We start from the raw sequence: 112,879 nt of genomic DNA on the forward strand, positions 1-112,879 counted from the left end.
CCGGCTACATACAAAGATCGCATAAGATTTATTATGGAACTAACATTATTTGCGACCATTCAGGGGTAACAGGTCCGAGCTAATGCTATCGAGGCGGTGACAAGCCAAGGCCTTCTGGACACGCTGCTCGCTGATCAAGCCAAAGCCCAATTGGTCTTGACGGACACTAACCACAGACCTCTTTTTTCCGAGAAAATGCAACTGATAGCCGCTTCCTCCCGCTGCATTTCGGAGTATCAAAAGCGATCTGCGCCAAGTCGGGTAAAGTCCTCCAAATCACGAGCGCGGCATTGACTTGGCGAGCCTCGCTTGCCTTGGCGCATACAGGCGTTCGCAGGACGCACAGCAATACTGCTGTTTCCAAGCTGGCTTGTTTACACCAACACCATTGAGGTCTCGCCTCCCCGCTGCACGTCGAAGGCTTACTGCTGGGTCCGAACTGTGCCCTCACGCTCAATGCTTTTGACGCCTCGGATTTTGGCTGCCGCCGCAGCTATTTCCACGTCACCGGCCACCACGAGGGTTCGGATGGCATCGAGCCTGCTGTCGATCGTCAAACCCATCGTCAAGAGTTCAGCCGATACCGTCTCGATGTGGACTGCGGGATCAATGACCATGCGGGATGCGACTGCTGCCTGTCGTGCATCAGGTTGGCTCGTCACCTTGCCATCCCAACGTTGTCGAGCATCACACAGCCATGGAGATCGAATTTCACAGAATCGCGCCCTGGAAAACTAGTCCCGAAGACTGCTGCCGCTGTTCCAGTGGACGGAAACTGATCGCGGAAACTGCGATGTGCTGGAGGAGATTGGAAGAAAAATGCGGGCAAAAGCTCTAGCAACAGGCTTCGGGTCTTTGCGCAGGCCACCGGTGGCGGCGGGAAAAGACCGGCTGAGCACCGGAACGCCTCAGGTTGCGCCATAGCTGCTCTCCGAGCTGAAGACATTGTAGTCGCCAGGCGTCCTGACGATGGTGCCGACCTTCATATCCTTTGAAGCCACGTCAAGCGACGAAATGGATCTCAGATTGGAAAGCAGCTCAGTCGTCATCGCTGCGGTCCGGATTGACTGCGAATGCTGGGAGATCATCGAGATCGTGATCATGTCGCAGAAGCGCGTCGACGGCTGGAAGGATCGTCTGAGGTATGAGCATTAACTCCAGCCCCAAAGCGCGAGCGATGTTGATGAGTGTGGTTGTGCGCGCGGCACTGATTCCAGCCTCTATCTCACGATAACGAGGACGCGATATGCCCGCCATGTCGGCAACCTGCTCTTGGGTCAATTGCCGATCCTTGCGCGTAGCCTTTAGCAACCGGCCGAGATCCCAAAGCGCGTCTGACACTGCCTGTGCCATGATGTGCGTAGCCTCTTTATCCCAGGAATGTCAGGGCGAACCATCTCAAGGTCTGACGCCTTCGGTCAAAAAAAGAAGCGTATACATATCATTTCTTACATAAAGATACGTTATATTATCATTCATATATCCAGCCAAATGGTGCCCATATCTGGCAGATCGTCCTCACCATAGCTGCTTTGTTAGAGCCCCCGCAATTTCCGCTCGCCCTTGGCACTGGCACCAGAGAGAAACGGAATGAGCATGGCCTGACACGATCCTTCGTCGAGCAATTTTGACCGCAAACTATCTAATTCTGCGAGGCGGCGGTCGCCCGCCCCAACCACATCAAAAAGAGTTCTGGAACAGGTTCGCCCTTATGTGATCGGTCTGGTCATCTCCGAAAAATCGCCACCTCTCGCTGAATAGCCGCATCGACCGGGCGCGAAAGACTCTCAAAGTCTGAAAGTGGCATCCGGGCGATCCCGGTCTCGTGTACTGCGCAAATGGCGTGAGAGCCCGCACCCGGTGGCACTTGCCTCGGCACTCGGTTGCGATCGCTGTCAACAAGCCGAACCGTCGATACGCAGAACCGAGATGGCAAGCCGGATCCACAGAAACACCAGACCGCCAATAAACACTAAACCAATAGTTGACTTTGCCGCAATCTTCGCGAACATTGGCTTTGGTTGCATCGCCGGGATAAATCCCCTTGCGCTTGCACGGTTACGCAACTTCGCAATCTGCGCCGGGCCGAGATATCTCGGAACGGCTTGACAGGAGTATTGGCGATGAGAACCGAAATGGCTTTGCTTACACTCTGCCTTGCCGGCGCAGTCGCCTCTACCATTGGCCTGCTCATGGCCACCTATTACTACTAAGGCGATCCCGCTCTGCGGCGGCGGACATAGTCAAAAAAACGCGATCAGGTGGCGCGCATCAGCTTTCGGACCGTACGAGACTTTCTCCCGCCGCGATGGCGGCCTGCGAGTTTCGCGCAGGAAATATCTTCCAAGAAACGGCCGCTCAGGAATGCTGTAGGGCCTTGTCTTGCAGAACGGGGCTTGCGGATAATCACGATGCGGGCCCCTTCAGCAGTGGCCCGCCGGCGCCCGCGCCAGACGGGAAAGCTCGTCCAGGGACAGGTCGCCGAAACTGATCTGCCGCAGCTCGAGCACAAGCTTCATTCGCGCCGTTTGAAGATCGGATACGCCGTCCTGGACACCAATATCGCTTGCCACCCCGATCGCATAACCAATCATGTTGATGATCGCCAGCAGTTCATCGGCACGGTCTTCGACCGGCATCTCGACATTCTTCACAAGCATGCATGACCCCATATTGCCCACAACGCCAGTGTGGCACGTGCGGCACAGCGAAGCGCGTTGCAAAAGCGTTGCACACGCGTGGCGCGATACGCTATGTGTCTGCAACAGCTTCATTTTACAGACTTGTCATACAATTCCCGCCAGAGTGGTGTTGAATTGAAATTCCAGGTGGGAACTTGCATTCTGTCGGTTGCAGCTGCCGTGTCGAGAACAGCGACAAGTGCGAGCGCATCGAGTTGCTTCTGGTCTGTAAAACTCCGGTCGATCACATCATGGAGACGGAGCCAGGAAATCCCCGTCACCTCGCTTAAGGCTTTCCAGGTTCGATCCTTGAAATGGATTTGCCGCGCAGCCTGATGAAGATGGCTGATCTCCCTTTCGTCGAGGTCCCCGGTCCGGCAAGCCGTCTCAAGGGTCGCATCGACATTGACGATCGGTACGGTAAGCGGTGCATAGCCAAGCTCGGCGGGCCCATGGAGCAGCGCCACATCGGCATCGTCGACGCGCCGGCCATTCACATAATCCTCGAAGATCCGACCGATCCCGCGCATCCCGAAGGCCTGGCACTCTGCGGCCCTCAGCGCTCCCATGCTCGATGCCCCGAAAACGGCGACACCGGCCTTCAAGGCGTAGAGCAGCTCCTTGTGCCAGACCGGGGCCACATATTCGAATTGACCGTCGATCAGGCCGATCACGGTCGCACCGTCACCCACGGCCCGCATGACGTCACCCTGGACCGCCGGCGGCCGAAACTCCACATTCGAGGGCCGAAGATGTTGCCTCTGGGCAAGGCTCGGGCCGGCGAAGACGACCTTCATTGCAGGCTGCGCGACAGCGCGCGCGGCCCAAAGCGCAGCCGTCTTGCTCCATCCGGGTTTTCGAGCTGTGGAGCAAAGACCTTGACGACATTCACGGGCAGCCAGTCATGACCAAGCTCGACGCAGAAAAGTTCGCTGACTCCGCGGGTCGCGAGCTGTCTGATGGTCAGATCAAGAGCCGAATGCGTGGTCACGGCATGGAATGTCGGCATGTCATCGGCAGCAATGCATGCCGGCGCCGAAAAGGCCGCAAGATGCGCCAGCTCAGCCGCTCGTTCGAATACGGAGGGGAGAAGATCGTCGCGCGCGCCTGCAATAAAGGTCATCCGGGACTGGACAGCCTCCAGCAATGCGCGCGTGATGGCACCTTCAGGCGTCAGTGCAGCACCCGCCCCAAGCGTCAGGTCGACATAGCGAATGCCATGGCCGAGGTTTTCTGGTGCCAGGAGGGCGGCAACGCAAGGAATGCCAAGATCCGTGGTGATATCAAGCAGGCAAAGCTGCAGCCCTGCTTTCTTCACTTTCGAAAGAAGGTCGAGAACGGGTGCAAATGTGATCCGATCTGTATCAATGCGCCGCGCGAACCTGCGACGGCCAGAGGTCACGGTCCACAGCGCAAGAGCATCGCGCTCCACCCGTTCAAGCAGGCCATGCAGGATCGCTTCCTTGGCTGTATTGCCCGATGCCAATCCGTCGGAGGATTGCCAATAACGCGGAACGAGACGGGTGCGGTCAAAATTGACGGCATCGAAGGGCAGCCAGATCCGTCCGTCGGACACAAGATCATCGGCCTCCACCCAGGCAACACGCTCAACTGCACTGAGTGGCATCTGATGGCGGGCAATCAGACCGTCGAGACAGTGATAACGGCGACCGGCCCCCGCATGATCTGAAGCCGTCGCAAGCTCCAGCCTGCAACCTGGCTCTGTCGCCACGATCCGCTCGACCGCCTCCATGACGGCCGACACGCGAGCCGAACCGTGGTCCAGACCCTTGCCCTGCGCAATCACGATGGCCTTCGCATTGGGGGCGAAAGCACACCAGACCGGAATTCCCAGCCGGTCGAGCCCGGTCTGGCTTGCGACACGTGTAATGCCGAGCCGGCCCAGATGCGGCGCGACCTTGGCCAAGGTCGCTAAAGGCCTACAGGCGCGGAACTCCCCTGCTCCGGCTGCTGGACTATCCGTTTTCATGTAGACCGGAGGCAACCTCATGCAGACCCTGGGCGATCTCGTGCAACCCTTCGGCCGCCTGGGCCGCCGACGTCACATGAACCGCGAAATTGACACCCTTGATGAATGAAGCACCGACGCCGCGATAGGCCGCAGCCGTGGCCATGTCACCAACGGGCACCGCATCGAGGGGAAGAACTGCTCCAGCCTCGAGATCGACCACCCATAGACCGTCCTCGCCGGTCAGCCCGAGTATAACAACGCCTGCCATATCGTCAGTCCCCCTTGAACCCGGCCCTCAGCAGGCCTTCCCGATAAAGCTCAGTTTGCCACTTTTCCTTATGCGGCACCATTGCCAACCATTGCTCGAGCTCGAAGGTCGGATTGTCCGCAAGGAAACGGTTTCGGTGACTGCGTGCCCGGGCCTGGTCGCCGAGCATTCCATGGCAGGCAGCTGCAAGCCGACTGGCAGGCTGCCTGTCCTGCATGCGGTCGATAAAGGAAAGCGCCTGCTGGAAGTCCTGAAGGAAATAGCTCGCACCGGCCGCTGCCCAGTAATAGATGTCAGGCGGCATCGGATTGAGGGAGATGGCCAGATTGACCTTTTCGAGCGCCGCACCAGGCTGACTGGCATGGGTCAGACTGTCGGCATGACCATAGATGGCGTCGGCATAATGCGGGCTGAGCCGCTCTGCCTCGCCAAGTGCTGCCAGGCTGTCGTCGATCGCCCCCTTGTAGAGCTGGCTGACACCGAGTTCCTTGAACCCGCTCGCCGATGTAATGTCGATCTCTATGGCGCGCTTGGCCAGACGTTCGGCCTCCGCCAGAAGCTCTGCATCGCCCTGGGCGGTCAGCACCCATTCGAGCGTCAGTGTCCGCGACAAGCCGGCCAGCGCCAAGGCAAGCCCCTTGTCATATCGCAGGGCTTCGCGAAAGTGCTTACGCGCCCTTCTCAGCGATGGCAGTGACAACTGGGAGAGCGACTGAAGGCCGGAGAGATAGGAAAAATAGGCATCGGGATTTGCCCTGAAGCCCTCGATCGGCACTGCGGACTTGTGCATGCGCTCAACGATAGACGTCTGGATGGCGGCTGCAATTTCGAGCCTTTGCTGGACCGTGTCGGAGGCTTCGAGTCTGAAACGGGTCGCCCAAACCACTTCGTCGGCGGGGAGGAAGATGAGCTGTGCAAAAAGCCAGTCGCCAGATCGGCGTGTGTCCAGCGCATAAAGAACGTGGTGCTGCCTCAGGAGTGCCACCTTGTCGCTGGACGCCCTGATCTTTTCGGCTGTGTAGGGAGCAACGACGGTGACGTTCCGGCTGGTGCAAAGTCCGATCGTCAGATCCTCGATCAAGGCATTGGCCACGAAACCGCTACCTTGCGCTTGCGTGCCGACATCGGGGGGCAAGAGGGCCACGCGTGGAAGTTCCGTGCTGGTGACCGGGGAGCTGCCTGTCTGGGGCTCCGGAAAAGCAAAAGCCGAAACCCCGGCCGGCCGACTGTGCGGGTGGTCGATGAGAGAAGCAAGCACCGCTCTCACGGCCTCGTCGCGAGGATCCTCTTCAAGCAACAGCGAGGCAGCGCGCTTCAAGGCGATCCTTGAAAGGCTCGCCTCGTTGGCGGCATGGCATGCCAGAAGTGTGGATCTGAGGTCCTCGACCAGACCGACATGGGTCTCGACAATCCACCGCCCGATCCGGCCGGGTCGACCCGCATCTGTTGGGAGAAAGCGTCGTGAGACGGCGTCACTCAGCCGCTCCAGTCGAATGCCAAGCTCAGCCTCCTCGGTGCCCGGAAGATCACATTCCAGCATTCCCGGTCGAAGTTCGATTTCACCTGGACCGATCAGAAGCGGACAGTTGCCCTGATCAGCAAAAGCGAGCTGGAAGCGCCGCAGCATCGATCTGAGATTTGTCGCTGCCGCCTCCCCGGCTCCCGGCCAGAAGAGATCGGCAAGCTCGCGCCTCGACACAGGAGCCTGTCTCTGCTGGATATAGGCAAGCATGATGAGGGCGGCAGCCGGGACATTGACCGAATGACCCGACTTATCCTCCAGACGACAACTCCCAAGCGTGACGAGACGAAATCGCATCACGGGGACATCAGGCCGTCTTGTGTGCGGGATCCTCGAGACCGGCTGATGCCTCGCTCTTGTCGCCGCTCAGGGCACGAACCAGTGACAGGACCTTCTGCTGGACTTTCTTGTCCTCGATCGCGATGAAGGCACGGGCCAGTGCGACACATTCCTTGGAAGTCATCAACTGTGTCGGCGTGTCCGCGACCCAGCCATTGGCCTCGAGTACCGGGCTCGGGCCCTCTTCGAAGAAAAAGGCGATGGGGGCCTCGAGGATGGAAGCGATATTCTGCAGGCGGCTCGCTCCGACCCGGTTGGTTCCCTTTTCGTATTTCTGGACTTGCTGAAAGGTGATGCCGAGGCCTTCGGCCAGTTTTTCCTGGCTCATACCCAGCATGTTCCGGCGTAGGCGTATGCGTGCTCCCACATGCCTGTCGATCACGTCTGGACTTTTTCGCATCGGTCATCCTCCCCTCATTGGTGCCAGTCAATCATTGCGCGAATCCACAGGTGGCGCAATCGTGATCAGAGGTTCCCCGACTGTTTACGTCGCAAAACCCGAACATCATCGACGCTACAACATCCTCCACGCTCGACAAAACATCACCTGCAGCGTCTGCTGCTGCCCCGACGATCTCCCGATGTCGTTCTTCGCCCCTTCTGTACACGATGAGATCCAACGGGTGGGATCTGAACATCCAGATCAAGCAGAAAACCTCTGAACCAGAAGCAGACCGACCTTCGGACCGCCAATTCGCCACAGGCGACTTCCTCCTGTTCCCCGGATCAATCTGTACATGTGGAAGGTCCGGGGCAAACAATGAAGAATATCGGAGGCATCAGCATTGCGACGGCTCAAAAGCCGGGATGCCGGGCATTCTCGACGCGCCGGTAACGGGTTAAAAGGGTAGCCGCAGGATCCTGGGCGAAGCAACCCACAAGGGTCAGGCTGGATCGACTGCCCCCGAACACGGCGTTCCAGACGATACGGTGATGCCCCTTGTCGGCGGCCGGCGCAAGACGACCGCAACTCGAAACCATCACCGACCCGAAACTTGCTAGACCGACAGTTTCTTACCCTCCACATTCACCTCGCTGTCCCGAAGAGATTGAAGGGCGGCGCGCAGATCATCCATTTTGAGATCTTTCTGGCCTCGCGACATCAACAATTGCGGGATTGCTTCTGGCGAGACGGCCTTGAAGAAATGATATCCCTGGCCGAGCCGGCAGCCTTGTGTGAGCAGAAATTCCGCCTGCTCCTTCGTCTCGATGCCCTCCGCGACGACCTTAACCCCGAGACCCTGGGCAATATGAAGCAAGCCCTCGACGACGAGGCGCCCCACGTCGCCCGGCCCCAGTCGATCCACGAAGGACTTGTCGATCTTGATGACATCGACAGGAACGGTCAGCAGATGCGTCAGCGATGCAAAACCGGTTCCGAAATCGTCGAGGGCAATCTTCAGACCAGCGTCGCGCAGTGATGCTATTTTCTTTTGAACCTTCTGATCCCGACCGCCGAGATAGACCGATTCAGTCACCTCGAGGATCGCATGGGAAGGTGACACACCTTCGCTCTCGAACGCTTCCAGCAGGTTGCCCGGCAGATCGCTGCAGGCGAGGTCGGCAGCAGACAGATTGATCCCGACATGCTGAAAGGGGATACCCTGCCTGAGCCATTGACCGACATCGGCAGCGACCTGTCGTATCATCTGGCGGGTGAGAGCCGACGCCACCCGAAAGTCGGTGGTGGCTTCATGAAACTGAGCTGCCGGGATAATGGTGCCATCGGGAGACCTGAGGCGCGCCAGCGCTTCAACGCCCACGATTTCCTCCGTATCGAGCCGCACGATCGGCTGATACCAGGCCTCGATACGATTATCCTTCAAGGCGGCGGCAACAAGCTCGATCGCTTTCGACCGCCGTGACATCGCCGAACCAATCGTGGCATCAAAGATGACATGGCCGCCTCGTCTTGTATCCTTTGCATGGTAGAGCGCTATGTCGGCATTCCGGCGGACCTGGCTGGTCGACACGCCCCGCGCGCACTGCGCCATGCCGATGGTGACGGTTAGAAACACGAGATGTCCATCGCAGGTGGCGGGCTGGTTTACCTGAGACAGGATGTCATTGGCGACAAGCTCGAGTGTCAGCGGATCGGTGGTATCAACCAGGACTGCATACTCGTCACCCCCCAATCGAAACGCCTGGTGAGACGCCGTCGCGGCCGCCAATCTCGAGGCTGTCGTGAATATGGCTTCGTCACCGGCCGTATGGCCAAACGTGTCATTGACGGTTTTCAGGTCATCCAGATCCATGAGCACCAGCGACCACACCCCATCCTCATGGAGAGTGCTCAAGACCTCGTTGAATTTTGCACGGTTGGGCAGACCGGTGAGAACGTCGGTAAAGGCGAGCCTTTGGTGTTCGAGAACACGATCGTTTCGCTCCAGGGCAATCATCGCCAGTGGAATGCAGCCTTCGACAATGCTCTGCTCGAGCGGCGTGGGCCCACGACATTCGGGGAAATAAAGGGCGAAAGTACCCAGCACCCTGCCCTTGCTGCCAGAGATCGGCGTCGAGAAACAAGCTCTCAGACCCATTGGCAGATCAGAGGATGGAAACGAGACCCAGCGAGGATCGTGCTCGATATCCAGGACCGCGACGGCCTTTTGCAGAAAGGCCGCCGATCCACAAGCACCGACGGCCGGACCGATCTTTAGTCCGTCGAATGCGCCAGCAAAAGTCGCCGGCAAACTGGGGGCCGCTGCAGGGTGGAGGCAGTCGCTCTCGTCAACAGTCAGAATGGAGGCATATGCTGATGGCAACAAGCGCTCGACTTCCAGACACAGTCTGATGAGCGTCTCATCCAGACTGTCGCCTTGAGCAATCATTTTGAGAATGAGGTTTTGAAGTCCAATCAGCATGTGGCGACCCTCCGAATGCTTCGGTGTAGGCATCATAGTCTGCAATCAATACGATATTCAGAAAAAGGAATCATTTCGATTAACACATGGTTCCTTTCAGTAATTTTCGGAATGTTCCTTTGCACTCCCTCATTGCGGATGCCGATTTTCTCGACTGTATGGCAAGCTACCATTTCCCCAGGTGAAGGGGGGCACAGTCAGTCGACCAGGTGAAGCGGCTTGCCGCTCTGCATTGTAGTGGTTAAAGATCCGCAGCGTAGACGATCAAGGAGCATTATCATGGCAACTGGAACTGTTAAATTCTTCGCTCAGGACAAGGGTTTTGGCTTCATCACCCCTGACAATGGCGGCCCCGACGTTTTCGTCCATATCTCCGCTCTCGGTTTCGGCGGCTCCTTGAAGGATGGCGACAAGGTCAGCTTCGACGTCGGCCAGGACCGGAAGACGGGTAAGTCCAAAGCAGAAAACGTAACCGTGCTCTGAACCTGTTCCGACCAAGATCTGAGCGACGCGAAGGGTGGCCGTTCCGCCTCATGCGCCGCCTACCGCCTCGACTGCACGGCCTTGCAGCCCGCATGAAGAAGGCTGCGCTCTGGGCACCTAGATGCCTTGGACCGCATGGCAGACGGCCATGAACGAACATCCTTGTGCGAAAAGCACGAGCAAGTAAGCCTCAACCGTTCAGGTCTGCGCGACTTTACCAATCTGCAGGAACTCACAACAAGAGCTTGCACCCATGCCGTAAATCCGCGGTTTGCTGATTGCGTCAGCCAAAACATCATGGAAACTTCCGCCCCGTCATCATCGCAATCAACTGATGTCGGTTGCGTATGCCGCTTTGGAATAAATTGATCAACAGCTTCGCACTTTCCTCCGCTTGCGCAGAATTGGGCTGAAAGCGCCTGAAGGCACATATCGAATGATGCGCCCGTTCCAGCATAGCAAGATCATCGGGACTGAGTGGCGCTTCTAGCTTCTTGGCAGCGTCAGGAATCATGGCCGTAGATTAGAGCGCTATTCTGCGCGAACAATCACGTTTCTGACGCGACGCATATGGATAACAACGATGTGATGAAGCCTCTTGGCGGAGCTGACTGAGACAATCACAACAACCAGCTCATCCGGCTTTGAATACCCCCAAGATTTGCACAGACCGTGTCCACCCGCTTCAGATTCCTCTCCATCCGCGGTCAAACACGGATGGTAAGATCAATCCAAAGGGGTCAAAGCTGGGCTCCGACTACCCGCCCACAGGTCGAAATTGGAAGCAGAAACACACTCAGAGCCAAGCATTTATAGGCTTTTTGACGATCCCATTAACTGTTTCCTCAAAGCCGAGCATGTAGACTTGTGTACTTATGCAAGGCCAGCACCTGATTTCATATCCTTAGTGTTGAATGGAGAGATTATCTCATGGCAGATGACGCTTGCCAGGCGCAAGCCAACGTAAGTGCCGGTCAGTCCCGAAGCTTGCGCATCTTGCACAGGTTCTACACGCTGGTCATCGCCTGGAAACACTCACTTTTCTCGAAAATCATTATCGCCTTTCTTGGTGTCGGCCTCTTTTCCTACAGCCTGGGTGCACTTGTCGGTTGGTCCATGTTCGTCGAAGCAGCCAAGGAGCAATGGAACAGCCAGGCGAGAACAAACCTCCAGATTGCCAGTTCGACCCTTCGCGGTGTCTACACCTATGTCGTCATCCGAACAGACGAGGACGGCCATATTGAACGGATCGTGACCGCGCAACCGATCGGCGACGACGATTCGATCCTTTTTACCGGCTTCACGCCGACCGACGTGCTCGCGCTTGTTGCCGCACAGACCAATCACGACGCGTGGCTTTTCCGTCATGATGCGCAGACTGGCCAGTTTTTTCCCGTCGCGGCATCATCGGGAGTTGCCCCCAGCCAAGCTCCGTGGATTTCGAGTGAGGAGGACCTTTTCACTGGCAGAGCCCTGGCGGGGAGAGTTTCAACCGGCTTTGCGACCATAGATGGTGAAAGCTACTTTGTCGGCGTCTTGCCGATCGTTAGTCCAGACGACGTTGTCCTGGGTGCGGTGGCCGTCTCGATTGGCAAGGCGACGGTCCTCAAGCGCTCTCAGCAGAAATTGCTCAGCAATTCGCTGGTCGTCATGCTGACGATCCTGCTTCTCACCGGCCTGATCGCCACATTTTTTGCCAGAAGTCTGTTCCGCCCGGTTCCAGCATTGGTCCAGGCAACGCGGCAAATCTCCAGGGAAGTGACGGACAAGATCACCCCGTTCCAAAACCGCAGTGACGAGATTGGTGAAATGGCTCGGGCGATCGAAGCGCTCCGCGAGGCTGTGGTCGAGCGCGCCAAGCTGCGCGAAATCCGAGACATGGCCATCGAACTCGAGCATATGGCTCATCATGATACCCTTACCGGGCTGGCAAACCGGGCGCTCTTGATGAAGACGCTGGAAACGGCGCTCGACGACATCGGGGACACAGCCGGGTTCAACATCCTTCTGCTCGACCTTGATCGCTTCAAGGTCGTCAATGATACCCTTGGTCATGGCAGCGGGGATCGGCTGCTGATTGCTGTGGCTGAGCGCATCACAGCGTTGCTCGACGAGCACGACCTCGCAGCACGGCTCGGCGGCGACGAATTCGCGGTCATTCAGCGCGTGCGGACGGACAGTGCCAGTGAGGCGCGGGCTCTGGGTGCGCGGCTGCTCCAGACAATAGCTGCCGGTTACCTGCTCGATGGGCACGAGATCATCGTGGGCACGAGTATCGGGGTTGCATGCGCGCCAAGCCATGGCGCGAGCGCCGGTCAGCTGCTTCAGAATGCCGATCTCGCCCTATACAGGGCAAAAGCGGCCGGCCGTGGTAACCTCGTCGTCTATGAGCACGGCATGGACATGGTCGTGCAGGATCAGCATGCCCTCGAAATCGACCTCAGGCTCGCACTTCAGCGTGGCGAGTTCGAGCTGCACTACCAGCCGTTCATCAAGATCTCAACCGGCGAGATATCCGGCTTTGAAGCGCTGGTTCGTTGGCGTCATCCCCAGCACGGGCTGATTGCGCCAGACCGGTTCATTCCCCTTGCCGAGGAGACCGGGGGAATCGTTCCGCTCGGGGCCTGGGTGCTCGAGCGTGCTTGCACCGACGCCAGCAAGTGGCCAGCCACTATGCGCCTTGCCGTGAACCTTTCGCCCGTTCAGTTACGCAATGGCAGGATCGTGGAGACAGTCCAGGCGGCGCTTGCCGCGTCTGGCCTTGATGCCACACGACTGGAGCTGGAAGTCACCGAAACGGTGATGTTGGCCGGCTCCGAGAGCCGAGAAGCTCTCAAGGCGATCGCCACCTTGGGCGCATCCGTCGTACTGGATGATTTCGGCACCGGCTATGCATCCCTGAGCTACCTCGCAGACATGCCATTCAGCAAAATCAAGATCGACCGCGGATTTGTCGCCGACCTGCCAACCCATCCAACGTCCAGGGCAATTGTTGGAGCCATCACCAATCTGGCACGCGAACTGGACATGGAAATCACGGCCGAAGGCGTCGAGACAGAGGAGCAGTTGCTGATCCTCAAGGCGGCTGGCTGCACCAATGCGCAGGGCTTCTACTTTGCCCGGCCACGACCACTTTGCGATATCGAATTACCCACACGACAGCAAAGCTTCAACGCGCTTCGACGTAAATGAACCAGCGATAATCTCGCAACAACTGGCGCCTCCAACGGGAGAACATCATGCAGTATCTGACCAAGATCGTCTGTGCTCTGGCCTGCATTGCACCTGCCGCGCCGGTCATGGCAGAGGAGACGAACGGTACACTGAAGAAAATCGCGGAAACTGGCGTCATTGCGCTCGGTTTCCGAGAAGCCGAGCCCCCCTTCTCTTACAGAACCCCAGAGGGCGACGTCATCGGTTTCTCCATGGACCTTTGTTATCATGTGGTCGAGGCCGTTCGCCAACATCTCAAGCTGGACAAGCTGGCGACTGACTACGTCGCGGCAACGTCGGCTACACGCTTCGTTCTCGTCAAGAGCGGCAAGATCGATGTTGAATGCGCGGCAACGACGAACAATGCCGAGCGACGCAAAATGGTCGGTTTTTCCTATCCGCATTTCACCACCGCCACTCAGTATATGACACGGCGCCAAGACGGGATCCTCAGTCTCGAGGGGCTGGCGGGTCGCTCCGTTGCTGCCGCCTCCGGCACTGTTAACATCGACCAGCTGAACGCGATCAACCGCGCCAACCAGCTCAATATCGGAGTAATCCCTACAAAGACCAATTCGGAGGCTTTCGATCTGGTGTCTGACGGGCGCGCCTCTGCCTTTGTGTGGGATGGTATTCTGCTTGCCGCCATGATCGCGCAAGCGCCTGATCCCTCGATGTTTGCACTGTCGCAGGAGGCATTGAGCCCGATCGAACCTTACGGCCTTCTGGTGCGCCACGGAGACGAGGAATTTAGAACGCTTGTCAATTCGGCATTGAAAGAGGTTTTCACGAACGGCGAGATCGAGACGATCTACAATAAATGGTTCATGTCGCCGATTCCGCCTAACGGCATGAATCTCAATTTGCCCATGTCTCCCGCGCTTAAGGCGGCATTCGCCAATCCGACGGATTATGTGGAATAGGGAGAAGTTCGATGAAAGGTCAGTATTCTCAGAACTTGGAATTACCGAAGGTGCTCCTCGCGGCCGCAGCCACACTTTTGTTTCTGCTGTCCGCCGGACCCAGCCGTTCTGAAGCGCCAACCTCGACGCTCCAGAAGATTGCCGAAACGGGACTGCTGCGGATCGGCTACAGCGCTGAAGACTTTCCCTTTTCCTACCGTGAACAGGATGGAACCGTCACTGGCTATTCGACAGAGCTTTGCCTCCAGGTGATCGACACGATCCGCCAAAGTCTGAAGCTTGCTTCGGTGAAGGTCGAGTATGTGGAGCGGACCCCACGCGATCGGGTGAGCAAACTGCGAAACGGAGATTTCGACATAGAATGCGTTGCGAGCACGAACAATGCGGAGCGGCGCAGAAGTGTCGGCTTTTCCTATCCGCACTTCATCACGGGCACCCAATTCGTCGCACTTCGGAAAAACAACCTCAAGACGATTGCCGATCTTGCCGGGCACACTGTCGCCGCGACATCGGGAACGACCAATATCGGACAATTGAACGGGCTAAACCGCGACAGGGCGTTGCATATTGCAGTCATGACCGTCGAGACCCACAAGGACGCTTTGCAGTTGGTGCGAGAAGGACGGGCGGCGGCCTTCGTAATGGACGGCATACTGCTCGCAGCCATGATTGCGAAGGCGCCCGATCCGGAGATATTCGCGCTTTCGACGGAAGCACTCGGCTGGCCGGAACCTTATGGCCTCATGGTGCGGCTGGAAGATACGGAGTTCAAGTCTGCGGTGAATGCCGCACTGAAAAACATCTATGCGAGCGGCAAAATCGACGAGCTATATGAGAAGTGGTTCAATACACCAGTTCCGCCCTCGGGCATAAACATGCGGCAAGCGATGACGAAAGAGGTACGCGAGGCATTTGACAATCCAGTGGATCCTCAAGGTCCGTAATCTGCCGCGCCTTGAGATCAACCTGAGTGCTGCCGGTGACCGGCCGGTCTACGAGAGGATCGCAACCCGCATGGGACGAAACCGCGCGGCAGCTTCGGTACGCGCGAGCGCACATAGCCATGCGGCAAAGCCGCCTCGCCTACACTCCTTTCATCTTGAAGGAAAAAGTATCAGCGAGATGAATCGATCACACCGTATCGATGCACATGCGCCGCTTTTGCATGTTCGCAATCCAGCCTAGTCTGTTTTGTGGCGCATCCGTCATCCGCAACTGTGGCCGGATCGAATCATCCGGCCACGCGATGATGGAAACCTTCAAAAGCCGGGACGATGCGACCACGGCGCTGTCTCGCCTCAAGCGCACGAAAAGAAGCCGAAGCCATCGCGACGTCCTCTGCGCCGAGACACGTTTGGAATACTCGAAACCATATGTTTCCTGTGGTTTACCTTGGCCTGACAACACTTCCAGCATTGCAGACCCTATCGCTGCCATATCGTCATCGTCATAACTGAAGGGGACACGAGAAGAGGGAGATCGTCCGTTATGACCACCACAAACGAAATCGCCGACAAGATTGCAGCTGATCAGAACCTGACCAAGGCGCAGGCCAAGGCCATCGTCGAAAGCGTCTTCAGCCAGATTGCCGAGGCAGCAAAGGCTGGAGCGGAAACATCGATCCCGTCCTTCGGCAAGTTCAAAATCAAGGAAACCCCGGAGCGTGAGGGCCGCAATCCCGCAACCGGCGCGACCATCAAGATTGCCGCTGCGAAGAAGCTGACGTTTACACCCGGAAAAGCGGTGAAGGACGCCCTCAATAGCTGACGCATTTATGCTGCCAGGGCGGACAGACGGGAGCCTCCCAGTAGGGAGGCTCCTCAATGAGCGGCAGTCGATGAGTCGTAGATTTCCGCACCAAATGGTGCTAAATATGCTACTCATCTTCAGGAGCCTTGACATGCGATCTACCATAAATCTCGATGACAATCTCATGGAACGGGCTAAGTCCCTTACAGGCACGAAGGAAACGGCGGCTCTTGTTCGACAAGCGTTGGAGACCCTTGTGCGTGTTGAATCCGGCAAACGGCTGATCGCGCTCGGTGGCTCAATGCCAGAGGCTGAGGCGTCGCCGCGCCGACGGAGCGACGTTGCCAAGTGATCCTGGTAGACACCTCAATCTGGATCGACCATTTTCGATATGGTGACGCAGAACTTCGAAAAATCATCACTGATGACCGGCTGCTCTGCCACCCTTACGTTGTCGGCAAACTGGCGCTCGGTAGCCTACGAGAACGGGACGCAGTCATAGCTTTCCTAGCCGCTCAGCGCGAAGCAACGATCGCGACCCATACAGAGGTCATGACGGTAATTGATCGGCATTCGATATTCAGCATGGGGATCGGTTACACAGACGCGCACTTGTTGACTTCAACACTGCTCGACCGGCGAGCAAGCATATGGACAAGAGATAAGCGCCTGGCGGCCGCAGCACAAAAAGTTGGTGCGACGCTTTATCAGCAGGGGCAAGCCTCTCCTTAAAACCGTTGCGCAGAAAGGTCGGCGAGCGGTAAGGCCTTGAGCGGTATCGAACCGTCGACCCGACGTTACTTCGGATGCGAGACGGCAGATAAATGCGGCAGATCAAGCCTCTGGTCTATTTGGAATGTCCTGAAGGGGGCCGGAAGCGGACTGTCCGGTGTTAGGTAGTGAAATGATGGTAGCGGACATCAACACTGCGGGATCGATCGACTGGTTTTGGCTGATACGGGAGATCAATCGCGCGAAAGGAGAGAAGACAGAAATTGGGGTCTTGCAGCGCGAGCAGCAGCGCTGCCAGTGTCGACAGCGTCACTTAGATGTTTTCCCGGGTATAAATGTTGAAAGGCAGAATACGCGTCTGGGAACCACCGTTGCCACGCCGGTCCACCGAGTGAAGCATGTTGGTGACGGCCACCTGTGCAAGGTTCTCCAGTGGGTGCGCTATCGCAACTGTCATCGACCCTTCTAGCAAGGCCGCTCTCGTAACGTCCATGAGCTCGTAGCCTACGACCACCAACTCCCCGTGCCTCTTGCTCGAACGTAGGGCCTGAAGAGCACCGCTGATCCCGCCTCCAGCTACATAAAGCCCAACCAAATCCTCATGATCAGTCAGAAGCTTCTCCGTCATTTCTTCGGCAATCGCAGATGATTCAAACGTGGAGAGTGGCTCCAGCAGCGTCAGCTCGGAGGGATGTTCGCGAAAGTAGCTTCTGAACCCCGTCTCGTTCATTTCCTGATTTCGGTAGCGGGGGTTACCCATGAGAATTCCGAGCTTTCCCGGGGCCTTGCAAATGTTGGCAAACACCCACGCCGCCTGTCTTCCCACCTTCCAATTGTCAAGACCGATGTAGGGAAACTCACCGGTCGCTGAAAGTTGACTGATGAGAGCAAACACCTTCACACCTGCCCGCTCGATCTCCGATAACGCCTCGCTGACGATCGGGTGAACTGCAGATGTCACGCAAATCGCTTCACACTCCTTTGCAAGTGCGCGAGCGCGGTCAGCGGTATTCTGGGGGGATAGATCCTCGAGGAACTCGATCCTCAGGTCTATGTCGACGTTATCAAGCGCCTTGGCTGCATTGCGGAAAGCAGCAGCCGTCATCTGATAAAATGGCCTATGAGGCTGCAGGAGTAGCAATCCGAAGCAATGCCGTGGCCTGCTCGCCAAGTTTCTGTTCTGGATGGCTCCCAGCCCATAGAAGCCGATCTCTGCAGCGGCAGCTTCCACCTTCTCACGCGTCTGTGCACTTACGGCTGTGTGTCCCGCAAGCACTCGATTGACTGTTGCAACTGACACTCCGGCTCTCGCCGCGAGATCCCTGATCGTCGGCCTCATATCGGCTCCATGATACTTTTTGTATCAGAAATAGCTCAATTCTGACACTTATGAGACAACATTCATGCGACAATAAGTCAAGCATTGATTTGATCCATCTCAATTTGGCATCTTCCACCTCATCAAGTTGCCCTGAAAAATGGCAATTGGCGCCAAGAACTACACAGCGAATGCTGGCCGTAAGAGGAGAGCTCAAGTGGACGATCTGAAGTTCGGCAAGAGGAATAAGCGCGGTGACTGGTCCCCGAATGCGCCTTTGGAAGTGGCGCCGTTCTGGACTTGGCCGCCGAAGTTTCTCTCGCTGCTGAAATGGATCCCGGAATACCTGTTCCCATGGAACGCATTCCACCTAGCAACCACAATGCTCTACTGGTATTTCGTGATTCCGGATCGCGAAGTGATGGTGAACCTTAACTGGGGCTGGGCGCTCTGGCTTTATGCCGTAAATGCCGCTGCCATCTTCGCATTCTACGGCTCCATCGAGCTGATATTCTACGTCAAGCGGAAGCAGGGCAACCGCTTCAAGTACAATGCAAAATTCCCGAGCGAGCAGCCCTCTGATGTGTTCTGGTTCAAGAGCCAGAACATCGACAACTTCTTGCGCTCGTTCTTCATTTCGATCCCGCTGTGGACGCTTGTAGAGGTTCTGTTCCTTTGGGTCTTTGCGAATGGCTGGGTTCCGTGGCTAAGCTGGGCAGATCACCCGGTCTATCTCTGCATCCTCATTCTGCTCTGCCCCGCAATCCATGAGGTTCACTTCTTTTGCATTCATTGGCTCATCCATCAGGAGCCGCTCTACAAGTGGATTCACTCGGTTCACCACAACTCCGTGAATCCCTCTCCATGGTCGTCGCTGTCCATGCATCCGATCGAGGGGTTCCTCTACCACGCCGTCGCATTCTGGCACCTCGTCATACCGTCAAACCCCATCGTCGCGCTGTTCCAATTGCACGCGGCCGGATTTGGTGCAGTCAACGGCCATATCGGGTTCGACAAGCTTGAGATCACCGAGAATACCCCTTTGGACAGCCACGCCTACACCCACTACCTGCACCACAAGTACTTTGAGGTGAACTATGGCGGTGACGGCCTCATCCCACTCGATAAGTGGTTGGGCACCTGGCACGACGGCACCAAGGAAGGCGATATCCGTATGGAAGCACGGTTCGAAAGGAAGAAGGCCCGCGTGAATGCGAAGGCGTCCGGCACGAACTGAACGAGATAGGCGAGCTGGTTCTAGGAGGAGACAGCTCGCAAAATCCGGCCCGGAGGGCAAAACATCAACCAGGTGACTTCTGCCGAGGGGGCAGAATTTTGGAGGAGAAAGTCATGAAGTTTTCGAAGTGTCTGATGCGGCTCGTAACCGCCACCGCTATTGCCGCTGTCACGGTGACCGCAGCGTCAGCGGCAAACATTGCAGTCGTCGGCGGCAAGAACGACGACGCCTTCTGGAACAAGATCAAGAAGGGCATTGATGACTCTCAGCTCGTTGTCCAGGCCAATGGAGGGACGGTGAACTACCTCCGCCTCCAGACTTACGACAACTTCGCTCCCGACGTTGTTCAACTCATTCAGACCGCGATCTCGATGAAGGTCGATGGTCTCGTGATCCCGAACTGGGTGCCGGAGTCGGAAGACCCGGTCATCAAGCAGGCCGTTGAAGCCGGCATCAAGGTCATCCTGATGAATGCGGGTTCTGCCGAAAAGGCGAAAGAACTGGGTGCGATCAACTATGTGGGCTCGGATGAATACATCGCGGGCGTGGCTGGCGGCGAATACTTTGGCAAGAAGGGGCAGAAGAACGTTCTGTGCGTCAATACGCTACCAGGCACCGCGAACATCGAAGCGCGCTGCAAAGGCATCGCCGACGGAGTCGCCAAGAGCGGAGGCAAGTCCACTCAGCTTCCGCTTCCCTCGTCCAGCTTCGGTGATCCGAATGCCGTTGCCGAGGCGATCAAAGCTACCCTCCTCAAGGATCCTTCCATCGATGGCATGGCCACGATCAGTGCCGGGGACGCTGACAGCGCCGCAATTGGCATCCAGCAGGCAGGCCTCACAGGGAAAGTACAGCTCGGTTCGTTCGACTTCAGCGAGTCCACACTGATCCGCATCAAGAACAACGAACAATCCTTCGCCATCGACCAGCAGCCTTATCTGCAGTCGTTGCTCTCGGTTACCCTTCTGGCATCGCATATCGATTTCGGCACGGATCTCCCGACGCGTCCTCTTCTCACGGGGCCCGGCATCGTCGACGCCACCAACATCGATGCCACTCTCGCAGGTGTCGAAAAGGGCGCGCGCTAGTCAAGTCGATCCAGCCGACGTTCCTTGTCGGCTGGATCTCCAAGCCATGGGCAGTGGGACATGCTGCAGTGACAGCTCACCGTTGGGAGGAAAAATCCGTGCGACCAATCAACCCGTCCGGCCTGTTGCGTCGGCCCGAAGCGGGAGCCTTTCTCGGGCTGCTCTTCGTCCTTGTCTTCTTCACGATCTTCGGATCGTCTCAGTTCCTGGCTCCAGCAGGCGCGTCTAGCTGGTTGAATGTTGCCGCCAATCTCGGTGTGGTCGCAATCCCGATTGGTCTATTGATGATCGCGGGAGAACTTGATGTGTCGATCGGATCGATGATCCCTGCGGGATCTATGACCGTTGCAATCATCTCGGGTCATTATGAGTTGCCGATCTGGCTTGGTATCGCCGGATGCCTCGGTCTCGGGCTAATCGTGGGCCTGATCAACGGTGTGCTCGTGGTTAGAACGGCAGTACCGTCACTCATCGTCACACTCGGCACGCTATTTGCGGTCGCAGGGCTTACCCTTGGGTTATCCGTCATGATTACGGGGTCGACCAGCGTCGCCCTGCAGTCAAGCGGGGTAGCCAAGCTCATCTTCGGTTCGTTCATCAACAACACGTTCCAGGTGATGATCCTCTGGTGGCTCGCGTTTACGGCCGTCTACATCTTCGTCATCCACTTCTCGCCATGGGGAAACTGGATCTTCGCCATGGGCGGTGACCGGATCAGCGCTCGCAACGCTGGCATTCCGACCGACAAGCTTACGATTGCACTTTTCGTGGTCTCGTCCGTCAGCGCAGCGTTCGTCGGCATGTGCCAGGCGATGTTGTTCAACTCTGCTCAGGTCTCGTCCGGCAGTGCATTCATCTTCAACTCGATCATATCGGTGGTCGTTGGCGGGGTTCTGCTGACGGGCGGTTTTGGCTCGATCATCGGGATTTTCTTCGGCACCATCACCTTCGCAGTCGTGAACCAGGGCATCTACTTCACGACGTTCGACCGGAACCTTTCGAGCCTGATCATTGGTGTGATGCTACTCGCTGCGGTCCTGATGAATAACACCTTCCGCCGCATGGCGCTCTCTTACACCTCGAAGAAGAAGTGAGGGGCCGAGATGTCGACACTCATCATGAAGCTCATCGACGTTTGCAAGTCGTTCGGCCCGATAGACGTTCTGCACAACATCAACCTTGAAATTCGTGCTGGGGAGGTTCTCTGCCTTCTCGGCGACAACGGGGCGGGCAAGTCCACCCTGATCAAAACCTTGTCCGGGGTGTATGTGCCGAATTCAGGCACGATCGAGATGGACGGCCTTCCAGTCGTCTTCAGAACCCCGAGAGATGCAAGTGATCGGGGCATCGCTACAGTCCACCAGTTCGGTGGAACGTTTCCTCTCATGTCTATCGGCCGATCATTCTTCGTTGGCGTCGAGCCCACAAAGGGATGGGGTCCCTTCAAGATTTTTGACCGCAAGAAAGCCAATGAGATAGCGGTTAAAGCTGTTCGGGACTTCGGCATTACGAGGATCGACGATGGAGATCGTCTGGTCGGCGGCCTCTCGGGCGGAGAACGCCAATCCTTGGCTATCGCCAGGGCGGTCCACTTCGGCGCACGCGTGCTCATTCTAGATGAGCCGACGGCGGCCTTAGGGGTGAAGCAAGCGACCCACGTTCTTCGGATCGTGAATGAAGCGAAACGCCGTGGTCTCGCGGTTGTGTTCATCACGCACCAGGTCACGCACGCGATGGCTGTCGGAGATCATTTCGCTGTACTCATCCGTGGTGCGATCGCCGCTGATTTCAAACGTGGCGAAAAGACACGTGAGGAGATCACCGACCTCATGGCTGGCGGTGAGACTATGGCCGACCTCGAGGCGGCGATTGAGGCTGACAGTGCCGCAGCGGGCAATGCTCAAGCTGCTGAATGAAAACCAGATTTAATGCGGGCGGCGAACACTTTTCTGTCCGGCCGCCATATCGAATGCAGAGGAATCAAGATGGGAAACTGGACCCGCGTATGCGCGAAAGATGACATTGAGCAAGAGAATCTCATCCGTTTTGATCATGAGGGACGGACTTTCATCGTGATCCGAAGCCCCGACGACACTTTCCATTGCACGGACGGAATATGCACCCATGAACACGTGCACTTGGGCGACGGCCTCGTGATGGATCATGTGATCGAGTGCCCGAAGCATAACGCCACTTTTGACTATCGCACCGGGGAAGCCAAGCGCGCACCGGCATGCATCAACCTGAAGACCTGGCCTGTAAAGGTCGAGGGCAACGATATCCTGATCGAGATCTGAGAATATGTCGCAATTTGAACTAGCCGCCTGTGCGGAAATGATCTGGCGTGACCGACCGATTGAATGGCGAGCTACGCGCCTGACAGAGCTCGGTTTCGGTGTAGGGCTCTGGAACTGGCCAGAGCATGATCTGTCGAAGCTGGAGAAGACCGGAGCAACGTTCACGATCATGAACGGTTATCTGACCGGGCGGCTCACCGACGATGAGGGCGCGGACGAGCTGCTGCGTTCCGCCAAGGAAACAGCTGCAATTGGCAAGCGACTGGGTGTGCAGCGCTTGAATCTCCATGGCACGGGTCTGGGCGAAGGCGGGCTCCCCGTGCAGCCGATTGAGACCGTGACCGGGGCAATGTGGCTGAAGGCTCGCGACACCCTCTGCCGCATCGCAGATCTGGCCGAGCAAGAAGACGTCGTCTTCACCCTTGAGAACCTCAATTTGCCTGTAGATCACCCGGGCGTTCCGTTCGGAAGAGCGGAGGACACGCTAGCCCTTGTTTCGAGTATCAATCACCCACGTTTGCGCCTGAACCTTGACCTCTATCACGCGCAGATCGGAGAGGGGAACCTTATCGAATTGTGCCGCAGGGCATTGCCTTGGATCGCCGAGATCCAAGTTGCGGATGTGCCGGGCCGGTGTGAGCCTGGTACCGGCGAGGTCAACTGGAGCGGGATCGCGCGCGCACTCCATCAGATGGGTTATCAGGGCCCGGTCGGCATGGAGGCATATGCTTCCGGCGACCCGATGGATGCACTCGAAGCCTTCCGGTGGGCTTTTTCTCTCTCACGGGATGACCTCTGATGGTGCATAGGAACACTCGACCGACAGTCTCGGACATCCGTGCGATGAAAAGCCGAGGCGAAAAAATTTCGATGTTGTACGTCACAACCATCGATGAGGCCGCAGCAGCGAACGCTGCTGGCGTTCACATGCTCTCAATCGAAGGCCGCGTTTTCAGCCCACAGATGCGAGAAGCCGCAGGCAATTGTTTCGTGCAGGTCGGATTGCCTTACGGCGGCTGGGGCACTTTTCAGGGGCAGCATCTGGCGACGGCCGAGGACTACTTGCGAGCAGCGTACCACTTTACTGCCATGGGAGGTGACTGCTTCTATTGTGCAGCGTCCTTCGACGTTCAGAAGGCTCTATGCGACAATCATGTTCCAATTGTCGCACATGTAGGCCTCATCCCCTCATACATCACGTGGACAGGCTTCCGCGCAGTTGGGAAGACAGCCGCAGAAGCGACAACCGTCTGGAGCGAAGTCAAGCGGCTCGAAGCCATCGGCTGCTTTGGTGCAGAGCTGGAGTGTGTGCCGGACCGTATCGGAGCATACATATCCAAGAATACGTCCATGATCATGCTTGGCATGGGCGCTGGTCCTGACGCTGACGCTCAGTATTTGTTCGCGGAAGATGTGCTCGGGCACACCGACGGCCACAAGCCGAGACACGCCAAGACCTATCGGAATTTTGCAGCCGAATTCCAACGTCTACAGGCAGAACGCATATCTGCATTCCAAGAGTTCGTCGCTGACGTGAACTCCGGAGCTTATCCGGAACGCCAGCACAACGTATCGATCCCCGACAGCGAATACGAAGCCTTCGTGGCCGGGATCAACGATCAAACACCGTCCCACTAAGGATCCACTGATGTTGAATGTAGCACTTCTAGGTGCAGGCCGTATCGCAGGCGTACACGCCACGGCGATTTCCTCCCATCCGCAGAGCCGTCTGTCTGCAGTCGCAGATATCAATGTTGCTGCCGCTGAACGGCTTGCAGCGCAGTATGGAGCCGCAGTTCGCTCGATCGACGAAATTCTGGCTGATGCTTCCGTTGATGCGGTCTTGATCGCAACATCTACCGACACGCACTCCGATCTGATCGAACGTGCGACGGCGGCAGGCAAAGCGGTCCTGTGTGAAAAACCAGTGGATCTGAGCCTTGAGCGTGCGCTGGCATGTCAAAAGGCCGTCAGCGCGTCAGGTAAGCCTGTCATGATCGGCTTCAATCGGCGCTTCGATCCAAATTTCGCAGCTTTGAAAGCCGCTTCGGAAAGAGGCGAAATTGGAAAGAGCGAGCTCCTCTCGATTACTTCCTTCGATCCGGCCCCACCCCCGGTTTCATACATCAAGGTTTCCGGAGGCATCTTCCGTGACATGATGATCCATGACTTCGACATGTCCAACTTCATCATGGGCAGTGTTCCTAAGACTGTCTCTGCGGTTGGCAGCTCAATCGTCGACCCAGAGATCGGAGCTGCGGGAGATATCGATACAGCCGTGGTCACGCTGCAATACGATGACGGACGGGTTGCCGTGATCAAGAACAGCAGGCGCGCAGTTTATGGCTATGATCAGCGTCTTGAGCTGCTTGGTTCGGAGGGACTTCTTCAGGCTCAGAACATGTTGGAAAGTACCGTCGTCAAGTCGACGACATCCGGTGTCGTCTCAGCCAAGCCGACATACTTCTTTCTTGAGCGGTACATGCCAGCTTACGCCGCAGAATGGGCAGCATTCGTGGAAGCCGTGGCGGGCGGAGACAGCGTCCCAGTCACGCTGGAAGATGGCGTTGCGGCACTGGCTATGGCTGAGGCTGCGGCCCGGTCGCTCTCTTCACGGCGGCCCGTCGATCTTGCCGACATCCTGGGTTGAAGGAACCAGTCGGTTAAGTTCGAAAAGTCGAGGGAGGAGGTCACATGAGATACGTCATTGTAGGCGCTGGCGAAGCGGGTCTTCGCGCCGCACTGGCCTTACATCAAGCGGGCGAACAAGACGTAACCCTCCTCAATGGAGAGGTGCTGGGAAGCTATGAGCGGCCAGCGCTCTCCAAGCCGTCGCCCGACGGCCTGTTTCACAAGCCTATTGCCGCTGACCTGACTGGCATCAAGCTGCAGAGCGGGAAAAAGGCCGTCGGGATTGATCGCGGCGCAAAACGGGTGTTTTGCGATGATGGATCCGGGGTTCCTTATGACAAGCTCCTGCTTGCGACAGGTGCCAATCCGAGGCGCTTGTATACAGCAGAACGTGATAGCACGCTCGAGCTGCGCACCGTGGACGATGCGAAGCGCATTTATGAGGCCGCCCAGCCAGGAGGGCGTGCAGTAGTTATCGGAGCTGGTCTCATCGGCATGGAACTGGCAGCAGAGCTCGTCCGGCGTGAACTTTCAGTGACGGTTCTCGAAGCAGGTCCACGTGCGCTTGGACGCGCGGTGCCGTCAATTCTCGCAGACATGATCGTGAAACGGCACGTGGCGGCAGGCGTGTCGTTCCATTTTGACTGTAAGATCACTCGGATTTCGGCAGGCAGGTTGGAGCTTGCTGACAAGACGACAATTGAAGCGGATCTGATCATCGCTTCGATTGGCGTGGATCCTGAGGTGTCCCTTGCGGCAACAGCCGGGTTGGAATGCGCCAACGGGATCGTAACGAATGCCAATCTTCAAACCTCAGATGAGAGCATCTATGCGGCAGGAGATTGCGCTTGTGTCGACCATCCGATCTACGGCTTGAGACGCTTTGAAACATGGCGCAACGCTGTAGACCAGGGAACATTTGCAGCAAAGGCAATGATGGGAGCGGAAGCATCGTTTGACGCTATCCCGTGGTTCTGGTCAGACCAGCACGACTTGAGTCTGCAGGTTTGCGGCCTCGCAGAGGACCGCCTCGATGCGGTGTGCAGGGAGGGAACGGACGGTTCCATCATGCTTTTCTATCTGGATGCTGAAGGCCGGCTAGTTGGAGCCGCAGGACTGGCACCAGGCAACACTATCGGACGTGATGTCCGTCTCGCAGAGATTATGATCGCTGCGCGGAGCGCTCCAGACAAATCGCTATTGGCAGATACCAGCGTGAAGCTCAAGTCCCTCTTGCGATCCTAACCAACAGAAGCCGACAGCCAGTTATCTGGCCTTCGAGCATCTGGCGCGCCTGATTTCATCTCATCAGACGCGCGGAGGCGATACAATTCGGGGGAATTCGTATCGCCTCCTTCTCTAACTTACTCCCAATTCTGATTTACAAACGATGTGGAGCATTTTGATCGATGAAGAACTATGTGCTGACCGTAACCTGCGCGTCCACTCGCGGCATCGTGGCTGCGATTTCAGGTTATCTTGCCGAGCAGGGCTGCAACATCGTCGATAGCTCACAGTTCGACGACCTCCACACCGGCCAGTTCTTCATGCGGGTTTCCTTCATCTCGGAGGAAGGCGCCAATGAAGCCAAGCTTGAGAAGGGTTTCCTACCCGTCGCAGAGAAATTCGGCATGAACTGGAACCTGCATGACGCCGCCAAGCGCATGAAGGTCCTGCTGATGGTCTCACGCTTCGGCCACTGCCTCAACGACCTGCTCTACCGCTGGAAGATCGGTGCGCTGCCGATCGAGATCGTCGGCGTAGTCTCCAACCACTTCGACTACCAGAAGGTCGTCATGAACCACGACATCCCCTTCCACCACATCAAGGTCACCAAGGAAAACAAGCCGGAAGCGGAAGCACGGATCATGGATCTCGTCGAGCAGACCGGCACCGAACTCATCGTGCTCGCCCGTTACATGCAGGTCCTCTCGGATGACATGTGCAAGAAGATGTCCGGCAAGATCATCAACATCCATCACTCCTTCCTGCCCTCCTTCAAGGGTGCAAACCCCTACAAGCAGGCCTTCGAGCGCGGGGTGAAGCTGATCGGGGCAACCGCCCACTACGTCACGGCTGATCTTGATGAAGGTCCGATCATCGAGCAGGACGTTGCCCGCATCACCCATGCCCAGTCGGCGGAAGATTACGTCTCGATCGGTCGAGACGTCGAAAGCCAGGTGCTGGCACGCGCGATCCACGCACACATCCACCACCGCACCTTCATCAACGGCAACCGCACGGTGGTATTCCCGGCAAGCCCGGGTTCCTACGCCTCCGAGCGCATGGGGTGATCATGACAGTTGTCATCGACGGAAAAGCAGCCGCCGCTTCGGTGATCGAAGCGGTAACCTCAGCAGCAACGACGCTGGAAAGCTCCGGCCATCGCAAGCCGGGTCTCGCGGTCGTCATTGTCGGCAATGATCCGGCAAGCCACGCTTATGTCGGCGCAAAAAGCCGCATGGCCAAGCAGTGCGGCTTCAACTCCATCCAGCACACGCTGCCGGAAACGACGTCGCAGGACGAATTGATGGCGCTTGTAGCCTCGCTGAATGCCGATCCCGCAGTCGACGGGATCCTGGTCCAGCTCCCGCTTCCGAAGCATCTCGACAGCGAGCCGATCATCCAGTCGATCCTGCCGGAAAAGGATGTCGACGGTCTCCACATCCTCAATGCCGGTAAACTCGCAACCGGTGACCTGAAGACCGGGCTCATCTCCTGCACGCCCGCCGGCGCCATGATCTTGGTTCGCCAGATTCATGGCAAGGATCTGTCCGGCCTCAACGCCCTGGTCATCGGCCGCTCGAACCTCTTCGGCAAGCCGATGGCGCAGCTTCTGCTGAATGCCAACGCCACCGTCACCATCGGCCATTCGCGCAGCCGTAATCTGCCGGAACTCGCCCGTCAGGCCGACATTCTAGTCGCTGCCGTCGGTCGAGCCGAAATGGTCAAGGCCGACTGGCTGAAGCCGGGCGCGACCGTGATCGATGTCGGCATCAATCGCGTCGCGGCTCCGGAAAAGGGCGAGGGAAAGTCCAAGCTGGTGGGCGACGTCGCCTTTGCCGAATGCAAGCCGATTGCGAAGGCCATCTCTCCGGTGCCGGGCGGTGTCGGACCGATGACGATCGCCATGCTGATGGCCAATACCGTGATCGCCGCCCATCGCCGGGCGGGTGTCGCTGCGCCAAGGTTCTGAGTGGAGCTACCGGGCTCTCGGTACGCAACCCACCCGGGTTACGGGCCCCCTTGTTCGATCCTCTTCGTCCGCTTTTGGGCGTTTAAGTTATTGTCCCTATGTCCGAGTAGAAGGCGCGAAGCAGAACAAATTCGTCGGAACAAACTGAGGGGAAACGAGCGGCCCCACGACGTGCAGACCCGTCCCCTGTCAGATCTCAGTCCGCTCGGCCAGCTTTAGTGCGTCCTCAATGTCGATGCGGAGATACCTGACTGTGTTCTCGATCTTGATATTGCCAAGCAGGATCTGGATGGCTCGAAGGTTGCCGGTGGCCTGGTAAATCATGGTAGCCAATCTACGAGCGAGCAGTTCCGGCGCCTCACGAGCGACCACGGCATCACCTTCTCCGTGAGCCATCTCTGGAAATGTCTTGGACAACGCCGCAATGGAAGGCTTCTTCTCATCCCTGAAAACGGAGAGAACAGCACGGAGGGTCTATCGCACAAGGAACGACGCCAGAGCAGATGTGTTCGATTACATCGAGCGCTTCTACAATTCTAAGCGTCGCCACTCGCCACTGGGCTATCTCAGCCCAATGACTTTGAAACCAAGGTGGGATTAGCTTAACTCGCGTCCAAAAACCAGTAGCAGGCCACTTCGACAGTACGATTTTGAGTGGAATCCTTACGGAGGCCAGGCGCGCAAATGTCCGGGACGACATCACGGGTGCCCTTATCTGCCGGGCAGACATCTACCTGGCGAGCGCGATGATCGCCACCTGGAGGTTAAGGTGCATGTTGCAGAGCACGCATCGGAGCGGGCGTTCGGAGAATGGGCCATGTTGCACGGCCCGGCGGCAACATGGATCTGGACGCAAGACGAGATTGCAGGTGGCGCCCTTATGCGAACGACACCTGAAGAGATAACGAGATTTTTCCTAAGACTTCGCCGTAGCGGGGCTGCTGGCGATAAGTGACGAGTGTGCGCATCAAGCTGCCTTGGCAAAAGATCGGTATAACGCTAACGCAGTCGACCGAGGAGCGGGCGTGATGGCCATACTACCAGCGGTCTCCTGGCCGCCCGCCGTTTGCTGGGATCTAACTCAGTTGAAGGTATTAGAAGCCTTGTCCCAACCCAACTAGCCTTCATGGTTCGCGAGCCACGCGCCTCGTAAATCCACGAACAGTGGCGTGGTGAACCTACTTCAGAACAGCAGGTGAAGGAGTCACGAGTCGCTCTGGGTGGCCATCCCGCTTATCAATCCTGCTCGGCGGAGATAAGCAAAGCAAGTCAGAGAGACCGTATCGTTCTCGACACCTCCTGGAGCTTTAGGAAAGCCTGATAGCGCCTGGCGTGAATATCGGCCACTTCCTGGCCTCCTGGCGCATAATCGGCGGCACGCCTGGACAGTGAACGCATCGCAGCATGAACGTCGGGAAATACTGATGCAGCGACGCTGCCAAGGATCGCTGAACCGAGCAGGACTGGCTCTTCGGCAGCCGGCGCCACGACCGGTTTAGCGCATGCATCTGCCAGGATCTGGCGCACCAGCGGGCTTGCACCCGCACCGCCGCTGATCACCACCCGCTTGACGGAAGCCCCCGCATTTGCCTGCGTCTCGATGATTTGGCGCAAGCCGTAGCCGATGCCACAAAGGCCAGCGATGTAGAGCGCAACGAGACTCTCAAAATCATGCTCCATGCCGAGACCGGCAATCACCGCACGAGCATGTGGATCGGCAAAGGGTGCTCGATTGCCGAGAAATTCCGGCACAACATGCAGGCCTGCAGCCAACTCGACGGCGTCAGAAGAATTCCCGACCTTCAGCGCTGCTTGTTCAGACATATAAGCCGGCAGCGACTTGCCTTCGGCACGCGCCTTGGCTGTGGCTTCGATGGATGCCGGATGGAAGGACAAGAGCTGGTCGATCGCGACACCGGCTGCACTCTGACCACCTTCGTTCAGCCACATGCCAGGGACCATGGCCGAGTAATACGGTCCCCAGACGCCGGGCACGAAAACGGGTTCCGTCGTAGAGGTCATGGTACAGGATGATGTGCCGAAGACATAAGCCAGGTTCTCCACCGGCTTGCCGCCGATGCCGACCGTACCGATCCCGCCCGCATGAGCGTCGATCATACCGGCTGCAACTGCGGTCCCCTGTTTAAGGCCCATCGCTTCTGCGGCTTCGTTCGTAAGTCCCTGCCCTAATCGGGTGCCTGGTTCGACGATTTTAGTGCCGATGCGGGCAAAGCCCTCGGCCACCAGCTCCTGGAGGCCGATCGTCTCGAAATAGCTTTGATCCCAGCGCGCCTCATGGGCAAGATAGGTCCACTTGCAAGTCACCGTGCAGGTGGAGCGCGCGAGGTCGCTGGTCGATTTCCAGGTGAGGAAGTCGGCGAGATCGAAGAACTGCCAGGCGCCACTGAAAGTCGCCGGGCGGTTTTCCTTCAGCCACAGGATCTTCGGCGTTTGCATCTCCGGCGAGATACGACCGCCGACATAGCGCAGGACGTCATGGCCCATGGCATTGATCCGCTCGGCCTGGGCAACGGCACGATGATCCATCCAGACAATGATGTCGCGCTCTGTTTCCTCTGACGGGCCGACCGCGAGCGGTCTGCCGCCCTCGCCCAGCACCACCAGCGAGCAAGTCGCATCAAAGCCAAGGCCGACGACCTGATCAGGCTTGACGCCCGCTGCCTGCACGGCTTCACGAATGATCGTACAGACCGCGTTCCAGATTTCGCTACTCGACTGCTCGACAATCGAAACCGCCTCGCGGAAGAGCGTGATATCGCGCTTGGCGACCGACAGCATGCGACCTTCAAGGTCGAAAAGACCCGCACGCGCGCTGCCCGTGCCGACATCGACGCCGATGACGTAACTCTTGGCCATTCCGGTCAATCCTGCTTATGGTCGCCCAATGTCATTGGCTGGCCGCGAATTCGCCCATCCGTCTAATCAGAAAAAGTCCGACGGTTGCGCCGGCATCCTGAAGTCCCAGGGTCTTTTCTTGGAAGGCTGCGGCCTTTCCATGCTGGGCTACCATCGATTTTGTCGCCTCCAGCGCATCTTCTGCAGCCTTGACAGCCGAGGAAAGCGCATCCGTGAGATCCGCACCTCTTTCAGCCTCGACCTCGAGCGCCCTGGTGAGCGGATCAAGCACGTCGAGCAGCGTCTTGTCGCCGACCTTTGCCTTGCCTCTTTCAGCGATGCCATCGGTATAGGCTCGCCAGAACTGCGCAAGTGCTGCCGTGTCCAAGGCATCCAGTCCCTCGACAGCCTTGCTCGCCCTCAAGAAGCCGGTCGCCGTCAGGGTTCCCATGGTCGACGGCGCAGTCCGGGCCATGGTCGCACCGGCGGTCCGCAGAAGTTTGGACAACCCAGCATCCGCGCCTTCGGCAGCGACAGCTTCGGCGGCGGCGGCAAAAGACTTGGACATCGTGATCCCGAGATCACTGTCACCGACCTTGCCATCGAGCGCGATAAGGAATTCACGCTGCTCGGCAAAAAGTTGCTGCCAGCTTTGGAACAGGGCGATCAGGTGGCCCGCGTCCAGTTTTACGAGGCTCATGGCGTTATCCCGCAATATGCTTGAAGAACGGTGTGTTGGAGGGCGCCGCCATCAGGCGGTCGAGTTCGGCATCCAGATGCAAGATCGAGATGGACGCACCCGCCATTTCCATCGAGGTTGCGAACTCCCCGATCCAGACATGCTTGGCCTTTACACCGCGAGCATCGAGAAGCTGCCTCACCCGGCGGAACAAGATGTAGAGCTCTTCCAGCGGGGTGCCGCCGAGACCATTGATCAGAACCGCTACATCTTCCCCTGACGTGTAGTCCGTCTCCTTGAAGATCCGATCCATCATCTCGTCGACAACGGCATCTGCGGGAGCGAGCTTCTTGCGGCTGATGCCAGGCTCGCCATGGATGCCCATGCCGATTTCCATCTCGTCCTCACCGATCGAGAAAGTAGCATGGCCGATTTCCGGAACGACGCAGCTCGACAGCGCGACCCCCATGGTCCGGGTCCTTGAACGTGCCTTGTCGGCGATCCGAGCCACCTCATCCAGCGAAAGACCCTCTGCAGCAGCAGCACCTGCCGCCTTGTAGATGAAGAAGATGCCAGCTACTCCGCGGCGCTTGTGTTCTTCGCCGACGATTGAAGAGGCGACGTCGTCGTTTCCGACGACCTGCTTGACGGCAATCCCATCGAGGTCCGCAAGTTCGGCAGCCATGTCGAAATTGATAATGTCGCCAGAATAGTTACCGTAGATGTAGAGGACCCCTGCCCCCTGATCGACGGCTTTGGTCACCTGATACATCTGCTCGGCGCTCGGCGACTGGAAGACGCCACCGACGGCGGCCCCGTCAAGCATGCCGTCGCCGACAAATCCCAGGAAGGTGGGAAGATGGCCCGAGCCACCGCCGGTGGTCAGCCCAACCTTGCCGGCCTTTGGTTTTGCGGTCACGAGGCAACGCAGGTCGCCATTTGCGTAAGTCACCATCGGATGGGCGGCGTAGATGCCTTCCAGCATCTCGTCGACGAAGTCGACCGGATCGTTGAGAAACTTCTTCACTTTATCCTCCACTGTTACTTTTTGCGCTGACGCGTGACGAAGAAGGCAGCGGCAAGCAGGATGAAACTGCCAACGACTAGCCGCTGCCAGGTGCTCGGGATCCCGACGAGGACAAGCACGCTGTTGATGATGACGATCAAAAGAACGCCGAGGATGGTGCCAAGAACCGATCCGGTGCCACCAGTGATGCGGGCGCCCCCCAGAACGACAGCGGCAATCACATTGATTTCGGTTCCCACGAGATCGAAGGGATTGGCCTGCCGGTTGGCGCAGACATGGATGATGCCGGCGAGGCCCGCCAAGGCCCCGGCATAACCGAACAGGAAGAGGTGCACGGTGCGCAGGCTGTAGCCCAAGCGCTCAGCGATACTCGCATTGCCGCCGACGGCGAAGATCGCACGCCCCATCAGTGTTCGATTGAGGATCCACCAGGTAAGGATCGCTGCTGCCGGTAGGACGAGGAAGTAGAAGGGCAAAGTGACGGTCGCACCATTTGCCGTTTCGAACTGCAAAAGCGGCATGCGGCCGAAGGCGCCCATTTGCGGCGGCAGCGACATGATCCAAACGGTGCCGATGAAGGACAGAAGGAACCCGCGAAACAGATACTGGGTGCCGATCGTCACAATCAGGGACGGCACCCGCAGGTGATGGACGAGGAGACCGTTGATCACGCCAAGCACCACACCGCCCAGCATCGACATCAAGATGATCAGGATCATCGGCGTGCCGGGCAGATAGGTTTGCACCAAGAGGGTCACCGAATACATGGTGAAGGCGGCAATGGCGGTAAACGAGACGTCGATGCCGCCGGCTGCAAGGATGACAAAGACGCCCAGCGCAAAGAGACCCATGACCACACTGGCACGGCCGATATCGATGAGGGTCGAGGGCTGCAGGAAGGCGGGATTGGCGACTGAGACAGCCACACAAATGATGACCAGAAGTGCAAAGGTAATGGTTTCAGGGCGCCGCCTGATCAGGGATCCGATACCACCGGCACGACCGGAAGATAGCGATGCATCCGCTCTTGTCGTATTCATTGTTCAGCCACCTTCGTGCTGCCGAGCATGGCCCGGTACAAGTCGTCTTCGGATGCCGTGACCGCGTCGAATTCTGAAACGATCCGGCCACTGTTCATGACCAAGATGCGATCGGCGTTCTGCAACAGTTCCGGCAGATCGTCGCTGACTATGATGAGGCCCATGCCCGATGCCGAAAGCGACTGGATGACCCTGTAGATCGTGTCCTTCGAACCGACATCGACGCCGACGGTCGGTCCATGCAGGATGAGCAGTCGGGGACCAATGCTGAGCCAGCGTCCGATGAGGACGCGCTGCTGGTTTCCACCTGAAAGCGAACTGACCGGTAAATCGATATTCTTGGTGTTGAGGCGCATCTGTGCCGACAGTTCATCGGCAAGTTTCCTGCCTTTGTCGTTGTCGATCACGCCGATTGCATTGGTGAGATCCCTGACGATGAGGGCAATCTCGTTGTCCAGGATGGACTTGTCGAGGAACAGGCCTTCGGCCAGACGGTCTTCGGGAACATAACCGATCCCATATCGGATGGCGTCTGAGGGGGAAGACAGGCGGACACTGTTGCCGTCCATCGTCACCGTCCCGCCGGTAACCGGCATGACACCGGCAAGCGCCATAGCCAGCTCGTTGCGACCGGAATCGGCAAGGCCTGTGATCCCGAGGATTTCTCCGGCATGGAGGGTTAGCGAAACTCCCTCGACATTTTCTGTGCGCAGGTCCTTGATGTCGAAGAACACGTCTCCCTCGGGACGTGTCTCGCGGTACCGGGTGGCGGTGATCGCACGTCCCGTCATCAGCTCGGACAGATCGTCCTTGGTATAGTCAACAATCGGGCCCTGCGCGACGCACTGACCGTCGCGAAAAACGATCGCATTGCCTCCGATCCGGTAGCATTCCTCGATCTTATGGGTCACGAAAAGCACGGTCACGCCTTCACCACGCAGCCGCTCGACCACATCAATCAGATTGTCGACCTCACGACGCGTGAGCGACGTCGTGGGCTCATCCATGATCACGAGCTTTGCGCGTGTTGCAATGGCGCGGGCAATCGCCACGAGCTGTCGCGCGGCCAGGGGCAGATCGGCAACGACCTCCTGCAAATAGGCTCGGTCAGATGGCAGTCCGACGGCGACCAGGGCACGGGCGGCCGTTTCATTGAGCTGGCTCATGCTGAACAGGCGAGCGAGCCGTCCGCCGGCCGAGACAAGCTGCTCGGTGAGCGCGACGTTTTCGGCAACTGTCATATTCGGCAGCAAAGACAAGTCCTGGTAGACCGTCTCGATGCCAGCGGACAACGATTGGATCGGCGTGAGTGCCTGGAACCGCTTGCCTTCGAGAATGATCTCGCCAGCCGAGGGGGGATGAGCGCCAGACATGATCTTGATGACCGTACTCTTGCCACAGCCGTTTTCACCGAGCAGGTGATAGACCTGTCCGCGCTCAAGGGTAAGGTTGATGCCCCGCAAGGCATGCACGCCCCCAAACCATTTCTCGATATTCTCTAGTTTGAGCAGCTCTTTCGGCTGCCAGATATTATATTGCATTGCGACTGCGACCACGGAGCACGACCCTCATGTTGTCCGCAGCTTCGTCCCTGCTGCGGTCGTGTGACCGGGAGATTGCCTCCCGGTCACGTTGTTGACGGGAGGATCAGAACAGGAAGTCCTTGTAGGTAGCCTTGTCTGCGAGAACCATGCCATTGCCGACGACAAGCAGGCCCTTGCCGGCGCCCTGCTTCACGGTGACCTTCTCATAGCCGGGCACACCGAGATCCATGCCATCCGTAAGCTCCTTCTTATCGAGCAGGAGCTTCGCGATCGTGTTCATCGCCATGCCGGCCTTTTGCGGATCCCAGAAACCAATTGCGGTAATCGCACCGGATTCAAGAAGATCGGCAGACGGATTGGGAAGACCTGTACCAACCAGGCAAATCTTGCCGCTCAGGCCGGCTTCGTCGATGGCTCGACCGACACCCAGCACGTCATTACCGGCAGAGGTCTGGAAACCCTTGATGTCGGGGTGCTTGCGCAGGATTTCCTTGGCCTTTTCATAGGTGGCATTTGCGTCGTCGAAGGATTCATTGTTGGCGTCGACGAGCTGCATGCCAGCGTATTTCTTGGCATTTTCCTCACCGGCACCGACCCACTGCATATGGGTGCGGCTGCCAAGCGAGCCGACAAACGTCGTCCACTTGCCTTCCTTGCCCATGCATTCGGCAAGACGCTCGTTGAGGGCTGCGCCGTAGTCGGCATTATCGAATGCTTCAACATTGGCATTGGTATTGATCTGGTTGTCTGCTTCATGGGTAACCACGACGATGCCGCGTTCCATCGCACGCTGTAGCGTACCTTCAAGCACTGCCGGATCCATCGGCACAACGGCGAGTGCGTTGACGCCCTTGGCAACGAGATCGTTGACGATCTGCAGCTGTTGAGCGGAATCGGCCGTAGCTGGGCCACTCTGGGTGGCAACCACGTCGGCATTTGCCTCCTGGTAGGCAACTACACCGGTGTTCATGCGGTCGAACCACGGAATACCGCTGATCTTGACCACTGTTGCGATGACAGGTTTTTCCTGCGCCACGAGTGCACCGATCGAGCCTCCCAGCGCGACCGCTGCTATTGCGGTGCCGACCATCATTCTCCTGGTAAACGAATTCATGCTTTCCTCCACAATTTTTCCCTCGATTTATTACTTCGGCGATTGAGGGACCGACGCCGAAGGATCTTCAGTGCGACGCATCGGAGCGAAGAAGCCGATCACGTCGTAACGGCCGACCGCGAGGAAGGTGAGAAGCAGCGCTCCCCAGGCGAAATCGCGGACAAAGTTGGAAAGACCCCCGAAATTCAAGAGGCTGGACATCAGCTGGAGTGCGATGGCGCTCAAGACGACACAGATGACCCGGCCATAGCCACCTTCGGGGCGAACGCCCGCCATCACCGCAATCAGAATTGCGATCAACAAATAGGAACTTCCATAGTCGAACTTCACGTTGACGTTGCGCGCGGCAACGATGATGCCGGCCAGGCCAGACAGGGTCCCGGACAAGGCATAAGTCGCAACAATGACCGCGCTTTTGGGGAAACCCGCAAAGGTCGCAGCTTTTGGATTGGTGCCCATCAGCATTAGCCAGAGACCATAGGGGGTGTATTTCAGCACGGCCCCAACCGCGGTCGCGACGACAATGAAGATGACAAAGCTGATCGGCACGCCAAAAAGCATGTCATTGCCGAGGCTCGACAAGAGTGCTGGGCTACCGACTGTCACGGCGCGTCCCTGCGAGACGACGACGGCAAGCCCCATAAAGGCCATCTGCGTGCCAAGTGTGCACAGGATCGGGGTGATGTTGAAGCGGGCGATCAGCATCCCGTTAAACAGGCCGCCGGCAAAACCCACCAGAAGGCAGCCGAGCATGAATCCGATACTGAAGGTGGTGGGATCGGCAGCCGGCCCCAGGATCGAAACCATCACAACGGCAGAGACCACACCCGACAGGTTGGCAAGCGCAATTCCCGACAGGTCAATTCCGCCATTTCCGGCACACATGGCGAGCATAACGCCAATGGCAAGAAGTCCGATTTCCGGCACCTGACCGGCCATCGACTGCAGATTGAACACAGAAAGAAAGGAGCCGCCGGAGATCACAACTCCAGCCACAAGCAGCATGGCGTTCATGACGACAAGCATCATGAATTGGCCGCCGGTTCCCCGCATGGTCTCCTCCCATGTTTAGTGAACGTTTCACGACTTCACTAAACGCTAACAAAGCCTAAACTCCGTTGCAAGCCCTATTTCGTGCGCAATTTCCATTGCGATCGGAATAGAGTTGCCTTAAACATCCGACTTAACAGTCACTTTGTTTAGTAAATCATTTCGCAGATGCAGCATTCGGAACAGTGATGAAGAACGGCAAGAACCTTACTATCAGGGACATAGCGGAGGCCGCAGGCGTCTCTGCAGCGACCGTATCTCTGGTGCTGAACGGAAAGGGCGACATCTCCGGCATCACACGCGCCAAGGTGCTCGAAGCCGTGGCGAGGCTGAACTATATTCCCAGGACCAACAAAACGACGGCAGAACCCGGGGAGACGCTGCGTTTCCTGAAGATCGCCAAGCACGGCCACACGGTGAACCGTGACCATAGCGTCTTCATTTCCGACTATATTGACGGGATGTCTGCCGAAGCCACGAGGCGCAACTACACTCTTGAGGTCGTCAGCTTCGAAGGGCAGCCGATCAGTTCGGTCGCAGAATCGCTCGCCGGCGCGCCGATATCGGGTGTCATTGCGCTCGGAACCGAATTGACCGAGGCCGATATCCGGCTCATCCAGGGTTTGGGATATCCAACCATCTTCATCGATACCTTCTTCGATGTCCTCGATGCCAATTTCGTCGACATGAACAACGAAGATGCTGTCTATAAAGTGCTTTCTCGCTTTCATCAGCAAGGATTCAGACGCATCGGATTTGTGGCGTCGCATGTGGAAACGACAAACTTCCGGCTGCGCCGCGATGCGTTTTTCAAGAACATGGCACGCCTTGGACTGGCGGTTGATGAGGCAGACGTTTTGTCGGTCGAATCGACTTACGATGGCGCATACAGCGATACGCGCCAGCTTCTCGCAGACGGGCTCGAATTGGCAGAATGCTATTTCTGCACCAACGACATCATCGCCTATGGCTTCATTCGGGCGTTACGCGAACACGGGCTGACTATTCCCGATGACGTTTCGATCATCGGCTTCGACAACCTGCCCCAGAGCGCGACAATGGATCCCGGTCTGACGACCATCGAGGTTTCCAAGCGCAAGATCGGTTATCTCGCCGTCACCATTCTGGATGATCTAATTCAGTCTGCAGAGCCTCAGCCAGCCGTCAAGATTCAGGTCGGCGCAGAACTCGTTCTGCGCGGCAGCCATGAAAAGCTCTCTCAGCGCACAGGCAAAAGAGGCGCACAAAAGCTAAAACAGCCAGCCGAATGATGACGGATCGACAAATGAGACCGTTCCGCAAGCTGACGTTCATTCACACGGTCGCAGCGCTGGAACCGGTCTTCGCCTCCCTTGCTTCCGAACGCTTGCCGGACTGGGAACTGAAGGCGGTGACAGACGAGAGCCTGCTGTCGCGAACAATAGCACGGGGTCATGTCGACCAGGACGTCTTCAACTGCCTTGCGAGGCACATCGAACAGGCAAACGCCAACGGCAGCAGTGCTATCATCGTCACCTGCTCAACACTCGGAGAGGCGGTCGACGCCTTGGCGCACAGGACCGTCACGCCGCTCTATCGGATCGACAGGGGAATGGCAGAAAATGCTGTTCGCCGGGCATCAACGATCGGTGTCCTCGCAACCTTGGGCACCACACTTGAGCCAACAATTCGACTGCTTGAGGCCACAGCTCATCAGGCAGGACGACGATGTACGTTTGTATCCAGGCTTTGCGGAGATGCCTTCAGCGTTCTCAAGAGTGGCGATCGGGTGCGGCACGACATGCTCGTACGTCAGGCCTTCGAAGACTTGTCACGCGATGTGGAACTCGTTGTGCTGGCGCAAGCATCCATGGCGAGAGCCCTGGATCAGGGCGGGCGAAACAAAACCTACCTTACAAGCCCTGAGCTTGGAATGGACTACATCGCAGAACGAATCCGCCTTTCGCGGCTGTAAGACAACTGATTTGGAGGAGGACAAGATGGAATACAGGACGCTTGGTCGATCGGGGCTGAAGGTCTCGGCGATATCCATGGGGACGTTCTCTTTCGGTGGCGTCGGCGGCTTTGCCAAGGTCGCCAATCAGGATGTCGACGAGGCCAGCCGCCTGATCGACTGCTGCATCGATCTCGGGGTCAATCTTTTCGACACCGCGAACATGTATTCGCTTGGACGGTCAGAAGAGATCCTCGGCGACGCGCTGGGAACGAAGCGAAATGACGTCCTGATCTCCTCCAAGGCGCGGATGCGCATCGGAGACGGGCCCAACGATGAAGGCGCATCTCGCTATCACATCATTCGCGAATGCGAACGTTCTCTGAAGCGACTGAAGCGGGATCACATCGACATTTACTTCCTACATGAATGGGACGGCCTCACCCCTCTTGAGGAAACGCTTGAGGCGCTGCACGCACTCCGTGAGCAGGGCAAGATACGCTACATCGGCTGCTCCAACTATTCGGGCTGGCACATCATGAAGGCTCTCCAGACCTCTGAGAGCAAAGGTTTGCCACGCTTCGTCACCCAGCAAATCCACTACACGCTCGAAGCGCGCGAGGCGGAATACGAGCTGCTTCCGATATCGGTCGATCAAGGTCTTGGCGTGATGGTCTGGAGCCCCCTCGCAGCTGGCCTGCTGTCAGGTGCGTTCGGGCGCAACAAGGCGCCAGACGAATCTCGCCAGGCGCAGGGCTGGAGCGAACCGCCGATCCGCGACAAGGAACGTCTATGGACAATCATCGATGTTCTTGAAGATATTTCCAGGGCACGGGATGTATCCGTCGCGCAGGTCAGCCTCGCCTGGACACTCTCGCGTCCCGCGGTTGCAACACTTGTGGTTGGCGGCCTCAGCGAAAGCCAGTTTCGGGACAATATAGCATCGACGACCCTCACGCTCACGGAGGCTGAGCTGTCCAGGCTGAATGTCGTCAGCCGTCCAGCCTACATCTACCCCTACTGGCATCAGCACAATTTCGCGGCCGATCGACTATCGTCCGCGGACCAGGCGCTGCACGCATCCTTCGACGACCTCGGGATGGTGTGAGCGGTCCAGATTTGCAATTCATGCAAGAGCGGGACATAGAGACATCCTGAGAAAGGCCAAACGAGGCCTACCCGCGCAGCAGACGATCGGGCTTATGTCTGGCGCAAAGCATCGACCTGCTCAGGGGTTAACGGCCTCAGGCGCTCGCCTCGCAGCATAAGGAAGAGCTTGGCGGTCTCTTCCAGCTCCTCCATCGCATACTGGGCCTCTTTCAGCGTCTTGCCCGCAACGACGGGGCCGTGGTTGGCCAGAAGTACAGCGTGGCTATGCTCAGCCCTTTCGCGCACGGCTTCGGCGAGCGCTGCGTCCCCTGGCGGAAAGTAGGGTGCCATCGGCAAGCGCCCCACCCGCATGACGTAGTAGGCGGTCAGCGGCGGCAGAACGTCGTCGGGATCAAGCCCCTCAAGGATACTAACCGCGACCGCATGGGTCGAATGCAGATGGACGACAGCACCTGAATTCCCGCGTGCACAATACATGCACTGGTGCAGGAAAGCTTCCTTGGTCGGCTTGTCGCCGCCGACATGGACGCCCTCCGCCGTAAACTTCGAAAGCCTGGCCGGATCAAGCGATCCCATGGAGGCATTGGTCGGCGTCATCAGCAGCTCGCCGTTCGAGAGCCGCGCGCTGATGTTGCCGGTCGAGCCGAAGGTGAAGCAGCGATCGAAGAGGGATTTGCCGACCTCGGCGATCTCATCGCGCAGACGGGTTTCCTCGGAAAGAATTGACGTCATGGCAGGATGTCCCAAGCCTTGAGGAAGAAATCGGGAGCGCCGAAATTGCCGGACTTCAGCGCCAGCGCCATCGGCTCCGTCTGTCCGAGCGTCAGCGTCCACGGCACGCCGGGATCGATCTCCGGACCGATGAAGAGGGCATCGGGTGCCAGCGCACCGACCACGGCGCCCGAGGTCTCGCCACCCGCGACGATTAAGCGACGGACACCCGCAGCCCTCAGGCCAAGCGCGATTTCAGCCAGGAAATGCTCGATCAGCGATCCGGCCCTCTCGCGACCGAGAGCAGATTGGGCAGCTTTTACCTCGTCGGGCTCTGCACTCGAATAGATAAGTGGTGCCCGTGCCGACTGGTTGAGCGCCCACGAAAGGGCGTCTTCGACCGGGAAGCGACCTTCTGCAATCGCCATAGGATCGAGCTTGAGCGTCGGGACCCCCGCGTCAATTGCGGTGCGGATCTGGCCGCGGGTCGCTTCCGAACAAGACCCGGCAAGGATCATCGACCGGCCCGCCGGCGCGGAAAAGGCGAGCGCGTCTCCTGCAGGTCGCAACAGGCCGGCGCGGCGGAAATTCGCCGGCAGGCCGAGCGCGATGCCGGAGCCGCCGGTGATCAGCGTCAATCCACCAGCGGCCTCGCCGATCACCCGGAGATCCGCATCGGTCAGCGCATCGACGACCAGCGCCTCTTCGCCCTTGCTACGCGCCGCCTCGAAGGCTTCGGCGACCGCAGAGGCTCCCTGCCCGACCGTCTCGCGGGTCACCAGCCCCACCTTCAGCTGCGACTGACCAGCCATCAGGCGAACGAGCGAGCTGTCCGTCATCGGGGTCAGCGGATGGTTGCGCATCGGGCTGTCGCAGAGCAGCTGATCGCCGACGAAGAGATGGCCCTTGTAGATGGTGCGGCCATTGGCCGGAAAGGCCGGGCAGACAATCGTCAGGTCCGTATTGAGTGCCTGCATCAGCGCCTCGGTGACGGGACCGATATTACCAGCAGGACTGGAATCGAAGGTCGAGCAATATTTGAACAGGAACTGCTTCGCACCCGCCGTCTGCAGGAAGGAAAGTGCCTCGAGCGACATGGCGACCGCTTCAGCTGCGGGATTGGTGCGCGACTTCAGCGCCACCACCACCGCGTCGACGTCCAAGAGATCAAGGCCGGCCTTGGGAACACCGATCGTCTGGATGGTCCGCATGCCCTCCCGTGACAGCATCAGCGCAAGGTCGGTGGCTCCGGTCAGGTCGTCGGCAATGGCGCCCAAAAGCATGGCAGTCTCCGGTGAATTGGCGCGCGGTCAGGCCGTTGCGCCGTCGATGATGGCAAATCCGGTGTCGATGATCTGCGCCTCGCCCGGCCGCTCGGCCTGGGCGAGAAGCGCTTTGACGGCCGTCTTGCCGATATTGAAGCGGTTCGAGCGAACGGTCGATAGGGGCTTTGGCAGCGCCTGGCCGATCTCCAGCCCGTTGAAACCGAAGAGAGCGAGCCGCTCCGGGACCGGTATCCCGGCGCCCAGACAATGCATGAAACCGCCGACCGCCATGTCGTCGTTGGAGAAGACGACAGCATCGGCCACAGCGCCATCGGCCAGCAGGCCGGCCAGCGTGTCGCGGCCGGCAATTGTCGAGCTCGGCCCGTCATGGCGCTTCTCGACGGAGAGTGACAGGCCGGCTTCAGACAGCGCTTCACACAGGCCGTCATAGCGGGCGCGGGCGCGGCGGTCGGCCGTCCAGTCGTGACCGACATAACCGATGCGGCTATAGCCGCGCTGCACCAAATGCTCGGCTGTCGCGCGACCGGCCCGGCGGTGGGACAAGCCAACCGCGAGATCGATCGGTCGATCGTCGATATCCATCAGCTCGGCGATCCGGATCCGGCTGTTTTCCAGCATCCGGCGGGCGGCATCGGTATGCTCGAAGCCAGTGGTAATCAGGGCTGTCGGCTGCCAGGCGAGCAGCGAGGAGACGAGTTGCTGCTCCTTGCCGAGATCATAATCGGTGACGCCGATCATCGGCTGATAGGGCGTGTCGGCGAGACCGGCATGAATTCCGCGCAGCACCTCGGGGAAAACGATGTTGGAGAGCGAAGGCAGGATCACGCCAATGATCAGCGAGGCCGAGGAGGCGAGCGAGCCGGCCGCCCGATTGGGCACATAGCCGAGCGTATCGATAGCGTCGAGAACGCGCTTGCGGGTTTCCTGTGCAATCGAGCCCTTGTTGCGGATGACCCGTGACACGGTGTTCTCGCTGACATTCGCCAGGCGAGCCACATGAGTGAGCGTCGGCGTCTCCGGCTGCATTCGTTTCGTCTCCTCCCCTGCCGCATTGCCCGATTGGCCAAGACAGCGACACGCGATCTGCTGTACAGGACCGTGCCACAAACTTTATCTCAGCGCTAACATATTCCGCTTGATCCTGCCTAGAGGATGTGCTTAAAAAATTATGTTAGCGCTGAGATTGGCGCTTTCTGGGAGATTACACTTCGGGAGGAGTTCACCGTGAGAACCTTTAACAAGGCCGCGCTTGCTGCGTCGGCCGCGATGCTCTGCGCCTTCAGTTTCACTTCGGTCGTCCGCGCCGAAGACAGCCATCGTCCGGAGTGCTTCTCTGCAGCACCCGACAACGCCAAGGTCATCAAGTACGAGAAGCGTGAAGGCCCCTACAAGGTTGCCTTCGTCAACGGCTTCGCCGGCAATGACTGGCGCGTGACCGCCATCCAGGGCGCCAAGGCCTGGGCAGCTCGCGAAGAAAACAAGGCGAAGCTGTCTGAATTCACTGTTGTCTCGGTTGGCAATGACAGTGCCGCCCAGATCGCTGCGATCGACAACTTCATCGCTGCCGGCTACGACGCGATCACCTTCATCGCCGTCAACCCGACTGCCTTCTCCTCCGTCATCAAGCGCGCCGAACAGGCCGGCACAGTACTCGTGCCCTTCGACAACGTGCTCGACACCGATGCCATCGTGCAGGTGAATGAAAACCAGTTCGAGCTCGGCGCGATGAAGGCGGAAGCCGTCGTGCGTGAAATCGAGAAGGCCAAGGGCAAGGTCGAGGGCAGCGTGCTCGAAGTCTCCGGCCTGCCGGGCAATGCGACCGACCGCGACAACCATCTCGGCATGCGCTCCGTCCTCGACAAGCATCCAGGCCTCAAGGTCGTCCAGGTGGTTGGCAACTGGGATGCCGGCACCGTGCAGAAGGTTACCGCCGACGCCATCGCCACCAACGGCAACTTCGACGGCGTGATGGTCCAGGAAGGCACGATCGGTGCGCTGAACGCCATGAAAAATGCCGGTCACCCGGTCGTTCCGATCGGTGGCGATGCTGGTAACGGCGCCCGCAAGCTGATCGCCGAAGGCAAGTATCCGGGTCTGACCGCAGCCCAGGCACCGGTCATGTCGGCCGTGGCACTCGAAGCCGCCGTCTCGCTGCTCGAGGGCAACAGCCTGCCGCAGAAGGTCTTCCTGCCGATCCCGAACAAGGACAACGCGGAACTGAAGGAAGGCACGGACTACTTCCCGAACCTGCCGGATACCTTCTACACGGCGACAGGCTATCCGAACTGCTTCCCGGTCTTCACGCCGGAAGAGCTGCTCGGCCAGACCCCTGATAACACCTGATCCTCCCGGCCGGGCGGCGGTGCCTGACCTCTGAAGGTGCCGCCGTCCGACCCATACCAGGACATGCCAGAATGACGACAGCTCCGCTGATCGAGCTTTCGGGGATTTCGAAGTCTTATGGGCCGATCCAGGCCCTGAAGACGATCGACTTTTCCGCCCGACCGGGCTCCGTGCACGCCATCCTCGGCGAAAACGGCGCCGGCAAGTCGACCCTGATGAAACTGCTTTCCGGGGCCATCCAGCCGACGACCGGCGAAATTCGCCTCGAAGGCAGTCCAATCCGGTTTTCCGGAACGCGCCAGGCCTCGGCCGCCGGTATCGTTTGCATGTTCCAGGAGCTCTCGCTCCTGCCGACCCTCTCCGTTGGCGACAACATCACGCTTGCCCGCCCTCAGACGCGCTTCGGCTTCATGCTTGCCAAAGCCTATGAAGAAGCACGTGCTGCCCTCGACCTGATCGGAGCCGAGAGCATATCCCTCGACACGCCCGTCGAAGAGCTGTCGCTGGCCGACCGGCAGCGGGTGGAAATCGCCAAGGCGCTCTATCAGAAACCGCGTCTTCTCATCCTCGATGAGGCCACCTCCGCACTCGGCGCCTCCGCCGTCGAGAAAGTGTTCACAGTGATCCGCAAACTGCGCGACGAAGGATGCTGCATCCTCTTCATTTCGCATCGTTTCCATGAGGTCGAAGCGCTTGCCGACACGATCTCGGTCTTTCGCGCCGGACAGCATGTCCGCACCTTCCCGGCAGGCACGATCGACAACCAGAGCATCGTGTCGCTGATGATCGGCGAAGCCATGGGCCGGCTGTTTCCGCCACCACGTCCTCCCGTCCCATCGGCGACCGCGTCGCTCCTGACCGTGAAGGATCTCACGCTGTCGGGCGAACTCTTCGATGTCAGCTTCACGGTCCGTCCCGGCGAGATCTATGGTCTCGGCGGTCTGGAAGGCCAGGGCCAGCAGCGCGTTCTTGAAGCCATCTTCGGCACACTCTCAGGCGTCAGCGGTTCAATCGAGCTTTCTGGCAAAGCCTACGAGCGCCGCTCGCCGCATCGGTCGAAGTCACCGGCGATCGGGATCGCGCTTGTCCCCGAGGACCGCAAGACCGAGGGCATGATCCAGCCGCTGTCGATATCAGACAACATGCGGCTGGCAGGCATTGGGGTTCACACCGACAAACAGGGGCTCGATGCGCGCTGCCTTGGCCTTCTCGAAGGCCTCGAACTGACCTATGGCCATCTCTCCGATCCGGTCATGTCATTGTCGGGTGGCAACCAGCAGAAGGTGCTGCTTGCCAAATGGCTGGCGCTCGGCCCACGCTGCCTGCTGTTGCTCGATCCCACCCGGGGAATCGACGTGAAGACCAAGGCACAGATCTACCGCCTTCTCACCGACCTCGCTGGACAGGGGATCGCCATCGTGATGCAATCGACGGATTATGAAGAACTCGTGCATCTCTGCGACCGGGTCGCGGTCTTCTATCGTGGCCGCATCGCGCGAGAACTCAGCGGAGACACACTGACGCCTGAAAACCTGATCTCAGCCGCCATGGGCCTCAGCACTGCCCCATCAGCGCCGGAGACCGTGCAATGACCGCGCTCTCCATCCGACGCACCCTACGCGTCATCATCCCGACCATCGCTTTCGTCGCCCTCTTCGTGCTCTACATCGCCACCCATCCGCGAGGGCTCTCCACCTATGTGCTGACGATCTGGTCCAACCAATCGGCGCTCCTGGTCTTTGCTGCCTTCGCCCAGTTCTTCGTCGTCCTGGTGCGCGGGATCGATCTCTCGGTCGGTGCGGTCGTGGCGCTGACCAATGTCACCGCTTCTTTCGCACTCGCCGGCGATGGCGGATCGCTTGTCTTCGGCATGGCTGCCGTTCTGCTGGTCGGTATGGCCTGCGGGTTGTTCACGGGTCTCTTCGTCTGCTTCGGCAATGTCCCGCCCATCGTCGCAACATTGGCCACCGGCGCGATCTATTCCGGCATCGCGCTATATCTCCGGCCGACGCCAGGCGGCGGTGTAAACTCCGAGCTTTCCGATGCCTTCACCTACGCGATTGGTCCAATCCCGACCTCCCTGTTGCTGATCATTGTCACCGTGCTCGTGATCACGATCGTGCTGCGCAAGACGAGTTTCGGCATGGCGCTGAAAGCACTTGGAGCAAACGAGCATTCCGCCCAACTGACCGGCATCAATACGACGTCGATGCGCATCTCCGCTCATGTGCTGGGCGGTTTGATGGCCGGCATGGCCGGGCTCTATGTCTCCATGGTCACGATGACCGGCGATGCCGGTATCGGTCCGACCTACACGCTAAACTCGATTGCCGCGATCGTGCTCGGCGGCGTCTCGCTTGCCGGTGGTATCGGCACGGCAGTCGGCGTCGCCGTTGGTGCCATGCTGTTGAAGACAGTCGCCTCGCTGATGTTCTTCTCCGGGCTTCCTCCCCTCGCCCAGCCCTTCTTCGAGGGGCTGATCCTGGCGCTCGCGATTGCCTTCGGCTCCGTCGGCGTGCTGCGTGTCCGCAACAAACTGAAGTTGTTCGCTCAATGACAGACCGTGCGATACCGGGCCCATCGCGGCCGAGCCTTCCTGTCGATCCCGCCGTTCTTGTCGTTGCCATAGGCTGCGGTCTGTTGCTGGCCGCCGGCGGCACCATTCTGCCGACATTTCTGACGGCGGGTTACCTGCTACAGCAATTGCAGATAGCTTCTTTCCTCGGGATTATTGCCGCCGGCGCCACGCTGGTCATTCTGCTCGGCCATATCGATCTTTCGGTACCGGCCGCGATTACAGCAATCGCCATCGTCACTACGACGGTTGCGGGCTCGCAGGATCCGATGCTCGCGGCACTCGCCATTCCGATCGGGCTCCTCACCGGCGCCCTGATCGGACTGATCAACGGCATCGGCGTCGCCTTCCTGCGCCTGCCGTCGATGGTCTGGACGCTGGCAATGAACTCGATGCTGATCGGCTCCGTTGTCTTCTTCACCGGCGGCTTCAAGCCGCGCGGCATGGCCCCGCCGCTCTCCATCACCCTGTCGCTCGAGCGCAGTTTCGGGATCCCGAACACCTTCCTGTTCTGGCTGGTGGTGATGGTCGCGATGTTTTACCTGCTGCATCGGACCGTCTACGGCAAATATCTGATCGCCATGGGCAATTCGGAAAAGGCCGTCTATCTTTCCGGCATTCGCGTGCGGCTCGTTACCACCCTCACCTTCGTGGTCGCTGGTGTCTTTACGGCGATTGGCGCCATCCTGCTCGCCGGCTATGCCAACCAGGCCTATCAGGGCATGGGCGACCCCTATATGCTGCCTGTTATCACCGCCGTGGTCATTGGGGGGACGTCGATCATGGGGGGCCAGGGCGGTTATGGCGGCACGATCGTCGGCGCCATCTTCATCACCCTTCTGTCCTCTATCCTCTCTGTGCTGCAGATGCCGGAAGCCTTCAGGCAAATTGTATTCGGTGTCATCATTCTGGCCATGCTCTTGATCCGTGGCTACAAAAGGAGCTTTCGCTGATGTCTCACCTTCCGTCCGTCGCCGTCGTCGGCCTCGGCTCCATGGGCCTCGGCATGGCGCGCTCGCTGGTCCGGGCCGGACATGCCGTGCGTGGCTTTGACATCAGTGCCGATGCACTGAACGCGCTAGAGGCCGCCGGCGGCACCCCGGGCACCAATCCGGGGGATGCTGCAACTGGCGCCGATGTCGCCGTCATCGTGGTTGTGAACGCTGCCCAGACCGAGACGGTGCTCTTTGGCGAGAACGGTGTGGTCGCTGCCATGAAGTCGGGCGGCGCCATCATTGCCTGCGCCACCATCTCGCCAGCTGAGGCCAAGCGCTTCGCAGCCCGTGTCGAAGAAGCAGGTCTCCTTTATGTCGACGGTCCGATCAGCGGCGGCTCGAAGAAGGCCGAAGCCGGCCAATTGACCTTCATGGCCTCTGGCTCGTCCGCCGCTTTCGCCGCCGCCCGTTCGGCGCTCGATGCCATGGCGGACACGGTCTACGAACTCGGCGACAAGCCCGGCATTGGCTCTTCCTTCAAGATCGTCAACCAGCTGCTGGCAGGCGTGCACATCGCCGCCGCCTGCGAGGCGATCACCTTTGCCAAGAGCATGGACCTCGACATTTCTCGCGTTTTCGACGTCATCACCAAATCCGCCGGCAACAGCTGGATGTTCGAAAACCGTATTCCGCACGTGCTGGAAGGCGACTACACGCCGCATAGTTCTGTCTCCATCTTCACAAAGGATCTCGGTATCGTCTCGGATATAGGCCGCCAGACGAAGTTTCCGCTGCCGATCGCGAGTGCTGCACTACAGCTCTTCATCATGACCGAGGCCGCTGGCATGGGACGCGACGACGACAGCTCGGTCGCACGCCTGCTGGCGAAGATCGCCGGCCTGAAGCTGCCGGGAATGGAAGACGAGGACTGACATGCCGAAGTTTGCCGCCAATCTGTCGATGATGTTCAATGAGGTGCCCTTCCTCGACCGTTTCGCGGCCGCAGCGGACTGCGGCTTCACGGCCGTCGAATATCTCTTCCCCTACGACCATCCGGCCGAGGTCGTCGCAGAAAGGCTGCAAGCGGCCGGCCTTGCCCAGGCGCTCTTCAACATGCCACCCGGCGACTGGGTGGCCGGCGAGCGCGGCATGGCAGCACTTCCGGGACGCGAGGCAGATTTCGCGGCAGCTCTGGACACAGCGATCGCCTATGCAAAGGTGATCGGCACGCCGCTCCTGCACATGATGGCAGGCCTTGCGCAAGCAACGGATCTGCAAGCCAGTGCGACCTATCGCGAGAACCTGAAGCGCGCCGCCGACCGCACCGGCGAGGCCGGCATCGGTCTCGTTATCGAGCCGATCAACGGGCGCGACATGCCGGGCTATTTTCTCAACGACTTCAATCGTGCGGTCGACTTCATCAGCGAAATGGATGCGAGCCATCTGAAGCTGCAGTTCGACGTCTATCACCGGCAAATTCTACATGGCGACGTGATCATGGCGCTCAGGCAGATGGCGCCGCTTATTGGTCATATCCAGATCGCCTCGGTGCCCGAACGCCACGAGCCGCTCACCGGGGAACTCGACGACCGCAAGATCTTCGCCGAGATCGATGCGATCGGCTACGAGGCTTATGTGGGCTGCGAATACCGTCCGGCCGCCGGCACCCGAGAGGGGCTGAGCTGGATGTCCAGAGTTTGATTGCATCAGGGGAGGCTTGGGCTGCATGCGCTACACGGATTGGTTCGAGATTGTTGATCCGGCGTTCAAATCGCTGATCCTGCCGAATGTGCATGTCGACCTTCTCTATACCGGTGGACGCTGGCTTGAAGGGCCGGTCTACGTCCCGGCGGCCCGCCATCTGCTCTTCTCCGACATCCCGAACAACAGGGTAATGCGCTACGACGACGTCACCGGAACCGTTGCGACGTTCGAAGCTCCGTCCAACTTTTCCAATGGCCACACGCTCGACCGTGAAGGACGGGTACTTTCCTGCGAGCATCTGACACGCAGCGTCACCCGCCGCGAGCACGATGGCAGCCTGACGGTTCTTGCCGATCGTTTCGAAGGAAATCGGCTGAACTCACCCAATGACGTGATTGCAGACAGCCAGGGCAATATCTGGTTCACCGACCCCACCTATGGTATCTCCACCCCTTACGAGGGATCACTTGCAGATAGCGAAGTGGGAAGCCGCAATGTCTACCGGCTCACTCGCGACGGACGGCTGGATGCCGTCATCAAGGATCTGCAGCAGCCGAACGGGCTTGTCCTGTCGCATGACGAACGGACCTTGTTCGTTGTCGACAGCGGCGTGCAGCCGGCTTACCTGATGGCCTATGCTTTAGATGCAAATGGCGTTCTTCAGGCGGGACGGCTCTTCAGCGAATGCAGCGATGGAATGTATGATGGTCTTCGCGTGGATATAGCTGGACACATCTGGACGAGTGCTGGCGATGGCGTGCATTGCCTCGATCACAATGGCCGGCTGATCGGCAAGATACTGATCCCGGAAACCGTCAGCAATGTCTGCTTTGGCGGACCGGAGAAGAACCGTCTTTTCATCACGGCTACGCGTAACCTATATGCGGTCTACCTAAATGTTACAGGCTGCTGAGCCTCGGGGGACCGCATCGGCGGTTGAGACAGGAAATGTGGAAACAGTTTCCGCTCTTCCTTCCTTTGAGGGCGATCAGGCAAAGACTAGTGACGATCAAACGGCAAATAAATCTCGAAACGAGCGCCCGTCTTCGAAGCCACACAACGGGCTCTCCCTCCATGCGCTTGCGCAACATCGGCAGCCCAGATGGCATAGTCACCTACGAAGGGGTACCACCATCGGCGGGGTGCCGGGGACGGCGGCCCCTATCTATCTGAACTTCATGGACGTGGTCGGTTCGACGACGGGCGCTCTACTGTCAACGGGCAACCTGAAAGACGAGATCAATGGCGTGACTGTCACCTGCATGGATGTCGCCATGCCCATCGTCATTGCGCGCGCTGATGCCTTCGGACTTTCCGGTTACGAGACCGTGGATGAATTGGACGCCAACAGTGCGTTTTATCAGCCGCTGGAACCGATCCGGCGAAAAGCTGGGTACTGATGGCATGGGTGACGTCTCAAGTTCAGTCGTTCCGAAGTTCGCGTTGCTATCGTCCCCGCGAGACGGCGGAACGATTACCGCGCGTTACTTCATGCCACTGAACTGCCATCCCACCATGGCAGTCACGGGTGCGCAGTGCCTTGCGTCCTGCGTTCTCACGCCTCGCACAGTGGCTGAAGGACTTGGCACGCTTCCAGACGGCATTCCTGCATTGGTAAAAATCGAACATCCGAGCGGTGTCATCGACGTCACAGTCGATTACGAAGCTCGCCCACAAGGCTTTGTTCTGAAGTCTGCAGGTATCCTGAGAACTGCAAGGCTGCTGGCAAGAGGCGAAGTGCTTGTTCCGATTTAAAATCAATAGTCTTAAGGGTGCAAGGGGCGACCACGAACGGTAAAGCCATTGCTATGCCTGCGTCCGGCTTCGATTGCACGCACAGCACATCGTGACGTTAGCGCTGGTTCAACGTTCGAACCGCTCCAGCATCTTCTTCAGTTGCGCGTTTTGAAGGCGAAGCTTTCTCACAAGCTGGCCTCTGAGGGCCCTGATTTCATCATCCAGGCTGGTCTCGTCATCGGACGCTGCAACAACAGGCGGGGCCTTTGACGCGGCAACGACCGGCTCGACAGTCCTGCTGCGCCGCTTGCGCTTGGCCGGCGCTGCTTTGGAAGCTCCATATGCCGGGATAACCACGGTAGCCGGAAATTCCGTGGGGGAGACATCATCGACCTTGGAGCCATCCGTCTCAACCGTGTCTTGATGATCATCTACAGCTTGTCCCGGCGCGCCATGTGGAGCGGCAATGCCATCGGCTGGATCGAGCGGTCGAGAGCTTTTGGCTCCCGGCGGATCGACAGGATCCAGGCTCCCTCCACCGAGCAGCTTGGCCGAACTCGCGATCCCAGGCTCGTCCGGGTTCACATCCTCGACTTGTTCATCTCCCGGCCCCTTCTGCCGCCGCGGCGACACAAGTCTCGAAAGGAATTTCCATGGAGATGCCATTCAATCGGCCTCGCTTTTCATTCCGGATGCAGGATTAGAGCTGAGAAGCGGCCGGCGACCGGCGACCGGCCATCACCAGAATGCTCGTCTCTAAAGCATCAAAATGGGCCGAACGAATGGCCACCAGCCTTTTGTCAAGCGAGGTTCAGCTTCTTGCGCAGATCAGCATTTTCCGTACGAAGCTTTTCGGCCAGGAGCTTGCGCAGCCGTTGGTTTTCTTCTTCCAACTGCAGAAGATCCGCCATCTCGTCAATCGCTGTAGACGCGGCAGGTGCCGCCTGCACCACCTTGGGAGCCGGCTTAACACGTGGCGCCCTGGCAGTGGTCGCATTGGCCGTCGATTTCGGCTTGCGTCCCCGTTTCTGCTTTTCTGGAGTTCCGGTTGCCTTGTCAGAGACTGCTTCGACAGCCGCTGCATCAGGAGCTGTTTTTTTGGCGCGAGGTTTGCGCTGCTTCTTTTCGGCGATCGGCGTTTCAACAACGGCAGCCGTATCTGGATTGGTCATCGTGTTGTTCTCGTCGGCCATGTCTGTCTCCTGTTTCACTATCTCAGTACTGTGCTGGCTGATCGGCGGTGTCAACATGGCCTTCGCCGTCTCATCTGCCAAGAGTGATCTACCATCGATGGATTTGCCATGCTGCTCATGCGGCGCTAATGGCGTTGCTTCTTCCTCGACAGCACGGGCAACGGATTTGAGATCAACATTTCCCCAGATCGAGTTGGAATTGGCATTTGATCTTCGCCGACCGGATTTGTATTCCACGGCAAAACTGCGTTGGACTTTTTTCAAGCTTGGGGCCTTGCATGTTGAAGGAAATTGTTGGGCGGCAGCTCAGCGTTGCCACCAGCCCAGAAATAGCGATTGCTGATCTCTCAGTCCAGCTTAATCACATTTCGACATGAGGGAGCCCCCCCGGCAGCAAGGCTCGGGCCCCGAAGATCCGTCAACGCTACCCACCCGGCCGCCAGCGTAGTACAGTTTGGTCAGACGAAATGTCCGCAAATAAGAGCAATCACCGTCGACGTTTCGAAGAAACCTTCCCATCTTAAAGGCGGATTTTGGCAAAGACGTATAGTGCCTCCCCAAGGCGGATCTCTGTCCTGCGGTCGGTGTTTCGACGAGGGTCCAGCACTCTACATGAGCTTGCTCAGGACGAGAGCAAGCTGCTCTTGCGAATATGGCTTTCCCAGTCGCGCAACATCAATTTCCGTTCCAGGCGGTAAATCTGCATAGCCCGAGGCCATGACAATTGGCATTGTTGGAAAGCGAGCTCTGACCGCTTTAACCAATTCGCCACCTGTCATACCGGGCATCGAGTAATCGGTAATCATGAGATCGAAAGCCTCACCACCGTCTAGCAGGGTCAGTGCTTCCTTACCGGAATAGACTTCCATGACCTCGTGGCCGAGGTCGGTAAGCATGTCAGCTGAACTCATTGCGATCAGCGCATCGTCGTCGACAAGAAGGATTCGCCTGGGTGCACTCGTGGTAGTGGTCTCGGCGGCAGCGGCTTGTTCAGGCTGAGGCACGTCAGTTGCCGAGACGGGAATCCAAAGCTGTGCCGTTGTTCCTTTCCCCGGTGCGCTGGCAAGCTTCAACTCACCTTCCAGCTGCAAGGCCAGGCCATGCACCATGGAAAGCCCGAGCCCTGTGCCCTTGCCGAGCTCCTTGGTGGAAAAGAAGGGCTCGATTGCCTTCTGCAAAGTCTCTGCATCCATGCCCACACCCTGGTCGATGACCGACAGGACGACATAGTGTCCGCAGGCAAGTCCGCCGGTCGACGAGGGCTGCTCGGCCTCGTGAAGATCGACGCGGATCGCACCGCCGTTTTGCATGGCGTCGCGCGCATTGACGACCAGATTGAGCAAGGCGAGCTCGATCTGGTTTGCATCGGCCAAAACAGGCGGCAGATGTCCGGGTATCTGCACATCAATGACGATAGCCGAGCCAACTGATTGCTGTAGGAGCCCTTGCATGTCTGCAACCAAGGTACCGAGATTGACCGGTCCCACCTGGAGGTCCTGGCGCCTTGCGAATGCCAGCAGTCGCTGGGTGAGCGAGGCGCCTCTTTGTGCCCCTTGATAGGCGCCGTCAATCAGGCGTGCCGCTCTCGCATCGCCCTGAACATGCTTGCGCAGAAGTTCAAGGTTACCCAGTACCGCCATCAGGAGATTGTTGAAGTCGTGCGCGACACCGCCTGTCAGTTGCCCGATCATCTCCATTTTCTGAGCCTGGCGAAGCTGTTCTTCCGCGCGCTCGCGCTGGCTGACCTCGGCGAGCATCTGCTGATGCGTTTCTTCCAGCTCTCGCGTACGCTCCACCACGCGTTCTTCCAGCATGACATGGAGATGGCGCTGCTGCGCTTCCGCCTGCATGCGGTCGGTGATATCGGCAGAGACCCCCACAAGCTTGACCGGACGCCCGTCCCGGTCCCGGTCGAGCTGTGCACGGGTCTCGACGGCACGTATCGATCCATCGGACCGTACGATGCGATAGGTGATGGCATATTCGGACCCGGTCTCAATGCTGTGGCCGACGGCTGCCTGCATGGCTTCGAGATCCTCAGAGTGGACCATGTGAAGCAGATCCTCGTAGGTGAAGTTATCCGTCGCCGCCCGGCCGAAGATCTCGCGGCAGGTCTGTGAGGTGGTTAGCATATTGTCGGCGAGGTTGAACTCCCAGGCTCCAAGCCGGCCAGCCTCGAGCGCGACCTGGAGCCGTCGCTGTCCTTCTCTGACCTCTTCGATACGGTTGCGCGCCTCATATTGCCGACGGCGCCCGCGCATGGACGACCTGGCAACACTGACGAAGGTCGTCGCATGGAAAGGCCGCTCGATGAAACTGACATTGCCCAAGAGCTCGGAAAGTCGGCCGGCAGCGGGATTGCGCTCGGGGCCGCCGCCCCTAGCGGTCAAGATGATGAAAGGAAGATCCGACCAGCTGGGCTGTGCCTTGATCCATTCGGACAAGAGGCGCAAATCCGCGGATCTCAGCGTCTCCTCGGTCATGAGCGCAAAGGCCACGTCCTCGCCGAGGCCTGATATCAGGTCGTCGAGCCGGGGGACGATTCTTGCTTCCACCCCGGCTTCTTGGAGCATCGCAAGGATTATCTGGCCGTCGCGGCCCAGCGGAGCATGGACCAGGGCATATACATCGGCGTCAGGAATTGGACCTCTCCTCTTCAAGCAGATCCAATTGCGGCTGCCCCTTGCCTATCAAGAGGGGAACGCCCTGCAAGATCCCCTGAAACCCGGTCAAAGGCTCGCCAAGCGTCAGGCCCTCATTGCGGATCCTGTATTCGCGAATGGTATCCTCGTGCCGGCCAGTGCGTTTCTTGATGACCGAGATTGCCCGGCGGACGCGCCCTTGAGCTTCAAAATAGCGGAGCAGAATGACGGTGTCGGCGAGGTAGGTGACATCCACAGGGGATCTCATGTCGCCGACCAGGCCGTGTTGCGCCACGGTAATGAAAGTATTGGCGCCTTGCCTGTTCAGATATTGCAGGAGCTCATGCATGTGCAGGATCAGCGCATTTTCTCCCGGCATGGCCGCCTGATACCCGTTGATGCTGTCAATGACGACTGTCTTGGCGTCGAACCCCGCAACCCGGTCTCTCACGCGCTGGGCAAATTCGCCTGGTGAGAGTTCGGCTGCATCGAGCTGCTCGATATGGATGAGGCCATCATCCTGCATGGCTTCGAGGTCGATTCCCATTTCCCTTGTTCGGGAAAACAGCAAGCCCAACTCCTCATCGAAGATGAAAATGGCCGCCCGCTCCCCGCGCTTGACGGCGGCCTCAACGAACTGAAGCGCGAACAGACTTTTTCCCGTTCCAGCAGGTCCAATGAGGAGCGTGCTGGAGCCACGTTGAATTCCACCTCCAAGCAGATCATCGAACTCGGCTATGCCGGTGGCGAGCACACTTCGTTCAAAGCCCGAACGGTGCTCGATCGCGCGCAATCGCGGGAAGACCGCGACGCCACCGGTCTTGATGACAAAATCATGATAGCCCCCGCGAAAAGCCTGGCCTCTGTATTTGAGGACCCTGAGCCTGCGCCGTTCAGAGCCGTAATCTGGCGCCAGCTGTTCCAGATGGACAACACCATGCACGACGCTGTGGACAGTTTTGTCACTGGCATCGGATGTCATATCGTCCAAAAGCAGCACAGTGGCGTCCGAACGCGCAAAAAAATGCTTCAATGCCAGTATCTGCCGCCGATATCGAAGCGACCCCTGAGCGAGCAGTCTGATTTCGGACAGACTGTCGATCACCACGCGGTGAGGCATCAGCCGCTCGAATTCCTCGAAAATAAGTTTCGTTGTTTCTCCAAGCTCCAGGTCGGAGGAGTAAAGCAAGCTCTGCTGCTGTTCGGCATCGAGCAGGCTTTCCGGCGGAACGAGTTCGAAGATCTTGACCTCGTCCCCGATTTCCATCCCGTGCGAGAGAGCACTGTCGCGCAGCTCCTTTTCGGTTTCGGAAAGGGTAATGTAGAGACAGCGCTCGCCCGCGTTTTGCCCTTCGAGCAGAAAATGCAATGCGATCGTGGTTTTGCCTGAACCGGGGGCCCCCTCGAGCAAGAAGACGTGGCGACGCGTCAGCCCCCCGGAGAGAATGTCGTCGAGCCCCTCGACCCCGGTTCTTGCTTTCCCCGTTACAGTCTCTGGCCCCGTCATAGTCTCTGGCATAGGTCCTCCGGCTTGCTCCATCATGCTGAGCACAAATCGATATTTGGCTTAATCGAAGACGCCGAAAGCCAGCCAGTTGTTCCATTCGACCGACATCCCGGGTGCAACAAAACCATCAATCAACGGCACCCGTAGGCAAACGAACAGGGTGCAACTTCCAAAGAACGTGGCAGAATGTTCAACGTCGTTATGCGTCATCATCTGGGGCGGCAGTTCTCCTTTACGCTGCATGGCGCAACCAACCGGATGGCACGCCGTCACAAACCATTCCTTGGACCCTCAGGGGCGACGTTTCCGTTATGCTAGTCTATATGGCCGAACCCCGCGCGAAGCGCAGGCTGCCCAGGTCGCTCCTGGCCGCCGAGGGCCTCTTCCTTCTGCGCATCGCCGGGGATCGACGAAGACGGAGAATGGAGTCCTTTTCTCGACGACTTGGAGAACGTCTTTGAGCGGCTCGTGGTGGCGGCTTTTGCCGGTTGATCTGCAGCCGAGCGGCGGCCCAGGACGTGGAGGCCTATCGCTGCACCGTAAGCGTTTCGGAAGCTCTTCCCGGTTCACGCCGCACCGCATCTTCTTGAAGCAGGACGTGACGAATTTCCCCGAGAATTTCCGTTCGGCGAACTGCCTTGTCTGCAAGGCAGCGAACGATCTCTTCCATTGTCGCGCCAGAAGGAACGTGGCACGACGTCTCGTTTTCGGCGATATCGCGAAGAATGTTCACGAGCACAAGGTTCTTCTCGTGCATCTGGATCACCATTTCTTTCACTTTCAAGCGCTGAGTCATGACCGTCATTCCTGCTAAAAACTGACTTCGGGTTAGTAACCGCTCAGAGGCGGAATGGTCCCCAACAACAGTTCAAATTCGTGATTTCGGTCAGCTACGCGCAAGCCTCGAAGCTGGCAGCTCTGTCCAAATGCGATCGACTTCAGGCGCACCCGACTGTCTGGCTATCGGGCGGGCTTCATCTCTTCGGCCGCCCATGGGCAAGCGATCGCCGCAACTGGCGGAACCTTGATGGGCTGAGGACCGAGCTTCAATACCCCCTAAATGGGCGTTTGTTGAGTTCCTCCGGCTCAAGCGGACTGATGTCGCATGTGATTGATGATCGATGAAAAGTCTTCGCCGCCATGACCGAGTTGGTCGAAGAGCTCGTAAAGCTGCGTCGCATGCGCGCCAAGGGCCGTCGTCGCCCCCGTTGACTTCGCAGCTTCCTGCGATAACCGCATGTCTTTCAGCATCAGGGCTGCGGCGAAACCCGGCTTGTAATCCCGGTTTGCGGGCGATGTCGGTACCGGTCCGGGAACCGGGCAGTTTGTACTGATTGCCCAGCACTGGCCCGAGGACGTCGATGCCACGTCAAACAGCGCCTGATGCGAGAGCCCGAGCTTCTCACCGAGCACGAAGGCCTCACAGACCCCGGCCATGGTGATCCCAAGGATCATGTTGTTGCAGATCTTGGCAGCTTGACCGGCACCAGCCGAACCGCAATGGACAACCCGACGCCCCATGGATTCCAGCACCGCTCGGCCACGGGTCAAAGCGTCCTCCTCTCCCCCGACCATGAAGGTCAAGGTGCCAGCACTCGCCCCCGCAGTGCCACCAGACACTGGCGCATCGAGCGACAGGCAGCTGGCTCTGTTCGCAAGCGCATGGCAATTTCGGGCGCTGTCGACATCAATCGTCGAACAGTCGATCATCAGTGTCCCCTTATCCACGTTCTTGATGATGTCGCTCCAGACCGACAGGACATGATGGCCGGCAGGCAACATGGTGATCACGATCGAGGCGCCGGTCAGAGTTTGTGCCGCGGAGTCACATAGGGTGATGCCGCTCGCAGTCGCTGCATCCCTCGCAGGCTCTGCCAGATCAAAACCCCGCACCGGGTATCCCGCCTTGACGAGATTGGCAGCCATCGGCCCACCCATATTGCCAAGACCAATGAAGGCTATCGTCTCAACCATATCGTTCATCCTTTCACTCAGATCGGCCGCTGACCGGGAGGTTTGCCCTGCCGGTCACGCTCCTTGCAGGTTTCGCGCGATCACCATGCGCTGCACGTCGCTGGTGCCCTCGTAGATCTGGCAGATACGGGCATCCCGGTAGATCCGCTCAACCGGATAATCCCGCATATAGCCATAGCCACCATGGATCTGGATCGCATCCGAGCATACGCGCTCAACCATTTCGGAAGCGAAGAGCTTGGCCATCGAGGCTTGTGAAATGCAGGGAATGCCCGCCTCGCGCAGCGAAGCTGCATGCCAGACGAGCTGTCGCGCGGCCTCGATTTGTGTCGCCATATCGGCCAGGCGAAATGCGACAGCCTGATGCTCGGCAATTGCTTTGCCGAAAGCCTTTCGCTCGCCGGCATAATCGCGCGCCGCCTCGAAGGCCGCCTGTGCCATGCCGACCGACTGTGCCGCAATCCCGATGCGTCCACCTTCCAGATTGGAAAGCGCGATACGGTAACCTTCCCCTTCCTCGCCGAGTCTGTTCTCAAGAGGAATTTTCATCCCGTTGAAGGCAATCTGGCAGGTGTCCGATGCATTGAGGCCAAGCTTCTCCTCGACGCGCACCACCTCGTAGCCCGGTGTGTCTGTCGGCACGATAAAGGCCGTGATGCCGTTCTTGCCCGCGTTCGGATCGGTGACGGCAAAGACAATGATGACATGGCCGTTCTTGCCCGAAGTGATGAACTGCTTGGTACCGTCGATGATGTAGTGATCGCCGTCGCGTCGGGCGCGGGTTTTCAGGTTCGAGGCATCTGATCCGGCCTGCGGCTCCGTCAGCGCAAAACCGCCGATCCACTCGCCTGAGGCCAGTTGCGGCAGGAAGCGTTGTCGCTGTTCTTCCGTCCCAAATTTCAGGATCGGCACGCAGCCCACCGAGCTGTGCACGCTCATGATCGTTGAGCAGGCGCCATCACCTGCGGCTATTTCCTCGACTGCAATCGCATAGGCGAGCACACCGGTGTCCGATCCGCCATAGGTCTCTGGAACCAGCATGCCAAGCAGCCCAAGCTCACCCATTTCCGTGAGTTCCTCGCGAGGAAAGCGGTGTTGGCGGTCGCGTTCGGCAGCGCCCGGGGCAAGCCGCTCACGGGCAAAGCTGTGCGCCATGTCAAGAATTTGCTGTTGGAGCTCCGAAGGGATCATGGGTTTTCCTCTGATCAGGACCGTTCAATGGCGATGGCTGTCGCCTCGCCGCCACCGATGCACAGTGCAGCCATGCCGCGTTTCAGATCGTATCGTTCAAGAGCCGCAATCAGCGTCACCAGGATCCGTGCACCGGATGCTCCGATCGGATGGCCGAGCGCGCATGCGCCACCATGAACATTGACCTTGTCATGCGGCAGATCGAGATCACGCATCGCGGCCATGGCGACGACGGCAAAGGCTTCGTTGATCTCGAACAGGTCGATCTCTGAAAGTGGCAGCCCGATGCGATCGGAGAGCTTCTGCATGGCACCGATCGGCGCTGTCGCGAAGAGGCTGGGCGCCTGCGAATGGGTGGCGTGCCCGAGGATGGTGGCAAGAGGAGCAAGTCCGCGCCGCGCCGCTTGCGAGCGGCGCATCAGGACGAGTGCTGCGGCACCATCGGAGATCGAGCTGGAATTGGCAGCTGTCACAGTACCGCCGTCGCGGAAGGCGGGTTTCAGGGTCGGGATCTTCTCCGGCTTTGCCTTGCCCGGCTGCTCATCGCGGCTGACCACCTGCTCCACCTTGCCGGCTTTGACGACAACCGGAACGACTTCGCGATCGAAGCTGCCATCGGCAATTGCCCGTGTCGCCCGCGTCAGGGAGGCGACGGCGTATTCGTCCTGTGCTTCACGGGTAAACTGATAGGCTTCAGCGCAATCTTCCGCAAAACTGCCCATCAGCCGGCCCTTGTCATAGGCATCCTCAAGGCCGTCGAGAAACATGTGATCGAGCACACGCCCGTGTCCGAGCCGATAACCGGCCCGGGCGCGGTCGAGCAGATAGGGCGCATTGGTCATGCTCTCCATGCCGCCGGCTACCGCAATTGATGCACTGCCGGCAGCAATAAGGTCATGGGCGAGCATGGCGGCCTTCAAGCCGGAACCGCACATCTTGTTGATGGTTGTCGCGCCCGCCGAGAGGGGCAGTCCCGCTCCGATTGCGGCCTGCCGTGCAGGCGCCTGGCCCTGGCCCGCCGGCAGGACACATCCAAAGAGGATCTCTTCGACGGCCTCGGATGGAAGCCCGCTGCGATCGATTGCGGCACGAATGGAAGCAGCACCGAGCTCGGCTGCAGCCATGTCTTTCAGTTCGCCCTGGAACCCGCCGATCGGGGTTCGGGCGGCACCGACGATGACGATTCGATCCTGTACTCCCATCTTTCCTCCTTCGGCAGCGATCAGCGCGCGCCCATGCGGATGGCTCCGTCGAGGCGGATGACCTCCCCGTTGAGCATCGTGTTTTCAATGATGTGTCGGACAAGGGCTGCGAACTCGGCTGGCCTGCCGAGGCGGGGCGGAAACGGCACGCTGGACGCCAGACCTTCGCGCACCTGCTCCGGCATCCCGGCCATCATCGGTGTCTCGAACACACCCGGAGCAATCGCCATGACGCGAATGCCAGAGCGTGCGAGTTCGCGGGCAATCGGCAGTGTCATGGCGGCAATCCCGCCTTTCGAAGCCGCATAGGCGGCCTGCCCGACCTGGCCGTCAAAGGCGGCGACGGATGCGGTGTTGACGATGACGCCGCGTTCTCCTTCGCCATCGGGTTCGTTCAGCTGCATGGCGCCAGCCGCGAGGCGGACCATGTTGAAGGTTCCGACGAGATTGATCGCGATTGTCCGCTCGAAGCTCTCCAGCCTGTGCGGCCCATCGCGTCCAAGGACCTTCTCCGCCGGGGCGACGCCTGCGCAATTGATCAGGCCGTGGAGACCGCCGAAGGCTGTCATTGCTGCATCGATGGCGATGGCGCCATCCTGCGCACGCGTGACATCCGTTTCAACGAACCGCACGTTTTCGCCGAATTCCAGCGCAATCGACTGGCCTCGATCGCGATCCAGATCGGCAATGACGGCATGACCGCCGGCCTCGGTGATCATGCGCACTGTCGCCGCCCCAAGACCGGAGCAGCCGCCAGTAACGATGAAACAAGCATCTTCAATGCGCATCGGACCCTCCTCCCCTTCAGTCGCCGTCTGAAGCTGCCGATGAAGCCAAGTCTATCGCGTTTCAGAGTTGCAACCGATGACGAAATCGATCCATTCTTCAGGCCACTTTTGCCACTATGACGTTCGAGTGGAGACGAGGATCATGGCCGAAACCGAACGACACATGATATCGACCGGCTTCGTTGAGGAGGCGCTTGATAGTCTCCGACGTGCCGGACGCCCCACCGAGCTGCTCTTGTCCCGGCTTGGCCTTCCGCCTGTCGTCGACCAGCCGGTTTCGTCGCAGACTTTCGGTCGTCTATGGCTTGCGATCGCCGAAGAGTTGAACGACGAGTGTTTTGGCCTCGGCGAACGAGCGATGCCACGCGGCAGCTTTACGCTTCTTTGCCATTGCGTACTGCATGCGCCAACGCTGGATCGAGCGCTGCGGCGGGCACTACGCTTTCTCAATGTGGTGCTGGGCGAGCCGACAGGCCGGCTCGTGACACGCGACGGCACGGCCGTGATCGAGCTCTGCGATACCGGGAAACCCCGATCTGCCTTTGCCTATCGCAGCTATTGGATCATCTTGCATGGATTGACCTGCTGGCTGGTGGGACGACGCATCCCGATCCGGCTCGTCGATTTTCGCTGCAGCGAACCGAAGTTGAGCGCCGATCACCGGCTTTTTTTCGGGGCCCCCATCCGCTTCTCGCAACCGGTGAGCCGTCTCGGCTTCGATGCTTCCCTGCTTGCTTTGCCGATAGCGCGCAATGAGCAGGCCTTGCGGCAATTCCTGCGGGGAGCACCGGCCAATATCTTGATCCGCTATCGGTACGACGCGGGCACCGCAGCAGCAGTCCGGCGTCGTCTCAGCCAGACCGGACCGGTCGATTGGGGCAGCTTTGCAGATCTCGCCCGCGACATGCGCATGTCATCTTCGACGCTTCGCCACCGTCTGCACGACGAGGGCCAGAGCTATGCTGGCATCAAGGATGACATTCGCCGTGACCTTGCCCGGGACCTGCTGATCAACACCCCACAAACCGTCAGCGATATTGCTGCCGGTCTCGGCTATTCAGAACCGAGCGCCTTTTATCGCGCCTTCAAGAAATGGATGGGTTTGAGCCCGGAAGCTTTCCGCAAGAGCGCCAGATCTGATCTGAGTGTGTGAGACGGGCCAATCACACCACTATGACGGCCTATGGCAAAACTGGCTGAAACATTGAAGGCAATTTTGTCATGGCTTGCCACTGACAAGACGCTTACCATTCGTCTCGATTGACCTGCTCCTGGGGAGAGGAGCTGTCTTCACGGGAGGAGAATGATGGTGGAATCCGCTCACCTGAGCCTGCACGTCCCCGAACCCGCCGTTCGACCGGGCGGTCAGCCTGATTTTTCCAACGTCAAGATCGCCAAGGCGGGTGCGGTCCCACGGCCCCCGGTCGATACGGCGGCCGAGGACATCCGGGACCTCGCCTATTCGATCATCCGGGTATTGAACCGCGACGGCGAGGCTGTGGGGCCATGGGCTGGCCTGCTCAGCGACGACGCGTTGCGCACTGGCCTGCGTCACATGATGACGCTCAGGGCCTTCGACGCCCGCATGCTGATGGCACAGCGGCAGGGCAAGACCTCCTTTTACATGCAGCATCTCGGCGAGGAAGCCGTCAGTTGTGCCTTTCGCAAGGCACTGCAAAAAGGCGACATGAACTTCCCGACCTACCGGCAGGCAGGTCTTCTGATCGCCGACGACTATCCGATGGTCGAGATGATGAACCAGATCTATTCGAACGAGGCAGACCCCTTACGCGGGCGGCAATTGCCGATCATGTATTCCTCGAAGGAACATGGCTTCTTCACGATTTCCGGCAATCTCGCCACCCAATATGTCCAGGCAGTCGGCTGGGCGATGGCATCCGCGATCAAGAATGACAGCCGCATTGCCGCCGCCTGGATCGGTGACGGTTCGACGGCCGAGTCTGATTTTCATTCGGCACTGGTTTTCGCCTCGACCTATCGGGCACCCGTGGTCCTCAATGTCGTCAACAACCAGTGGGCGATTTCGACCTTTCAGGGTATTGCCCGCGGTGGTTCGGGAACATTTGCCGCCCGTGGCCTCGGCTTCGGCATTCCGGCTCTCCGGGTCGATGGAAACGACTATCTGGCGGTCTATGCGGTGGCATGCTGGGCCGCAGAGCGGGCGAGGCGCAATCTGGGGCCGACACTCGTCGAATACGTGACCTACCGTGTCGGTGCGCATTCCACCTCGGACGATCCGGGCGCTTACCGCCCGAAAACGGAATCAGAAGTCTGGCCACTCGGCGATCCGGTGCTGCGATTGAAGAAGCATCTCATCGTCCGGGGTGTCTGGTCTGAGGAACGGCATGTGCAGGCGGAGGCGGAGATCCTGGACGAGGTGATTACCGCCCAGCGCAAGGCAGAGGAGCACGGCACACTGCATGCGGGCGGCAGACCTTCGGTGCGCGACATCTTTGAAGGCGTCTATGCCGAAATGCCGCCACATCTGCGTCGCCAACGACAGAAGGCAGGCTACTGACATGGCCAGAATGACGATGATCGAAGCGGTGCGCAGCGCCATGGACGTATCGATGGAGCGCGATGACGATGTCGTCGTGTTTGGCGAGGATGTCGGGTATTTCGGCGGCGTTTTCCGCTGCACGCAAGGGCTTCAGACGAAATACGGGAAGACACGCTGCTTCGACACGCCGATCAACGAATCCGGAATCGTGGGGGCGGCGATCGGAATGGCGGCCTATGGCCTCAAGCCCTGCGTCGAGATCCAGTTCGCCGATTACATGTATCCCGCCTATGACCAGTTGACCCAGGAGGCGGCCCGCATCCGCTATCGCTCGAACGGTGACTTCACCTGCCCGATCGTCGTGCGCATGCCAACTGGCGGCGGCATTTTCGGCGGGCAGACCCACAGCCAGAGCCCGGAAGCTCTCTTTACCCATGTCTGCGGCCTGAAAGTGGTTGTCCCGTCCAATCCCCATGACGCGAAAGGCCTGCTGACCGCTGCGATCGCCGATCCCGATCCGGTGATCTTTCTTGAGCCCAAGCGCCTCTATAACGGCCCCTTCGACGGCCATCACGACCGTCCGGTGACGCCGTGGTCCCGCCACGAACTGGGCGAGGTGCCGGAGGGCTATTACGCGATCCCGATCGGCAAGGCGGACATCCGCCGCGAGGGTTCTGCCGTCACCGTGATCGCCTACGGCACGATGGTCCATGTGGCGCTCGCGGCGGCAAACGATACCGGCATCGACGCGGAGGTGATCGACCTTCGAAGCCTGATGCCGCTCGATCTCGAGGCTATCGTCAAATCGGTCGCCAAGACCGGTCGATGCGTCGTCGTGCACGAGGCGACGCTGACATCCGGCTTCGGCGGCGAGATCGCAGCGCTGGTGCAGGAGCATTGCTTTTATCATCTCGAAGCGCCGGTCATGCGCGTCGCTGGCTGGGACACGCCCTATCCGCATGCGCAGGAATGGGACTATTTCCCAGGCCCCATCAGGGTCGGCCGCGCACTCATCGACGTCATGGAGACCTGAGCCATGGGCGAGTTCACGATCAAGATGCCCGATGTCGGCGAAGGTGTCGCCGAGGCTGAGCTTGTCGAATGGATGGTCAAGATCGGCGATCCCGTGCGTGAGGATATGATGGTCGCCGCGGTGATGACCGACAAGGCAACTGTGGAAATCCCCTCCCCCGTCAGCGGTACGGTCCTGTGGCTTGGCGGCGAAGTGGGTGACACGATCGCGGTCAAGGCGCCTCTCATCCGGATCGAAACGGACGGTGCGAGCGATGAGCCCGCAACGCCGAACACAGCCGACACGCCGGAGCCAGAAAGACCCGAACCGATTGCAACCGCTGCGCTGCCCCGCACGCCGGCCGTGTCCGCCCCGCCTCCTGCGCCCGCCGCCCCTTCCCCATCCCGATCGCCGGAGTTCGACAAGCCGCTTGCCGCTCCCTCGGTCCGATTGCTGGCACGCGAAAACGGCATCGACCTGCGCCAGGTGCGCGGAACCGGCCCGGCCGGACGCATCCTGCGCGAAGATGTCGAAGAGTTTCTCGCCCGTGGCATGGATCCTGAACCGGCGGTTTCCGGCCTCGCCAAGAGAACGTCGCGGGAGGAGATCAAGCTGACCGGCCTTCGGCGCCGGATTGCCGAGAAGATGGTCGTATCCACCTCGCGCATTCCCCACATCACCTATGTGGAGGAGGTCGACGTGACCGCACTTGAAGAGTTGCGCGCGACCATGAATACCGAACGCCGGTCCGACCAGCCGAAGCTCACGCTTCTGCCCTTCCTGATGCGCGCCATGGTCAAGGCGGTTGTCGAACAACCGGATGTCAACGCCACCTTTGACGATGATACTGGCCTACTCACCCGTTTCGGTGCGGTGCATATCGGTATCGCCACCCAGACGCCTGCAGGGCTTGCCGTGCCAGTCGTCAAGCATGCAGAGGCACGTGGGATCTGGGACTGCGCGAGCGAGATGAACCGGCTGGCCGAAGCCACCCGCGCCGGCACCGCGACCCGCGACGAACTCACCGGCTCGACCATCACGATTACCTCGCTCGGCGCGCTTGGCGGTATCGTCTCGACCCCGGTCATCAACCATCCGGAAGTCGCGATCGTCGGCGTCAACAAGATCGCGACCCGGCCCGTCTGGGACGGCACGCAGTTCGTGCCGCGCAAGATGATGAACCTGTCCTCCAGTTTCGACCACCGCATCGTCGATGGCTGGAACGCCGCGACCTTCATCCAGCGTCTGCGGACGCTGATGGAGACCCCGGCGCTCATCTTTATCGAAGGCTGAGCCATGAAAGAGATTTCCTGCAAGCTTCTCGTTATCGGCGCCGGCCCGGGTGGCTATGTCTGCGCCATCAAGGCCGGCCAGCTCGGTATCGACACCGTTATCGTCGAGGAGGGTCGTCCCGGCGGCACCTGCCTGACGATCGGCTGCATCCCTTCCAAGGCGCTGATCCACGCGGCGGAGACCTTTGACAAGGCCCGTGCGCTCTCCTTTGGCGACAACGCCCTTGGCATTCGCGTGGATGGCGCCACGATCGATCTTTCCAGGACCATGGCCTGGAAGGACGCCATTGTCGGACGGCTGACCGGCGGTGTCTCCGGCCTGTTGCAGAAGGCAAGGGTGAAGATCGTTCATGGCCGCGCCCGTTTCCGCGACGGCAAGACGGTGGAGGTGGATACGGAAACCGGCCGCCAGGTCATCCGCGCTGAGACCGTTGTCATCGCGACCGGCTCCAATCCCGTCGAGCTTGCGGCCCTTCCGTTCGGCGGGCGGGTAATTTCCTCAACCGAGGCCCTGTCGCTGACAGAGCTGCCGAAACGGCTTGTTGTCGTGGGTGGTGGCTATATAGGGCTCGAACTTGGAACAGCCTTCGCCAGGATGGGGTCCGAGGTGACCGTGGTCGAAGCGACATCGCAGGTTCTACCGCTTTACGACGCCGATCTGGTCAAGCCGGTCGGGCGCAGGCTTGCCGAACGCGGCATTGCGGTGCTGACCGGAGCAAGGGCGGTTGGGCTTTCCGACGCCGGCGAGGAACTGGTGGTCGAGACCGCCGAGGGTCGCCGCAACCTGCCGGCCGACCGCATTCTCGTGGCCGTCGGACGGCGACCGCGCACCATGGGCTCTGGCCTGGAAGAGCTCGATCTCGACCGCATCGGACCATTCCTGCAGGTCGATGACCGCTGTCACACATCCATGCGTGGGGTTTACGCGATCGGCGACGTGACCGGCGAGCCAATGCTGGCGCATCGTGCCATGGCGCAGGGCGAAATGGTCGCCGAGATCATCGCCGGGCGCAAGCGCGCCTGGGACAAGCGCTGCATCCCGGCGATCTGCTTCACAGATCCGGAGATCGTCAGCGCCGGCTTGTTGCCGGACGAAGCCCGCGGCCACGGTTTCGAGGTGAAGATAGGCCAGTTTCCCTTCTCCGCCAACGGCCGGGCGATGACGGTGGAGGACGAAGATGGTTTCGTGCGGGTCGTCGCGCAGGCCGACACCCATGTCGTGCTCGGGCTGCAAGCCGTCGGCGCTGGCGTCTCCGAGCTTGCATCGACTTTTGCCATGGCCATCGAAATGGGTGCGCGGCTGGAGGATATCGCCGCCACCATCCATGCCCATCCCACACGCGGCGAAGCCCTGCAGGAAGCAGCACTCAAGGCACTGGGACACGCGCTACACATCTGACCCACGATCCGGATTCGCAGCACAGGATATCTCAGAGGAAGCCACATGATCGAGATGGACTTCAGGCTTGGCGAAACGGCGGACATGATCCGCGACACGACGGGGCGTTTCGCGCGCGAACGCATCGCGCCGATCTCAGCGGAGATCGACGCGCAGGATCGCTTTCCGCATGAGCTCTGGCCGGCCATGGGCGCTCTTGGCATGCATGGCGTGACGGTTGGCGAAGAGGATGGCGGCCTCGGTCTCGGCTATCTCGAACATGTTGTTGCCTGCGAGGAAATCAGTCGCGCCTCGGCCTCGGTCGGCCTGTCCTATGGCGCGCACTCCAATCTGTGCATCAACCAGATCGCACGCTGGGGTTCGACAGAGCAGAAGGTGAAATACTTGCCCGGACTGATTTCGGGGGACCATGTTGGCAGCCTTGCCATGTCGGAGGCGGGCGCCGGATCCGATGTCGTCTCCATGCGCCTTCGCGCCGACAGCGTGGACGGCGGCTTCCGGCTGAACGGCACCAAGTTCTGGATCACCAATGCGCCCTATGCGCAGACGCTCGTCGTCTATGCCAAGACAGAGCCGGAAGCCGGATCGAAGGGCATCACGGCCTTTCTGATCGAGAAGGGTTTCCCCGGCTTCTCGATTGGCCAAAAGATCGACAAGCTCGGCATGCGCGGCTCGCCCACCGCCGAACTCGTGTTCCAGGACTGCTTCGTCCCGGATGAAAACGTCATGGGTCCGCTGAACGGCGGGGTGAAGGTTCTGATGTCCGGCCTCGATTACGAGCGGGTGGTGCTGTCAGGAATCCAGCTCGGCATCATGCAGGCCTGCCTTGACGTCGTCCTGCCCTATGTGCGGGAGCGCCAGCAGTTCGGCAGGCCGATCGGCAGCTTTCAGCTGATGCAAGCCAAGATCGCCGACATGGTCGTGGCACTCAATTCCGCCCGAGCCTATGTCTATGCCGTGGCGCGGGCCTGCGATGCCGGAAGGACGACGCGCCAGGACGCCGCAGGCGCGATCCTCTATGCCTCTGAAAACGCGGTGAAGGTGGCCGAGCAGGCGATCCAGGCCCTGGGCGGTGCAGGTTACACGAAGGATTGGCCGGTCGAGCGCTACTGGCGCGACGCCAAGCTCCTCGATATCGGCGCGGGCACCAACGAGGTGCGCCGCATGCTGATCGGCCGGGAGGTGATCGGTGCGGAAGGGATGGGCTGATGCCGTTTCTGTCCACTCTGCTCGACCGTGACGGCGAAGGTTTCAAGGCCAATGCAACGCGCAATGCCGCGCTTGCCGAAGAGCTGAGGTCGAAGGTGGCAATGGCAGCGCTCGGCGGCGCGGAAAACCACCGGCAGCGTCATGTGGCGCGCGGCAAGCTTCTGCCCCGCGACCGGACCTTGCGGCTTCTCGACGCCGGCGCCCCCTTCCTGGAAATCGGTCAACTGGCGGCGAATGGCATGTATGGCGACGAGGCGCCGGGCGCCGGCATGATCACGGGCATCGGCCGTGTCTGCGGTCGCGAATGCATGATCATCGCCCATGATCCGACGGTGAAGGGCGGCGCCTATTTCCCGATGACGGTGAAGAAGCATCTGAGAGCGCAGGAAATCGCCTGGGAAAACCGATTGCCCTGCATCTATCTGGTGGATTCGGGCGGCGCCAACCTGCCGCATCAGGCCGAGGTTTTCCCTGACCGCGACCATTTCGGCCGGATCTTCTACAATCAGGCGCAGATGTCGGCGGCCGGGATTCCACAGATCGCCTGCGTCATGGGAAGCTGTACGGCGGGCGGTGCCTATGTCCCTGCCATGTCCGACGAGACGGTGATCGTCCGCAATCAGGGCACCATCTTTCTCGCGGGCCCTCCCCTGGTAAAGGCCGCGACCGGCGAGGAAATCTCTGCCGAAGACCTGGGCGGCGCCGATATCCACAGCCGAAAGTCGGGCGTCGTCGACCATGTCGCCGAAAACGACGAACACGCGCTTCTGATCGTGCGCGACATCGTGGCGACACTGAACCGGCCAAAGACGGTGGACATTCAACTTGCGGAGCCGCAGCCCCCACTGCTCGACCCAAACGAGCTCTATGGCGTGATCCCTAAGGACCTGCGAACGCCGTATGACGTGCGCGAGGTGATTGCCCGTCTCGTCGATGGTTCCGAACTGCAGGAGTTCAAACCGCTTTATGGCGCGAGCCTCGTTTGCGGTTTCGCCCATCTCTGGGGCATTCCGGTTGCCATCCTCGCCAACAACGGCGTCTTGTTTTCGGAAAGCGCGCTGAAAGGCACGCATTTCATCGAACTTGCCTGCCAGCGCCGCATTCCCCTGCTTTTTCTGCAGAACATTTCCGGCTTCATGGTCGGCGGCCGTTACGAGGCGGAAGGCATCGCCAAACACGGCGCCAAGCTGGTGACTGCGGTCTCGAGCGCGCAGGTGCCGAAGATCACCGTGCTGATCGGCGGCAGTTTCGGTGCCGGCAATTACGGCATGTGTGGTCGTGCCTTCCAGCCGCGCTTCCTGTTCAGCTGGCCAAATGCGCGCATTTCCGTGATGGGTGGGGAGCAGGCGGCGTCTGTGCTGGCGACCGTCCATCGCGATGCCGAAGGCTGGACGCTGGAGGAGGCGGAAGCCTTCAAGGCGCCGATCCGCCAGAAATACGAGGATGAAGGCAACCCCTATTATGCCACGGCCCGCATGTGGGATGACGGCATCATCGACCCGGCCCAGACCCGCGATGTGCTCGGCCTCGCCTTTTCAGCAACGCTGAATGCACCCATCCCCGAGCGGGCGCAGTTCGGCATTTTCCGGATGTGAGGCGTCAGATGATCGAAAGTCTCCTGGTTGCAAATCGCGGTGAAATCGCCAGGCGGATCATTCGCACGGCAAGACGGCTCGGGATCCGCACGATTGCGGTTCATTCGAATGTTGATGCGGACATGGCCTTCGTGCGTGAAGCCGACGAAGCGATGGAGATCGGCGCGGCGCCGGCACGTGACAGCTATCTGCGACAGGACCGTATCCTTGATGCGGCAAGCAAGAGCGGTGCTGGAGCGATCCATCCGGGTTATGGCTTCCTGTCGGAAAATGCCGAGTTCGCCGAAGCCGTGCAGGCCGCCGGTCTCGTCTGGGTCGGTGCGCCGCCGGCTGCCATCAGGGCGATGGGCCTGAAAGACGCCGCCAAACAAAGGATGATCGCGGCCGGTGTCCCGGTCACACCTGGTTATCACGGTGACGATCAAAGCGCGGAAAGACTTCAAAGCGAAGCCGATGCCATCGGCTATCCGGTGCTGATCAAGGCGATTGCAGGCGGCGGCGGCAAGGGTATGCGCCGCGTCGAACGGGGGGAGGATTTTCCGGCAGCACTTGCCGGTTGCCGACGCGAGGCGATGTCGTCTTTCGGCGATGACCGTGTGTTGATCGAGAAATACATCCTCTCGCCACGCCATATCGAGGTGCAGGTTTTCGGGGATAGCCAAGGCGATGTCGTACATCTGTTCGAACGCGATTGCTCGCTTCAGCGCCGCCACCAGAAGGTGATCGAGGAGGCGCCTGCGCCCGGCATGGATGCCGCAACCCGGGACGCGGTTTGCCAGGCGGCAATCAAGGCGGCTCGCGCGGTCAATTATGTCGGCGCCGGCACGATCGAGTTCATCGCCGATGCCTCTGAGGGACTGCGCGCTGATCGCATCTGGTTCATGGAAATGAACACACGGCTACAGGTCGAGCATCCGGTAACCGAGGCGATCACCGGACAGGATCTGGTCGAGTGGCAATTGCGCATTGCGTCTGGCGAGCCGCTTCCACTCAAACAAGATCAGCTTTCCATCACCGGCTGGGCCATGGAGGCGCGACTTTATGCGGAAAACCCTGCAAACGGCTTCCTTCCGTCAACAGGCCGCCTCGAGCATCTGCGCCTGCCGGACACGCTTCGCATCGACAGTGGCGTCGAAGAGGGTGACGAGGTCACGCCGTATTACGACCCGATGCTGGCCAAACTCGTCAGCCACGGCACCACCCGGCGAGACGCCGTTCGAGCGCTTTGCAAAGCTGCGGGCGGGGTAGAGGTCTGGCCGGTCCGCAGCAATGCGGGTTTTCTGGTCCGCACACTCCGCCACCCCGACTTTCTGGCAGGGGGCGTCGATACCGGCTTTATCGAGCGACATCAGCATGACCTGATCGGGCCACGCGAACCGGGTGAAGAGGTCTTGCAGGCTGCCGCAGCCTCACTGCTGCCGAAGCGATCGCGCGATGTCTGGACGACCCTGACGGGGTTTCGGCTCAATGCGGAAAACGACCGACAGGTCGCCGTCGACGTGGGGAAGAAGCGCTATCTGGTTCAGACGAATGGTGTGCCACGGACTGTTCGAAGCAAAGAAGGCGTGATCTTCCTCGATGGCGAAGCCTGGGAGATCGAGGCCCCCCGGGCCGCCCCTGCTGGTCATGGCCCAGGTTCGGGCGCAGGCTCGGGCGATGGAGCGATTGTGGCGCCGATGCCTGGTCTCGTCATCGCCGTCTCCATTGCAAACGGGGACCTTGTCAGACGCGGCCAGCCGCTGCTCGTCATCGAGGCGATGAAAATGGAGCAGGTGCTGCACGCCCCCTTCGATGGCGTCGTGGTGGAACTGAAAGCCTGCGAGGGGAACCAGGTGGTCGAGGGCAGTCTCCTCGTCAGGATCAAGGGAGAAGAATGATGGCCGGGCGCTATTTCGACGACTGGAATCTGGGTGACAGGATTTCCCATGAGATCCACCGTACGGTGACAGAGACGGACAATCTGATGTTCACGCTGATGACCCACAATCCGCAACCGCTGCATCTCGATGTCGAAGCGGCAAAGGCGAGCGAATTCAGCCAGATCCTCGTCAACGGCACATTCACCTTTTCGCTGATGGTCGGCCTGTCGGTCGGCGATACGACGCTCGGCACGCTGATTGCCAATCTGGGCTACGACAAGCTCGTCATGCCAAAACCAGTGTTCATCGGCGACACGATGCGGGCAGAAACCGAGATCGTCGACCTCAGGGAGAGCCGATCGCGTCCGACCGCCGGCATCGTCACCTTCCAGCATGAACTCTTCAACCAGCGCAGCGAACTGGTTTGCCAATGCCTGCGCTCCGCTCTCGTCTCCCGGAGGCCGCAATGAGGCTGCGCTCGCTGCTCTTCGTGCCGGGCGACAGACCCTATCGCATGGAGAAGGCACTTGGCTACGGCGCTGATGCGCTGATCCTCGACCTTGAGGATTCGGTCACATTCGACGCCAAGCCTGCGGCTCGGCAGGCAACCGCCGACTTCCTGCGTCAGGCCAAAGGCAAGATCCAGCTCCTCGTCCGCCTCAACCCGCTCGACAGCGGGCTTGTGGACGACGACCTATCAGCGATCCGCGAAGTGAAGCCGGACGGACTGGTTCTCCCCAAGGCGGAGGGGGCTTCAAGTGTGAAAACCTTGAGCGCAAAGGCGCCCGGCGTCCCCATCCTGCCGATCGCCACCGAGACCCCGGCCGCAATCTTCCAGCTGGGCTCCTACGCATCCTTCAAGGCCCATCTTCTTGGCCTGACCTGGGGAGCGGAAGACCTGCCAGCTGCCATCGGTGCCCTTGGCGCACGTGACGAGACTGGCCGTTACACAGCACCTTACGAATTCGCCCGCTCGCTGACCCTGTTCGGCGCCCACGCGGCTGGCGTGGCCGCGATCGAGACCGTTTATCCCTCGCTTGCCGATCCAGACGGGCTTGCCGCCTATGCACGTCGCGCCCGCTTTGACGGCTTCAATGGCATGATGGCGATCCATCCCGCGCAGGTGCCCGTCATCAACGAGGCATTCACGCCAACCCCGGAGGAATTGGCCGAGGCGCAGGCAATCGTCGACGCGTTTGCGGCCAATCCTGGCAAGGGCGCGCTCCGTTTCGCCGGCCGCATGATTGACGCCCCACATCTCAAACAGGCAAGACACCTTCTGACACTTGCTGCCGACGTGCATGAGACTTGAGACGGTGGACAAGACTGCGAACAGAAACGCAAAGAATACCATCCGGTATTGGGAGTGCTTGGATTGGCCTCTCAAACGCCCGGACGACCTGCTAGCTCAGCAAAACTGACCAAAGGCTGTCCGCGAGTTCACAAGGCATCGCGTTGAGCACATCTACGAAGGACGTTACCATCTCCCCGCAAACCCACAAGTTGCCCGCTAAGGTCGCGATTGATCATAGCACGTTTTGTCATAACGAGCCCCAAAGCGGTCATCGCCGAGCGCATCTCAATGGGCAACTTAGCGCCCTCAAGTCGGTCGTTGCCCAGACTAGCAACTCTCGCTGGAAGCAGACAGTCTTGTCTATTGCCAAGTAGGGCATTTTGGCAGGTTGTTTTCTGGCTTTTCTATGGAGCGTTGCGCACTAGTGGCCTGCTATAGGGGCCGCTTTGAGCCTTCCCTAAGTGTTCGGCACAGTCGAACTGATTCACTCCACATCGATCATTCCACTTTCAAAAACGCGGCAATGGTCGCCTCGAGCGGAGTCGACCATTGCCATGAATTCGATGGTTAAGCGGAAATGTCAGCCAGCCACTTTTCGACGCTCCTTGGTACAAGGCCCAGGAGCCGCTGCGCGCTTGTCTGTTCAGCAATTACGTTTTCATCGAGCGTCGCAAGCGCTTGATAGAAGGCGGCGACGTTGGCAGCGGCGGGGCCGAACATGGGTTCCAGCAGTTTACGGAAGTCCTCCGGAGACTGTGCCTCGAATTGAACGGGCCTGTTGAAGCGTGTCGCAAATCCGTCAGCCAGTGCGGCACCTTGCATCCCCGGCAGGTGGCCCACGCCAACAATGCCGGTGACCCCATGGTCCGTCAGCAATTTCTCGGCAACGTCTGCGATGTCCAAGTGGGAACTCCAGGACACCTTGAGATCAGCACGGATCGGATACAAAAGAACGCCGTCCTGTTTTACACCGCCCACAACCATAGGCAGGAGCAGATTCTCCAGGTAGAGCCTCGGGGCCACGATGGCGTGAGATATGTGGCTTTCGGCTAAGCCGCGCACGAGCATTCCCATTGCACTGTCATCAGGTACCTGAACCGCCGATCCGGGCTGGTCGATCACCGCGCCGCTGGTCGAAACGACGACGCGCTTGGGTTTGGCTTGGATGGCCGCTTTAAGAAAATTACGCGCATACTGAACGCGTAGAGGCTCCGGGGCCTGCGGGAGATGGAAGAAGATCCCATCCGATCCGGTGTAGGCATCAACCAATGAGCCCAATGAGCTATTGTCGACCGTGACGCTGCGCTTTCCGCCGGCCTTGGCCGGATCCCGGACCGCAGCAACCACGGTTTTTCCTTTAGATTGCAGAAGATCAAATAGCGGACCGCCTTGTGCTCCCGTCGCGCCATGAATGATGAATGACATTGTTTTCTCCATTGCCGTTGCAGGTAGGAGGCCATTGGTGCATTATCTGCATCAGTTACGTCAAATGCACTATTGGAAGAAAATTCGATGACGGCGAAAAAACTGCCATGCTGCGGGGTCGAGCGATTTCTGCTGCTTCTCGATGGCCCCTGGGCAACATTAATCGTCCGTGAACTGTTAGGCGGGCCGCGGCGCTTTACCGAGTTGCGTGGCATGTTGCCCGGTATCAGCGCGCATACGTTGACTCATCGCCTGAGGCGCTTTGAAGAACACGGCTTGGTGACGCGTATGGCATATGCAGAAACGCCTCCCCGTGTCGTCTACGAACTGACCGAGCTGGGTCTTTCCCTGCACGACATCCTTTACGCCATGAAAGACTGGGGAGATGCACTTTCCGAAGAGGTCTTGATGAGTCCAACCACTTCGGTCGCCCGTCAGGAGCGCGGGCAGCCCGAGCATGGGGCTGAACGATAAAGCGATCTGGTCGCCGGTTGTGCCCTCCTACACAGGATGATGTGAATTGACGGCTTACGTCCCATCGGTCGGCGACCCGCCGTCGCTGAGAGGCTCCAGTTAATGGCTCCGCCTTCAAGAGTGGCGGCTAAGCTCGGAACCGCTGGCGGTATTCTCCAGGCGTCAGACCTACGATCCGAGAGAATATTTTCCGAAACGACCCGGAGTCAGAATAGCCGGCCTCCCAGGCGATGCTATCGATAGAAAGGTGTCCAAATTGCAGGAGCTCCTGTGCCTTGGAGACCCGCAGGCGTTGAGCGTAATCGGTTGCGGTCATGCCCGTCGCGTTCTGGAAACGACGCAGGAAGGTCCTTTCCTCCAAACCTGCCTGTTGGGCAAGCGTCGCGAGCCGAGCTTCTTTACCTCCATTTGACTGCAGGAAATGCTGCGCCTTGAGGATCGCCAGATCTCCGTGGGTCATTCGCGGGGCGAATCCGCTATAATAGCGTTGTTCGCGTCCGGGTGGATCTATCAGCAGCATGCGCGCAGTCTGCGCCATGACCACCGGGCCAAGGAAGCGCTCCACCAGCTTTAAGCCCAAGTCTGTCCAGGCCATCAATCCACCGACCGAGATGATGTCGCCGCCGTCAATCATCAGGCGATCGATGTCAAGTTCAACGTCGGGAAAGCGGTTGCGGAAGGCATCGGCAGAAGCCCAATGCGTGGTGACTGCTCGGCCGGAGACAAGCCCGGTTTCGGCGAGGAGAAAGGCTCCGGCGCAGACCGACGCCAGCACTGAGCCCTCATCGTGTCGTGCACGGAGCCAGCGCGCCAGTTGCGCTGCAGCTTCAGGTGTGATCGGCTGCTCCAGCGATGGTGGCAGGATCAGCACATCGCAGGAGCCAGCCGCTTCCCCTATCGCACCGGGTTTGCTGTCGAAAACGACAACGGGTTCCGCTTCCCCCTCAATCTCAAGATGTCTCACCCGCAGGCGCTGCGAAGTGTGTTCAAATCCCTGTGCCGTCTGCCCGACGACTTTGAACAGGTCAGTCAGGCCCAAGACCGCCGAAAGCTGCGCGCCTGGATAAAGAACAATGCTGATCTGGACGGCCTTCATGGCGATATTGCCCCCAATTCTGTCGATTACGCCAGTGGCTGAGACCATCGCGCACCGGCATAGTCAGTGCAAGCCATCCGAAAACACGAAAGGAAAATTTATGTCCAACCGCGCCATTCTGGTCGTCGACCTGCAGAACGAATACTGGCCTGCAGGCAATCTTGCGCTACATGGGATCGAGGCCGCCGCAGCCAATGCAGCCCACGTCATGGCTCACGCCCGCTCCAAAGGCGACTTGGTCGTCAACATCCGTCACGAAATGCCTGACGGTCCGCTCTTCGTTCCCGGCACGGCAGGGGCCGACATCAACGATATCGTGCAGCCGGCGCCTGGCGAAGCTATCATCACCAAGAATTTCCCGAACTCTTTCCGCGATACTGGGCTGAGTGCCCTTCTCAAGGAAAAGGGTATCGAGGATGTCGTCGTCATTGGTGCGATGAGCCATATGTGCGTCGACGCGACGGTCCGCGCCGCCAATGATCTGGGCTACAAAACCACGACGATCCACGATGCCTGCGCGACACGCGATCTGGACTTCGATGGTGACACCGTCCCGGCAGCAAGTGTGCACGCTGCACTGATGTCGGCGCTGTCCTTTGGCTATGGCGAGGTGATCTCGACTGACGCCTTCCTTGCTCGCTGATGTCTGATCAGGAGGGACGATCCATGACTACACGTAGAGAGCTCTTCGCTCTATCGGGTGCTGCCCTGGTTGCCGGTGCGCTCCCGGCCAGCGCACAAAATGCGGCTTTGCCGAAGGAAAGCGTTGAAATCACACAAATACGCAACGCAACGCTTCACGTTGTATATGGCGGGGTACGCTTTCTTGTCGATCCGATGCTTTCGGATCGACATAGCTGGCCGGGCTTTGAGGGGACAGTGAATAGCGAGGAGCGCAATCCACTCGTACATCTTCCTATGACGAAGGAAGAAATCATGGATGTAGACGCGGTCATCGTGACCCATTTGCACGAAGATCATTGGGATGAGGACGCTCGCAAAATTCTGCCCAAGGCCCTTCCGATTTACGCGCAGAATGATACGGATGCTGAGATCATACGGTCGCAGGGGTTCACCGATGTTCGCGTATTGTCGGCCACGTCGAACTTCAATGGTGTGCAACTCATCAAGACCGAGGGCCGCCATGGGACCGAGGCTCATTATGCAGCGATCGGCAAACTGCTAGGCGAGGCATGCGGGGTCGTGTTCAAGGTGACCGGTACAAAGACGGTCTATCTCGCAGGCGACACGATCTGGCAGGAGGATGTTGCCGCCGCTCTGGAAGCGCATCAGCCAGAAGTGGTGATCCTGAATACCGGCTACGCGATGGTCGTCGGGATCGAGGGTGGTATCATCATGGGAACGCAGGACGTGCTTTCAGTTCACAAAGCTGCCCCTGAGGCCCTGCTTATCGCCAGCCACATGGAAGCTGTGAACCACTGCACCGTCAGTCGGGCGGAGCTAAGAGCTTTTGCTCATGACAATGGCTTTGCCGATAAGCTACGCACCCCGGGTGATGGCGAGACACTTATCGTCTAGCTCAATTCCGGTCGGCGTGTGGGTCTGATACCTGCTCGCCGCTTTTGTCGGGTGGCGCGCACGTTTCAGCGATCCGCATGCGTGGCTTGGGAATGCTCCCTTCATTCATCACGGTATCCGCTTCTGTAGTTCAATCGACAGGAGCGGACTGTCTCGTTCCACGGCCCCATTCCAGCCTGTACCCTCGAAGTAGTCCATGTCTCCTATTGGCGCGAGAGAGACCACCGGCTGTCGCCGATGGTCAAGAAACTAAAGCTCAATTTGCTCCGCAATTCTGAGCGCATCGTTTATCTCGACGCCCAGGTATCGGACGGTGCTTTCGAGCTTCGTATGACCGAGCAAAATCTGGACCGCCCGAAGATTGCCGGTCTTCATGTAAATCTGGGCTGCCTTGGTTCTCCTCATGGAGTGGGTCCCGTAGGCATTGGTGTCGAGCCCGATTAATGTGACCCAACGGTTGACAATCCGAGCATACTGCCTCGTCGACAGATGGTTCGACGTGTTCCGATTGCTCGGGAACAGATAGCTGCTGCCATTTTTCCGAACAAACGGGAGCCAGGCCGCAAGCGCAATCTTGGTCTGTTCGGTGACCTCGAACTGCACGGGCCGCTTCGTCTTCTTTTGGATGATGGTGGCCCGATCTCGGATCGAACTACCGGACCATAAATCCTCAACCTTCAACTTGACGAGGTCACAAGCGCGAAGCTTGCTGTCAATGGCGAGGTTGAAGAGCGCCAGTTCCCGGACCGCGCCGCTCATCTCCAGTCGAACGCGGATCGACCATACGTTCTTCGGCTGCAGTGGGCGCTTCTGGCCTACCAGAATTCCTTTGTTCCACGGATATCGATTACGCAGTACGGCGGTGTCCATGCCAAAGCCTCCGCCACACCTCCCACCGCGTCGCCTACGTCAGGCAGTCGGATCATAGCACGCTTTGTCGCTGTGCGGCTCATTGCGGTCATCCCGCTCTCGACGAAATGGCAGCGAAAATCCTGACATTCGCGCTGTTAGTAACCAGAGCCGAAATCATTAGGTAGCGCGCAACCAATGTGATAGGTTAGCACGCGACCAGGTGGAGAATGCTATGCCGAGACCCAAGAGCGCCGATGACGGCCTGACCAAATTTCAACGATACCGGCAACAGCAGCAGCACCGGGGCATGAAGCAACTGCGCATTTGGGTGCCGGATCCTCACAGGCCCGATTTTGCTGCAGAAGCCAAGCGGCAAGGTCTGCTCTTGCGCGGCCGTCCCGAGGAAGCCGAAGCACTGGATTTCATCGCGGCTGCTATTGAATGGCCAGAGCCGTGAAAAGAGGTGATCTCGTCACGGTTTCCGCGCAGGGCGATTATGGAAAACCACGCCCGGCGATCATCATTCAATCTGATTTTCTCAATGCGGCAGACAGCGTGCTGGTCGTTTTGCTCACCAGCACGATCGCTGATGCCCCGCTTTACCGGCTCACTGTCGAGCCAACGGCGGGGAACGGTCTCAAGGTGATTTCACAGGTCATGGTGGATAAGGTTATGGCCTATCCACGCGCCAAATGCGGCCCGGTGATCGGTCATCTTTCCGGGGCCAATATGCTGGCCCTCAACAACATGCTTTCGGTGATGATAGGCTTGGCTGACTGACGGCAATATTTCTCGCACAAAACACCTCGCCCCTGAAGTCCCAACAATGCCTTGGATGTGCCGAAGCAAAACACCGACGCCTCTTTCGGCGGACTATGTTTTTGAATTGGCGACCGATGAAGCAGGACCCTGCAGTCCAGGCGGAGGTACAGCCTCGTCTGCATCAGGGTCCCGCCCTTGGCTGCTGTCGAGCACGCGCATGATGGGAGTGACTGTCAAGCCGTGCAGGAGCACGGATAACAGCACCACCAGTCCAACAATGGCCCAAAGGCGTTCACCGCCTTCAACGGGCATGTGATTCAGGCCGTAGGCGAGATAGTAAAAGGAGCCCACGCCACGGATGCCGAAAAAGGCCAGCGTCAGTTTTTCCCTCCATGCCGCTTTGAAGCCGAGCAAGCCGATGAACCCGGTTAGCGGTCGGACGACGAGGAGGATGACAATCGCCGCGACGATATCCATAAAACGAAGGGGTGTCAGAAGACCATTCACCAATGCTCCTCCGAAGAGCACCAGCAAGATCATCATGGCAAGGCGCTCGACCTGCTCTGTAACGTCGTGCATCTCACGATGAAAGTCGTGTTCTCGATGAGCGTGGCGAAGCGTAAGCGCGGTGATGAACACAGCCAGGAAGCCGTAGCACTCGATCAATTCGGTGAGGCCGTAGGAAACGAACGTAGCAGCAATGGCAATGAGGCCATCCCCGGTCTGCGCAAGCTTGGTATCGGCGGGCATGTGGAAGGTGAGCCAGCCGAAGAGACGGCCGATCAGCCAGCCGCCCACCACCCCGGCACCAACTTCCCATAGAACACTGTGCATCAGCCACTTGCCGAGCCATGGCTCGCCGCTTGCCGCGGCCAGACCGAGTATGATGGCGAGGTTCACAAATGGAAATGCCAACCCATCGTTAAGCCCCGCCTCTGATGTGAGGCCGAAGCGAACCTCATCTTCTTGACCGGTCTTCGGCGGCCCGACCTGAATATCAGCTGCAAGGACAGGATCAGTCGGCGCTAAACTTGCCCCAAGCAGCAGGGCAACCACCCAGGGAAGCCCCAAGCCCCACACACCCACCATCGTGATGGCGGCGATGCTGAGAGGCATGGTGATGACGAGAAGTCGCCAGGTCACGCCCCATCGCCGCCAACTGAAAACACGGTCCAGCTTGAGGCCCGTACCCATCAAGGCAATGATAACGACGAACTCGGTGAAGCGCTCGGTGAATTCCGGGTAGGTCATCGGCAGGGGCTGGTCCGACACCTGCGGGATTAAAAACAGCGCTGCGCCCAACGCAATGCAGACGATGGGCAATGAAAGCGGGAGGCGCCTCAGAGCCAAAGGCAACCAAGCGACAAGGGCTATCAAGATGCCAAGCCCCGTCAGCACCAAAATGTAAGGGTCGGGGGACCACTCGCTAAGATTGACCATCTCAGCTCAACGAGAACGAGCTGATTTTGATCCCGTGTCCTTAAGCTTCTTTCTCCTATTGCGTCGGCGCTATGGGACGAGTCTGAGCCACTTGCGTAAGACATGCTCGTCACTATGAAGATCACCCGACGCCTGCGCCACAGTGCTCCCACGCACCTGGACCAACTTCCTTGCTCAGGTTTGCCCTCGCGGCTGAACTTCATTCACGCGCTCAAGTTTCATTGGAAAAACCTTAACTCGGTGCCCAAGAAACTGGCACCAGGCCAGTTTGATAAATGCTAACCAATTGCTTGAGAGAAATCTTAAGGAGGGCGTGCGCAATTTAGCGGTTGAAGGAGTACTCGCATGCGCACCATCTTTTCGGCTTTGATCTGTCTATTCATCGCCTGCCTTTCGGCGACCCCGGCGGCGGCAGATGGGGTATGGACGGTAGCAAGGGCAACGGATCAGGTCCGCTATACCCTTGACAATGAGACCTGGTTGGCTCTTCGCAAGGGTATGGTAGTCCCTAACAAAGCCTGGATTTCGACAGGAGCGCGTGGGCGCTTGCAGTTGATGCGTGGAACCGAGAGTATTGCCTTTCACCCCAATACACTGGCCTCAGTCGTGACTCGGGGTACGGATCAGAATCGCAAAACCGAGGTTAACCAGCAGGTCGGGGAAATCGTTCTTGAAATAGAAAAACGCCAGAAGCCACACACGACCGTCCAGACGCCTTTCCTGGCTGCTGTTGTCAAGGGCACACAGTTTACCGTTACAGTTGGTGAAGCCAGCGCATCCGTTGCAGTCGATCAGGGCGTGGTAGAGGTAACGGGCTTCAAGGCCAGCGAACGGAGCAATTTGACGGCTGGGCAGACTGCTGCAGTTACCAAAACCGGAATGACAGTCGAAAGTAGCACACAGCAGCCTGCCGTTAGGCGCGCCGTATTTTCACTTCAATCGATCAAAGCCAGCTTTGCCTTTCGCGATGCGCCTGCCGTGGATACCACGTCAAATGTGGCGAGGGCGGCACAGGCGATCGATAAAGCAATCAGCAAAAAAGTCGAGGCTGCGAAAAACGGCCATCAGGCTAAGAGTGAGCGCGACGCCGATGCTGGAAAAGAGACCAGCAGCGCCGCTGGTAAGGGCAACGGCAACTCCGGTGGTAAGGGCAACGGGAACTCGGGCGGCAACGGCAACGGGAACTCCGGTGGCAACGGCAACGGGAACTCCGGTAGCAACGGCAGTGGCAACTCGGGCGGGAACGGCAACGGCAATGGGAACTCCGGTGGCAATGGCAACGGGAACTCCGGTGGCAATGGCAACGGTAACTCGGGCGGAAATGGCAAAGGGCGGTCGGGCGGCTAGCCATGCTGCCGACAAAGGGCGTTATCCGAGCTCGAATGCTGCAGTTTTGTTACGCCCCCTGACTGATGTCTGGACACTTGGCTCGATTTGTCCCGCAGAGTTGTCTCCCCATCCGCAGCTCGAAGAGCCGTATCGTCTGCCGGCCTTTGAAGGTGGCGTTTGACGTTAGCAAATGACCACAGTGCGAAAACCAATGTATTCAGTTCCCGAGAAATTCAGCAGATGCAAATAGACGGGATGGCATCGTGTCTGTGAGTTCCGTATGAAACAAGTTTTTAGACAGAAGCCATTTCTCGTCCTGGGGCTCCCCATGGCGGTAACAGCGCTGACGATCGGCTTGCTGTTTGGTGCGTTATTCCTGTCTGCAGCGAAGTCAGATCAAGCCGCAATTCAGCGTCAGCGGGGTCTTTTGAACCTTGTGGTGGGGAATCTGGAAGAAGAGGTGGCCCACAACCAAGAGAGTGCAACTGTCTGGGATGACGCCGTCGTGGAGGTCCGCCAGCGAAACAGCGAGTGGATGGCGTCCAATCTCGGTGAGTGGATGCATAGCTATTTCCGGCACGATGCGGCGCTGATTCTCGATGCGAGCGATGGCTTCGTCTACGAATTCATTGCTGAACCTTCCACATCAGCGTCAGGCGCGGAGATTGCGAAGCTGGCGAGACCCTTGGTGGAAAGGCTCCAGCAGCGGCTTGCCGCGGGCGAAACTGCGACCGGCACGACCATATTGTCGATCGGCGAGAGCGATCTTCTCGACCTCAACGGCCGTGCCGCAATCGTAAGTGTGAAGCCGATCGTCTCCGACACCGGAGAGATCGAGCAGGCACCGGGAACAGAGAACCTCCATATCGCCGTGCGCTATCTAGACGGCGTGTTGCTGTCCGAATTGGGGCGGAATTATCAATTCCAAGACCTCGCCTTCACTCGTTCCTCAACTCTCGCTGCCGATGTTTCCCGTGTCCCTCTGCGAGCCAAATCCGGTGAGCTGATAGGCTATTTCCAATGGCAGCCTTTCACTCCCGGAGCGAGCGTCATCAAGTCTGTCTATCCAGTGATCCTGCTTGTAGGGGGCTCGGCCCTTCTTCTGATGAGCTTCCTGGGCCATGCGATCTGGCGGCGCTCGCAAAGCTTGGATGAAAGCCAACAGGACCTCAGGCAATTGGCCATGCATGATCCGCTGACGGGACTTGCTAACCGAACGACGTTTCACGCTGCCCTTTCTGAGCGTCTTGAAAAGGCGACGGTTAAAAACAACGTCGCCGTGATGTTCGTGGATTTGGATCATTTCAAGGAGGTCAATGATACCTTCGGACATCCCGTCGGAGACATCCTCATAAAAGAGGTGGCAAACCGGTTGCTCGAACTCGGATCCTCGGCGCTTGTATCCCGGATCGGCGGGGATGAGTTCACGCTTATTCAAGAGGCCGGAGATCCTGCGGATGTCGAACGGCTCGCCGAAGAGATTATAGCCCTGCTCCGCCTGCCCTTCCAAATCGACGGCAGACTGATAACGATCGGCGCAAGCATTGGACTTTCGTTCTCGGCACCCGGGCTTGAGGCGAGCGAAATCACGAGGCGTGCCGATATTGCACTGTACCATGCCAAGGCGGCGGGTAGGAATACTTTTGCGGTATTCGGCAACCACATGGAAGAGGTCTTGCGTCGCAGACGCGCCTTGGAGAGCGACCTGGCCGCCGCACTCGAGACAGGCACCCAGCTCGCGGTTCACTTCCAGCCGGTGTACTCGGCACAAAATGGGCGGGTATCGTCAATGGAAGCACTCTGCCGCTGGACGCATCCCACGTTCGGTGAAATCTCGCCCGACGTGTTCGTTCCGATTGCCGAGGAATGCGGGCTGATTCAGAAACTGGGTCTGTACGTGCTTGAGGAAGCGTGCAGCCTGCTATCGGAGGTCCCCGATGGCGACTTGGGCATGTCAGTCAACGCCTCTGCGGTAGAACTCATGTCTTCCGGCTACGCATTGCGGGTCCTGACGATGCTGGCAAAGTATGGACTTCAGCCGACCCGGCTCGAGATAGAGATTACCGAAAGCGTTGCGACAGACACCAACGGCAAAGCAGCGGCGGCGATCCGGGACTTGAGAATGGCGGGTGTAAGGTTTGCCGTTGATGACTTTGGGAAGGGTAATTCGTCGTTTGGGCAGCTTCTCAAGCTAGATGTGGATCGGATCAAGATCGACAAGATGTTCGTTGACCAAATCCATCAAGGTGGGGGCATGCCGCTGATCGAAGCCATCGTGCAGATGGCACGCCATAAGGGGCTGAAGACCACGGCGGAAGGGATCGAGACCGCCGACCAACGTTTAGCGCTCACCTCGCTGGGATGCGATCACCTGCAGGGCTTCGAACTCTCAAAGCCGCTGAGCCGGGTGAGCACGATTCAGTTGATGTCTGAGCAGGATAGTCGAATGGAGCACACGGTTCTGTGACGCCGACAGGAAGGTGCTGGAGCGCTTCCTGGCCTCCGACAGTGACACTGAGCAAGGGTTAGTCTGCTACCGGCGTCCACGCGACAGCACCGGACAGGACAGACCGCCCACGGCCCCATTCCAACCTCGAACCTCGAAACAATTCATGTCTCCTATTGGCGCGAGCGAGACCACCGGCTGTCGCCGATGGTCAAGAACCTAAAGCTCAATTTACTCCGCGATTCTCAACGCGTCGTCTATCTCGACGCCGAGGTATCTGACCGTGCTTTCGAGCTTCGTGTGACCGAGCAGAATCTGGACCGCACGTAGATTGCCCGTCATTTTATAAATCTGTGCTGCCTTGGTTCTTCTCATAGAGAGCGTGCCATATGCGCTGGCATCGAGCCCGATTGACGCGACCCATCGTTGGACAATCCGAGCATACTGCCTTGTCGGGAGATGCTGCGACGTCTTCCGATTGCTCGGAAACAGATAGCTGCTACCGTTCCTTCGATTAAAGGGAAGCCACGCCGCGAGCGCAATCTTGGTCTGTTCGGTGACCTCGAACTGCACGGGCCGCTTCGTCTTCTTCTGGACGATAGTGGCTCGATCGCGGATTGAACTACCGGACCACAAGTCCTCGACCTTCAGCTTGACCAGGTCACAAGCGCGAAGCTTGCTGTCGATGGCGAGATTAAAGAGCGCAAGTTCTCGGATCACGCCGCTCATCTCCAATCGAACGCGGATCGACCACACGTTCTTCGGCTGCAGTGGGCACTTCTGGCCCACCAGTCTTTTCGATGCAGAAAGAGCTTCTGATCACATTCGACGCAGTTAAATGCTTTGACAATAAGACGATGGTTCTCTGGGCAAAGCCCCGTTCGAACCGCGTCTTGTCAGACATACACCGCAGACTACACGGTCACTTTGAGCCGCTGAGCTGTCACGAACGTTACCGCATTGGTCGCTGATTTCCTCACTGCTCCCTCGCGACTAGGGTGCCACAGTCTGCCAAACCAGCAGCAATCCAGTGGGCGGAAAGCCGAAGGCAAAGGTTCACCGTCAAATTTGACGTAGCAGATTTTGTCCAGTTTCCGCCGGTCGTGGTGCAACAAGAACTGCGATTGCGTTGAATGTCTGCTGCTGGCGCAAACAAGAACCGGTTTAACGGAATCGTCTCAAGGGAGTGCAGATAATGTCCCGTGAGCCATCAACTGTATATCAACGAGGCTGGCGAGTTTAGTCAGCTTGGCAAGCTCACTTACCGTCGCCTGTAGGGGCTCGCGTCCGATGACACAGAGCGCACCCACGCCATTCGTAAGCTTTATGCCTGCATAGAATCGAATACGGGGGCCGGATGTGACGAGGGGATTTTTCTGAAACCGGCTGTCCTTGGTTGCGTCCTCCACCACCATCAGATTTGGATTCTCGATCGTGTAGGCACAGAATGACTGACTGCGTGGTGTTTCCCTGGTGTCGAGACCAACGATTGTCTTGAACCATTGGCGATCTCGATCAATGAGGCTGACAGCTGCGATGCTGGCCCCTGGAAACAAGGTCAGTGCCTGTTCTGCAAGCTCGCGAAACTTGCGGTCCTCAGGGGTGTCCAGTATCCCCAGCTCCTGGACTCGCTTCAGTCTCTGCGCTTCCTGATCTGCGTCCATTCTCTTCGTCCTTTCATACGCTCTATCAAGTCGCGGCTCGATTTTTCGAGGCAAAAGCCGCTGTGCAAACTGAAGTGATACGGCCGAATTCATCGCCAGGAGGTTCTCAGTGGCACAACGACTGACACAGGTTTCCCGCCATGCAGTCGCTCTGTTAAGACCGGCTTGCCTTCGCGATCCTCATCTCCTACGCGAAACTCATTGATAAGTGCGGATAGTTCCGCTGCTGCGTTTCGCAGCCGAGCTGCAGCATCTGTGGCCTTGCTCAGCATTGCTGCATTCATCTGCGTCACTTGGTCCATGTGATTGACGGCAACATTGACCTCAGCGAGCCCCGTCGCCTGTTCCTGTGACGAGCGGGCCATTTCGGAAAGGACCGAGTCGATCTCCCCGACCTTGGCAGTGACAGCGTGGAGTGCCTCTCCAACTTCACCTACGAGCTTGACACCGCGCTTCACCTGATCAGAGCTGGAGGAGATGAGGGTCTTGATTTCCTTGGCTGCCTTTGCGGAACGCTGGGCGAGTTCACGCACCTCCTGCGCCACCACAGCAAAGCCCTTTCCAGCGTCTCCCGCGCGAGCGGCCTCGACGCCGGCGTTCAATGCCAGAAGGTTGGTCTGGAAGGCGATTTCATCGATCACACCGATAATCTGAGAGATCTGGTTCGAACTATCATCGATCTCAGCCATGACAGCAGCTGTTTGGCGCATGACCAATCCGGAACGCTCTGTTCCGCTTCTGGCACCAGAGGCAGCAAGAGCTGCCTCTAGAGCGCCTTCAGCACTTCGCTTAACGGTGGCAGTGATCTGATCCAGGGCTGCGGCCGTCTCCTCCAGGCTCGCGGCTTGCTGCTCGATCCGGCGGGACATGTCATCGGAAGATTGCGAAATCTCAGAAGTGCCAGAGGCCATCACTGAAGAACTCGATGCTACCTTTCGCATGGTGGCCTGGAGGCGCTCGACCGATGTGTTGTAATCCTGCCGTAGTCGCTCGAATGCAGGTTCGAACGTTTCGTTGAGGCGATATTCGAGATTGTTGTCTGCCAGAGCGGCCATACCGACAGCGACTTCGGATATTGCACGCACACGTCCTGTAATATCAGTTGCGAACTTCACAATCGAGGTGACGTCACCGTTGTGATCGAAAATGGGATTGTAGGACGCCTGTATCCAGATCTCACGTTTGCCTTTTCCGAAGCGGCGAAATTCTGCCGAGACATAGTCACCGGCTCGCAGCCTTTGCCAGAACGCGCGATACTCGTCGGATTGTGCCAAGTCGTCATCGACAAACATTCGGTGGTGTTTGCCCCTTATTTCGTCCAGCCGATATCCCAACAAGGAGAGGAAGTTTTCATTGGCGTCGATTATGTCGCCAGTCGGAGTGAACTCAATAACGCCTTGCACCCTGGAGACCGCTGCGAGCTTTGCCTCAAATGCCGCGTTCTTACGATGATCCTCAGTGGTATCGGTGGCAACCTTGACAACCCGGGTGACCTTACCGCGAGAGTTGACTATCGGATTGTAGGAAGCCTGGATCCAAACAGCTCGTCCGCCCTTGGCCAGGCGGCGATACTCTTTCTGGTCAAACTCACCCTTCCTGAGGCTCGCCCAAAATTCGGTGTATTCGGCGGACTTTGCGTAGTCAGCATCCACAAACATGCTGTGGTGCTTGCCGACAATCTCGGATGGGGTGTATCCCATCGCCTTGCAGAAGCAGTCATTCGCCCAAAGAATTGTCCCGTCGGGATTGAATTCGATAATCGCGAGTGATTTGTCGAGGGCCTTGAGCAAGGCAGCGGCTTTGCTGTTAAACAAGCTGAACGAGCTTTGCATTGAAATATTAGCCTTGATTGATCCCATCGCCGACGGCGCAGGGCATACGTTAGGCGTCTATTGTTTACGTGGGATTAAGAGACAATATTTAATATTAGCGGCTTGTGCATGATGGGGCGTCAAAAATCAGTGCGGATTTTACGTGAAAACGCCGGTCCGATCAGGGCCTGCATGGGCGAGTCTCATCGGTTGGTGCGGAGAATGTCTGGTGATGTCTTTCTCATTGCCTCGGGACAGAGACAACAGGCAGATGGGGTTTATCCTGGGCCTTGGTCATCCAGCGTAGCTTGCACATTTTAAGGTATCCAGACTGCACACCCTATTGGCTCTAAAACGGCCGCGTTCCGCCAAGTCATTTCAGGTTTAATTGTGTCGCCTTTTGGCGCTTCTACGCCATGACGGCAGTCTGCCAGAAGCGGACTTCATGGTAGAGGACGCCCCTCCGGATCATGATCTGTCGTGGGACAACGATGGGACGCGGCAACAGGACGACGAGATCGACCGCGTCGTGGAGAAATTCGTTGTTGATTTCGGTTTACCGCTGCGGATCGGTAGTTTCCTTTCGCCCACACTGCTTTAGGTTGCGCTGCATTCATCAGCGCTAGGAGCTTTGCATGAAGTACACATACGTTGCGCTGACCGCCGCGATACTCGCGTCGACACCCGCTATTGCCGCCGACTTCAGTAGCTTTGAAGCCGAAACTGAGGCTGTATCCAACACGATCAAATGCCCACTGCCCAAGGTGACGAAAATCTCTGGCATGCCCGATCTATGGGGATGCATCCTGCCGGGTGCCGAGGTTGTGAAGGTGTTCGTCAACGCGGCCGACGGCGGCCGCGTCGAAAACGTCAAGATCATGTGGAATGATTGGACCCGTGACACTGGCTACGGCCTCCACACAGACAAGGCGATGGCCGAGGCATGGGTGACGGCGCTCGCGACCCGCTATGTGTCGACGCAGGTGCAGGAAGTGCTAACCGCTTTCAGAGGAACATCTACGGTGACGATCAAGGGCGAAGGCGTCAGCCTCAAATACACCTACTTCAAAGGACCTGCGATCGACGAAAGGTTGATTACCGTAACAGCGCCATGAGCTTAAAACGCAATTACAGAAAATTTGAAGCAATCAGAATCGCCTAAAGTGGCTGCGATATGTCTGCTATTGGCGCTGAGCGGCAGCCGCCTCTCGGCCTGAAGCGGACCTGTCAGATGCGCGGCTTGGACGCTGCGTCGCGATCGGAATCACCTGAATTTGGTTCACCTTTCGGTTCGATCAGGAGAACCTTGACTTCATTCTTGGCTCGAGGGCGATGCACAACCCCTTTGGGGACCACAAACAGTTCGCCAGCTTTGACGGTGTGAGGCGACTGTCCTTCGATATCCATTTCCATTTCACCTTCGAGGACGTAGAAGAAGTCGTCAGTAGTGTCATGTTTGTGGAAAGGATACTCACCAATGAACCTGACCACCATCACGTCATTTTCGTTGTAGTCTGCGATGACGTGCGGGTCCCAGTGGCTTGAGAACTGGTTGAGTTTTTCATCAAGATTGATTGTTTTCATCTGTGTTTCCTGATTGTTCGACCGCTAAGGAGAAGCGAAATTTCAGCTAGCGCTAGCCGCGAACGTGTCGTGACACAGGAGATCACGCCCGGTCTTGAACGATTGTGCACGGGAGACTGGGTCCGTCATGCCCCTTTTCAAGTTGGAATCCAGCGCATCGAAGCGTTCTTTTCAGGCGAAGCATATGCTCCTCATCGACATGACACTTACTCGATCGGTTACACGATCGTTGGCGTCCAGAGCTTTGACTACCGCGGAACACGTTTGGACAGTACGCCTGGGCGCGTGATCGTATTGCATCCTGACGAAATTCATAATGGCGAGGCAGGCACCGAGCAGGGCTTCCACTACCGCATGATTTATATTGAACCATCTATGATCAGAGAGGCGTTATGCCGACCAGCCAGTGCGCTCCCATTCGTGAGAGATGCTGTGTTAGACGACCCGAGGCTGTTGAAGATCGTACATTCCGCGCTTTCCGAAATGGACGCAGTCATGGAGCCGATTGCACTCGATGGCATAACGGCTCATTTGACAGATAGTTTGCTGGCAAATGATGCCTCTACGATCGGCTCCGCCCGCAATCTGATCGACACCAGGGCCGTAGGCCTCGCACGGGAGTATCTTCAGGCCAATATTTGCAGGACCGTGGCCTCACGTGAGCTTGAACTCGTTACAGGACAGGATCGCTACGAACTCGCCCGCCAATTCCGCACAGCTTACGGCACAAGCCCTTATCGGTATCTAACGATGCGCCGTCTCGATAAGGTGCGTTTCGATATCGCGCGAGGCCTGACTTTAGCCGACGCAGCCATTAACGCCGGGTTTAGCGATCAGGCTCACATGACCCGCCGGTTCAAAGCAAACTTCGGTTTGTCACCTGGTAGTTGGCAGCGCTTGGTTCGAAGCTCAGCTTGAACCAGCACGATCAGCGCAAAGGAATTCGTCCAATACGCCTTGCCAGGGTCTGATGCGGGGGAAACAGTTATTTCCGCTTCTGGCGCGTTCTCGCCACGGCAGCATTTTGCTTCCAGCTGGAAGTTTCGCCTGTTACGATTAGCGGCCTCGACGGAATGACTGCCTTGATTCCTTTGCAGAATCTGAAAAGCCCGGAGGCTTGTTCCTCAACCAGGTGACGAATGTCCGTATCGCAGGGTCTTCCAGGATGGTTTCGATCGTGGAAAACTTCTTGGCGAGTTGCGCATCGGTAAAGATCGAATGTATCTGGTCGTGGCAGATACGGTGCAGGCGGACGATTTTCTTTCCACCCTTGCTCTTGGGAACAAGATGATGCTCGTCTCCCTGCTCCTCCGGGATGACGCGCTCGCACATCGGACAGAACACCGGCTCTGGTGTAGGGTCGTCCCATGAAGCTTGCTCATCTCTGTTCTTGCGGGCCAACGCTCGATCCTTCCTAGTGCAGACCCCGGATGCTGTTCCCGAGGATGGTTGCTAGTGTCAACACGTGCACGCCAGTAGCACGAAACCATCAGAACCGTAGGGCTTCTTTTAACGCGAAAGACCACCGGCTATTGCCGAAGGTTAAGAGCCTATAGCTCGATCTGCTCCGCAATCTAAGGGCGTCGTTGACTTCGACGCCAAGGTGGCGGACGGTGCTTTCTAGCTTGGAATAGCCGAGCAGAACCTGGACCGCTCGAGGGTTACACGTTTTTTTTGTAAATCTGGGCCGCCTTGGTTCTCCTCCATGCGTGAGTGCCGTAGGCGTTGGTGTCGAAGCCCGCTTGATGTGACCCAACGATGGACAATCTGAAGCATACTGCCTTGTCGACAGATGCTGCGACGTCTTCCTGCTGCTCGGAAACAGAGAGCTGCTGCCGTTCTTCGAACAAAGGGGCGCCACGCCGCGAGCGCGATCTTGGTCTGCTCGCTAACCACGAACTGCACGGGCCGCTCGTCTCTTCTGGATGATGGTGGCCCGGTCGCGGATCGAACTACCGGACCATACATCCTCGACCCTCAGCTTTACGAGGTAACAAGCGCGAAGCTCGCTGTCGATCGCAAGGTTGAAGAGCGCCAGTACCCGGATTGCGCCGCCCATCACAAGCCGAACGCGGATCGACCACACGTTCTTTAACTGCAGCGGGCGCTTCAGGCCGACGAGGCTTCCCTTGTTCCGTGGATCGATTACGCAGTACGGCGGTGTCCATGCCAAAGGCTCCGCCACTCCTCCCACCGCATCGCCTTCGTCAGGCAGACAAGTCACAGCATGTTTCGTCGCGGCCGCCCGCGGCCATTTGTGCAGCGAAGGGAACTACAGCGGCCTCCCGTGCACCCGCCCCCTACCCGTGCTACAAACCGTCATGGCGCTCCTTACCCTTGCTGTTTCCGGCTACCGTTCACTTCGCAGTCTCGTTCTCCCGCTTGAACGATTGAACGTTGTCACGGGTGCGAATGGCAGTGGGAAGTCCAGCCTTTATCGTTCATTGCGCCTCCTTGCGGATGTCGCCCAGGGTCAAGCGATTGCATCACTCGCCGCTGAAGGAGGCTTGCGGTCGACGATGTGGGCGGGTGGCTCAGGCTATTCAACCGCCATGCGCTCAGGGCGGTCGCCGATGCAGGGAAATATCGGGCGTGGTCCTGTCTCGCTCCGCCTCGGATTCGCGTCGGAGGACTACGGCTATGCCATCGATTTGGGTCTCCCCGTTCCCGGACCCGGCGCTAGCCGGGAGGAGGCTTCTCTTTTCGGTGACGATCCGGTCGTGAAGGCAGAGGCCGTCTGGGCGGGAGAGAGGCTGTCGAGGCACAGCACCATCGCTCGACGGGGTAACGCATCAGTCTTGGTGCAGGATGCGAGTGGTCGCCTGCGACCCGTCGTGATCGACCTCGCTCCGTTCGAGACCATGATGGTGCGCGCGGCCGACCCGACCAACGCGGTGGAACTGCTCTTTCTGCGTGAGCGTATGAAAGCATGGCGCTTCTACGACCACTTCCGCATTGATCGAGACGCTCCATCGCGCATGCCCCGGATCGGCACGCGCACGGTCGCTCTGGCATCAGATGGCTCCGATCTGGCTCCCGCCGTTCAGACAGTCCGCGAGATCGGCAATGGACCAGCTTTCGACGGAGCGATCGAGGATGCCTTTCCTAGATCATCGATTGAGATCGATGTCGCAAATGGCTTTTTTCGTCTCTCGATGCGCCAAAGTGGGCTTCACCGTCCTCTTGACGCATCCGAACTTTCGGACGGAACATTGCGTTATATTGCACTGGCCACGGCACTCCACACGCCACGCCCACCAGAGCTGATGGTGCTGAATGAACCGGAAGGCAGCCTGCATCCAAGCTTGCTTGAACCGCTCGCACGCATGATTGCAGCGGCAAGCGAGCGCAGTCAGGTCATCGTCGTCAGCCATGCCAAAGCGCTCGTCGATGCGCTCGCCAACCATGGCGCGCAGATGCTGGCATTGGAGAAGGAGAACGGCGAAACGATTGTGGCAAACATCGAAATTCCAGCATGGGTATGGCCGGAACGTTGATCCGGATGCTCAGCCGCCCTTCGCGCGAGCCAACGTAGCCAATTCAGGATCAAACCGGCGTGTCTCGGCGCGGGCGGCACACAAGGCCGTGACCGGCTCAAACCGGTCATTGGCGACCGTATCCCAACGGGCAGCTTCGCGCCTTCATTTCGGTAGCTCGGGCGGTCGTCGAAAGTGCTTACCGAAACCGGACATCCTGGCCCAACTTGGGCCCGCTGTTTCTAGCGTCCAGCATTTGCGGAAAGCAGCCCGCGAAGGACGAGGTCGAGATGTCGCTCCAGAAACTCGTCGCGGTCGCCAGGTGACTGGGCACCAAAGATCTTGCCTCCGATTGCCAGGATGGCGATCGGGGCCACGATCATGCGTGGATCAATTTCGTCGGCGGGCACACGCAACTCACCCCTCGCTTCGGCGCGCTTTAGTATGCCCTTCATCGTCGTCATCCCCTTCGCCAAAGCGATCTCTCGATACAGAGCAATCAGGTCTGGAAAGCGGTCTCCTTCGCCGATCAGGATTCGTAGGAGCACCCCGGCATCGCCATCGATCATCTGGCCATAGATCCGCCCGAGCACGAGTCTGAAAAGTTCTTCCGTAGATCCTGTGAAGGAAGATGTGAGTTCGCTGACACCTTCCATCGTCGAGACCATCCGATCCTTAAGCGCCGCCTCGAACAGGCTCTCCTTCGACGAAAAGTACAGGTAGACGGTTCCCTTGGCGATGCCTGCACGCTTGGCGACGTCCTCCAGTCTCGTTGCCGCAAACCCGCGTTCTGCAAACAGCGCCAAACCCGCCTCAAGGATCTCTGACGGGCGCGCGTCTTTACGCCTCTGACGTTTCTGCTCGGGCTGATCCGTTTGCATCTTGCAGTCTTTCTCCGTTTGCCATATTAATGACCCATGGGTCATTAAATTGAAAGCCTGTCACGGATGGAAACCGAAACCTCGCTGTCTGCGCTTCCTATGCCGCGAGCCGGCCTCGTTGAAGAGGCAAGCTTTGGCCAATCAAGATTGTCGCTGCAAGGCTTCACCATCCGCGTCGTCGTTGTCCTGCTTATCTTCGTCGTTGGGGCATTTCTAGGCGCATATCGTGGTCTGCCGTTCTTCTCTGGATCGCCCGGCATCGACGGGATAACCAATCCGGCAGCCACACTGGATCCTCAATCAGCGTCAGCGACGAATAATGAGGGAGCTTCCAGCCAAAGTGAAAGCTCGGTTGTCGCTCTTGGCCGGCTGCAGCCAAAGGGGAAGACGATCACCGTCGCTTCTCCCTCTGGCGCCTCGGATGCCAGGATTGCATCCCTGCTCCTTGACGAAGGTGACCGGGTTACAACGGGTCAGACGGTGGCCGAGCTCGACAGTCTGCCGTCCTTGCAGCTTGCGGTCGCAAGCGCCCTCGTCAACATCTCCGCCAAAGAGGCCGCACTCGCCCAGGCCCGAGCAACGGTTGCCGTGAACCTGGCGGAGGCCAAGGCAAGCCGCGATAGGGCGCTTGCCGCTGTCCAGCTTGCGAGGCAGGCATTGGAACGAGAACGCAGCCTAAGCCAGGGTGGCGCCTCGTCACGATCCACTCTCCAATCCGCGGAGGCAAGTCTGGCGCAATCGATGAGCGATCTTGCCAAGGCGGATGCCTCAATTGTTCGATATCAGTCTGCAGCTGGAACGCTGCAGCCCGATATAGCAGTGGCGGAGCGAAACCTGGATCTCGCTAAGGCCGAACTTGCGGCTGCGCGGGACAACCTGGGCAAAGGCGTGGTTATCAGTCCGATTTCGGGGACGGTGATCGCAATCAACAGCCGTCCGGGAGAGCGTCCAGCTTCTGCAGGGATTATGACCCTCGGGGATACGGGTCACATGCAGGTCGAGCTTGAGGTGTATCAAACCGATATCAGACGGATCGCAACTGGACAGACGGTCTCGATCTCCAGTCCCGCGCTGTCTCAGGATTTGGAAGGCTCGGTGACCTTGATCGGTCATGAAGTCGAACAGCAAACGGTGCTTTCCGCTGACCCGGCAGCCAACACGGACGCCCGGGTGGTCCGCGTGACGGCTGATCTTGATTTTCGCTCCAGCTCGTTGGCCGCCAGACTGACCGGGCTCGAAGTCGTCGGTCGCGTCGCGGTAGGCAAAGATCATGAGTAGGCTGCTGTCACTTCTCTTCGGGCGGCTGCCGATCGGTTGGCTTCAGCTCAGACATAATCGTGGACGTCTGGCTGCCGCACTGGCCGGTGTCGCCTTCGCCACCATGCTCGTCTTCGTTCAGTTGGGCATCATGGGCGCGCTCAACGGGACCATCCGCACATCCTATAGCCCGTTCACAGCTGACATCATCATCTCATCGAATGACGCAAACACATTGACCGACGGATCTCCGCTGGCGCGGCGAACCCTCTATCGTGTCCTGGCAGAAGAGGGTGTTGTTGCTGCGGCGCCACTCTATGTTGGCAAGCTCGACTGGCGGCGTCCGGATGGGTCTGTGGCCAGCCTCCAGGTAATAGGACTGCCGATCGAGGTGGAGCAATTTGCGGGTCCGCAAGTCGCTCCTCTTTTGAGGAACCTCGCCGTCGCAGACACGGCGTTGATTGATCGGCAGACGCGCGGTGTAGATGCGGCCTCTCTCTCTGACATCAGCCCCTCAGAGCCGCTCCAATTCGAAGTGAATGACCGCAGGATCAATGCCATCGGGACAGTCTCCATTGGTGGTGGCTTTTCTGCCGATGGCGTCATGGTTGTGTCGGACCAGACCTTTCTCAGTCTGTTCGCGAACCGGATCAGCGGGACACCTTCGCATCTTCTGCTGAAGGTCAGCGATCCCGAGCAAGCGCAGGCGCTGGCGCGGCACCTGCAAAACAGGTTTGCCGGAGAGCCTATTGAGGTCCAAATACTTGATGAGATGATCGCAAAGGACGTTCGCTATCAGACGACCCAGCGCCCCACAGGTGTCATCTTCGGATTTGGGGTGTTCATGGGGGTCCTTGTTGGCATTGTGATCGTCTATCAGGTGCTGTCGACCGATGTCGCCGATCACCTGCGCGAATACGCGACCTTGAAGGCCGTTGGCTATGCGCACCGCTTCTTTCTCAGCATCGTCTTCGAGGAGGCACTGGTGCTCGCGGTCATGGGATTTATACCGGGTATTATCCTGGCCATTGGCATCTACCAAGTGATGTCTCAGGCAACGGGTCTCCCTGTGCTGATGTCACCGGAACGGGCGCTCATGGTTTTTTCAGGCACGCTTGCTGCCTCCACCCTTTCTGGCGCGCTTGCTGCCAGACGTCTCAAGGGCGCTGATCCTGCGGACTTGTTTTGATGAGCGACTATCCGATCTCCGTTCGCAATCTCAATCACTGGTTCGGCCGCGGCGAAGCGAGGAAACAGGCAATTTTCGACCTGTCCCTCGATATTGCTCCCGGGAGCTTGACTGTAATGGTCGGGCCGTCGGGGTCCGGCAAGACCACCGTTCTCACGCTGATGGGATGCCTGCGGCAGGTCGAGGACGGCTCTGTTCAACTTCTTGGCCACGAACTTCGTGGTGCCGACGAACCAACACTGGAGGCGCTTCGTCGGAACTTGGGTTTCATCTTTCAGGCGCATAATCTTCACGAAAGCCTCACCGCGCGCCAGAATGTGATGATGGGATTACAAGTCCACGGCACGGGAGATGAGAGCCTTCGCAACCAAGCCGTAGAGCACATGCTAGAGCTGATTGGTCTCGGGCATCGGCTGGATTATCTGCCTGGAAATTTGTCGGGTGGTCAAAAGCAACGTGTGGCAATTGCGCGTGCCCTGATCGGTGGGCCACGTGTGGTGTTCGCCGACGAACCGACTGCGGCGCTCGACAAGGATAGCGGCCATCAGGTCGTCGCCATGCTGAAGGCCCTGGGGCGAGAGCGCGGGACAACGACCGTCATGGTGACGCATGACAGCCGCATCCTCGATATGGCGGACAGGGTCATAACGCTCGAAGACGGTCGGCTGGTGAGAGATCAAGGCGCTGTGGTTGGCATGTCCGATCAATTAAACAATTCTTGATGCCATCAAGTAACCGGAACAAGACCGCTTCGCGCCGTCACAACAGTCGTCGCGCCCACTATTTACAGCACCACAGAGTACTGCTGTTTCGCCTTCGAGCCTTTCGCACCAGCTGGTTGTTTCGCGATGATGAAGGGCGAGAAGAAAGCGTACCGATCGCTGGCGACATCACGCTTGCGCCAGCCGGCTCGCTGCATTCAGCCGCCCTCTTGGGAATGGGGCCTGCCTTGCTGCCAAACTGGCTCGTGGACGACGCAATTGCGATGGGGCGCCTGGTGGACGTATTCCCCTGTCACTTGGTCACCGCAACCACTTTTGAAACAGCGGCCTGGCTGGTTTATTCAAGCAGATCCTATTTGCCGAGCAAAGTCAGGGTTTCCGCGGATTTCCTCAAGGAGAATCTGAGGAACCTTAACCTCGCGCAATAAGAAGATCGTGAACGCAACGTCAGCTCGACCGCTGCGGAAGTTGAGCTCTTTGGAATGGCCGCATGTCCTCTTATCCATCCCCCACTTCAGTTGCCGACAGTCCGCTCCGCGGCCCCGAAGCGGTCATTGGCGGCCGGATGCCAAGATGCAGCTATACGCCTTCATCCGGTGGGTCTTCGCACAATTGGCGAGTGCAAAAGCAACCATACGGCTATAGTTCGAGAAACCGAGAGCGAAGCTGTCAAGGGCTGCAGTGCTCGTGGAACGCACTAGGTTCGGACCGTTTCTCTTTATGGCTGAAGCTCCGCATCACTCGAGCCATCCCTGATGATCTCACTGATTTCGCCGAGATAGGCGGATGGAGAGAGGTCTAGGCGAGTGTCGGCCAGTTCGACACTTTTCAGTGCGTTCCCCATCGTATCGGCGAAAGGCGTTCCGCGTGTGGATGTTTCCTGTGCGGCCTCGTAGAGAAGGTGATGGGCCTTGTGGCGTCCGATCATCGGGGATAGCTGCATCATGGCCGCTTCAGACATGATCAGCCCCTGAGTGAGCTCAAGATTGCGAGCCATGGCCGCCTCGTTCACCTGAAGACCGCCGAGGACGCGCTCTGCGGCGTCTGCGATCGAAGCAGCCAGGATCGCCATCTCGCTGACGACTATGTCGGACACGTTCGTGGCGGATGAATCGCCCTCGTCCATGCGCACCATGCTCGACAGGATCAGCGGCATGCGCGCGTCGAGAAGCCGGCAGAGGCTGACGAGGACGAGGGCTGCGGAGGGGTTTCGCTTCTGGGCCATGGTCGAGCTTCCGACCTTGCCCATATGGAAGGCTTCCTCCACCTCGCCGATTTCGGTCCTCTGCATGAAGACGATGTCGCCGGCAATCTTCTGCAGTGTGCCGGCCAGAACGGCAAACCCGGCAAGGTAGTCCGCCACTCGGTCGAAGGACGAACGCACGGGTAGCCTTGCCGGCGCAAGGCCGAGCAGTCGTGCGGCCGCTTCTTCCACGGCTCGGCCCTTGCCGCCCATGGCGGCGAAGGTGCCGATCGCGCCGCCGAGATAGGTGAGGAAAGCACCATCCGCTCGCGCCACGAGGCGCTCCCGGCCGCGCCGCAGTTCCGCATGCCAGGCGGCCGCTTTGAAACCGAATGTCATCGGCAGGGCGTGCTGACCATGGGTACGGCCGGCTTGAAGCGTTGCCTTGTGCTGATGGGCAAGCCGGCCGACATGGTCCTCGCACCTTTGCAGAGTGCTGGTCAGATGCGCATGGGTCTGCCTCAACTGCAGTGCGATGGCCGTGTCGAAGATGTTTTGGGTCGTCGCGCCCCAATGAATGAAACCGGCCGCCGGTTCGCCGCAGCGTTCTTCCAACTGTTTGAGCACAGGCACGAAGGGATGTTGCGTGAAGGCGATTTCTTGGCTCAGGCGATCGTGATCGAAACCCTCGGCGCGGCAGCAGGTCACTATACGGTCTGCGGCTTCCTGCGGGATTATCTGGAGCTCGGCTTGGGCGCGCGCCAGCGCCGCTTCCACATCCAGCCATGCCTGCAGCGTTGCATTGTCCGACCAGATTTCAATCGCAGCCGGACTGAACCAATGCCGGGTGATGAAAGACGTGAACATGCCGACACTCATGCGGGACCTCAACGGAATGGCTGTGCGTAACGATGGTGGCGCCCGACATGGGTCAGGCGCCACGGGATTTTCATCTCACTCGACAACGACTTTGGCGCTATCAATGACACCCTTGTAGATTTTTCCCTGCTGGGCCACGAAATCCTTGAACGCCGACGCGGAAAGGGGGGCGGCGAGGAAACCGACGTCGGCGTAGCGCTTCTCCACCTCGGGGTTCACCAGGGCATCGCTGATCGCCTTGTCGACGGCGGCGATAAAATCGGCCTGCGAACCTGCCTTGGCGAAGATGCCCTGCCACAGCGGCAAGGCCAGTCCGTCCATGCCGGGAATCTCGGTCAGCGTCGGCACATCCGGCGCCTGCGGTGCGCGCTCGTTTCCGGAAACGGCGAGAATGCGGATCTTGTTCTCCTTCGCCAGCGGCAATGCCGTCGACAGGGTCAGCACGGCAGAATTCAGCACACCAGCTAAAAGGTCGTTGGTCACCTGTGCTCCGCCGCGATAGGGGGCATGCAGCAGCTTGACACCTGCGCGCTGCGAGATGATCTCGCCCAGAAGATGCTGGGCGGAGCCGATGCCCGGCGAGCCGTAGCTGATGCTTTCCGGGGTGGCCTTCGCGGCAGCCAGAAGCGCGGCCATGTCTTGGTATTCGGACTGCGCCGGAACTACCACCGCCATCGAAGTGGTCGTTGTGCGACCGACGGCAATCGTGTCCGTCTCCCAGTTGGCACCCACCTTGTCATTGGTCATCGGCACGGCAACCGTGTCGAAGCCGCCATAGTAGAGCGTATTGCCGTCGGCGGCGCCGTTGATCAGCTTCTGCAGCGCAATCATGCCACTCGCACCCGTCGCATTTTCGACGATGACCGTGCGGCCGATGCGGCTGGAGATCTCGGGCGCAATGATGCGGGCAGCAAGATCCGCGCTGCCGCCGGCCGAATAGCCAACCAGCAATGTCAGCGGCGCATCGGATTGTGCCAGAGCTACCGGCGCGGCAACCGGAGCCGAGACCCCGAGCACAAGGGCCACGCCTGCCAGCGCATTTCCTATCCTGTGAAACATGTGAATTCCTCCTCCAATTGATACATATTGTATTTGTTCAGCCTAGTATTGGCTTCCTACATTTGTTAGATTTTATAAGAATGTCAGGCAATGTTATTTTGACCCTTTCGCCGAAATACATTCTTGATGATACAATTTGTATTGTGATAGGAGGCCGATATGGAGAAGATCGGGAAGCTGCAGGACTATCTGAAGTCGCTGGCCACAACGGCGCAGCGGGGAGACCGGCTGCCGACGGTTCGCAGCCTCATGCGCGATTTTAAGATGTCGCAGCCGGGGGTACAGCGTGCGCTCCAGGCGCTGAAGGAAGAAGGGCTCGTCGACGCACAGGTCGGGCGCGGCACTTTTTTTCTTGGCGGCAGTGCCGGACACGGGGCGGCAAACATGCGCAGCCTGCCGCAGAAGGGCCGAAGCGTGATCCTGCTGCGACGACCGAGCGCCACGCAACGGGCGCGCCTCGTCATGGATCGGCTGCAGGCCATGGTCGCAGACGGCGGCGATATGACCTTGGAGGTCGGCTATAGCGATGCCGATCATGCGCGCCGTGTGCTGCAGTCTCTGCCGCGTTTCGATGCCTGTGTCATCCAGAATTCCTTCGAGCAGATGCCGGTCGAAATGCTGGCGGCGCTTCGTCGCAAGTCGGACAATGTGATCGTCGATGGCGCCTGGCTGGTCGGCACGGATGTCGACGCCGTGGGCTTCGAATGGGGCCGGCCTGTCGAACGGGCGGTCCGCTTGCTGTCGGCAGGCGGTCATCAGCGTATCAACTACATCACGACAGCAAACTCTTTTCTCGCCAATGAACTTGGCCTGCATCGCTACCGGCAGATGCGGGAGGAAGCTCCCCGTGGCACGCAATTGCGTGCGCCGGACCTGCTGCCCTCTCTGCCATCGCGCGAATTCGAACTGGCGGTGCTGGAGCGGCTGGCGACCATTGCCCGCGAACCCGGCGGTGAGCGTCGCGGCATTCTCGTCTGGGGCGTGGAGAGCGGACAGCGACTGCGCGCCGGCCTGCATGCGCGCGGCATCCGGGTGCCGGAGGATATCTCCATCGTCCTTCTGGGCCGTAGCGACGTTGAGACCGAGCGGGACGGCTTCTTCCACCTGATCGGGTACAGCGCTCAGGAACAGGCCGAGGCGCTTTATGCGCGTCTGAAAAGCCGGTGGAGCGACCCGCACGCGCCCTACGGACTGACATTGATCACCATGCACGAGGTCGAGGGGCGCTCGGTGCTTCCGGCGGCGCCTGCCGCTCCGGAAGGTTCGTCGAGCCCGACCGAGGAAAGACCGGGAGGATAGGATGGCACTGAGAATAAGGTCGCAGAAGGAGTTTGGCAGCGCGCTGCTCTATGGGGCGCTCGGCATAGCCGGCTTCGTGATCGCAGGCGAATATGGTTTCGGCACGGCCGGCCGTATGGGGCCTGGATATTTCCCAAGGGTCATTTCCGGCCTTCTCATTCTGGTCGCTCTCGTATCGCTGCTGCGCAGCCTGCGACGGGACGGCGATCCGATTGGCCCGGTTAACTGGAAAGGGCTGCTGCTGGTCACGGCGTCTGTTTGCCTGTTCGGCCTTTTGCTGACCGGGGCAGGACTGCCGCTGGCTCTAATCGTGCTTTTGCTGGTGTCGGCACTGGCGAGCGAGTATTTCGCCCTGTCGGCGCGCGCGCTCGCCGCTCTCGTGGCGTTGGTTGCAGTCTGCACGCTGGTCTTTGTCGAAGGGCTGGGCGTGCCCATGCCCGCGGTCGGAAGCTGGCTTTCCCCCCTGTTCCCCTCCTGAGGACCCCGCCATGGACATGCTGTCGAATCTCTGGATGGGGCTCACCGTCGCCTCGTCGATCACCAATCTCGGCTATTGCCTTCTCGGCGTCTTTCTGGGCACTGCCATCGGCGTTCTGCCGGGCCTTGGCCCGGTGGCCACGATCGCCATGCTCCTGCCGCTGACCTTTGGCCTGCCGCCCGAAACGGCGCTGATCATGTTGGCGGGCATCTATTACGGGGCTCAGTATGGCGGCTCCACCACCGCCATTCTCGTCAATCTGCCGGGCGAGCCGTCTTCCGTAGTAACCGCCCTTGATGGCTACCAGATGGCCCGTCAGGGCCATGCGGGACGGGCACTCTCGACTGCCGCCATCGGCTCCTTCATTGCCGGAACGATCTCGACGCTGTTGATCGCACTCTTTGCGCCGGCGCTGGCGGTGGTCGCGCTGCAGTTCGGCCCGGCGGAATACTTCGCCCTGATGGTGCTCGGCCTGATCGCCTCCATCGTCATGGCGTCTGGCTCGCTGCTGCAGGCATTCGGTATGATCCTCACCGGATTGCTGCTCGGCATGGTCGGCACTGACGTCAATTCTGCCGTTCCGCGCTTCACCTTCGACGTGCCCATGCTCTCCGATGGCATCAATTTCGTCGTCCTCGCCATGGGCATCTTCGGATTGGGCGAGATTGTCGCCAATCTGGAGGCAGAGGGAGAGCGCACGGTAATCACCCGCAAGGTGACCAATCTCATGCCCACACGCGAGGACTGGCGCCGCATCATCGGCCCGATCGCCCGCGGCACGGCCCTTGGCTCTGTGCTGGGCATCCTGCCCGGCGGCGGAGCGGCGCTCGCCTCCTTTGGCTCCTATTCGCTGGAAAAGCGTCTTTCGAAAGAGCCGGAACGCTTCGGCAAGGGCGCGATCGAAGGGGTGGCCGGTCCGGAATCGGCCAACAATGCCGGGGCGCAGACCTCGTTCATCCCGATGCTGACGCTCGGCCTTCCGTCGAACTCCGTCATGGCGCTGATGATCGGCGCCATGCTGATCCAGGGCATCCAGCCGGGGCCTTCCGTGATGACGGAACAACCGACCCTGTTTTGGGGCTTGATTGCCTCAATGTGGATCGGCAATCTGATGTTGCTCGTACTGAACCTGCCACTGATCGGACTCTGGGTCCGGATGATCGCCATTCCCTATCATTTCCTGTTCCCAACCATCATCGCGCTCTGTGCCATCGGCGTCTTCAGCGTCAACAACAGCCTGTTCGATGTCTATGCCATGGCCCTGTTTGGCGTGGTTGGCTATTCCTTCCGCAAGTTGGAGGTCGAGCCGGCACCGATGCTGCTCGCCTTCATCCTGGGGCCGATGATGGAAGAATTTCTGCGCCGCACACTTCTGTTCTCCAAGGGCGACCCAAGCGTCTTCTTCACCCGGCCTCTGAGCGCAGGCCTACTCTTGGTTGCGGCGATCATGCTGCTGCTGGTTGTTCTGCCATCTGTTAGAAAGAAGCGCGAAGAGGCGTTCCAAGAAGGGTGATGGAGAAAGAAAGAAGCGTCAGTGCGGAAAATGCTATGCTGCCACACGCCATCGCGAACCTTAGGCTCGGCCATTTCGAGGAGAACTGCCGAAACGCCACCGATGAACAGCGATATCTGGTTCTTGAAGATCAGCCAGGAGACAGAAGCCGCCTCCACCAGAGCCGGTTCGCCCTTTGGCAATGAGAAGTCGATCGACGGCCCCGCCTTGGCAAAAAGGTTGCCTGCGGCGGGATCCAATCGATGAAGCACGAAGCCCTGTAGAGCTAACGGTCGTGCAGTGGGGCGTGAGCGCATATGCATCCCGGGGCAGTGTCGGTGCATGCCTTTTGTTCCATGTTGTGTATTCCAGTCCTTCTTTCCGAGCATGTGCTTGTGTCACGACGCTGGGCGCGCCCTCTGCCCGCAGTGAAAGATGTCTCTCGACCTGAAGCCCCCATAGATGGGCCGCCGGGGAACGCATGAATGCGGCCAGCGGCCCATGTGGAACGATGCTGCATGAGACTGGTCCGTTTCTTCGGGCGTTCTCTTTCGAAGCAATTCTGCCGTTGGGCTCGACGATAAAATTCGTTCGCGCCACGCCGCTCTTGACGACCCATAGCTCAGTGGCTATGGATTAATCATAACCCAAGAGCTATAAGTAAATGTCCGACCCGAACATTCTGTTCAAAACGCTGGGCGACTCCACGCGACGCGCCATCTTCGAAACTCTGTGCCGCGACGGAGAACAGACCGTGGCCGCCTTGACGTCGCGGGCGGGGATCTCGCAGCCGGGCGTTTCCAAGCATCTGGCAGTGCTTAAACGGGCAGGACTGGTCTGCGACCGGCACGAGGGAAGACAGACGCACTATAGCGCCCGGACGGACGCACTCGACCCTCTGATCGACTGGACGAGCCAGATGAGAAGCTTCTGGAGCAAGCGTTTCGATGATCTTGATGACTTGCTGAACAGGATGGACCAATGACCGTGACGCCGTCGGTGATCAAGACCGTGATCGTAGAGCGCGAGTTCGCCCACACGCCTGAGAAGGTGTGGCGGGCACTGACTCAGCCTCATTTGATCTCGGAATGGCTTATGAAGAACGATTTTGCTCCTGTTGTCGGCCACAGCTTCAACCTCCAAGGCGAGTGGGGCGGAGTGCTGGATTGCGAGGTGCTGGTCGTCGAGCAGCTAAAGACGCTCTCCTACAGCTGGAACCTGAAACATGACGATCCGGCGTTTGATTTGCGCAGCGTTGTGACCTTCTCGATCTCGCCCACCGCGACGGGCACGCTTCTGCGAATGGAGCAGTCCGGTTTCAGGCCGGATCAAAGGCAGGCGTTCGGAGGGGCCAGAGCAGGATGGCCGCAATTCCTCACAAAGCTTGAGCAGGTCCTGGCAGAACGGACCTGACGCTAGAGAAGTCGATACCAGAAGAAGGAGCCCTGGAGCATGTTGAAGGTTTGGATTCGCCAGTCGCACCGTTGGCTTTCAATGGCATTCACGATGGCTGTCATCGCGAATTTTATCGCTATGGCACTGGTAGAGCCTCCGGCGTGGATCGTCTACGCGCCCCTGCCCCCGCTCTTTCTCCTGATGTTGACCGGCCTCTACATGTTCGTGTCGCCATATATCACACGGCAGCGAGGGACGGCGCGCAGCTGACTTGGCAGGCCGGTCACTCCAGCGTCAACGATCTCCGGTTGAGACGCTTTGCGGAGCAGATATGATCACAGACATTGAGGACTATTTCGAGAAGGGATGTGGGCGCTGCGAGCGTTTCGACACGTCTGACTGTTCGGTTCGGCGATGGACCGCCGGGCTTCAGGACCTGCGGCGGATCTGTGTCTCGGAAGAACTCGTGGAAACGGTCAAATGGGGCCACCCCTGCTACATGAGTGGTAGCCGCAACATTGTCATCTTCGGCGCATTCCGCGAGGATTATCGCCTCGCTTTCTTCAACGCGGCGCTGATGCAAGACCCTGGCAGAATCTTTCAAAAGCAGGGACCGAACACGCGCCACCCAGACATGATCCGTTTCACCGAGAACGCGCAACCGTCCGAGATGGCGACCGTCATCCGTTCATATCTGAGAGAAGCGATCGGATATGCCAAGTCCGGATTGAAGCCGCCAAAGGAGCATTTCGAGATCGAGATGCCCGCAGAGTTGACGGATGCCCTGGATTGCGACCCTGAACTCGCAGAAGCCTTCACTCGCCTGACGCCGGGGCGTCAGAAGAGTTACCTGATCAATCTCAACGCGACAAAAACCCGCACACCCGAACTTCGCGCATAATGAAGTTTCGCGCTCATATCATCGCTGGGAAAGGCGCGACGGAACGGTGACCTTTAAAGGCGGCAAAGCTTCACGCCGCCACCTGGGCCGACAAGATGAACACGTCGATCTGCAGCGCAGCATCACCACATGCGTCTGTTCCTACAGCCGTCTCGGCTGACGCGATGACCGCCAGTGGCGCTTCTGCACCATGACGGCCGTTGGCCCGAAACGGACAATTCGATCTGAAGCGCTGAAGCTAGCAACGATCGGAAGACACTGGCCCTTGACAGTAGCGCAAGCCAGACCATCGTCTGGGTCCACATGACGATAAATGCAGCAAATTCTACGCCTTCATCAATGGCTCAGTTAGCTATTTCGAGTGTCACGGTGACCGATCCTGGGCGGTCAAAGATCGAGACATCGCCCGTGACCTGCCCCAGGATGATGATACCGGGGGACGGGACGCGACCGTTGCGATAGTAGATCACGAAATCTCGGCCACTCCACAGGCCGAGCGTGCCGACCGAGAAGTCCCGTTGCCGTATGATTTCAGGCAGGGCAGAGGGAAGATTTCCCGTCTTTTCCTGGCGGAGATGATCGGACATCTCGATCGTCAGCGGCAGCATCCGGGCGAGCGATCTGCCCGCTTCGTTGTCGGTGAGGGTTGCGGTGACGTCACCCCATTCGGAGGAAATTCGGATTTTCTCTTGAGCCATAGCCGGTCCAGTCAATCCTAGTGTGACGACAGCAAGGGCCAATATTGTCTTGCGCATGTGTTCGTCTCCGTTGCAGTTTGCGGCGAACGAGTGGAGCAGAGTTACCCCACAGTCATCCGCGTCGAGCCTACTCTGCAGTGCCCTTGGCATAGTCTTCGTCGGACACCTTCTCCATCCAGGTGACAGAACTTCCGTCGAGCGCCTCGGCTACGGCGAAATGCGCCATCGGCTCGCTGCTGGAGGCGCCGTGCCAGTGCCGGATCAAAGGTGGGATCCAGACCACGTCTCCCGGACCGACCTCTTGTACCGGTTCGCCATCCTTCTGGACCCAGCCGCGTCCGCTGACGATGAACAGGGTCTGCCCCAGTGGATGTGTGTGCCAGGCCGTGCGGGCACCAGCGGGGAAAGATACCGTCGCACCGCCAATGCGTGCAGGTGCTTCGGCTTGATAGCGGCCAGAGATCTGGACGCTTCCTGTGAAGTATTCCGCCGGAGCGGGCGCGGTGCCGGTTCCTGCGCGCGTGATCTCAAGATCCGTCTTGGCTGCGTTCACCTGAGTTCCTTTTCTGTTTTCGAGAACCTGCTTGAGGACAGGCACGGCGGACATGGCGCGCGGCCAGCCGGCGTAAAAAGCGACCTGTGCCAGTACTTCTGAAGCTTCTGACGGCGTCAAGCCGCTGTCCATGGCGCGGTTGGCATGGAAAGGGAGTTGTTCCGGCTGACCTACCGCGATCAGTGCGGCCATCGTCACGAGGCTTCTGTCCCGAGCGACAAGCTCGGGTCGCTGCCACAGGTCGCCGAACAGAACGCGATTGGTGAGATCGGCCAATGCCGCCGCCGTGGGAGCCACGGTCTTGTCGATGGTTGCGGCGCGAGCGGCCTCGGCCTCGGCCTCGAACGCGACCCGAGCGGACTCGCTGTGGCCGATAGGTGCAATGCCGCGCTCGTCGAACACCGTCTTCACCTCGCTCACCGCAGAGATCGCGTTAGGCCAGCCTGAATAAAAGGCGAGATGGGTAATCAATTCCCCGATCTCCGCAGGCTTCACGCCGTTGTCCATTGCGCGGCTCACATGCGCCGCAATCTGCGCGGTTTTTCCGGTGGACACGATCGCCGAGAGGGTGGCCAGGCTACGGTCGCGAGGCGCAAGTTCGGTTCGTTCCCAGACTTCAGCGAACAGCACGTCATCGGTGAAATGGCCAAGCCCCGGCGCAACGGAGTAGACGGCCGGTGGAGCGAACCTGCGGCGGTCTTCCTGCGCCTCCACACCTGTCGCGGCGATAGCAGAGAGGGCAATGCTTGCGGCAATGGTCTTCATCTGGTTTTCCTCTTGTTCACGTCAGGGGGGCGGTCGAATTCAAAGGCGGCGCCCTCGGATGGTCGCGAAGGTGGGCGTCTGGAACACATGTCTTCGGTCTGGCCAATATGACGGGCGGCCTGACCTCAACTTGCGTCAAAGTTCCTGAGCCGTCGGCCGGAAGAGGATCTCATTGATGGCGACATCTTCAGGTTCGTTGATTGCGAAGGCCACCATTCGGGCAAATGTCTCGGCCGGCACACCGACCTGTCCCACATAGTCCTGGTTTGCTTTTTGCACGTCCTTCTCGCTGATGTGGTCGAGGAGTTCCGTCTTGACGGCGCCCGGAGAGATGATCGTGGTGCGAATATTGTAGCGCGCCATCTCCTGCCGCAGTCCCTCGGAGACCGCCCTTACGGCGAACTTGGTCGCGGAATACACCGCCGAGCCACCGAAGAGCTTGTGACCCGCCACAGAGGAGACATTGATGATGTGGCCGGATTTTTGCGATTTCATGTGGGGAAGTGCTGCGGCGATGCCGTAGAGGACGCCCTTGAGATTGACGTCGATCATCTGGTCCCACTCGTCGACCTTCAGCCGCTCTATTGGCGAGAGCGGCATGACGCCGGCATTGTTGATCAGCACGTCGATCCGGCCGTAGGTCCCGACGGCGGTTTGCACCAGCGTCTGCAGGTCCTCCTGCTTCGTCACATCGGTCACCACAGTCGTGGCTTTGCCGTCGGCATTGTGGATTTCGGCCGCAAGTGCATCGATGCGATCGGCACGACGAGCACCGAGCACGACGTTTGCCCCCTTGGCGGCAAGGTAGCGCGCAGCGGCTGCACCCATCCCGCTCGAGGCGCCGGTGATGACGATGGTCTTGCCAGCGATATTGTCGGTCATTTCAGGTCTCCGGTAGGTAGAAGGTCAGGGCGGGGCGGCGACAGCAGGCACCCTGCGTTGACGGTCGCCGCCCCGATGATGCGGCATTGCTTACGCCAGATGCTGCCCGAAGAAGTCGGCGATCCGGTCGAACGGGATCTTGTCCATGCGGTCGTAGAGATCGGTGTGGTTGGCATCCGGGATGATCATCAGCTCCTTCGGCTCTGCCGCTGCGGCAAAGGCCGTTTCGCTAAAATATCGCGAGTGGGCATCTGCCCCGTGGACAAGCAGGAGCGGGCGCGGAGAGATCTCGGCGATGTAGGTCAGTATCGGCATGTTCATGAACGATAGGGGCGTAGTCTGCGACCAGGCATTGCCGGAGTTCACGGCGCGGGGATGATAGCCACGGGGCGTCATGTAGTAGTCGTTGTAATCGACGAGGAACTGAGCCTCGCCGCCCTTGAGTTCATTGTAGGGGGGCTGGTAGGCGGGTGTTCCATTTTCCGCGTCCACCCAGCGCTGTCGGCTCATCTGTTCCAGCGCCTGCGCCCGCTGCTCTGGGGTGACTCCATCGTTGTAGCCCTTCGACATCACGCGGGTCATGTCATACATCGTTGTGGCAACGACGGCCTTGACGCGCTTGTCGACGGCAACGGCATTCAGAGCCATGCCGCCAAAGCCGCAAATGCCGATCACGCCGATCCGCTCGCGGTCGACGGTGCCCTGCAGTCCGAGGTAATCGACTGCCGCACTGAAGTCTTCGGTGTTGATGTCAGGCGAGGCAATGTTGCGCGGTTCGCCACCACTTTCACCGGTGTAGGACGGATCGAATGCCAGCGCCGCGAAGCCGCGCTCGGCCATGGTCTGAGCATACAATCCAGAGGACTGCTCCTTCACGGCACCAAATGGGCCACCGATGGCGAGTGCGGGCAAGGGTTGGCTGCCGCGGTTCTTTGGAAGGTATAGATCGCCTGCCAGCATGATGCCGTAACGGTTTTTGAACGAGACCTTCTGGTGATCGACGGTTTCGCTCTTGGGAAACACCTTGTCCCAATCGGAAGTTTGAGCGAGTGCGGATTTTACCGTCATCGTCGGAAGCAAGCTCATCGCTGCGACAGCCAGGCCCGTTCCCTGCATGAGGCGACGCCGGCTTGTGTTGTAAGCTCTTTGGGTCTCGATTGTCTTGGTCATGGATCATCTCCGTTGGGTTGACGTCTTGGTGGTTCAGCGCCGGCTCAGGCACGGCGCTGCGCGCGGTATTTCGTTCAGGAAGGTTGCTGGCTCGCGCGCCACGCTGCCAGCGATGAAAGCGAAGAGCCGACAAGCAGGAGCGCCGCGAAGAGAAAGGAACTCCACCAGCCAATGTGATCGAAGAGTAGGCCGCCGAGCGCTGCGCCTATCGTGATTGCGAACTGGATGACTGCAACCTGCAGACCGCCGCCGGCTTCGGCGTCGTCGCTCAAGACCTGGGAGAGCCAGGTACCCCAGGCGACGGGAGCGGCCGTGCCAATGAAGCCCCAGGCGCCCAGGAGAAGCGTGACGGCAAGCTGCGAACGCGATGCTGCCACGAGCCCGACGGCAAGCAGTGCCATCACAAGCGGTATTCCGATCGCCAGCGCGTAGAGCCGGCGTGGCAACAGGCGGCTGATGGACCAGGTGCCACCAACGCCCGCCAGTCCCATTAGCAACAGCACAAGAGAGAGCGAGGTGACGTTGAACCCCGAGACGCTCTCAAGGTAGGGCCGCAGATAGGTGAAAAGTGCGAACTGGCCCATGAACAGCAAGAGGATGGCTGTCATCCCGAGTGCGACCTGACGGCGGACCAGCAGGCGGAAGACGTTGGTCGTGGGCTTCTCGTCCTTTGCCGGCAGATCGGGCATGGTCATCCACTGCCAGGCAAGAGCCACCAGCGCCAGCGGCACAACAAGAAAGAATGCGCCACGCCAGCCGATCAACTCACCAAGGAAGCTGCCAAGTGGCGCGGAAATGGTGGCGGCGATGGCATTTCCGGCGTTCAGCGCCGCCAGTCCCTTCGGCACCTGATCCTGCGGCAGAAGCCGCATGACGATGGCCGTCGACATCGACCAGAAGCCGCCAATCGCAATGCCGAGAAATGCTCGACCTGCCATCAGGGTCCAATAGCTGGGAGCAAAGGTCACCACCACGGCTGAGAAAACGAGCAGCGCGGAAAACCAGGTGAGAACCTTCTTCCGATCGATCCCCGTCGTCAGCCTTGTAACAAACAGGCTGGTGACGACGGCGAAGAACCCGGAAATCGAGATCGCCTGTCCCGCTTGTCCCTCGAGCATGGACAGATCGCGGGCGATCGGAGTGAGCAGACTGACGGGCATGAATTCCGAGGCGATGAGCACGGAAACGGTCAGCGCCATGGAGCCGACGGCACCCCACGCGCTCGGGGATTTCAATGTTTCACGATAAGTCAGCTCGGCCATAGTCTACAAACCCTACGAAAGCGGCGACATGCTCTCTCTTGGGTTCTTTGTAGCCAGTTCCAATTAGTCCGATTAGCCCGT

General features: G+C 59.0%; 110 protein-coding genes and 5 pseudogenes. 64 read left to right on the forward strand and 51 right to left on the reverse strand.

Annotation, left to right across the window (positions count from 1 at the left end; genetic code table 11):
• Positions 1-422 precede the first annotated feature (422 nt).
• From E9677_RS15985 to E9677_RS16030, 10 genes are all read right to left on the reverse strand, one after another.
• A complete protein-coding gene (locus E9677_RS15985; protein WP_136559091.1) occupies positions 423-662 on the reverse strand; it encodes a hypothetical protein in 240 nt (79 codons plus the stop codon).
• 246 nt (positions 663-908) lie between these two features.
• Complete coding sequence (locus tag E9677_RS25900) at positions 909-1,049, reverse strand: hypothetical protein (RefSeq protein ID WP_408014734.1); 141 nt, start codon at positions 1,047-1,049, stop codon at positions 909-911.
• The gene (locus E9677_RS15995; RefSeq protein ID WP_136559092.1) at positions 1,039-1,353 is read right to left on the reverse strand and encodes a helix-turn-helix domain-containing protein; all 315 of its coding nucleotides are present in this window, start codon (positions 1,351-1,353) and stop codon (positions 1,039-1,041) included. The genes E9677_RS25900 and E9677_RS15995 overlap by 11 nt, the downstream gene beginning before the upstream one ends.
• A gap of 1,070 nt (positions 1,354-2,423) precedes the next feature.
• Complete coding sequence (locus E9677_RS16000; RefSeq protein WP_136559093.1) at positions 2,424-2,639, reverse strand: hypothetical protein; 216 nt, start codon at positions 2,637-2,639, stop codon at positions 2,424-2,426.
• A gap of 131 nt (positions 2,640-2,770) precedes the next feature.
• Complete coding sequence (locus E9677_RS16005; RefSeq protein WP_136559094.1) at positions 2,771-3,478, reverse strand: TfuA-like protein; 708 nt, start codon at positions 3,476-3,478, stop codon at positions 2,771-2,773.
• Positions 3,475-4,692, reverse strand: coding sequence for a YcaO-like family protein (locus E9677_RS16010; protein ID WP_328591171.1), 1,218 nt, complete (start codon positions 4,690-4,692; stop codon positions 3,475-3,477). The genes E9677_RS16005 and E9677_RS16010 overlap by 4 nt, the downstream gene beginning before the upstream one ends.
• On the reverse strand, positions 4,658-4,921 hold the full coding sequence (locus tag E9677_RS16015; RefSeq protein ID WP_235882989.1) for a hypothetical protein: 264 nt from the start codon (positions 4,919-4,921) through the stop codon (positions 4,658-4,660). The genes E9677_RS16010 and E9677_RS16015 overlap by 35 nt, the downstream gene beginning before the upstream one ends.
• 4 nt (positions 4,922-4,925) lie before the next feature.
• Positions 4,926-6,740: a hypothetical protein gene (locus E9677_RS16020; protein ID WP_136559595.1), complete on the reverse strand. Its 1,815-nt coding sequence runs from the start codon at positions 6,738-6,740 to the stop codon at positions 4,926-4,928.
• A gap of 10 nt (positions 6,741-6,750) precedes the next feature.
• Positions 6,751-7,182 (reverse strand): helix-turn-helix domain-containing protein, encoded by a 432-nt coding sequence (locus tag E9677_RS16025; protein ID WP_136559096.1) that lies wholly within the window; start codon positions 7,180-7,182, stop codon positions 6,751-6,753.
• Positions 7,183-7,780: 598 nt separating this feature from the next.
• Positions 7,781-9,646 carry a bifunctional diguanylate cyclase/phosphodiesterase gene (locus E9677_RS16030; protein ID WP_168801236.1) on the reverse strand — a complete coding sequence of 622 codons (1,866 nt, stop codon included), beginning with the start codon at positions 9,644-9,646 and terminating at the stop codon, positions 7,781-7,783.
• A 279-nt stretch (positions 9,647-9,925) separates the two neighbouring features.
• Here E9677_RS16030 and E9677_RS16035 point away from each other — a divergent pair, with 279 nt between their 5' ends.
• The 8 genes from E9677_RS16035 (at position 9,926) to E9677_RS16070 (ending at position 16,746) form a co-directional block, all read left to right on the forward strand.
• Entirely contained in the window at positions 9,926-10,129 is a 204-nt protein-coding gene (locus E9677_RS16035; RefSeq protein ID WP_136559098.1) for a cold-shock protein, read from the forward strand.
• 930 nt (positions 10,130-11,059) lie between these two features.
• On the forward strand, positions 11,060-13,321 hold the full coding sequence (locus E9677_RS16040) for a putative bifunctional diguanylate cyclase/phosphodiesterase (protein WP_136559099.1): 2,262 nt from the start codon (positions 11,060-11,062) through the stop codon (positions 13,319-13,321).
• 47 nt (positions 13,322-13,368) lie between these two features.
• Positions 13,369-14,265 carry an amino acid ABC transporter substrate-binding protein gene (locus E9677_RS16045; RefSeq protein WP_136559100.1) on the forward strand — a complete coding sequence of 299 codons (897 nt, stop codon included), beginning with the start codon at positions 13,369-13,371 and terminating at the stop codon, positions 14,263-14,265.
• Between the two features lie 11 nt (positions 14,266-14,276).
• Positions 14,277-15,209, forward strand: a complete 933-nt coding sequence (locus E9677_RS16050; RefSeq protein ID WP_136559101.1) for an amino acid ABC transporter substrate-binding protein — start codon at positions 14,277-14,279, stop codon at positions 15,207-15,209.
• Positions 15,210-15,430: 221 nt separating this feature from the next.
• The gene (locus E9677_RS16055) at positions 15,431-15,718 is read left to right on the forward strand and encodes a WGR domain-containing protein (protein WP_235883031.1); all 288 of its coding nucleotides are present in this window, start codon (positions 15,431-15,433) and stop codon (positions 15,716-15,718) included.
• A 35-nt stretch (positions 15,719-15,753) separates the two neighbouring features.
• Positions 15,754-16,032, forward strand: coding sequence for an HU family DNA-binding protein (locus E9677_RS16060; RefSeq protein WP_136559103.1), 279 nt, complete (start codon positions 15,754-15,756; stop codon positions 16,030-16,032).
• 133 nt (positions 16,033-16,165) lie between these two features.
• Complete coding sequence (locus E9677_RS16065) at positions 16,166-16,366, forward strand: type II toxin-antitoxin system VapB family antitoxin (RefSeq protein WP_007597733.1); 201 nt, start codon at positions 16,166-16,168, stop codon at positions 16,364-16,366.
• A complete protein-coding gene (locus E9677_RS16070) occupies positions 16,363-16,746 on the forward strand; it encodes a type II toxin-antitoxin system VapC family toxin (RefSeq protein WP_136559104.1) in 384 nt (127 codons plus the stop codon). Before E9677_RS16065 ends, E9677_RS16070 begins: the two co-directional genes overlap by 4 nt.
• Positions 16,747-17,059: 313 nt before the next feature.
• Here the strand turns inward: E9677_RS16070 and E9677_RS16075 are convergent, their stop codons facing one another.
• Entirely contained in the window at positions 17,060-18,085 is a 1,026-nt protein-coding gene (locus E9677_RS16075; RefSeq protein WP_136559105.1) for a LacI family DNA-binding transcriptional regulator, read from the reverse strand.
• A 196-nt stretch (positions 18,086-18,281) separates the two neighbouring features.
• Between E9677_RS16075 and E9677_RS16080 the strand changes: the two genes are divergently transcribed.
• The 11 genes from E9677_RS16080 (at position 18,282) to folD (ending at position 28,513) form a co-directional block, all read left to right on the forward strand.
• Complete coding sequence (locus E9677_RS16080) at positions 18,282-19,301, forward strand: sterol desaturase family protein (RefSeq protein WP_136559106.1); 1,020 nt, start codon at positions 18,282-18,284, stop codon at positions 19,299-19,301.
• A 113-nt stretch (positions 19,302-19,414) separates the two neighbouring features.
• Positions 19,415-20,389, forward strand: a complete 975-nt coding sequence (locus tag E9677_RS16085; RefSeq protein WP_136559107.1) for a sugar ABC transporter substrate-binding protein — start codon at positions 19,415-19,417, stop codon at positions 20,387-20,389.
• A gap of 98 nt (positions 20,390-20,487) precedes the next feature.
• Positions 20,488-21,483, forward strand: coding sequence for an ABC transporter permease (locus tag E9677_RS16090; protein WP_136559108.1), 996 nt, complete (start codon positions 20,488-20,490; stop codon positions 21,481-21,483).
• Between the two features lie 9 nt (positions 21,484-21,492).
• Entirely contained in the window at positions 21,493-22,305 is an 813-nt protein-coding gene (locus tag E9677_RS16095; protein ID WP_136559109.1) for an ATP-binding cassette domain-containing protein, read from the forward strand.
• 69 nt (positions 22,306-22,374) lie between these two features.
• Positions 22,375-22,686, forward strand: a complete 312-nt coding sequence (locus E9677_RS16100; RefSeq protein WP_136559110.1) for a MocE family 2Fe-2S type ferredoxin — start codon at positions 22,375-22,377, stop codon at positions 22,684-22,686.
• Between the two features lie 4 nt (positions 22,687-22,690).
• Positions 22,691-23,485, forward strand: a complete 795-nt coding sequence (locus E9677_RS16105; protein ID WP_136559111.1) for a TIM barrel protein — start codon at positions 22,691-22,693, stop codon at positions 23,483-23,485.
• Positions 23,485-24,324 (forward strand): 3-methyl-2-oxobutanoate hydroxymethyltransferase, encoded by an 840-nt coding sequence (locus tag E9677_RS16110; protein ID WP_136559112.1) that lies wholly within the window; start codon positions 23,485-23,487, stop codon positions 24,322-24,324. Before E9677_RS16105 ends, E9677_RS16110 begins: the two co-directional genes overlap by 1 nt.
• Before the next feature lie 10 nt (positions 24,325-24,334).
• Entirely contained in the window at positions 24,335-25,336 is a 1,002-nt protein-coding gene (iolG, locus tag E9677_RS16115; RefSeq protein ID WP_136559113.1) for an inositol 2-dehydrogenase, read from the forward strand.
• A gap of 44 nt (positions 25,337-25,380) precedes the next feature.
• A complete protein-coding gene (locus E9677_RS16120) occupies positions 25,381-26,562 on the forward strand; it encodes an NAD(P)/FAD-dependent oxidoreductase (RefSeq protein WP_136559114.1) in 1,182 nt (393 codons plus the stop codon).
• 164 nt (positions 26,563-26,726) lie between these two features.
• Positions 26,727-27,611, forward strand: coding sequence for a formyltetrahydrofolate deformylase (purU, locus tag E9677_RS16125; RefSeq protein WP_136559115.1), 885 nt, complete (start codon positions 26,727-26,729; stop codon positions 27,609-27,611).
• Positions 27,612-27,613: 2 nt separating this feature from the next.
• On the forward strand, positions 27,614-28,513 hold the full coding sequence (folD, locus tag E9677_RS16130) for a bifunctional methylenetetrahydrofolate dehydrogenase/methenyltetrahydrofolate cyclohydrolase FolD (protein WP_136559116.1): 900 nt from the start codon (positions 27,614-27,616) through the stop codon (positions 28,511-28,513).
• 189 nt (positions 28,514-28,702) lie between these two features.
• Here the strand turns inward: folD and E9677_RS16135 are convergent.
• Positions 28,703-28,843 (reverse strand): annotated as a pseudogene (locus E9677_RS16135) (integrase); the annotation flags it as partial.
• Here E9677_RS16135 and E9677_RS16140 point away from each other — a divergent pair.
• Positions 28,832-29,114, forward strand: a pseudogene (locus E9677_RS16140) (IS3 family transposase); the annotation flags it as partial. The pseudogenes E9677_RS16135 and E9677_RS16140 sit on opposite strands and share 12 nt — an antisense overlap.
• A gap of 668 nt (positions 29,115-29,782) precedes the next feature.
• Here E9677_RS16140 and E9677_RS16150 read toward each other — a convergent pair.
• The 7 genes from E9677_RS16150 to E9677_RS16180 all read right to left on the reverse strand — a co-directional run bounded on the left by E9677_RS16150 (position 29,783) and on the right by E9677_RS16180 (position 37,826).
• A complete protein-coding gene (locus tag E9677_RS16150; protein WP_136559117.1) occupies positions 29,783-31,390 on the reverse strand; it encodes an FGGY-family carbohydrate kinase in 1,608 nt (535 codons plus the stop codon).
• Positions 31,391-31,421: 31 nt separating this feature from the next.
• Complete coding sequence (locus tag E9677_RS16155) at positions 31,422-32,069, reverse strand: dihydroxyacetone kinase family protein (protein WP_136559118.1); 648 nt, start codon at positions 32,067-32,069, stop codon at positions 31,422-31,424.
• A gap of 4 nt (positions 32,070-32,073) precedes the next feature.
• Positions 32,074-33,075, reverse strand: coding sequence for a dihydroxyacetone kinase subunit DhaK (locus E9677_RS16160; protein ID WP_136559119.1), 1,002 nt, complete (start codon positions 33,073-33,075; stop codon positions 32,074-32,076).
• A 14-nt stretch (positions 33,076-33,089) separates the two neighbouring features.
• The gene (locus E9677_RS16165; protein ID WP_136559120.1) at positions 33,090-34,115 is read right to left on the reverse strand and encodes an ABC transporter permease; all 1,026 of its coding nucleotides are present in this window, start codon (positions 34,113-34,115) and stop codon (positions 33,090-33,092) included.
• A complete protein-coding gene (locus tag E9677_RS16170; protein ID WP_136559121.1) occupies positions 34,112-35,656 on the reverse strand; it encodes a sugar ABC transporter ATP-binding protein in 1,545 nt (514 codons plus the stop codon). The genes E9677_RS16165 and E9677_RS16170 overlap by 4 nt, the downstream gene beginning before the upstream one ends.
• Before the next feature lie 106 nt (positions 35,657-35,762).
• Entirely contained in the window at positions 35,763-36,773 is a 1,011-nt protein-coding gene (locus E9677_RS16175) for a substrate-binding domain-containing protein (RefSeq protein ID WP_136559122.1), read from the reverse strand.
• A 30-nt stretch (positions 36,774-36,803) separates the two neighbouring features.
• Positions 36,804-37,826, reverse strand: a complete 1,023-nt coding sequence (locus E9677_RS16180; protein ID WP_136559123.1) for an ABC transporter permease — start codon at positions 37,824-37,826, stop codon at positions 36,804-36,806.
• Between the two features lie 185 nt (positions 37,827-38,011).
• Here E9677_RS16180 and E9677_RS16185 point away from each other — a divergent pair, with 185 nt between their 5' ends.
• From E9677_RS16185 to E9677_RS16195, 3 genes are read left to right on the forward strand one after another with little or no spacing between them, the layout of a single operon-like run.
• Positions 38,012-39,094, forward strand: coding sequence for a LacI family DNA-binding transcriptional regulator (locus E9677_RS16185; RefSeq protein WP_136559124.1), 1,083 nt, complete (start codon positions 38,012-38,014; stop codon positions 39,092-39,094).
• Positions 39,091-39,777 (forward strand): aspartate/glutamate racemase family protein, encoded by a 687-nt coding sequence (locus E9677_RS16190; protein WP_235882990.1) that lies wholly within the window; start codon positions 39,091-39,093, stop codon positions 39,775-39,777. The genes E9677_RS16185 and E9677_RS16190 overlap by 4 nt, the downstream gene beginning before the upstream one ends.
• A 25-nt stretch (positions 39,778-39,802) precedes the next feature.
• Complete coding sequence (locus E9677_RS16195) at positions 39,803-40,864, forward strand: aldo/keto reductase (protein ID WP_136559125.1); 1,062 nt, start codon at positions 39,803-39,805, stop codon at positions 40,862-40,864.
• Between the two features lie 92 nt (positions 40,865-40,956).
• Here the strand turns inward: E9677_RS16195 and otnC are convergent, their stop codons facing one another.
• Genes otnC through E9677_RS16210 form a run of 3 tightly spaced genes read right to left on the reverse strand, consistent with a single transcriptional unit; the run spans position 40,957 to position 43,889 of the window.
• Complete coding sequence (gene otnC, locus E9677_RS16200) at positions 40,957-41,598, reverse strand: 3-oxo-tetronate 4-phosphate decarboxylase (protein WP_136559126.1); 642 nt, start codon at positions 41,596-41,598, stop codon at positions 40,957-40,959.
• Positions 41,595-42,860, reverse strand: a complete 1,266-nt coding sequence (otnK, locus tag E9677_RS16205; protein ID WP_136559127.1) for a 3-oxo-tetronate kinase — start codon at positions 42,858-42,860, stop codon at positions 41,595-41,597. Before otnK ends, otnC begins: the two co-directional genes overlap by 4 nt.
• 27 nt (positions 42,861-42,887) lie before the next feature.
• Positions 42,888-43,889 carry a LacI family DNA-binding transcriptional regulator gene (locus tag E9677_RS16210; RefSeq protein ID WP_136559128.1) on the reverse strand — a complete coding sequence of 334 codons (1,002 nt, stop codon included), beginning with the start codon at positions 43,887-43,889 and terminating at the stop codon, positions 42,888-42,890.
• A gap of 198 nt (positions 43,890-44,087) precedes the next feature.
• On the opposite strand from E9677_RS16210, the gene E9677_RS16215 reads away from it, so the two are divergent.
• The 8 genes and pseudogenes from E9677_RS16215 to E9677_RS25905 all read left to right on the forward strand — a co-directional run bounded on the left by E9677_RS16215 (position 44,088) and on the right by E9677_RS25905 (position 52,175).
• Positions 44,088-45,206: a sugar ABC transporter substrate-binding protein gene (locus E9677_RS16215; RefSeq protein WP_168801237.1), complete on the forward strand. Its 1,119-nt coding sequence runs from the start codon at positions 44,088-44,090 to the stop codon at positions 45,204-45,206.
• 71 nt (positions 45,207-45,277) lie between these two features.
• Positions 45,278-46,798: a sugar ABC transporter ATP-binding protein gene (locus E9677_RS16220; RefSeq protein WP_136559130.1), complete on the forward strand. Its 1,521-nt coding sequence runs from the start codon at positions 45,278-45,280 to the stop codon at positions 46,796-46,798.
• Complete coding sequence (locus E9677_RS16225; RefSeq protein ID WP_136559131.1) at positions 46,795-47,763, forward strand: ABC transporter permease; 969 nt, start codon at positions 46,795-46,797, stop codon at positions 47,761-47,763. Before E9677_RS16220 ends, E9677_RS16225 begins: the two co-directional genes overlap by 4 nt.
• Positions 47,760-48,734: an ABC transporter permease gene (locus tag E9677_RS16230; RefSeq protein ID WP_136559132.1), complete on the forward strand. Its 975-nt coding sequence runs from the start codon at positions 47,760-47,762 to the stop codon at positions 48,732-48,734. Before E9677_RS16225 ends, E9677_RS16230 begins: the two co-directional genes overlap by 4 nt.
• Complete coding sequence (gene ltnD / locus E9677_RS16235; RefSeq protein ID WP_136559133.1) at positions 48,734-49,648, forward strand: L-threonate dehydrogenase; 915 nt, start codon at positions 48,734-48,736, stop codon at positions 49,646-49,648. The genes E9677_RS16230 and ltnD overlap by 1 nt, the downstream gene beginning before the upstream one ends.
• A 1-nt stretch (position 49,649) precedes the next feature.
• Positions 49,650-50,417: a 2-oxo-tetronate isomerase gene (gene otnI / locus E9677_RS16240; RefSeq protein ID WP_136559134.1), complete on the forward strand. Its 768-nt coding sequence runs from the start codon at positions 49,650-49,652 to the stop codon at positions 50,415-50,417.
• A gap of 25 nt (positions 50,418-50,442) precedes the next feature.
• The gene (locus E9677_RS16245) at positions 50,443-51,333 is read left to right on the forward strand and encodes an SMP-30/gluconolactonase/LRE family protein (RefSeq protein ID WP_136559135.1); all 891 of its coding nucleotides are present in this window, start codon (positions 50,443-50,445) and stop codon (positions 51,331-51,333) included.
• 265 nt (positions 51,334-51,598) lie between these two features.
• Positions 51,599-52,175: pseudogene (locus tag E9677_RS25905) on the forward strand (PrpF domain-containing protein).
• A gap of 108 nt (positions 52,176-52,283) precedes the next feature.
• Here E9677_RS25905 and E9677_RS16255 read toward each other — a convergent pair.
• From E9677_RS16255 to E9677_RS16300, 10 genes are all read right to left on the reverse strand, one after another.
• Entirely contained in the window at positions 52,284-52,823 is a 540-nt protein-coding gene (locus E9677_RS16255; RefSeq protein WP_136559136.1) for a hypothetical protein, read from the reverse strand.
• A gap of 134 nt (positions 52,824-52,957) precedes the next feature.
• Positions 52,958-53,614 carry a transcriptional regulator gene (locus E9677_RS16260; RefSeq protein ID WP_136559137.1) on the reverse strand — a complete coding sequence of 219 codons (657 nt, stop codon included), beginning with the start codon at positions 53,612-53,614 and terminating at the stop codon, positions 52,958-52,960.
• 344 nt (positions 53,615-53,958) lie between these two features.
• Positions 53,959-55,833, reverse strand: coding sequence for a hybrid sensor histidine kinase/response regulator (locus E9677_RS16265; RefSeq protein ID WP_235883032.1), 1,875 nt, complete (start codon positions 55,831-55,833; stop codon positions 53,959-53,961).
• Positions 55,834-55,984: 151 nt separating this feature from the next.
• Positions 55,985-57,532, reverse strand: coding sequence for an ATPase domain-containing protein (locus E9677_RS16270; protein WP_408014748.1), 1,548 nt, complete (start codon positions 57,530-57,532; stop codon positions 55,985-55,987).
• 27 nt (positions 57,533-57,559) lie between these two features.
• Positions 57,560-57,742 carry a hypothetical protein gene (locus E9677_RS25220; RefSeq protein WP_168801238.1) on the reverse strand — a complete coding sequence of 61 codons (183 nt, stop codon included), beginning with the start codon at positions 57,740-57,742 and terminating at the stop codon, positions 57,560-57,562.
• 283 nt (positions 57,743-58,025) lie between these two features.
• Positions 58,026-58,295, reverse strand: a complete 270-nt coding sequence (locus tag E9677_RS16280) for a hypothetical protein (RefSeq protein ID WP_136559139.1) — start codon at positions 58,293-58,295, stop codon at positions 58,026-58,028.
• 290 nt (positions 58,296-58,585) lie between these two features.
• Positions 58,586-59,473 (reverse strand): 3-hydroxyisobutyrate dehydrogenase, encoded by an 888-nt coding sequence (mmsB, locus tag E9677_RS16285; RefSeq protein ID WP_136559140.1) that lies wholly within the window; start codon positions 59,471-59,473, stop codon positions 58,586-58,588.
• A gap of 54 nt (positions 59,474-59,527) precedes the next feature.
• Positions 59,528-60,664: an acyl-CoA dehydrogenase family protein gene (locus E9677_RS16290; RefSeq protein WP_136559141.1), complete on the reverse strand. Its 1,137-nt coding sequence runs from the start codon at positions 60,662-60,664 to the stop codon at positions 59,528-59,530.
• Between the two features lie 14 nt (positions 60,665-60,678).
• Complete coding sequence (locus tag E9677_RS16295; RefSeq protein ID WP_136559142.1) at positions 60,679-61,866, reverse strand: acetyl-CoA C-acyltransferase; 1,188 nt, start codon at positions 61,864-61,866, stop codon at positions 60,679-60,681.
• 20 nt (positions 61,867-61,886) lie between these two features.
• Positions 61,887-62,654 carry a 3-hydroxyacyl-CoA dehydrogenase gene (locus E9677_RS16300; RefSeq protein WP_136559143.1) on the reverse strand — a complete coding sequence of 256 codons (768 nt, stop codon included), beginning with the start codon at positions 62,652-62,654 and terminating at the stop codon, positions 61,887-61,889.
• Between the two features lie 142 nt (positions 62,655-62,796).
• Between E9677_RS16300 and E9677_RS16305 the strand changes: the two genes are divergently transcribed.
• The 10 genes from E9677_RS16305 to E9677_RS16350 all read left to right on the forward strand — a co-directional run bounded on the left by E9677_RS16305 (position 62,797) and on the right by E9677_RS16350 (position 74,853).
• Positions 62,797-63,807 carry an AraC family transcriptional regulator gene (locus E9677_RS16305; protein ID WP_408014735.1) on the forward strand — a complete coding sequence of 337 codons (1,011 nt, stop codon included), beginning with the start codon at positions 62,797-62,799 and terminating at the stop codon, positions 63,805-63,807.
• Between the two features lie 153 nt (positions 63,808-63,960).
• Complete coding sequence (locus E9677_RS16310) at positions 63,961-65,193, forward strand: 3-methyl-2-oxobutanoate dehydrogenase (2-methylpropanoyl-transferring) subunit alpha (RefSeq protein ID WP_136559145.1); 1,233 nt, start codon at positions 63,961-63,963, stop codon at positions 65,191-65,193.
• 1 nt (position 65,194) lies between these two features.
• On the forward strand, positions 65,195-66,208 hold the full coding sequence (locus tag E9677_RS16315) for an alpha-ketoacid dehydrogenase subunit beta (RefSeq protein ID WP_136559146.1): 1,014 nt from the start codon (positions 65,195-65,197) through the stop codon (positions 66,206-66,208).
• A 3-nt stretch (positions 66,209-66,211) separates the two neighbouring features.
• On the forward strand, positions 66,212-67,480 hold the full coding sequence (locus E9677_RS16320) for a dihydrolipoamide acetyltransferase family protein (protein ID WP_136559147.1): 1,269 nt from the start codon (positions 66,212-66,214) through the stop codon (positions 67,478-67,480).
• Between the two features lie 3 nt (positions 67,481-67,483).
• A complete protein-coding gene (lpdA, locus tag E9677_RS16325) occupies positions 67,484-68,878 on the forward strand; it encodes a dihydrolipoyl dehydrogenase (protein ID WP_136559148.1) in 1,395 nt (464 codons plus the stop codon).
• A gap of 45 nt (positions 68,879-68,923) precedes the next feature.
• The gene (locus tag E9677_RS16330; RefSeq protein WP_136559149.1) at positions 68,924-70,087 is read left to right on the forward strand and encodes an acyl-CoA dehydrogenase family protein; all 1,164 of its coding nucleotides are present in this window, start codon (positions 68,924-68,926) and stop codon (positions 70,085-70,087) included.
• The gene (locus E9677_RS16335) at positions 70,087-71,682 is read left to right on the forward strand and encodes a carboxyl transferase domain-containing protein (RefSeq protein ID WP_136559150.1); all 1,596 of its coding nucleotides are present in this window, start codon (positions 70,087-70,089) and stop codon (positions 71,680-71,682) included. The genes E9677_RS16330 and E9677_RS16335 overlap by 1 nt, the downstream gene beginning before the upstream one ends.
• A gap of 8 nt (positions 71,683-71,690) precedes the next feature.
• Complete coding sequence (locus E9677_RS16340; RefSeq protein ID WP_136559151.1) at positions 71,691-73,559, forward strand: acetyl/propionyl/methylcrotonyl-CoA carboxylase subunit alpha; 1,869 nt, start codon at positions 71,691-71,693, stop codon at positions 73,557-73,559.
• Positions 73,559-74,011, forward strand: coding sequence for a MaoC family dehydratase (locus E9677_RS16345; protein ID WP_136559152.1), 453 nt, complete (start codon positions 73,559-73,561; stop codon positions 74,009-74,011). Before E9677_RS16340 ends, E9677_RS16345 begins: the two co-directional genes overlap by 1 nt.
• A complete protein-coding gene (locus E9677_RS16350; RefSeq protein WP_136559153.1) occupies positions 74,008-74,853 on the forward strand; it encodes an HpcH/HpaI aldolase/citrate lyase family protein in 846 nt (281 codons plus the stop codon). Before E9677_RS16345 ends, E9677_RS16350 begins: the two co-directional genes overlap by 4 nt.
• 549 nt (positions 74,854-75,402) lie before the next feature.
• Here E9677_RS16350 and E9677_RS16355 read toward each other — a convergent pair.
• Entirely contained in the window at positions 75,403-76,260 is an 858-nt protein-coding gene (locus E9677_RS16355) for an NmrA family NAD(P)-binding protein (RefSeq protein WP_136559154.1), read from the reverse strand.
• Between the two features lie 87 nt (positions 76,261-76,347).
• On the opposite strand from E9677_RS16355, the gene E9677_RS16360 reads away from it, so the two are divergent.
• Positions 76,348-76,734 carry a winged helix-turn-helix transcriptional regulator gene (locus tag E9677_RS16360; protein ID WP_136559155.1) on the forward strand — a complete coding sequence of 129 codons (387 nt, stop codon included), beginning with the start codon at positions 76,348-76,350 and terminating at the stop codon, positions 76,732-76,734.
• 127 nt (positions 76,735-76,861) lie between these two features.
• Here E9677_RS16360 and E9677_RS16365 read toward each other — a convergent pair whose 3' ends face one another.
• A complete protein-coding gene (locus E9677_RS16365; RefSeq protein WP_136559598.1) occupies positions 76,862-77,830 on the reverse strand; it encodes a GlxA family transcriptional regulator in 969 nt (322 codons plus the stop codon).
• Between the two features lie 100 nt (positions 77,831-77,930).
• On the opposite strand from E9677_RS16365, the gene E9677_RS16370 reads away from it, so the two are divergent.
• Both E9677_RS16370 and E9677_RS16375 read left to right on the forward strand, forming a co-directional pair.
• Entirely contained in the window at positions 77,931-78,473 is a 543-nt protein-coding gene (locus E9677_RS16370) for a cysteine hydrolase family protein (RefSeq protein WP_136559156.1), read from the forward strand.
• A gap of 23 nt (positions 78,474-78,496) precedes the next feature.
• Positions 78,497-79,369: an MBL fold metallo-hydrolase gene (locus tag E9677_RS16375; protein ID WP_136559157.1), complete on the forward strand. Its 873-nt coding sequence runs from the start codon at positions 78,497-78,499 to the stop codon at positions 79,367-79,369.
• A gap of 249 nt (positions 79,370-79,618) precedes the next feature.
• On the opposite strand, the gene E9677_RS16380 is transcribed toward E9677_RS16375, so the two are convergent.
• Positions 79,619-80,239: a tyrosine-type recombinase/integrase gene (locus E9677_RS16380; RefSeq protein WP_136559158.1), complete on the reverse strand. Its 621-nt coding sequence runs from the start codon at positions 80,237-80,239 to the stop codon at positions 79,619-79,621.
• 214 nt (positions 80,240-80,453) lie between these two features.
• On the opposite strand from E9677_RS16380, the gene E9677_RS16385 reads away from it, so the two are divergent.
• On the forward strand, positions 80,454-80,678 hold the full coding sequence (locus E9677_RS16385) for an antitoxin MazE-like protein (RefSeq protein WP_136559159.1): 225 nt from the start codon (positions 80,454-80,456) through the stop codon (positions 80,676-80,678).
• Positions 80,663-81,001, forward strand: coding sequence for a type II toxin-antitoxin system PemK/MazF family toxin (locus E9677_RS16390; protein ID WP_328591172.1), 339 nt, complete (start codon positions 80,663-80,665; stop codon positions 80,999-81,001). The genes E9677_RS16385 and E9677_RS16390 overlap by 16 nt, the downstream gene beginning before the upstream one ends.
• Before the next feature lie 93 nt (positions 81,002-81,094).
• Here E9677_RS16390 and E9677_RS16395 read toward each other — a convergent pair whose 3' ends face one another.
• The gene (locus E9677_RS16395) at positions 81,095-82,423 is read right to left on the reverse strand and encodes a cation:proton antiporter (RefSeq protein ID WP_136559160.1); all 1,329 of its coding nucleotides are present in this window, start codon (positions 82,421-82,423) and stop codon (positions 81,095-81,097) included.
• Positions 82,424-82,768: 345 nt separating this feature from the next.
• Between E9677_RS16395 and E9677_RS16400 the strand changes: the two genes are divergently transcribed.
• Both E9677_RS16400 and E9677_RS16405 read left to right on the forward strand, forming a co-directional pair.
• Positions 82,769-83,770 carry a FecR family protein gene (locus E9677_RS16400; protein WP_136559161.1) on the forward strand — a complete coding sequence of 334 codons (1,002 nt, stop codon included), beginning with the start codon at positions 82,769-82,771 and terminating at the stop codon, positions 83,768-83,770.
• A gap of 310 nt (positions 83,771-84,080) precedes the next feature.
• On the forward strand, positions 84,081-86,219 hold the full coding sequence (locus E9677_RS16405; protein WP_235882991.1) for a putative bifunctional diguanylate cyclase/phosphodiesterase: 2,139 nt from the start codon (positions 84,081-84,083) through the stop codon (positions 86,217-86,219).
• A 210-nt stretch (positions 86,220-86,429) separates the two neighbouring features.
• Here E9677_RS16405 and E9677_RS16410 read toward each other — a convergent pair whose 3' ends face one another.
• The 3 genes from E9677_RS16410 to E9677_RS16420 form a co-directional block, all read right to left on the reverse strand.
• Complete coding sequence (locus E9677_RS16410; protein ID WP_235882992.1) at positions 86,430-86,927, reverse strand: tyrosine-type recombinase/integrase; 498 nt, start codon at positions 86,925-86,927, stop codon at positions 86,430-86,432.
• A gap of 449 nt (positions 86,928-87,376) precedes the next feature.
• Entirely contained in the window at positions 87,377-87,862 is a 486-nt protein-coding gene (locus tag E9677_RS16415; protein ID WP_136559164.1) for a GAF domain-containing protein, read from the reverse strand.
• A gap of 89 nt (positions 87,863-87,951) precedes the next feature.
• Positions 87,952-89,694, reverse strand: a complete 1,743-nt coding sequence (locus tag E9677_RS16420) for a methyl-accepting chemotaxis protein (protein WP_136559165.1) — start codon at positions 89,692-89,694, stop codon at positions 87,952-87,954.
• A gap of 614 nt (positions 89,695-90,308) precedes the next feature.
• Between E9677_RS16420 and E9677_RS16425 the strand changes: the two genes are divergently transcribed.
• Positions 90,309-90,788, forward strand: a complete 480-nt coding sequence (locus tag E9677_RS16425) for a hypothetical protein (protein ID WP_136559166.1) — start codon at positions 90,309-90,311, stop codon at positions 90,786-90,788.
• A 112-nt stretch (positions 90,789-90,900) separates the two neighbouring features.
• Here E9677_RS16425 and E9677_RS16430 read toward each other — a convergent pair whose 3' ends face one another.
• Positions 90,901-91,257, reverse strand: a complete 357-nt coding sequence (locus E9677_RS16430; protein WP_136559167.1) for a cupin domain-containing protein — start codon at positions 91,255-91,257, stop codon at positions 90,901-90,903.
• Positions 91,258-91,326: 69 nt separating this feature from the next.
• Between E9677_RS16430 and E9677_RS16435 the strand changes: the two genes are divergently transcribed.
• On the forward strand, positions 91,327-92,175 hold the full coding sequence (locus tag E9677_RS16435; protein WP_235882993.1) for an AraC family transcriptional regulator: 849 nt from the start codon (positions 91,327-91,329) through the stop codon (positions 92,173-92,175).
• 138 nt (positions 92,176-92,313) lie between these two features.
• Here the strand turns inward: E9677_RS16435 and E9677_RS16440 are convergent, their stop codons facing one another.
• Together E9677_RS16440 and E9677_RS25810 are read right to left on the reverse strand one after the other, a co-directional pair.
• Positions 92,314-92,658 carry an HNH endonuclease gene (locus tag E9677_RS16440; protein WP_136559168.1) on the reverse strand — a complete coding sequence of 115 codons (345 nt, stop codon included), beginning with the start codon at positions 92,656-92,658 and terminating at the stop codon, positions 92,314-92,316.
• A gap of 487 nt (positions 92,659-93,145) precedes the next feature.
• Positions 93,146-93,430 (reverse strand): site-specific integrase, encoded by a 285-nt coding sequence (locus tag E9677_RS25810; RefSeq protein WP_328591181.1) that lies wholly within the window; start codon positions 93,428-93,430, stop codon positions 93,146-93,148.
• Positions 93,431-93,578: 148 nt separating this feature from the next.
• On the opposite strand from E9677_RS25810, the pseudogene E9677_RS25910 reads away from it, so the two are divergent.
• A pseudogene (locus E9677_RS25910) lies at positions 93,579-93,743 on the forward strand (AAA family ATPase); the annotation flags it as partial.
• Positions 93,744-93,830: 87 nt separating this feature from the next.
• A complete protein-coding gene (locus E9677_RS16450) occupies positions 93,831-94,754 on the forward strand; it encodes an AAA family ATPase (RefSeq protein WP_408014749.1) in 924 nt (307 codons plus the stop codon).
• Between the two features lie 221 nt (positions 94,755-94,975).
• On the opposite strand, the gene E9677_RS16455 is transcribed toward E9677_RS16450, so the two are convergent.
• Positions 94,976-95,614, reverse strand: coding sequence for a TetR/AcrR family transcriptional regulator (locus E9677_RS16455; RefSeq protein ID WP_168801240.1), 639 nt, complete (start codon positions 95,612-95,614; stop codon positions 94,976-94,978).
• 147 nt (positions 95,615-95,761) lie between these two features.
• Here E9677_RS16455 and E9677_RS16460 point away from each other — a divergent pair, with 147 nt between their 5' ends.
• Genes E9677_RS16460 through E9677_RS16475 form a run of 4 tightly spaced genes read left to right on the forward strand, consistent with a single transcriptional unit; the run spans position 95,762 to position 99,210 of the window.
• Positions 95,762-96,892 carry an efflux RND transporter periplasmic adaptor subunit gene (locus E9677_RS16460; RefSeq protein WP_168801241.1) on the forward strand — a complete coding sequence of 377 codons (1,131 nt, stop codon included), beginning with the start codon at positions 95,762-95,764 and terminating at the stop codon, positions 96,890-96,892.
• Positions 96,885-98,060, forward strand: coding sequence for an ABC transporter permease DevC (devC, locus tag E9677_RS16465; protein WP_136559171.1), 1,176 nt, complete (start codon positions 96,885-96,887; stop codon positions 98,058-98,060). The genes E9677_RS16460 and devC overlap by 8 nt, the downstream gene beginning before the upstream one ends.
• On the forward strand, positions 98,060-98,782 hold the full coding sequence (locus tag E9677_RS16470; protein WP_136559172.1) for an ATP-binding cassette domain-containing protein: 723 nt from the start codon (positions 98,060-98,062) through the stop codon (positions 98,780-98,782). Before devC ends, E9677_RS16470 begins: the two co-directional genes overlap by 1 nt.
• Positions 98,782-99,210: a LysR substrate-binding domain-containing protein gene (locus E9677_RS16475; RefSeq protein ID WP_136559173.1), complete on the forward strand. Its 429-nt coding sequence runs from the start codon at positions 98,782-98,784 to the stop codon at positions 99,208-99,210. The genes E9677_RS16470 and E9677_RS16475 overlap by 1 nt, the downstream gene beginning before the upstream one ends.
• A 290-nt stretch (positions 99,211-99,500) precedes the next feature.
• On the opposite strand, the gene E9677_RS16480 is transcribed toward E9677_RS16475, so the two are convergent.
• Together E9677_RS16480 and E9677_RS16485 are read right to left on the reverse strand one after the other, a co-directional pair.
• The gene (locus E9677_RS16480; RefSeq protein WP_235882994.1) at positions 99,501-100,832 is read right to left on the reverse strand and encodes a class-II fumarase/aspartase family protein; all 1,332 of its coding nucleotides are present in this window, start codon (positions 100,830-100,832) and stop codon (positions 99,501-99,503) included.
• An 87-nt stretch (positions 100,833-100,919) separates the two neighbouring features.
• Positions 100,920-101,903 (reverse strand): tripartite tricarboxylate transporter substrate binding protein, encoded by a 984-nt coding sequence (locus tag E9677_RS16485; protein WP_136559175.1) that lies wholly within the window; start codon positions 101,901-101,903, stop codon positions 100,920-100,922.
• 159 nt (positions 101,904-102,062) lie between these two features.
• Between E9677_RS16485 and E9677_RS16490 the strand changes: the two genes are divergently transcribed.
• The 3 genes from E9677_RS16490 to E9677_RS16500 are packed head-to-tail and all read left to right on the forward strand — an operon-like array spanning position 102,063 to position 105,193.
• A complete protein-coding gene (locus tag E9677_RS16490) occupies positions 102,063-103,202 on the forward strand; it encodes a GntR family transcriptional regulator (protein WP_136559176.1) in 1,140 nt (379 codons plus the stop codon).
• 1 nt (position 103,203) lies between these two features.
• Entirely contained in the window at positions 103,204-103,680 is a 477-nt protein-coding gene (locus E9677_RS16495; RefSeq protein WP_136559177.1) for a tripartite tricarboxylate transporter TctB family protein, read from the forward strand.
• 10 nt (positions 103,681-103,690) lie between these two features.
• Positions 103,691-105,193 (forward strand): tripartite tricarboxylate transporter permease, encoded by a 1,503-nt coding sequence (locus E9677_RS16500; protein ID WP_136559178.1) that lies wholly within the window; start codon positions 103,691-103,693, stop codon positions 105,191-105,193.
• A 71-nt stretch (positions 105,194-105,264) separates the two neighbouring features.
• Here E9677_RS16500 and E9677_RS25915 read toward each other — a convergent pair.
• Positions 105,265-105,324: pseudogene (locus E9677_RS25915) on the reverse strand (hypothetical protein); the annotation flags it as partial.
• Here E9677_RS25915 and E9677_RS25230 point away from each other — a divergent pair.
• From E9677_RS25230 to E9677_RS16520, 5 genes are all read left to right on the forward strand, one after another.
• Positions 105,296-105,439: a hypothetical protein gene (locus E9677_RS25230; RefSeq protein ID WP_168801242.1), complete on the forward strand. Its 144-nt coding sequence runs from the start codon at positions 105,296-105,298 to the stop codon at positions 105,437-105,439. The pseudogene E9677_RS25915 and the gene E9677_RS25230 overlap by 29 nt on opposite strands.
• 397 nt (positions 105,440-105,836) lie before the next feature.
• Positions 105,837-106,157: an ArsR/SmtB family transcription factor gene (locus E9677_RS16505; protein ID WP_136559179.1), complete on the forward strand. Its 321-nt coding sequence runs from the start codon at positions 105,837-105,839 to the stop codon at positions 106,155-106,157.
• A complete protein-coding gene (locus tag E9677_RS16510) occupies positions 106,154-106,585 on the forward strand; it encodes an SRPBCC family protein (protein ID WP_136559180.1) in 432 nt (143 codons plus the stop codon). Before E9677_RS16505 ends, E9677_RS16510 begins: the two co-directional genes overlap by 4 nt.
• A gap of 39 nt (positions 106,586-106,624) precedes the next feature.
• Entirely contained in the window at positions 106,625-106,837 is a 213-nt protein-coding gene (locus E9677_RS16515) for a hypothetical protein (protein ID WP_136559181.1), read from the forward strand.
• A 61-nt stretch (positions 106,838-106,898) separates the two neighbouring features.
• A complete protein-coding gene (locus E9677_RS16520) occupies positions 106,899-107,468 on the forward strand; it encodes a YdeI/OmpD-associated family protein (RefSeq protein WP_235882995.1) in 570 nt (189 codons plus the stop codon).
• Between the two features lie 344 nt (positions 107,469-107,812).
• On the opposite strand, the gene E9677_RS16525 is transcribed toward E9677_RS16520, so the two are convergent.
• From E9677_RS16525 to E9677_RS16545, 5 genes are all read right to left on the reverse strand, one after another.
• Complete coding sequence (locus E9677_RS16525) at positions 107,813-108,166, reverse strand: cyclophilin-like fold protein (protein ID WP_235882996.1); 354 nt, start codon at positions 108,164-108,166, stop codon at positions 107,813-107,815.
• 127 nt (positions 108,167-108,293) lie between these two features.
• Positions 108,294-109,484 (reverse strand): (R)-mandelonitrile lyase, encoded by a 1,191-nt coding sequence (locus E9677_RS16530; protein ID WP_136559183.1) that lies wholly within the window; start codon positions 109,482-109,484, stop codon positions 108,294-108,296.
• 135 nt (positions 109,485-109,619) lie between these two features.
• Positions 109,620-110,366, reverse strand: a complete 747-nt coding sequence (locus E9677_RS16535; RefSeq protein ID WP_136559184.1) for an SDR family oxidoreductase — start codon at positions 110,364-110,366, stop codon at positions 109,620-109,622.
• Between the two features lie 90 nt (positions 110,367-110,456).
• The gene (locus E9677_RS16540) at positions 110,457-111,536 is read right to left on the reverse strand and encodes an alpha/beta hydrolase (protein ID WP_136559185.1); all 1,080 of its coding nucleotides are present in this window, start codon (positions 111,534-111,536) and stop codon (positions 110,457-110,459) included.
• A gap of 74 nt (positions 111,537-111,610) precedes the next feature.
• Positions 111,611-112,798, reverse strand: coding sequence for an MFS transporter (locus E9677_RS16545; RefSeq protein WP_136559186.1), 1,188 nt, complete (start codon positions 112,796-112,798; stop codon positions 111,611-111,613).
• Between the last annotated feature and the right edge of the window lie 81 nt (positions 112,799-112,879).

It is taken from the genome of Peteryoungia rhizophila, from assembly GCF_004912145.1.
GTDB lineage: Bacteria > Pseudomonadota > Alphaproteobacteria > Rhizobiales > Rhizobiaceae > Allorhizobium > Allorhizobium rhizophilum.

Coding starts and splice junctions, on each gene's coding strand:
- E9677_RS25900 (WP_408014734.1), bottom strand. CDS start 1,049: ATGACGACTGAGCTGCTTTCCAATCTGAGATCCATTTCGTCGCTTGAC.
- E9677_RS15995 (WP_136559092.1), bottom strand. CDS start 1,353: ATGGCACAGGCAGTGTCAGACGCGCTTTGGGATCTCGGCCGGTTGCTA.
- E9677_RS16000 (WP_136559093.1), bottom strand. CDS start 2,639: ATGCCGGTCGAAGACCGTGCCGATGAACTGCTGGCGATCATCAACATG.
- E9677_RS16005 (WP_136559094.1), bottom strand. CDS start 3,478: ATGAAGGTCGTCTTCGCCGGCCCGAGCCTTGCCCAGAGGCAACATCTT.
- E9677_RS16010 (WP_328591171.1), bottom strand. CDS start 4,692: ATGAGGTTGCCTCCGGTCTACATGAAAACGGATAGTCCAGCAGCCGGA.
- E9677_RS16015 (WP_235882989.1), bottom strand. CDS start 4,921: ATGGCAGGCGTTGTTATACTCGGGCTGACCGGCGAGGACGGTCTATGG.
- E9677_RS16020 (WP_136559595.1), bottom strand. CDS start 6,740: ATGCGATTTCGTCTCGTCACGCTTGGGAGTTGTCGTCTGGAGGATAAG.
- E9677_RS16025 (WP_136559096.1), bottom strand. CDS start 7,182: ATGCGAAAAAGTCCAGACGTGATCGACAGGCATGTGGGAGCACGCATA.
- E9677_RS16030 (WP_168801236.1), bottom strand. CDS start 9,646: ATGCTGATTGGACTTCAAAACCTCATTCTCAAAATGATTGCTCAAGGC.
- E9677_RS16035 (WP_136559098.1), top strand. CDS start 9,926: ATGGCAACTGGAACTGTTAAATTCTTCGCTCAGGACAAGGGTTTTGGC.
- E9677_RS16040 (WP_136559099.1), top strand. CDS start 11,060: ATGGCAGATGACGCTTGCCAGGCGCAAGCCAACGTAAGTGCCGGTCAG.
- E9677_RS16045 (WP_136559100.1), top strand. CDS start 13,369: ATGCAGTATCTGACCAAGATCGTCTGTGCTCTGGCCTGCATTGCACCT.
- E9677_RS16050 (WP_136559101.1), top strand. CDS start 14,277: ATGAAAGGTCAGTATTCTCAGAACTTGGAATTACCGAAGGTGCTCCTC.
- E9677_RS16055 (WP_235883031.1), top strand. CDS start 15,431: ATGTTCGCAATCCAGCCTAGTCTGTTTTGTGGCGCATCCGTCATCCGC.
- E9677_RS16060 (WP_136559103.1), top strand. CDS start 15,754: ATGACCACCACAAACGAAATCGCCGACAAGATTGCAGCTGATCAGAAC.
- E9677_RS16065 (WP_007597733.1), top strand. CDS start 16,166: ATGCGATCTACCATAAATCTCGATGACAATCTCATGGAACGGGCTAAG.
- E9677_RS16075 (WP_136559105.1), bottom strand. CDS start 18,085: ATGAGGCCGACGATCAGGGATCTCGCGGCGAGAGCCGGAGTGTCAGTT.
- E9677_RS16085 (WP_136559107.1), top strand. CDS start 19,415: ATGAAGTTTTCGAAGTGTCTGATGCGGCTCGTAACCGCCACCGCTATT.
- E9677_RS16095 (WP_136559109.1), top strand. CDS start 21,493: ATGTCGACACTCATCATGAAGCTCATCGACGTTTGCAAGTCGTTCGGC.
- E9677_RS16100 (WP_136559110.1), top strand. CDS start 22,375: ATGGGAAACTGGACCCGCGTATGCGCGAAAGATGACATTGAGCAAGAG.
- E9677_RS16105 (WP_136559111.1), top strand. CDS start 22,691: ATGTCGCAATTTGAACTAGCCGCCTGTGCGGAAATGATCTGGCGTGAC.
- E9677_RS16110 (WP_136559112.1), top strand. CDS start 23,485: ATGGTGCATAGGAACACTCGACCGACAGTCTCGGACATCCGTGCGATG.
- iolG (WP_136559113.1), top strand. CDS start 24,335: ATGTTGAATGTAGCACTTCTAGGTGCAGGCCGTATCGCAGGCGTACAC.
- E9677_RS16120 (WP_136559114.1), top strand. CDS start 25,381: ATGAGATACGTCATTGTAGGCGCTGGCGAAGCGGGTCTTCGCGCCGCA.
- purU (WP_136559115.1), top strand. CDS start 26,727: ATGAAGAACTATGTGCTGACCGTAACCTGCGCGTCCACTCGCGGCATC.
- folD (WP_136559116.1), top strand. CDS start 27,614: ATGACAGTTGTCATCGACGGAAAAGCAGCCGCCGCTTCGGTGATCGAA.
- E9677_RS16150 (WP_136559117.1), bottom strand. CDS start 31,390: ATGGCCAAGAGTTACGTCATCGGCGTCGATGTCGGCACGGGCAGCGCG.
- E9677_RS16155 (WP_136559118.1), bottom strand. CDS start 32,069: ATGAGCCTCGTAAAACTGGACGCGGGCCACCTGATCGCCCTGTTCCAA.
- E9677_RS16165 (WP_136559120.1), bottom strand. CDS start 34,115: ATGAATACGACAAGAGCGGATGCATCGCTATCTTCCGGTCGTGCCGGT.
- E9677_RS16170 (WP_136559121.1), bottom strand. CDS start 35,656: ATGCAATATAATATCTGGCAGCCGAAAGAGCTGCTCAAACTAGAGAAT.
- E9677_RS16175 (WP_136559122.1), bottom strand. CDS start 36,773: ATGAATTCGTTTACCAGGAGAATGATGGTCGGCACCGCAATAGCAGCG.
- E9677_RS16180 (WP_136559123.1), bottom strand. CDS start 37,826: ATGCGGGGAACCGGCGGCCAATTCATGATGCTTGTCGTCATGAACGCC.
- E9677_RS16185 (WP_136559124.1), top strand. CDS start 38,012: ATGAAGAACGGCAAGAACCTTACTATCAGGGACATAGCGGAGGCCGCA.
- E9677_RS16190 (WP_235882990.1), top strand. CDS start 39,091: ATGATGACGGATCGACAAATGAGACCGTTCCGCAAGCTGACGTTCATT.
- E9677_RS16195 (WP_136559125.1), top strand. CDS start 39,803: ATGGAATACAGGACGCTTGGTCGATCGGGGCTGAAGGTCTCGGCGATA.
- otnC (WP_136559126.1), bottom strand. CDS start 41,598: ATGACGTCAATTCTTTCCGAGGAAACCCGTCTGCGCGATGAGATCGCC.
- otnK (WP_136559127.1), bottom strand. CDS start 42,860: ATGCTTTTGGGCGCCATTGCCGACGACCTGACCGGAGCCACCGACCTT.
- E9677_RS16210 (WP_136559128.1), bottom strand. CDS start 43,889: ATGCAGCCGGAGACGCCGACGCTCACTCATGTGGCTCGCCTGGCGAAT.
- E9677_RS16220 (WP_136559130.1), top strand. CDS start 45,278: ATGACGACAGCTCCGCTGATCGAGCTTTCGGGGATTTCGAAGTCTTAT.
- E9677_RS16225 (WP_136559131.1), top strand. CDS start 46,795: ATGACCGCGCTCTCCATCCGACGCACCCTACGCGTCATCATCCCGACC.
- E9677_RS16230 (WP_136559132.1), top strand. CDS start 47,760: ATGACAGACCGTGCGATACCGGGCCCATCGCGGCCGAGCCTTCCTGTC.
- ltnD (WP_136559133.1), top strand. CDS start 48,734: ATGTCTCACCTTCCGTCCGTCGCCGTCGTCGGCCTCGGCTCCATGGGC.
- otnI (WP_136559134.1), top strand. CDS start 49,650: ATGCCGAAGTTTGCCGCCAATCTGTCGATGATGTTCAATGAGGTGCCC.
- E9677_RS16245 (WP_136559135.1), top strand. CDS start 50,443: ATGCGCTACACGGATTGGTTCGAGATTGTTGATCCGGCGTTCAAATCG.
- E9677_RS16255 (WP_136559136.1), bottom strand. CDS start 52,823: ATGGCATCTCCATGGAAATTCCTTTCGAGACTTGTGTCGCCGCGGCGG.
- E9677_RS16265 (WP_235883032.1), bottom strand. CDS start 55,833: ATGACCGAGGAGACGCTGAGATCCGCGGATTTGCGCCTCTTGTCCGAA.
- E9677_RS16270 (WP_408014748.1), bottom strand. CDS start 57,532: ATGGAGCAAGCCGGAGGACCTATGCCAGAGACTATGACGGGGCCAGAG.
- E9677_RS25220 (WP_168801238.1), bottom strand. CDS start 57,742: ATGCAGCGTAAAGGAGAACTGCCGCCCCAGATGATGACGCATAACGAC.
- E9677_RS16280 (WP_136559139.1), bottom strand. CDS start 58,295: ATGACTCAGCGCTTGAAAGTGAAAGAAATGGTGATCCAGATGCACGAG.
- mmsB (WP_136559140.1), bottom strand. CDS start 59,473: ATGGTTGAGACGATAGCCTTCATTGGTCTTGGCAATATGGGTGGGCCG.
- E9677_RS16290 (WP_136559141.1), bottom strand. CDS start 60,664: ATGATCCCTTCGGAGCTCCAACAGCAAATTCTTGACATGGCGCACAGC.
- E9677_RS16295 (WP_136559142.1), bottom strand. CDS start 61,866: ATGGGAGTACAGGATCGAATCGTCATCGTCGGTGCCGCCCGAACCCCG.
- E9677_RS16300 (WP_136559143.1), bottom strand. CDS start 62,654: ATGCGCATTGAAGATGCTTGTTTCATCGTTACTGGCGGCTGCTCCGGT.
- E9677_RS16305 (WP_408014735.1), top strand. CDS start 62,797: ATGGCCGAAACCGAACGACACATGATATCGACCGGCTTCGTTGAGGAG.
- E9677_RS16310 (WP_136559145.1), top strand. CDS start 63,961: ATGGTGGAATCCGCTCACCTGAGCCTGCACGTCCCCGAACCCGCCGTT.
- E9677_RS16315 (WP_136559146.1), top strand. CDS start 65,195: ATGGCCAGAATGACGATGATCGAAGCGGTGCGCAGCGCCATGGACGTA.
- E9677_RS16320 (WP_136559147.1), top strand. CDS start 66,212: ATGGGCGAGTTCACGATCAAGATGCCCGATGTCGGCGAAGGTGTCGCC.
- lpdA (WP_136559148.1), top strand. CDS start 67,484: ATGAAAGAGATTTCCTGCAAGCTTCTCGTTATCGGCGCCGGCCCGGGT.
- E9677_RS16330 (WP_136559149.1), top strand. CDS start 68,924: ATGATCGAGATGGACTTCAGGCTTGGCGAAACGGCGGACATGATCCGC.
- E9677_RS16335 (WP_136559150.1), top strand. CDS start 70,087: ATGCCGTTTCTGTCCACTCTGCTCGACCGTGACGGCGAAGGTTTCAAG.
- E9677_RS16340 (WP_136559151.1), top strand. CDS start 71,691: ATGATCGAAAGTCTCCTGGTTGCAAATCGCGGTGAAATCGCCAGGCGG.
- E9677_RS16345 (WP_136559152.1), top strand. CDS start 73,559: ATGGCCGGGCGCTATTTCGACGACTGGAATCTGGGTGACAGGATTTCC.
- E9677_RS16350 (WP_136559153.1), top strand. CDS start 74,008: ATGAGGCTGCGCTCGCTGCTCTTCGTGCCGGGCGACAGACCCTATCGC.
- E9677_RS16355 (WP_136559154.1), bottom strand. CDS start 76,260: ATGTCATTCATCATTCATGGCGCGACGGGAGCACAAGGCGGTCCGCTA.
- E9677_RS16360 (WP_136559155.1), top strand. CDS start 76,348: ATGACGGCGAAAAAACTGCCATGCTGCGGGGTCGAGCGATTTCTGCTG.
- E9677_RS16365 (WP_136559598.1), bottom strand. CDS start 77,830: ATGAAGGCCGTCCAGATCAGCATTGTTCTTTATCCAGGCGCGCAGCTT.
- E9677_RS16370 (WP_136559156.1), top strand. CDS start 77,931: ATGTCCAACCGCGCCATTCTGGTCGTCGACCTGCAGAACGAATACTGG.
- E9677_RS16375 (WP_136559157.1), top strand. CDS start 78,497: ATGACTACACGTAGAGAGCTCTTCGCTCTATCGGGTGCTGCCCTGGTT.
- E9677_RS16380 (WP_136559158.1), bottom strand. CDS start 80,239: ATGGACACCGCCGTACTGCGTAATCGATATCCGTGGAACAAAGGAATT.
- E9677_RS16385 (WP_136559159.1), top strand. CDS start 80,454: ATGCCGAGACCCAAGAGCGCCGATGACGGCCTGACCAAATTTCAACGA.
- E9677_RS16390 (WP_328591172.1), top strand. CDS start 80,663: ATGGCCAGAGCCGTGAAAAGAGGTGATCTCGTCACGGTTTCCGCGCAG.
- E9677_RS16395 (WP_136559160.1), bottom strand. CDS start 82,423: ATGGTCAATCTTAGCGAGTGGTCCCCCGACCCTTACATTTTGGTGCTG.
- E9677_RS16400 (WP_136559161.1), top strand. CDS start 82,769: ATGCGCACCATCTTTTCGGCTTTGATCTGTCTATTCATCGCCTGCCTT.
- E9677_RS16405 (WP_235882991.1), top strand. CDS start 84,081: ATGGCGGTAACAGCGCTGACGATCGGCTTGCTGTTTGGTGCGTTATTC.
- E9677_RS16410 (WP_235882992.1), bottom strand. CDS start 86,927: ATGAGCGGCGTGATCCGAGAACTTGCGCTCTTTAATCTCGCCATCGAC.
- E9677_RS16415 (WP_136559164.1), bottom strand. CDS start 87,862: ATGGACGCAGATCAGGAAGCGCAGAGACTGAAGCGAGTCCAGGAGCTG.
- E9677_RS16420 (WP_136559165.1), bottom strand. CDS start 89,694: ATGCAAAGCTCGTTCAGCTTGTTTAACAGCAAAGCCGCTGCCTTGCTC.
- E9677_RS16425 (WP_136559166.1), top strand. CDS start 90,309: ATGAAGTACACATACGTTGCGCTGACCGCCGCGATACTCGCGTCGACA.
- E9677_RS16430 (WP_136559167.1), bottom strand. CDS start 91,257: ATGAAAACAATCAATCTTGATGAAAAACTCAACCAGTTCTCAAGCCAC.
- E9677_RS16450 (WP_408014749.1), top strand. CDS start 93,831: ATGCAGGGAAATATCGGGCGTGGTCCTGTCTCGCTCCGCCTCGGATTC.
- E9677_RS16455 (WP_168801240.1), bottom strand. CDS start 95,614: ATGCAAACGGATCAGCCCGAGCAGAAACGTCAGAGGCGTAAAGACGCG.
- devC (WP_136559171.1), top strand. CDS start 96,885: ATGAGTAGGCTGCTGTCACTTCTCTTCGGGCGGCTGCCGATCGGTTGG.
- E9677_RS16470 (WP_136559172.1), top strand. CDS start 98,060: ATGAGCGACTATCCGATCTCCGTTCGCAATCTCAATCACTGGTTCGGC.
- E9677_RS16475 (WP_136559173.1), top strand. CDS start 98,782: ATGCCATCAAGTAACCGGAACAAGACCGCTTCGCGCCGTCACAACAGT.
- E9677_RS16480 (WP_235882994.1), bottom strand. CDS start 100,832: ATGTTCACGTCTTTCATCACCCGGCATTGGTTCAGTCCGGCTGCGATT.
- E9677_RS16485 (WP_136559175.1), bottom strand. CDS start 101,903: ATGTTTCACAGGATAGGAAATGCGCTGGCAGGCGTGGCCCTTGTGCTC.
- E9677_RS16490 (WP_136559176.1), top strand. CDS start 102,063: ATGGAGAAGATCGGGAAGCTGCAGGACTATCTGAAGTCGCTGGCCACA.
- E9677_RS16495 (WP_136559177.1), top strand. CDS start 103,204: ATGGCACTGAGAATAAGGTCGCAGAAGGAGTTTGGCAGCGCGCTGCTC.
- E9677_RS16500 (WP_136559178.1), top strand. CDS start 103,691: ATGGACATGCTGTCGAATCTCTGGATGGGGCTCACCGTCGCCTCGTCG.
- E9677_RS25230 (WP_168801242.1), top strand. CDS start 105,296: ATGAACAGCGATATCTGGTTCTTGAAGATCAGCCAGGAGACAGAAGCC.
- E9677_RS16505 (WP_136559179.1), top strand. CDS start 105,837: ATGTCCGACCCGAACATTCTGTTCAAAACGCTGGGCGACTCCACGCGA.
- E9677_RS16510 (WP_136559180.1), top strand. CDS start 106,154: ATGACCGTGACGCCGTCGGTGATCAAGACCGTGATCGTAGAGCGCGAG.
- E9677_RS16515 (WP_136559181.1), top strand. CDS start 106,625: ATGTTGAAGGTTTGGATTCGCCAGTCGCACCGTTGGCTTTCAATGGCA.
- E9677_RS16520 (WP_235882995.1), top strand. CDS start 106,899: ATGATCACAGACATTGAGGACTATTTCGAGAAGGGATGTGGGCGCTGC.
- E9677_RS16525 (WP_235882996.1), bottom strand. CDS start 108,166: ATGGCTCAAGAGAAAATCCGAATTTCCTCCGAATGGGGTGACGTCACC.
- E9677_RS16530 (WP_136559183.1), bottom strand. CDS start 109,484: ATGAAGACCATTGCCGCAAGCATTGCCCTCTCTGCTATCGCCGCGACA.
- E9677_RS16535 (WP_136559184.1), bottom strand. CDS start 110,366: ATGACCGACAATATCGCTGGCAAGACCATCGTCATCACCGGCGCCTCG.
- E9677_RS16540 (WP_136559185.1), bottom strand. CDS start 111,536: ATGACCAAGACAATCGAGACCCAAAGAGCTTACAACACAAGCCGGCGT.
- E9677_RS16545 (WP_136559186.1), bottom strand. CDS start 112,798: ATGGCCGAGCTGACTTATCGTGAAACATTGAAATCCCCGAGCGCGTGG.